Annotated in this window: 117 protein-coding genes, 4 tRNA genes and 1 pseudogene (2 of these 122 cut by a window edge); 79 read left to right on the top strand and 43 right to left on the bottom strand. The window is 68.7% G+C overall.

Going from position 1 to position 109,182, the window contains the following annotated elements:
- The 3 genes in view from tssC to tssA are tightly spaced (at most 53 nt apart) and all read right to left on the bottom strand, a layout consistent with a single transcriptional unit that may run on beyond the window.
- On the bottom strand, positions 1–1,240 hold the 5' portion of the coding sequence (gene tssC / locus AC57B8_RS12590) for a type VI secretion system contractile sheath large subunit (RefSeq protein WP_062482199.1). The gene continues 254 nt to the left of window position 1, outside the view; 1,240 of the gene's 1,494 nt are visible here — the first part of the coding sequence; its start codon is at positions 1,238–1,240; its stop codon lies off the left edge, out of view.
- Between the two features lie 53 nt (positions 1,241–1,293).
- Positions 1,294–1,806, bottom strand: coding sequence for a type VI secretion system contractile sheath small subunit (gene tssB, locus AC57B8_RS12595; RefSeq protein WP_062482197.1), 513 nt, complete (start codon positions 1,804–1,806; stop codon positions 1,294–1,296).
- Between the two features lie 49 nt (positions 1,807–1,855).
- On the bottom strand, positions 1,856–2,887 hold the full coding sequence (gene tssA / locus AC57B8_RS12600; protein ID WP_496479781.1) for a type VI secretion system protein TssA: 1,032 nt from the start codon (positions 2,885–2,887) through the stop codon (positions 1,856–1,858).
- Between the two features lie 71 nt (positions 2,888–2,958).
- Here tssA and tssJ point away from each other — a divergent pair, with 71 nt between their 5' ends.
- Complete coding sequence (gene tssJ, locus AC57B8_RS12605; RefSeq protein WP_492732269.1) at positions 2,959–3,474, top strand: type VI secretion system lipoprotein TssJ; 516 nt, start codon at positions 2,959–2,961, stop codon at positions 3,472–3,474.
- A 23-nt stretch (positions 3,475–3,497) separates the two neighbouring features.
- Here the strand turns inward: tssJ and AC57B8_RS12610 are convergent, their stop codons facing one another.
- Together AC57B8_RS12610 and AC57B8_RS12615 are read right to left on the bottom strand one after the other, a co-directional pair.
- Positions 3,498–4,613, bottom strand: a complete 1,116-nt coding sequence (locus AC57B8_RS12610; protein ID WP_496479782.1) for a type VI secretion system protein — start codon at positions 4,611–4,613, stop codon at positions 3,498–3,500.
- A gap of 17 nt (positions 4,614–4,630) precedes the next feature.
- Entirely contained in the window at positions 4,631–5,956 is a 1,326-nt protein-coding gene (locus AC57B8_RS12615) for a DotU family type IV/VI secretion system protein (RefSeq protein WP_496479783.1), read from the bottom strand.
- A 253-nt stretch (positions 5,957–6,209) separates the two neighbouring features.
- Between AC57B8_RS12615 and AC57B8_RS12620 the strand changes: the two genes are divergently transcribed.
- Positions 6,210–6,914 (top strand): response regulator transcription factor, encoded by a 705-nt coding sequence (locus AC57B8_RS12620; protein WP_062479285.1) that lies wholly within the window; start codon positions 6,210–6,212, stop codon positions 6,912–6,914.
- Positions 6,915–6,927: 13 nt separating this feature from the next.
- Here the strand turns inward: AC57B8_RS12620 and AC57B8_RS12625 are convergent, their stop codons facing one another.
- Positions 6,928–8,160 (bottom strand): NUDIX hydrolase, encoded by a 1,233-nt coding sequence (locus AC57B8_RS12625; protein ID WP_496479784.1) that lies wholly within the window; start codon positions 8,158–8,160, stop codon positions 6,928–6,930.
- A 78-nt stretch (positions 8,161–8,238) separates the two neighbouring features.
- On the opposite strand from AC57B8_RS12625, the gene AC57B8_RS12630 reads away from it, so the two are divergent.
- Positions 8,239–8,916 (top strand): phosphoglycolate phosphatase, encoded by a 678-nt coding sequence (locus AC57B8_RS12630; RefSeq protein WP_496479785.1) that lies wholly within the window; start codon positions 8,239–8,241, stop codon positions 8,914–8,916.
- A 15-nt stretch (positions 8,917–8,931) separates the two neighbouring features.
- Here AC57B8_RS12630 and AC57B8_RS12635 read toward each other — a convergent pair whose 3' ends face one another.
- Positions 8,932–9,537 (bottom strand): chalcone isomerase family protein, encoded by a 606-nt coding sequence (locus AC57B8_RS12635; protein WP_095743420.1) that lies wholly within the window; start codon positions 9,535–9,537, stop codon positions 8,932–8,934.
- Positions 9,538–9,871: 334 nt separating this feature from the next.
- Between AC57B8_RS12635 and trpE the strand changes: the two genes are divergently transcribed.
- The 27 genes and pseudogenes from trpE to AC57B8_RS12770 all read left to right on the top strand — a co-directional run bounded on the left by trpE (position 9,872) and on the right by AC57B8_RS12770 (position 26,670).
- Positions 9,872–11,374, top strand: coding sequence for an anthranilate synthase component I (gene trpE, locus AC57B8_RS12640; protein ID WP_056584602.1), 1,503 nt, complete (start codon positions 9,872–9,874; stop codon positions 11,372–11,374).
- A complete protein-coding gene (locus tag AC57B8_RS12645) occupies positions 11,371–11,763 on the top strand; it encodes a GxxExxY protein (RefSeq protein WP_056514741.1) in 393 nt (130 codons plus the stop codon). The genes trpE and AC57B8_RS12645 overlap by 4 nt, the downstream gene beginning before the upstream one ends.
- Positions 11,760–12,344: an aminodeoxychorismate/anthranilate synthase component II gene (locus tag AC57B8_RS12650; protein ID WP_070063896.1), complete on the top strand. Its 585-nt coding sequence runs from the start codon at positions 11,760–11,762 to the stop codon at positions 12,342–12,344. Before AC57B8_RS12645 ends, AC57B8_RS12650 begins: the two co-directional genes overlap by 4 nt.
- 6 nt (positions 12,345–12,350) lie before the next feature.
- Positions 12,351–13,409, top strand: a complete 1,059-nt coding sequence (ltaE, locus tag AC57B8_RS12655; RefSeq protein WP_496479786.1) for a low-specificity L-threonine aldolase — start codon at positions 12,351–12,353, stop codon at positions 13,407–13,409.
- 35 nt (positions 13,410–13,444) lie between these two features.
- On the top strand, positions 13,445–14,467 hold the full coding sequence (gene trpD, locus AC57B8_RS12660; protein ID WP_496479787.1) for an anthranilate phosphoribosyltransferase: 1,023 nt from the start codon (positions 13,445–13,447) through the stop codon (positions 14,465–14,467).
- 37 nt (positions 14,468–14,504) lie between these two features.
- Positions 14,505–15,305, top strand: coding sequence for an indole-3-glycerol phosphate synthase TrpC (gene trpC / locus AC57B8_RS12665; protein ID WP_390346911.1), 801 nt, complete (start codon positions 14,505–14,507; stop codon positions 15,303–15,305).
- On the top strand, positions 15,302–16,024 hold the full coding sequence (locus AC57B8_RS12670) for a uracil-DNA glycosylase (protein WP_095950912.1): 723 nt from the start codon (positions 15,302–15,304) through the stop codon (positions 16,022–16,024). Before trpC ends, AC57B8_RS12670 begins: the two co-directional genes overlap by 4 nt.
- A gap of 94 nt (positions 16,025–16,118) precedes the next feature.
- A tRNA-Tyr gene (locus tag AC57B8_RS12675) sits at positions 16,119–16,204 on the top strand.
- 65 nt (positions 16,205–16,269) lie between these two features.
- Positions 16,270–16,343: transfer RNA gene (locus AC57B8_RS12680), tRNA-Gly, on the top strand.
- Between the two features lie 42 nt (positions 16,344–16,385).
- Positions 16,386–16,460: transfer RNA gene (locus AC57B8_RS12685), tRNA-Thr, on the top strand.
- 73 nt (positions 16,461–16,533) lie between these two features.
- Entirely contained in the window at positions 16,534–16,770 is a 237-nt protein-coding gene (locus AC57B8_RS12690; RefSeq protein ID WP_496479788.1) for a GTP-binding protein, read from the top strand.
- Positions 16,757–17,848: pseudogene (gene tuf, locus AC57B8_RS12695) on the top strand (elongation factor Tu); the annotation flags it as partial. The gene AC57B8_RS12690 and the pseudogene tuf, both read left to right, overlap by 14 nt.
- Positions 17,849–17,857: 9 nt before the next feature.
- Positions 17,858–18,172: an EF-Tu C-terminal domain-related protein gene (locus AC57B8_RS12700; RefSeq protein WP_496479862.1), complete on the top strand. Its 315-nt coding sequence runs from the start codon at positions 17,858–17,860 to the stop codon at positions 18,170–18,172.
- A 21-nt stretch (positions 18,173–18,193) separates the two neighbouring features.
- Positions 18,194–18,508: a 30S ribosomal protein S10 gene (gene rpsJ / locus AC57B8_RS12705; RefSeq protein ID WP_007838118.1), complete on the top strand. Its 315-nt coding sequence runs from the start codon at positions 18,194–18,196 to the stop codon at positions 18,506–18,508.
- Between the two features lie 151 nt (positions 18,509–18,659).
- The gene (locus tag AC57B8_RS12710) at positions 18,660–20,240 is read left to right on the top strand and encodes a hypothetical protein (RefSeq protein ID WP_496479789.1); all 1,581 of its coding nucleotides are present in this window, start codon (positions 18,660–18,662) and stop codon (positions 20,238–20,240) included.
- Between the two features lie 16 nt (positions 20,241–20,256).
- Positions 20,257–20,811 (top strand): hypothetical protein, encoded by a 555-nt coding sequence (locus AC57B8_RS12715; RefSeq protein WP_369645457.1) that lies wholly within the window; start codon positions 20,257–20,259, stop codon positions 20,809–20,811.
- Between the two features lie 236 nt (positions 20,812–21,047).
- Positions 21,048–21,728 (top strand): 50S ribosomal protein L3, encoded by a 681-nt coding sequence (gene rplC, locus AC57B8_RS12720; protein ID WP_062478866.1) that lies wholly within the window; start codon positions 21,048–21,050, stop codon positions 21,726–21,728.
- Positions 21,728–22,348 carry a 50S ribosomal protein L4 gene (rplD, locus tag AC57B8_RS12725; protein WP_062478869.1) on the top strand — a complete coding sequence of 207 codons (621 nt, stop codon included), beginning with the start codon at positions 21,728–21,730 and terminating at the stop codon, positions 22,346–22,348. Before rplC ends, rplD begins: the two co-directional genes overlap by 1 nt.
- Entirely contained in the window at positions 22,345–22,680 is a 336-nt protein-coding gene (gene rplW, locus AC57B8_RS12730) for a 50S ribosomal protein L23 (protein WP_056576559.1), read from the top strand. The genes rplD and rplW overlap by 4 nt, the downstream gene beginning before the upstream one ends.
- Before the next feature lie 2 nt (positions 22,681–22,682).
- Entirely contained in the window at positions 22,683–23,507 is an 825-nt protein-coding gene (gene rplB / locus AC57B8_RS12735) for a 50S ribosomal protein L2 (RefSeq protein ID WP_056576555.1), read from the top strand.
- A gap of 10 nt (positions 23,508–23,517) precedes the next feature.
- A complete protein-coding gene (gene rpsS, locus AC57B8_RS12740; protein ID WP_062478874.1) occupies positions 23,518–23,796 on the top strand; it encodes a 30S ribosomal protein S19 in 279 nt (92 codons plus the stop codon).
- A 9-nt stretch (positions 23,797–23,805) separates the two neighbouring features.
- Positions 23,806–24,138: a 50S ribosomal protein L22 gene (rplV, locus tag AC57B8_RS12745; protein ID WP_007838134.1), complete on the top strand. Its 333-nt coding sequence runs from the start codon at positions 23,806–23,808 to the stop codon at positions 24,136–24,138.
- 17 nt (positions 24,139–24,155) lie between these two features.
- Entirely contained in the window at positions 24,156–25,067 is a 912-nt protein-coding gene (gene rpsC / locus AC57B8_RS12750; RefSeq protein ID WP_062478877.1) for a 30S ribosomal protein S3, read from the top strand.
- 52 nt (positions 25,068–25,119) lie between these two features.
- Positions 25,120–25,536, top strand: coding sequence for a 50S ribosomal protein L16 (gene rplP, locus AC57B8_RS12755; RefSeq protein ID WP_007838137.1), 417 nt, complete (start codon positions 25,120–25,122; stop codon positions 25,534–25,536).
- A gap of 55 nt (positions 25,537–25,591) precedes the next feature.
- Complete coding sequence (rpmC, locus tag AC57B8_RS12760; RefSeq protein ID WP_056577224.1) at positions 25,592–25,801, top strand: 50S ribosomal protein L29; 210 nt, start codon at positions 25,592–25,594, stop codon at positions 25,799–25,801.
- 9 nt (positions 25,802–25,810) lie between these two features.
- Positions 25,811–26,080 (top strand): 30S ribosomal protein S17, encoded by a 270-nt coding sequence (gene rpsQ, locus AC57B8_RS12765; protein WP_062478880.1) that lies wholly within the window; start codon positions 25,811–25,813, stop codon positions 26,078–26,080.
- Between the two features lie 83 nt (positions 26,081–26,163).
- A complete protein-coding gene (locus AC57B8_RS12770) occupies positions 26,164–26,670 on the top strand; it encodes a peroxiredoxin (protein WP_070061892.1) in 507 nt (168 codons plus the stop codon).
- A 7-nt stretch (positions 26,671–26,677) separates the two neighbouring features.
- Here AC57B8_RS12770 and AC57B8_RS12775 read toward each other — a convergent pair whose 3' ends face one another.
- Complete coding sequence (locus AC57B8_RS12775) at positions 26,678–27,268, bottom strand: GNAT family N-acetyltransferase (protein ID WP_496479790.1); 591 nt, start codon at positions 27,266–27,268, stop codon at positions 26,678–26,680.
- Positions 27,265–27,972 (bottom strand): cytochrome b/b6 domain-containing protein, encoded by a 708-nt coding sequence (locus tag AC57B8_RS12780; protein ID WP_062478887.1) that lies wholly within the window; start codon positions 27,970–27,972, stop codon positions 27,265–27,267. Before AC57B8_RS12780 ends, AC57B8_RS12775 begins: the two co-directional genes overlap by 4 nt.
- Before the next feature lie 161 nt (positions 27,973–28,133).
- Between AC57B8_RS12780 and AC57B8_RS12785 the strand changes: the two genes are divergently transcribed.
- A complete protein-coding gene (locus AC57B8_RS12785; RefSeq protein WP_062478890.1) occupies positions 28,134–28,580 on the top strand; it encodes a c-type cytochrome in 447 nt (148 codons plus the stop codon).
- Between the two features lie 65 nt (positions 28,581–28,645).
- On the opposite strand, the gene AC57B8_RS12790 is transcribed toward AC57B8_RS12785, so the two are convergent.
- Positions 28,646–29,143: a TlpA disulfide reductase family protein gene (locus AC57B8_RS12790; protein WP_101493873.1), complete on the bottom strand. Its 498-nt coding sequence runs from the start codon at positions 29,141–29,143 to the stop codon at positions 28,646–28,648.
- 102 nt (positions 29,144–29,245) lie between these two features.
- Between AC57B8_RS12790 and AC57B8_RS12795 the strand changes: the two genes are divergently transcribed.
- From AC57B8_RS12795 to AC57B8_RS12840, 10 genes are all read left to right on the top strand, one after another.
- Positions 29,246–29,794 (top strand): hypothetical protein, encoded by a 549-nt coding sequence (locus AC57B8_RS12795; protein ID WP_496479791.1) that lies wholly within the window; start codon positions 29,246–29,248, stop codon positions 29,792–29,794.
- 188 nt (positions 29,795–29,982) lie between these two features.
- Positions 29,983–30,438 (top strand): PTS sugar transporter subunit IIA, encoded by a 456-nt coding sequence (locus tag AC57B8_RS12800; RefSeq protein WP_062478898.1) that lies wholly within the window; start codon positions 29,983–29,985, stop codon positions 30,436–30,438.
- Positions 30,407–30,676 (top strand): HPr family phosphocarrier protein, encoded by a 270-nt coding sequence (locus AC57B8_RS12805; protein ID WP_062478901.1) that lies wholly within the window; start codon positions 30,407–30,409, stop codon positions 30,674–30,676. Before AC57B8_RS12800 ends, AC57B8_RS12805 begins: the two co-directional genes overlap by 32 nt.
- 10 nt (positions 30,677–30,686) lie before the next feature.
- On the top strand, positions 30,687–32,492 hold the full coding sequence (gene ptsP / locus AC57B8_RS12810; RefSeq protein WP_139700413.1) for a phosphoenolpyruvate--protein phosphotransferase: 1,806 nt from the start codon (positions 30,687–30,689) through the stop codon (positions 32,490–32,492).
- 168 nt (positions 32,493–32,660) lie between these two features.
- Complete coding sequence (locus AC57B8_RS12815) at positions 32,661–33,044, top strand: DUF4148 domain-containing protein (RefSeq protein ID WP_307588248.1); 384 nt, start codon at positions 32,661–32,663, stop codon at positions 33,042–33,044.
- 89 nt (positions 33,045–33,133) lie between these two features.
- The gene (locus AC57B8_RS12820; RefSeq protein WP_496479792.1) at positions 33,134–33,598 is read left to right on the top strand and encodes a Spy/CpxP family protein refolding chaperone; all 465 of its coding nucleotides are present in this window, start codon (positions 33,134–33,136) and stop codon (positions 33,596–33,598) included.
- Entirely contained in the window at positions 33,591–34,082 is a 492-nt protein-coding gene (locus AC57B8_RS12825) for a DUF4260 domain-containing protein (protein WP_070061900.1), read from the top strand. Before AC57B8_RS12820 ends, AC57B8_RS12825 begins: the two co-directional genes overlap by 8 nt.
- A gap of 5 nt (positions 34,083–34,087) precedes the next feature.
- Positions 34,088–34,468 (top strand): hypothetical protein, encoded by a 381-nt coding sequence (locus AC57B8_RS12830; protein WP_496479793.1) that lies wholly within the window; start codon positions 34,088–34,090, stop codon positions 34,466–34,468.
- Between the two features lie 50 nt (positions 34,469–34,518).
- Positions 34,519–35,217: a response regulator transcription factor gene (locus AC57B8_RS12835; protein WP_062478915.1), complete on the top strand. Its 699-nt coding sequence runs from the start codon at positions 34,519–34,521 to the stop codon at positions 35,215–35,217.
- The gene (locus AC57B8_RS12840; RefSeq protein ID WP_496479794.1) at positions 35,214–36,614 is read left to right on the top strand and encodes a sensor histidine kinase; all 1,401 of its coding nucleotides are present in this window, start codon (positions 35,214–35,216) and stop codon (positions 36,612–36,614) included. The genes AC57B8_RS12835 and AC57B8_RS12840 overlap by 4 nt, the downstream gene beginning before the upstream one ends.
- Here AC57B8_RS12840 and AC57B8_RS12845 read toward each other — a convergent pair.
- The 3 genes from AC57B8_RS12845 to AC57B8_RS12855 are packed head-to-tail and all read right to left on the bottom strand — an operon-like array spanning position 36,595 to position 41,140.
- Positions 36,595–37,965 carry an efflux transporter outer membrane subunit gene (locus AC57B8_RS12845; protein WP_496479795.1) on the bottom strand — a complete coding sequence of 457 codons (1,371 nt, stop codon included), beginning with the start codon at positions 37,963–37,965 and terminating at the stop codon, positions 36,595–36,597. The genes AC57B8_RS12840 and AC57B8_RS12845 overlap by 20 nt on opposite strands.
- Before the next feature lie 8 nt (positions 37,966–37,973).
- The gene (locus AC57B8_RS12850) at positions 37,974–39,950 is read right to left on the bottom strand and encodes a MacB family efflux pump subunit (protein WP_496479796.1); all 1,977 of its coding nucleotides are present in this window, start codon (positions 39,948–39,950) and stop codon (positions 37,974–37,976) included.
- The gene (locus AC57B8_RS12855; RefSeq protein WP_496479797.1) at positions 39,947–41,140 is read right to left on the bottom strand and encodes an efflux RND transporter periplasmic adaptor subunit; all 1,194 of its coding nucleotides are present in this window, start codon (positions 41,138–41,140) and stop codon (positions 39,947–39,949) included. Before AC57B8_RS12855 ends, AC57B8_RS12850 begins: the two co-directional genes overlap by 4 nt.
- Before the next feature lie 179 nt (positions 41,141–41,319).
- Here AC57B8_RS12855 and AC57B8_RS12860 point away from each other — a divergent pair, with 179 nt between their 5' ends.
- From AC57B8_RS12860 to AC57B8_RS12890, 7 genes are all read left to right on the top strand, one after another.
- Positions 41,320–41,859: a sigma-70 family RNA polymerase sigma factor gene (locus AC57B8_RS12860; RefSeq protein WP_496479798.1), complete on the top strand. Its 540-nt coding sequence runs from the start codon at positions 41,320–41,322 to the stop codon at positions 41,857–41,859.
- A complete protein-coding gene (locus AC57B8_RS12865) occupies positions 41,852–42,790 on the top strand; it encodes a FecR family protein (protein ID WP_496479799.1) in 939 nt (312 codons plus the stop codon). Before AC57B8_RS12860 ends, AC57B8_RS12865 begins: the two co-directional genes overlap by 8 nt.
- An 87-nt stretch (positions 42,791–42,877) precedes the next feature.
- The gene (locus AC57B8_RS12870) at positions 42,878–45,361 is read left to right on the top strand and encodes a TonB-dependent siderophore receptor (RefSeq protein WP_496479800.1); all 2,484 of its coding nucleotides are present in this window, start codon (positions 42,878–42,880) and stop codon (positions 45,359–45,361) included.
- Between the two features lie 171 nt (positions 45,362–45,532).
- The gene (locus AC57B8_RS12875; protein ID WP_496479801.1) at positions 45,533–47,710 is read left to right on the top strand and encodes a TonB-dependent siderophore receptor; all 2,178 of its coding nucleotides are present in this window, start codon (positions 45,533–45,535) and stop codon (positions 47,708–47,710) included.
- Between the two features lie 55 nt (positions 47,711–47,765).
- Positions 47,766–48,404 carry a DUF4198 domain-containing protein gene (locus AC57B8_RS12880; protein ID WP_095747033.1) on the top strand — a complete coding sequence of 213 codons (639 nt, stop codon included), beginning with the start codon at positions 47,766–47,768 and terminating at the stop codon, positions 48,402–48,404.
- Positions 48,405–48,435: 31 nt separating this feature from the next.
- Positions 48,436–48,798, top strand: coding sequence for a DUF3325 domain-containing protein (locus AC57B8_RS12885; protein ID WP_447747628.1), 363 nt, complete (start codon positions 48,436–48,438; stop codon positions 48,796–48,798).
- Positions 48,799–48,916: 118 nt separating this feature from the next.
- A complete protein-coding gene (locus tag AC57B8_RS12890; protein ID WP_369645443.1) occupies positions 48,917–49,960 on the top strand; it encodes an NADP-dependent oxidoreductase in 1,044 nt (347 codons plus the stop codon).
- A gap of 28 nt (positions 49,961–49,988) precedes the next feature.
- Here the strand turns inward: AC57B8_RS12890 and AC57B8_RS12895 are convergent, their stop codons facing one another.
- The 6 genes from AC57B8_RS12895 to AC57B8_RS12920 form a co-directional block, all read right to left on the bottom strand.
- Positions 49,989–50,315 carry a hypothetical protein gene (locus AC57B8_RS12895; protein WP_496479802.1) on the bottom strand — a complete coding sequence of 109 codons (327 nt, stop codon included), beginning with the start codon at positions 50,313–50,315 and terminating at the stop codon, positions 49,989–49,991.
- 79 nt (positions 50,316–50,394) lie between these two features.
- The gene (locus tag AC57B8_RS12900) at positions 50,395–51,246 is read right to left on the bottom strand and encodes a DMT family transporter (RefSeq protein ID WP_496479803.1); all 852 of its coding nucleotides are present in this window, start codon (positions 51,244–51,246) and stop codon (positions 50,395–50,397) included.
- A gap of 64 nt (positions 51,247–51,310) precedes the next feature.
- Positions 51,311–52,000: a helix-turn-helix domain-containing protein gene (locus AC57B8_RS12905; RefSeq protein WP_496479804.1), complete on the bottom strand. Its 690-nt coding sequence runs from the start codon at positions 51,998–52,000 to the stop codon at positions 51,311–51,313.
- A 38-nt stretch (positions 52,001–52,038) separates the two neighbouring features.
- Positions 52,039–53,160, bottom strand: coding sequence for an SLC13 family permease (locus AC57B8_RS12910; RefSeq protein WP_496479805.1), 1,122 nt, complete (start codon positions 53,158–53,160; stop codon positions 52,039–52,041).
- Positions 53,161–54,714 carry a class I adenylate-forming enzyme family protein gene (locus AC57B8_RS12915; protein WP_496479863.1) on the bottom strand — a complete coding sequence of 518 codons (1,554 nt, stop codon included), beginning with the start codon at positions 54,712–54,714 and terminating at the stop codon, positions 53,161–53,163.
- An 87-nt stretch (positions 54,715–54,801) separates the two neighbouring features.
- Positions 54,802–55,686, bottom strand: coding sequence for a LysR substrate-binding domain-containing protein (locus AC57B8_RS12920; RefSeq protein ID WP_496479806.1), 885 nt, complete (start codon positions 55,684–55,686; stop codon positions 54,802–54,804).
- A 175-nt stretch (positions 55,687–55,861) separates the two neighbouring features.
- On the opposite strand from AC57B8_RS12920, the gene psrA reads away from it, so the two are divergent.
- From psrA to phnY, 4 genes are all read left to right on the top strand, one after another.
- Positions 55,862–56,956: an iron-containing alcohol dehydrogenase PsrA gene (psrA, locus tag AC57B8_RS12925; protein ID WP_496479807.1), complete on the top strand. Its 1,095-nt coding sequence runs from the start codon at positions 55,862–55,864 to the stop codon at positions 56,954–56,956.
- A 111-nt stretch (positions 56,957–57,067) separates the two neighbouring features.
- On the top strand, positions 57,068–58,384 hold the full coding sequence (locus AC57B8_RS12930; protein WP_095747023.1) for an MFS transporter: 1,317 nt from the start codon (positions 57,068–57,070) through the stop codon (positions 58,382–58,384).
- Positions 58,385–58,428: 44 nt separating this feature from the next.
- Positions 58,429–59,673 carry a phosphonoacetate hydrolase gene (gene phnA / locus AC57B8_RS12935; RefSeq protein ID WP_496479808.1) on the top strand — a complete coding sequence of 415 codons (1,245 nt, stop codon included), beginning with the start codon at positions 58,429–58,431 and terminating at the stop codon, positions 59,671–59,673.
- Between the two features lie 21 nt (positions 59,674–59,694).
- Positions 59,695–61,152, top strand: a complete 1,458-nt coding sequence (gene phnY / locus AC57B8_RS12940) for a phosphonoacetaldehyde dehydrogenase (RefSeq protein WP_496479809.1) — start codon at positions 59,695–59,697, stop codon at positions 61,150–61,152.
- A gap of 94 nt (positions 61,153–61,246) precedes the next feature.
- On the opposite strand, the gene ispC is transcribed toward phnY, so the two are convergent.
- The 14 genes from ispC to AC57B8_RS13010 all read right to left on the bottom strand — a co-directional run bounded on the left by ispC (position 61,247) and on the right by AC57B8_RS13010 (position 76,333).
- On the bottom strand, positions 61,247–62,494 hold the full coding sequence (gene ispC / locus AC57B8_RS12945) for a 1-deoxy-D-xylulose-5-phosphate reductoisomerase (protein ID WP_496479810.1): 1,248 nt from the start codon (positions 62,492–62,494) through the stop codon (positions 61,247–61,249).
- A 10-nt stretch (positions 62,495–62,504) separates the two neighbouring features.
- The gene (ispG, locus tag AC57B8_RS12950; protein WP_496479811.1) at positions 62,505–63,803 is read right to left on the bottom strand and encodes a flavodoxin-dependent (E)-4-hydroxy-3-methylbut-2-enyl-diphosphate synthase; all 1,299 of its coding nucleotides are present in this window, start codon (positions 63,801–63,803) and stop codon (positions 62,505–62,507) included.
- Between the two features lie 77 nt (positions 63,804–63,880).
- On the bottom strand, positions 63,881–64,870 hold the full coding sequence (locus AC57B8_RS12955) for a terpene synthase family protein (RefSeq protein ID WP_496479812.1): 990 nt from the start codon (positions 64,868–64,870) through the stop codon (positions 63,881–63,883).
- Positions 64,871–64,905: 35 nt separating this feature from the next.
- A complete protein-coding gene (locus tag AC57B8_RS12960) occupies positions 64,906–66,054 on the bottom strand; it encodes a Rieske 2Fe-2S domain-containing protein (protein ID WP_496479813.1) in 1,149 nt (382 codons plus the stop codon).
- A 55-nt stretch (positions 66,055–66,109) separates the two neighbouring features.
- Positions 66,110–67,063: a 4-hydroxy-3-methylbut-2-enyl diphosphate reductase gene (gene ispH, locus AC57B8_RS12965; RefSeq protein WP_496479814.1), complete on the bottom strand. Its 954-nt coding sequence runs from the start codon at positions 67,061–67,063 to the stop codon at positions 66,110–66,112.
- Positions 67,064–67,088: 25 nt separating this feature from the next.
- Entirely contained in the window at positions 67,089–68,189 is a 1,101-nt protein-coding gene (locus tag AC57B8_RS12970) for a Rieske 2Fe-2S domain-containing protein (protein ID WP_083259397.1), read from the bottom strand.
- Positions 68,190–68,240: 51 nt separating this feature from the next.
- Complete coding sequence (locus tag AC57B8_RS12975; protein ID WP_496479864.1) at positions 68,241–69,113, bottom strand: polyprenyl synthetase family protein; 873 nt, start codon at positions 69,111–69,113, stop codon at positions 68,241–68,243.
- Between the two features lie 124 nt (positions 69,114–69,237).
- Entirely contained in the window at positions 69,238–70,161 is a 924-nt protein-coding gene (locus AC57B8_RS12980; protein ID WP_496479815.1) for an SAM-dependent methyltransferase, read from the bottom strand.
- 25 nt (positions 70,162–70,186) lie between these two features.
- Positions 70,187–71,128 (bottom strand): SAM-dependent methyltransferase, encoded by a 942-nt coding sequence (locus tag AC57B8_RS12985; RefSeq protein WP_369631538.1) that lies wholly within the window; start codon positions 71,126–71,128, stop codon positions 70,187–70,189.
- A 34-nt stretch (positions 71,129–71,162) separates the two neighbouring features.
- Entirely contained in the window at positions 71,163–73,058 is a 1,896-nt protein-coding gene (gene dxs, locus AC57B8_RS12990; RefSeq protein ID WP_496479816.1) for a 1-deoxy-D-xylulose-5-phosphate synthase, read from the bottom strand.
- Positions 73,059–73,469: 411 nt separating this feature from the next.
- Entirely contained in the window at positions 73,470–74,453 is a 984-nt protein-coding gene (gene lipA / locus AC57B8_RS12995) for a lipoyl synthase (protein ID WP_062480166.1), read from the bottom strand.
- Positions 74,454–74,460: 7 nt separating this feature from the next.
- On the bottom strand, positions 74,461–75,138 hold the full coding sequence (gene lipB / locus AC57B8_RS13000) for a lipoyl(octanoyl) transferase LipB (protein ID WP_062480168.1): 678 nt from the start codon (positions 75,136–75,138) through the stop codon (positions 74,461–74,463).
- Positions 75,135–75,443 carry a YbeD family protein gene (locus AC57B8_RS13005; protein WP_095747011.1) on the bottom strand — a complete coding sequence of 103 codons (309 nt, stop codon included), beginning with the start codon at positions 75,441–75,443 and terminating at the stop codon, positions 75,135–75,137. The genes lipB and AC57B8_RS13005 overlap by 4 nt, the downstream gene beginning before the upstream one ends.
- Positions 75,440–76,333, bottom strand: coding sequence for a D-amino acid aminotransferase (locus tag AC57B8_RS13010; protein WP_496479817.1), 894 nt, complete (start codon positions 76,331–76,333; stop codon positions 75,440–75,442). The genes AC57B8_RS13005 and AC57B8_RS13010 overlap by 4 nt, the downstream gene beginning before the upstream one ends.
- A 137-nt stretch (positions 76,334–76,470) precedes the next feature.
- Here AC57B8_RS13010 and AC57B8_RS13015 point away from each other — a divergent pair, with 137 nt between their 5' ends.
- The 16 genes from AC57B8_RS13015 (at position 76,471) to AC57B8_RS13090 (ending at position 91,159) form a co-directional block, all read left to right on the top strand.
- Positions 76,471–76,941, top strand: a complete 471-nt coding sequence (locus AC57B8_RS13015; RefSeq protein WP_056576477.1) for an ATP synthase subunit I — start codon at positions 76,471–76,473, stop codon at positions 76,939–76,941.
- Positions 76,942–76,967: 26 nt separating this feature from the next.
- A complete protein-coding gene (gene atpB / locus AC57B8_RS13020) occupies positions 76,968–77,846 on the top strand; it encodes a F0F1 ATP synthase subunit A (protein WP_095747009.1) in 879 nt (292 codons plus the stop codon).
- Between the two features lie 49 nt (positions 77,847–77,895).
- A complete protein-coding gene (gene atpE / locus AC57B8_RS13025; protein WP_056576471.1) occupies positions 77,896–78,165 on the top strand; it encodes a F0F1 ATP synthase subunit C in 270 nt (89 codons plus the stop codon).
- Positions 78,166–78,198: 33 nt separating this feature from the next.
- Positions 78,199–78,669 carry a F0F1 ATP synthase subunit B gene (locus AC57B8_RS13030; RefSeq protein WP_062480176.1) on the top strand — a complete coding sequence of 157 codons (471 nt, stop codon included), beginning with the start codon at positions 78,199–78,201 and terminating at the stop codon, positions 78,667–78,669.
- 7 nt (positions 78,670–78,676) lie between these two features.
- A complete protein-coding gene (locus AC57B8_RS13035; protein ID WP_062480178.1) occupies positions 78,677–79,207 on the top strand; it encodes a F0F1 ATP synthase subunit delta in 531 nt (176 codons plus the stop codon).
- A 47-nt stretch (positions 79,208–79,254) separates the two neighbouring features.
- Positions 79,255–80,868 carry a F0F1 ATP synthase subunit alpha gene (atpA, locus tag AC57B8_RS13040; RefSeq protein WP_062480180.1) on the top strand — a complete coding sequence of 538 codons (1,614 nt, stop codon included), beginning with the start codon at positions 79,255–79,257 and terminating at the stop codon, positions 80,866–80,868.
- A 33-nt stretch (positions 80,869–80,901) separates the two neighbouring features.
- On the top strand, positions 80,902–81,777 hold the full coding sequence (gene atpG / locus AC57B8_RS13045) for a F0F1 ATP synthase subunit gamma (protein ID WP_062480182.1): 876 nt from the start codon (positions 80,902–80,904) through the stop codon (positions 81,775–81,777).
- 43 nt (positions 81,778–81,820) lie between these two features.
- Positions 81,821–83,236: a F0F1 ATP synthase subunit beta gene (gene atpD / locus AC57B8_RS13050; protein ID WP_062480184.1), complete on the top strand. Its 1,416-nt coding sequence runs from the start codon at positions 81,821–81,823 to the stop codon at positions 83,234–83,236.
- A gap of 18 nt (positions 83,237–83,254) precedes the next feature.
- Positions 83,255–83,674 (top strand): F0F1 ATP synthase subunit epsilon, encoded by a 420-nt coding sequence (locus tag AC57B8_RS13055; RefSeq protein WP_062480186.1) that lies wholly within the window; start codon positions 83,255–83,257, stop codon positions 83,672–83,674.
- A 248-nt stretch (positions 83,675–83,922) separates the two neighbouring features.
- Positions 83,923–85,092 (top strand): ROK family protein, encoded by a 1,170-nt coding sequence (locus tag AC57B8_RS13060; RefSeq protein ID WP_139705568.1) that lies wholly within the window; start codon positions 83,923–83,925, stop codon positions 85,090–85,092.
- Positions 85,089–86,624 (top strand): sugar ABC transporter ATP-binding protein, encoded by a 1,536-nt coding sequence (locus tag AC57B8_RS13065; RefSeq protein WP_496479818.1) that lies wholly within the window; start codon positions 85,089–85,091, stop codon positions 86,622–86,624. Before AC57B8_RS13060 ends, AC57B8_RS13065 begins: the two co-directional genes overlap by 4 nt.
- Positions 86,590–87,627, top strand: coding sequence for an ABC transporter permease (locus AC57B8_RS13070; protein WP_139705526.1), 1,038 nt, complete (start codon positions 86,590–86,592; stop codon positions 87,625–87,627). Before AC57B8_RS13065 ends, AC57B8_RS13070 begins: the two co-directional genes overlap by 35 nt.
- Before the next feature lie 53 nt (positions 87,628–87,680).
- The gene (locus AC57B8_RS13075; protein ID WP_062480193.1) at positions 87,681–88,646 is read left to right on the top strand and encodes a substrate-binding domain-containing protein; all 966 of its coding nucleotides are present in this window, start codon (positions 87,681–87,683) and stop codon (positions 88,644–88,646) included.
- 37 nt (positions 88,647–88,683) lie between these two features.
- On the top strand, positions 88,684–89,814 hold the full coding sequence (locus tag AC57B8_RS13080) for a Gfo/Idh/MocA family protein (protein WP_496479865.1): 1,131 nt from the start codon (positions 88,684–88,686) through the stop codon (positions 89,812–89,814).
- 52 nt (positions 89,815–89,866) lie between these two features.
- Entirely contained in the window at positions 89,867–90,565 is a 699-nt protein-coding gene (locus AC57B8_RS13085; RefSeq protein ID WP_496479819.1) for a phosphatase PAP2 family protein, read from the top strand.
- Positions 90,566–90,634: 69 nt separating this feature from the next.
- Positions 90,635–91,159 (top strand): DUF3617 domain-containing protein, encoded by a 525-nt coding sequence (locus AC57B8_RS13090; RefSeq protein WP_496479820.1) that lies wholly within the window; start codon positions 90,635–90,637, stop codon positions 91,157–91,159.
- A gap of 18 nt (positions 91,160–91,177) precedes the next feature.
- Here the strand turns inward: AC57B8_RS13090 and trxC are convergent, their stop codons facing one another.
- From trxC to AC57B8_RS13110, 4 genes are all read right to left on the bottom strand, one after another.
- The gene (gene trxC, locus AC57B8_RS13095; RefSeq protein WP_390348262.1) at positions 91,178–91,627 is read right to left on the bottom strand and encodes a thioredoxin TrxC; all 450 of its coding nucleotides are present in this window, start codon (positions 91,625–91,627) and stop codon (positions 91,178–91,180) included.
- Positions 91,628–91,688: 61 nt separating this feature from the next.
- Positions 91,689–92,219, bottom strand: a complete 531-nt coding sequence (locus AC57B8_RS13100) for a TPM domain-containing protein (RefSeq protein WP_070063861.1) — start codon at positions 92,217–92,219, stop codon at positions 91,689–91,691.
- Between the two features lie 5 nt (positions 92,220–92,224).
- Positions 92,225–93,151, bottom strand: a complete 927-nt coding sequence (locus AC57B8_RS13105; RefSeq protein ID WP_496479821.1) for a TPM domain-containing protein — start codon at positions 93,149–93,151, stop codon at positions 92,225–92,227.
- 12 nt (positions 93,152–93,163) lie between these two features.
- A complete protein-coding gene (locus tag AC57B8_RS13110; protein ID WP_172438430.1) occupies positions 93,164–93,763 on the bottom strand; it encodes a LemA family protein in 600 nt (199 codons plus the stop codon).
- 47 nt (positions 93,764–93,810) lie between these two features.
- Between AC57B8_RS13110 and AC57B8_RS13115 the strand changes: the two genes are divergently transcribed.
- The 4 genes from AC57B8_RS13115 (at position 93,811) to AC57B8_RS13130 (ending at position 96,758) form a co-directional block, all read left to right on the top strand.
- Positions 93,811–94,614 (top strand): Rossmann-fold NAD(P)-binding domain-containing protein, encoded by an 804-nt coding sequence (locus AC57B8_RS13115; RefSeq protein WP_369630424.1) that lies wholly within the window; start codon positions 93,811–93,813, stop codon positions 94,612–94,614.
- Between the two features lie 52 nt (positions 94,615–94,666).
- The gene (locus AC57B8_RS13120) at positions 94,667–95,119 is read left to right on the top strand and encodes a YybH family protein (RefSeq protein ID WP_062481770.1); all 453 of its coding nucleotides are present in this window, start codon (positions 94,667–94,669) and stop codon (positions 95,117–95,119) included.
- A gap of 81 nt (positions 95,120–95,200) precedes the next feature.
- Positions 95,201–96,217, top strand: coding sequence for a YheT family hydrolase (locus AC57B8_RS13125; protein ID WP_496479822.1), 1,017 nt, complete (start codon positions 95,201–95,203; stop codon positions 96,215–96,217).
- Positions 96,210–96,758 (top strand): DUF2946 family protein, encoded by a 549-nt coding sequence (locus AC57B8_RS13130; protein WP_496479823.1) that lies wholly within the window; start codon positions 96,210–96,212, stop codon positions 96,756–96,758. Before AC57B8_RS13125 ends, AC57B8_RS13130 begins: the two co-directional genes overlap by 8 nt.
- A gap of 91 nt (positions 96,759–96,849) precedes the next feature.
- Here the strand turns inward: AC57B8_RS13130 and AC57B8_RS13135 are convergent, their stop codons facing one another.
- The 4 genes from AC57B8_RS13135 to AC57B8_RS13150 all read right to left on the bottom strand — a co-directional run bounded on the left by AC57B8_RS13135 (position 96,850) and on the right by AC57B8_RS13150 (position 103,466).
- Positions 96,850–97,455: a c-type cytochrome gene (locus AC57B8_RS13135; RefSeq protein WP_062481762.1), complete on the bottom strand. Its 606-nt coding sequence runs from the start codon at positions 97,453–97,455 to the stop codon at positions 96,850–96,852.
- 115 nt (positions 97,456–97,570) lie between these two features.
- Positions 97,571–98,995 carry an efflux transporter outer membrane subunit gene (locus tag AC57B8_RS13140; RefSeq protein WP_070063806.1) on the bottom strand — a complete coding sequence of 475 codons (1,425 nt, stop codon included), beginning with the start codon at positions 98,993–98,995 and terminating at the stop codon, positions 97,571–97,573.
- Complete coding sequence (locus AC57B8_RS13145; RefSeq protein ID WP_062481757.1) at positions 98,988–102,155, bottom strand: efflux RND transporter permease subunit; 3,168 nt, start codon at positions 102,153–102,155, stop codon at positions 98,988–98,990. Before AC57B8_RS13145 ends, AC57B8_RS13140 begins: the two co-directional genes overlap by 8 nt.
- Positions 102,156–102,170: 15 nt before the next feature.
- A complete protein-coding gene (locus AC57B8_RS13150) occupies positions 102,171–103,466 on the bottom strand; it encodes an efflux RND transporter periplasmic adaptor subunit (RefSeq protein ID WP_062481754.1) in 1,296 nt (431 codons plus the stop codon).
- Between the two features lie 179 nt (positions 103,467–103,645).
- Here AC57B8_RS13150 and AC57B8_RS13155 point away from each other — a divergent pair, with 179 nt between their 5' ends.
- From AC57B8_RS13155 to AC57B8_RS13170, 4 genes are all read left to right on the top strand, one after another.
- Complete coding sequence (locus AC57B8_RS13155) at positions 103,646–104,314, top strand: TetR family transcriptional regulator (protein ID WP_139705040.1); 669 nt, start codon at positions 103,646–103,648, stop codon at positions 104,312–104,314.
- A gap of 42 nt (positions 104,315–104,356) precedes the next feature.
- Positions 104,357–104,431: transfer RNA gene (locus AC57B8_RS13160), tRNA-Arg, on the top strand.
- Positions 104,432–104,592: 161 nt separating this feature from the next.
- Entirely contained in the window at positions 104,593–104,820 is a 228-nt protein-coding gene (locus AC57B8_RS13165; RefSeq protein ID WP_062481748.1) for a hypothetical protein, read from the top strand.
- 89 nt (positions 104,821–104,909) lie between these two features.
- The gene (locus AC57B8_RS13170; RefSeq protein ID WP_496479824.1) at positions 104,910–105,638 is read left to right on the top strand and encodes a glutathione S-transferase; all 729 of its coding nucleotides are present in this window, start codon (positions 104,910–104,912) and stop codon (positions 105,636–105,638) included.
- 2 nt (positions 105,639–105,640) lie between these two features.
- On the opposite strand, the gene rsmI is transcribed toward AC57B8_RS13170, so the two are convergent.
- On the bottom strand, positions 105,641–106,594 hold the full coding sequence (rsmI, locus tag AC57B8_RS13175) for a 16S rRNA (cytidine(1402)-2'-O)-methyltransferase (RefSeq protein WP_496479825.1): 954 nt from the start codon (positions 106,592–106,594) through the stop codon (positions 105,641–105,643).
- Between the two features lie 48 nt (positions 106,595–106,642).
- Here rsmI and AC57B8_RS13180 point away from each other — a divergent pair, with 48 nt between their 5' ends.
- From AC57B8_RS13180 to AC57B8_RS13190, 3 genes are all read left to right on the top strand, one after another.
- Positions 106,643–107,014 carry a YraN family protein gene (locus tag AC57B8_RS13180; RefSeq protein ID WP_062482319.1) on the top strand — a complete coding sequence of 124 codons (372 nt, stop codon included), beginning with the start codon at positions 106,643–106,645 and terminating at the stop codon, positions 107,012–107,014.
- An 85-nt stretch (positions 107,015–107,099) separates the two neighbouring features.
- Entirely contained in the window at positions 107,100–107,741 is a 642-nt protein-coding gene (locus tag AC57B8_RS13185) for an SIS domain-containing protein (RefSeq protein ID WP_062482322.1), read from the top strand.
- A complete protein-coding gene (locus AC57B8_RS13190) occupies positions 107,738–108,535 on the top strand; it encodes a BON domain-containing protein (protein ID WP_095950095.1) in 798 nt (265 codons plus the stop codon). The genes AC57B8_RS13185 and AC57B8_RS13190 overlap by 4 nt, the downstream gene beginning before the upstream one ends.
- Positions 108,536–108,565: 30 nt before the next feature.
- Here the strand turns inward: AC57B8_RS13190 and AC57B8_RS13195 are convergent, their stop codons facing one another.
- Positions 108,566–109,182 carry the 3' portion of an NAD(P)-dependent oxidoreductase gene (locus tag AC57B8_RS13195; protein ID WP_496479826.1) on the bottom strand. It continues 292 nt past the right edge of the window, so the window shows 617 of its 909 coding nt (coding positions 293–909); its start codon lies off the right edge, out of view — the gene reads right to left on this strand; the stop codon is at positions 108,566–108,568.

Below are 109,182 nucleotides of genomic sequence, written 5' to 3' on the forward strand. Positions count from 1 at the left end.
TGAAGCTGCCGACCTTGTCGCGCACGATGCACTTCAGGTAGTGCGCAAAGCGGTTGCAGGCAAAGAGATAGGGCAGGCGCGCCGCCAGGTTGGCGTTGGCCGTGGCGTCGGGGTCGTCGTACTCGGCCGGCTTGTTCAGCGACTGGGCGCCGATGAAGGCCGCGAAGTCGGAGTTCTTGCGGTGGATCATCGACAGCAGGCCGGCTTTCGAGAGCTCGGCTTCGCGCCGGTCGCTGATGGCGATCTCGGTGGGGCACTTCTGGTCCACGCCGCCGTCGTCGCTGGGGAAGGTGTGCAGCGGCAGGTTTTCTACCGCGCCGCCCGACTCGATGCCGCGGATGCGCGAACCCCAGCCGTACAGCTTGTACGAGCGGTTGATGTTGGTCGCCATCGCATACGCGGCGTTGGCCCAGGCGTACTTGCTGTGGTCGGCGCCGGCGGTGTCTTCCTCGAAGTCGAACTCTTCCACCGGGTTGGTGTTGGCGCCGTAGGGCGTGCGCGCCAGGAAGCGCGGCATGCACATGCCCAGGTACTTGGAGTCGTCCGACTCGCGCAGCGAGCGCCAGCCGGCGTACTCGGGCGTGGAGAAGATCTTGGTCAGGTCGCGCGGGTTGGCCAGCTCCTGCCACGACTCCATCTGCATGAGGTTGGGGCTCGCGCCGGTGATGAAGGGCGCGTGGGCCGAGGCAGCGATCTTGGCCATCTCGCCGAGCATCTCGACGTCGGGCGGGCTCTGGTCGAAGTGGTAGTCGCCCACCAGCGCGCCGAAGGGCTCGCCGCCGAACTGGCCGTACTCTTCCTCGTAGATCTTCTTGAACATCGGGCTCTGGTCCCAGGCCGCGCCCTTGAACTTCTTGAGGTTCTTGGCCAGCTCCTGCTTGGAGATGTCCATCACCCGGATCTTCAGGTTCTCGTCGGTCTCGGTGTTGTTCACCATGTAGTGCAGGCCGCGCCACGCACTCTCGAGCTTCTGGTAGTCGGGGTGGTGGATGATCTTGTTCACCTGGTCGGTGAGCTTGGCGTCGATCGCGGCGATCATGGCCTGGATCGACTTGGTCACGTCCTTGCCGATGACGGTGCTGTTGCTCAGCGCCTGCTGCGCCAGCGTGAGCACGGCGGCTTCGACGGCGCTCTTGGCTTCGTCGCTGCGCGGCTTGAATTCTTTCTGCAGCAGCGACGAAAAGTCGCTTCCCGCGTACGCAACGTCTTTCAGTGCGCTCTGCTCGAGTGCGTCGGCCATGATGGTTTCTCCTCGTGTACCGGTGTGTGTCTGTCAGGAATCGGGGATGAGGCTCAGGCGGCGGCTTCGCCGTCCCCGGGCTTCTTGCTGGCGGCCAGCGTCTGCAGCAGGGCCGGGTCTTCGAGCACCTTGGCCAGCAGGTCTTCGGCGCCGCCCTTGCCGTCCATGTAGGTCACGAGGTTCGACAGCTGCGTGCGCGCTTCGAGCAGCTTGTTCAGCGCGCCCACCTTGCGGGCCACGGCCGCGGGCGAGAAGTCGTCCATGCTGTCGAAGGTGAGCTCGACCTTCAGGTCGCCCTCGCCGGTGAGCGAGTTCTCCACCGCGAAGGCGGCGCGCGGCTTCATGGCCTTCATGCGGGCGTCGAAGTTGTCGACGTCGAACTCGAGGAACTTGCGGTCGACCACGGGCGCGAGCGGGTCGGCGGGCTTGCCCGACAGGTCGGCCAGCACGCCCATCACGAAGGGCAGCTGGATCTTTTTCTCGGCGCCGTAGAGCTCCACGTCGTATTCGATCTGGACCCGGGGCGCGCGGTTGCGTGCGATGAATTTCTGACTGCTCTTGGCCATGGCGATGCTCCTTGCGGGAATGAAAGGGGACGGGTGGAAACGGCGGCGGTCATTCGGACTGGCGTTTGCCCGTCACGGTCTCGATGGTGTCCATCGCGTTGGGCGCGAGGTTGGCCATGATGTCCAGGAAGCTCACGCCGATGAGCTTCTTGGCGCGTTCGATCAGGAGCGGCGCGGGGTTGCCGGGCTCGGCCTGTTCGAGGTAGCGGATGACGCGGTCGAGCATCTGCACCGCGTCCTGGCGGTTCTGGATCTCGCCGCGCGGCGCGGCCGGGCGGGCTGCGTTGCCGGCCGGGGCGTCGCTGTCGGCGGTTGCACCCTCGTCGGTAGATGCTTCCGGTGCGCCGGCGGCCGCCGTGCAGGCCTTGGCGACCGCGCGCGACACGGTGCGCAGCGTGCCCAGGTCCACCGCATCGGTGCGGCCGGTGCGCTCGCCCAGCAGCTTCTGCAGGCGATCGAGCAGCGCGGGCAGGCCGATGGCGGCCTGCAGCTGTTCGGGGTGCGCGGCGTGCAGGGCCTCGAGCCCGCCATGCACCTGCGCGGGCGAATACGACGCTTCGCCGCCGACGGCATTGAGCACGCCGTGCGCAATGGCGATGTCGCGCACGCGGATCGGGCCCACGCCCGGCGCGTTGCCCACCGAGGCGTCGTACAGGTCGCGCGGCACCATGCTGTCGTCGCTCAAGGGCGCGAGCGCGTTCAGGCGCATCGTGGGGTCGTTGTCGTCGTCCGCATCCAGCTTTGGATGTATGCCGTCCCAGAAGGTGTCGAGCAGCGAGGTGAGCAATTGCAGGCCCGCCGTGAAGCCGGCCACGCCCTGCAGGCGCGTCGCGGCGCGCAGCAGCAGCACGGCGGCGCGCACGTCCTTGCTGCGGCGCAGCTGCGCATCGGCGCGCTCGGCCACGTCGCGCCAGTCGGGTTCGACGGCGGGGATCACGGTGTCGCCGAACTGCTGCTCGGCCTTGCCCTGCGCCGCAGTCGTGAGGGCCATGAAGTCCGCGTCGTACTCCAGGTCGTCCCCGCAAGGCGAGGCCTCGCCGATGGGCGTGAGCAGTGCGTCGACGAGTTGGGGAGTCAGCATGTTGCCTGTTCGAGTTCGCTGGTGATAATCAAAGATGCGTCAGGACCGGTCAATGCAACGAAGGGAATAGCATGCGCACGCTGGGTACACACCATTCGTCCTATGAGGGCCTCCTTGCTGTCGCATCGCGACGCCGTATCGCAGCCCTTGGCCTTGCTGCAGCGGGTCTTCTGATGGCGGGCTGCGCGAGCAAACCGGTGGTCACGCCGGTGTCGATCACGCTCACGGCCGGCGCCGATGCCAACCCCGACGCGCGCGGCCGCGCCTCGCCGCTCACGGTGCGCGTCTACGCGCTCAAGACGCCGGGGCCCTTCGAAGGCGCCGACTTCTTCTCGCTGTTCGAGAAAGACCAGGCCACGCTCGGCGCCGAACTGGTGCAGCGCGAAGAAATGCTGCTGCGCCCCGGCGAGAGCAAGAAGCTCGACCTCACGCTGCCGGCCGATGCCAAGGCGATCGGCGTGATGGCCGCGTTCCGCGACCTCGACCGCGCGCGCTGGCGCGAGGTGCGCGCGGTCACCCCGGGCCAGGCGCAGGTGCTCAACGTGACCTTCGGCGCGCGCCAGATCCGCGTGGACGCCGCCAAGTAGCACCGGCCGCACAGGGGCGGCCCTCAGTGCAGCTGCGCCGGCACCGTGGGCGCAAAGCGCCCCGGCCGCACCAGCGGCTGGTCCGCCGGCAGGAAGCGGCCGAACAGGTCGTTCACGAACGCGGCGCCCGTGCCGTTCTCCGACGCCGTCGCCGTGAGGTACAGCCCGCGCCAGCGCGGCGCGCGCACCCCTTTGCCGTGCCCCTCGAACAGCCCCTGCGCCACCTGCCGCAAGGCCGGCTGCAAGGTGCGCACGCTCTCCACGAAGCCATGCAGCGCGAGCCGCCCCGCGGGACCCGGCTGCTCGCGCAGCAGGGCCATGCGCAGGCCGTGCAGCTGCGCCACGAGCGGATCGAACAGCGCATCGAGCCGGTCGGCGGCGCGCGCTGCGTGCGCCGCGAACGGGTGCTCCACGCGGTGGCCGAGCGCTTGCGCGAGCACCTCGGGCGGCAGCGCGGCGCGCAGCGTGGCGTAGCCCTTCAGGCCTTCGAGGCCCGTCACGACGAGGTAGACCGGCAGCTGCAGGCGCAGCGTGTCGCTGGCTTCGTCGAGCAGGCGGCGCATGTTCGCGGTGGCGCGCTTGCGCAGGGCCGGGTCGCCGTACAGCAGGTCGCCGGCCGCCACGCACACCACCACGCCGTGCAGCGGCAGGCGTTCGCGTCGCTCGGCAAGCGCCAGCAGCGACTGCAGCCAGAGCCCGCGCGCGGGCGCCGTGCCGGCCTGGTCGCCGATGGCGTCGGGATGCAGCTCGATGGCCGTCAGCGCGCCGGTGGTCCACCAGCGCCACCAGGGCGTGCCGGGTGTCTCGTTCGGCGGCGGCGCCACGCACTCGGCGCGGGCGGCCGAGAGCAGCCCCGGCAGCCCGGTGGCCGGACCGCCGATGAAGAGGAACCACGGCGCCGTCGCGCGCGTGCGCGGCGCCTGCCGCAGCGAGGTGCGCGCCTGCGCCATGGCCTCCTTCAGCGCATCGACGGCGGCGTGGTCGGCGGGCGCGCCGAGAGCGTCGACGCGCCGCAGCAGGCCTCGTCGCCGCGCGCCGCGGCCGGCGTCGCGCACGGCGGCGTACAGCAGCGCCAGGCCGGCGAGGCAGACCGCGAGCAGCGGCCAGAAGAGGTGCACGGGTGACAGCGTGTCGAACATGGTGGGGAAGGGCGAGGTCAGCGCGCCACGGTTTCGAGGGAGATGAAGTCGGCGATCAGCCGCTCGCTGTTCCTGCTGGCCGCCAGCGCCTCGCGCAGGCGCAGCAGGTAGGCCGAGGCCATCTCGTACGGCGGGCGGTCGGAGGTTTCGCTGAACGGCATCGGCGCCGACAGCACGGTGATCAGCACGTTGCCGAAGGGCGGGCTCACGAGCCAGCTCGAGGGAATGTCGGACCCGAGTTCCAGCGACTCGCCCGCGCGCAGCCGCGTCGGGGCCGGCCCGGTGTTCAGGTGCATCACGGAACCGTCGGCGGTGTAGTAGTCGACCCAGATGTAGCTCTCGTGGCGCGGCGCCACCACCTGCACGCGCACCGCGTCGCCCTCGCGCAGCCGGCCGTCGCGCGCGGACGGCGCACTCACGCTCAGCCCGTGGTTCTTCTGGCGGTTGCGAGCCTGCGAGGGCTTGAGGATGGCGAACACCTCGCAGTGCGGCCATACGCGCAGCCCGATGTCGAACTGCGGCGCGCGCACGCCGGGAATGGCCGCGACGTCCTCCGCCACTTTCAGCAGGTCGTCGCGCTGCGAGACGAAGCCGGTCACGCGCGGGCGGCCGTCGGGGTCGATCGAGGCCTCGAGGTCGGCGCAGGCGTAGCTGGCGAGTTGCCGGTCGATGCGCTGCGTGAGCGCCGTGCCGGCGGCCGGCGGCCCCACCAGCCAATGCCACAGCAGGAAGAGCGCAGGCACGAGCACGGCCAGCGCGGTGCCGGTGCGCAGCACGGTGCGGTCGCGCCGCCGCATGTCGGCCGGGCCGCGCGGGTCGGGCACGCCGTAGGGCTGCGGCGTGATGTGGTCCTGCGCGAGGCTGCCGAGTTCGAGCGGCGGCGGCTGCAGCTGCCGGCCGTGCAGGTCCTTCAGCTTGCCGAGCTCGCCTTCGTCGCCCGACTCGAAGTAGTACTGGCCCTTGAAACCGTGCGCCAGCGCGTGCCAGTAGACCTCGCGCACCGCGTGGTCCTGCGCGCCGAGGGCCGAGAGGTGGTGGAAGAACTCGCTGTGGGCGTTGTTGGAGTTGAACAGCTGCACCTGCAGCGGCGCGGCGCCGTCCACGGCGTCGGGGTGGCGCGCCAGGATTTCGTCGAGCCACGCGACCATGGCAAAGGCGGCCGACTCGATCTGCGTGGCGGTGGCGCCGGCCACGTCGGCGTCGGCGCGTGCGATGTCCAGCAGGCGCAGGGCCTCGCGCTGGGCGTCGCCGTGGGTGAGGGTGGGGCGGCCGGCCGCGATCGATGCGTCCAGGCCAAGACCGAAGGCAATGAAGGGCGAGAAGCAGTCGAGCAGGCGGGCCATGAGGGATGCCCGCTTCTCAAGCGTGCATTGCGAAGCATGCCTTGCACCGGCGTCTGCAGCGATCGCACATGCCCATGTCCCCGGTCGTTGGAGTGGGCGTTCATTTTTTCAACGGGCCCACGGGGCCGCCATACCGCTTGGGGTCTATGCCGTTGGTGGGGCGCGGCGGCCTTGCTGGACGGAGCAATCGCCGTTATCTTCGCAGTCGCAGAAGAATCCAATGCACATTGACGTTGGGACACTGGGGTATGCCATGAAAATTCTGATCGCCGACGACCACCGGCTCGTCATCGAGGCGGTCAAAGCCAAGTTGTCGGAGCTGGGAGCTGGCATCGAGTTCGTCCTGGCGCTGAGCGTCGACGAACTGCTTGCCGGCGCGACCGACGATCTCGACCTGGCCCTGATCGACCTCAACATGCCCGGCGCGGACGGGCAGGCCCACATCGACGAAATCCGGCGACGACACCCGGCCGTGCCCGTGATCGTGCTGTCGGGCTACGAAGACCCGTCCATCATGCGCAGCGCGCTCGAACGCGGCGTGCTCGGTTTCATTCCCAAGGCCTACTCGCCCGACGTCATGCTGTCGGCGGTGCGCCTGGTGCTGGCGGGCGGCGTGTACGTGCCGCCGATGATGCTCACGGCGCTGCCGCCGGGCATCGTGGCCGGCGTGTCGCCCTCGTCGGCCGCGGCGGGCGAGCCCTTTGCGCGCGGCGGTGGCGGCAACGGCGGCGGTACCCAGACGCTCGAACACCTGCGCAGCGTGCTCACCGAGCGGCAGGTCGAGGTGCTGCAGCTGCTGTCGCAAGGCAAGCCGAACAAGCTGATCGGGCGCAGCCTGGGCATCAGCGAAGGCACGGTGAAGATCCACCTGGCCGCCATCTTCCGCGCGCTCAACGTGCGCAACCGCACCGAGGCGGTGGTGGCGGCGCAGGCGCTGACGGAAGCGCAGCAGGCCTGAAGAAAGACGCGCCTCAGTCGGCGAGCGCCGATGCCGGGCGGCGCATGAAGCCGCGCGCGGGCACGATCCATTCGACGATCTGATCCGTTTCGGGCGCGGGCGTCGTTGCGTCGTCCGTGAACAGCATGCGCTCCTCGGCCAGCAGGAAGCGCTGTGCGCCCAGCACCTGGAGCGTGGCGCCGCCGAGGTCCAGGGATTGCGGCGCAGCGTCCGCCGACAACACCCACCGCACCGGCCCGGGCGCCGCCGCCCGCAGCGCAGCCTCGTGCGCCGCATCGCCGGGCACGCGGTTGATCAGGGCCCAGCCTTCGGTGCCGCCGATGAGAAAACTGTTGAGGCCGCTCTCGTGCACGACGCGCAGCACGCGTGCGGACAGCGGCGTGACCAGGCCCGCTTCGAGCGCATAGCGACCGCCGCCCTGGCCGTCGGGATCGAGGTGTCCGATCTCGTCGTAGGCGGGCTCTTCCATGTTCACCGGGCGGCGGCCCTTGGGACCGTCGGCCAGGCGCGGCATGGTCAGCGGGATGCGGCGCAGCGCGCGCGCATGGGCCATGAAGTCGTCGACGCGGGCGAAGGTGGCCAGGTGCTCGAGCACGCGCCGCGTCACGTTCAGCAGCTTGAGGCCGCGTTCGGGGCTGACCGCGTCGGCGGGCTTGAGCCATAGGTGTTCGACAGTCTCGCGGCCGTCGGGGCGCACGTCCTGGCCGGCGGGCATCGCGGCCGAGAAGAAGCGCGTGTCGAAGCGGCGCGGCATGCCGGGCGGGGTCAGCCAGTGGCTGAAGTACGCGATGCGGTCGACGGCAAGGCACCAGCCGCGCTCGGCGCACAGGGCGAGCAGGGCGTCGGTGCTGCGCTCGGCGGCGGCGCGCATCGCGTCGAGTTCGCCCGACGTGAGCGAGAGCAGCTCGACCGGCCGGCCCTGCGCATCGTTCGCGAGCAGCAGCCCGGCTTCTTCGAAGCATTCGCGGATCGCCGCTGCGTGGAAGTCGAGCCCGCCTTCGGGCAGGCCCAGCCGCGCGCTCGCGGCGGCGTCGTCCAGGCCCGCGCACAGCGGGTGCAGCAGGCGGTCGTGCGCATCGACCATGCCACCCGGGAAGACGCTGGCGCCGCTGTTCTGGTCGTTGGCCTTCTCGGCCCGGCGCAGCATCAGCACCTCGAGGCCTTCGGGGCCGTCGCGCAGGACGACGAGCGTGGCGGCGGTGCGGATGGGGCGAGGGGCGGAGGGCGGGGGCGTCGTGGGGGTCATGGGCGCCTATTTTGCGGCCGGGGGACAATGCGTGCCTCGCGCATCCACCACCCACTTCGCTCCCGGGAGCCGCCTGTTTTGGACACTCTTCGCACCGATCTCTCCCGCTTCGACGCCGCCATCGTCGACCTCGACGGCACCATGGTCGACACGCTCGGTGACTTTGCCGAGGCCCTGAACCGCATGCTGCGCGACCTCGAGTTGCCGCCCGTGGCGTCCGCCGCCATCGAGCGCATGGTGGGCAAGGGCTCGGAGCACCTGATCCTGTCGGCGCTGGCGCACGTGGGTGCACCGGCCCCGGCGGCGCTGTTCGATCGCGCGTGGGAGCGCTACCAGCACCACTACCTCGAGATCAACGGCCGGTATTCGTCCGCCTACCCCGGCGTGGTCGAGGGCCTGAAGGCGCTGCGCGCGCGCGGGCTGCGGCTGGCCTGCCTCACGAACAAGCCGACCTCCTTCGCCAAGCCGCTGCTGGCCGCGAAGGGGCTCGACGGCTTCTTCGAGCAGGTGTTCGGCGGCGATGCCTTCGAGCGCAAGAAGCCTGACCCGCTGCCGCTGCTGAAGACCTGCGAGGCGCTGGGCACGGTGCCTGCGCGCACGCTGATGGTGGGCGATTCGAGCAACGACGCGCGTGCCGCGCGCGCCGCCGGCTGCCCCGTGGTGCTCGTGACCTACGGCTACAACCACGGCGAGCCGGTGCGCGGCGTGGATGCGGACGGGTTCGTGGAATCGCTGGCCGACCTCGCGGCGGCCTGACGGGCTGACTGCCCCTTACTGCTTTCCGAGCAGCGCGTCCTTCAGCTTCCAGTCGGCCGGGTTCGGGCCGAGCCAGATGCGCATCAGCGCATTGAAGAACGCCACTTCCTTCACCGGGTCGGGCTGCGGCACGCCGCGCACCGTGATCAGCGTGCCCGTGCCGGGCACCCAGTCGATGGTGAAGGTGTCGCCGGCCTTGAGCTGCTTCTGGTCCGCGAACATCTGGCCCATGCGCAGCAGCCCGGGGATCAGGTTGACCATTTCGCTCTTGGGCGAGTTGTCTTCCACGCCCTTCACGAAGAGCTTGCCGAGCTCGTTGGCGTCGATGTCGCGCAGCATCGTGATCGCCACGCGCTTGGGCCCCGGCACGGCCAGCGCCTCTTCGGTGGTCGAGGCCTTCTTGCCCAGGTACAGGCCGGCCGTGTAGACCTTGATGATGGTCTTGTAGCGGATGCCCGCGCCATTGAGCACCAGCGGGGCGCCGCGCAGGTCCATCTGGTCGTCGAGCTTGACGCCCGCCACCTCGACCTGCGCCGCGAAGGCGCTGCCGCAGAGCGCGGCCGAGAGGACAGCGAGCGCCGCGAGGCGGGAGAACACGGCCGGGAGCAGGGGTGCGAGCAAGTGAGTCTCCTTGAATTTGCGAACGGTCGTGCGAATGTATCTTTTCGTTTTATCCCGCAGGCTCCGGGGGAACCCTGAAGCCTGCGGTTGCACAAGGCCTGGTTTTCGTGGGCTAAACTCGGCACTCCATGTTCGTTCATCACATCATTCAAACAGGTGAAGGCAGCCGGGGAGCCTGGCCCTGGCGTCGCCATACATCGCTGACTGTTTGATTGCGCGGCGCACGCCGTGCGCCCGCGGTTCCGAGCCGGCACGCATGCCGGCACCGGGCCACTCTCGTGAATGACCTTGCCACCGGCCAAAGGAGCGTCGGCAGGCAACTGGAGAACGATCCGTGATCACCGAACTTGAATTCAAGAGCCTCAGCGCCCAGGGCTACAACCGCATCCCGCTGATGGCCGAGGCCTTTGCCGACCTCGAAACGCCCCTTTCCCTCTATCTGAAACTCGCCCATTCGCAGGGCGGCGGCAAGCACAGCTTCCTGCTCGAATCGGTGGTGGGCGGCGAGCGCTTCGGGCGCTACAGCTTCATCGGCCTGCCGGCGCGCACCTTGCTGCGTGCCTCGGGCTTTGGCGACGAGGCCGTCACCGAAGTCGTGACCGACGGCCAGGTCGTCGAGACCGCCAAGGGCAATCCGCTGGACTTCGTGGCCGACTACCAGAAGCGCTTCAAGGTCGCGCTGCGGCCCGGCCTGCCACGCTTCTGTGGCGGCCTGGCCGGCTACTTCGGCTACGACACCGTGCGCCACATCGAGCGCAAGCTCGAAAAAAGCTGCCCGCCCGACGCGCTCGGTTGCCCAGACATCCTGCTGCTGCAGTGCGAAGAACTCGCGGTCATCGACAACCTGTCGGGCAAGCTCTACCTCATCGTCTACGCCGACCCGAAGCAGCCCGAGGCCTACGCCGTGGGCAAGCGCCGCCTGCGCGAGCTGAAGGACAAGCTCAAGTACTCGGTGAGCGCGCCCGTCGTGAAGCCCACGCAGGCGCATCCGCCCGAGCGCAGCTTCGCCAAGGCCGACTACCTTGCGGCCGTGGAGCGCGCCAAGGAGATGATCGCCGCCGGCGACTTCATGCAGGTGCAGGTGGGCCAGCGCATCAGCAAGCGTTACACCGAATCGCCGCTGTCGCTGTACCGCGCGCTGCGTTCGCTGAACCCGTCGCCCTACATGTACTACTACAACCTGGGCGACTTCCACGTGGTGGGCGCCTCGCCCGAGATCCTGGTGCGCCAGGAGAACACGGGCGACGGCGAGCAGAAGATCACCATCCGCCCGCTGGCCGGCACGCGCCCGCGCGGCGCGTCGATCGAGCTCGACAAGGCGGCCGAGGTGGAGCTCATCAACGACCCGAAGGAGCGCGCCGAGCACGTGATGCTGATCGACCTGGCGCGCAACGACATCGGCCGCATCGCCAAGACCGGCACTGTGAAGGTGACCGAGGCCTTCGCGGTGGAGCGCTACAGCCACGTGATGCACATCGTGAGCAACGTCGAAGGCACGCTGAAGGACGGCATGACCGCCATCGACGTGCTCAAGGCCACGTTCCCCGCCGGCACGCTGACCGGCGCGCCCAAGGTGCATGCGATGGAACTCATCGACCAGCTGGAGCCCACCAAGCGCGGCCTGTACGGCGGCGCCTGCGGCTACATCAGCTACGCGGGCGACATGGACGTGGCCATCGCGATCCGCACCGGCATCGTGAAGGACCAGATGCTGCACGTGCAGGCCGCGGCCGGCGTGGTCGCCGACTCGGTGCCCGAGCTGGAGTGGAAAGAAACAGAAGCCAAGGCGCGCGCACTGCTGCGTGCCGCCGAACTGGTCGAGGAAGGCCTGGAATGAGCAACGCACCCGATATTCAGAACGACTTCTCGCACGAGATCATCGGCGCCGCCGTCGAGGTGCAACGCGTGCTCGGCACGGGGCTCGACGAAGGGGCCTATGCCGCAGCGCTGGCCATCGAACTCGCCGAGCGCGAGATCGGCTTCACGCGCGACGTGGCGCTGTCGGCCAGCTACAAGGGCCGGTCGCTCGGCGAGGTGTACCGCGCGGGCTTCGTGATCGAGCAGTCGGTCATCGTCGAACTCAAGGCGGTCGATGTGCTGACCGACCTGCACCGCGCGCAGGTGCTGGCCGCATTGCGCCTGTCGGGCCTGAAGCTGGGCCTGCTGATCAACTTCAACGTGTTCCCCGTCGTGAAGGGCGTGCACCGGATTGTGAGCAAGCCATGAAACTGCTGATGATCGACAACTACGATTCGTTCACCTACAACATCGTCCAGTACTTCGGCGAGCTGGGGGCGGACGTGCAGGTGCACCGCAATGACGAGATCACCGTCGAGCAGATTGGCGCGCTGATCGCCTCGGGCGTGACGCGGCTGGTGGTGTCGCCGGGTCCATGTTCGCCGGCCGAGGCGGGCGTGTCGGTGGCGGCCATCGAGGCCTTCGCGGGCAAGCTGCCCATCCTGGGCGTGTGCCTGGGCCACCAGGCGATCGGCGCAGCCTTCGGCGGCAAGATCGTGCGCGCGCAGCAGCTCATGCACGGCAAGACCAGCGAGATCACGACCACGCAAGAGGGCGTGTTCGCGGGGCTGCCGCAGAAGTTCATCGTCAACCGGTACCACTCGCTTTCGATCGAGCGCGAGAGCTGCCCGAAAGAACTGGCTGTCACCGCGTGGACCGACGACGGCGAGATCATGGGTGTGCGGCACACCGGCTTTGCGCACGACGTGCGCATCGAAGGCGTGCAGTTCCATCCTGAATCGATCCTCACCGAGCACGGCCACGCCATGCTCAAGAACTTTCTGGACTGACCCACCATGACCGAACGCACTCCCATCGTCGACCTGCGCAGCGACACCGTCACGCAGCCCACGCCCGCGATGCGCGAGGCCATGGCGGCAGCGCCGCTGGGCGACGACGTCTTCGGCACCGACCCGAGCGTCAATGCGCTGCAGGAGAAGATCGCCGCGCTGCTGGGCTTCGAGGCGGCGCTGTTCGTGCCCACCGGCACGCAGAGCAACCTGTGCGCGATCCTGTCGCACTGCGGCCGCGGCGACGAGTACATCGTCGGCCAGCAGGCGCACGCCTACCGCTGGGAAGGCGGCGGCGCCGCGGTGTTCGGCAGCGTGCAGCCGCAGCCGCTGGACCACGCGCCCGACGGCACGTTGCCGCTGGCGCAGATCGAGACCGCCATCAAGCCCGACGACGCGCACTTTGCGCGCACGAAGCTGCTGGCGCTGGAGAACACGCTGGGCGGCAAGCTGCTGCCCTTCGAGTACGTGCAGGCCGCGACCGACCTGGCGAAAAGCAAGGGGCTGCAGCGGCACCTGGATGGCGCGCGGCTCTTCAATGCCGCCACCGCACAGGCCGCGCTGAACAAGCGCAGCGACATCCGCGCCGAAGCCCGCCGCATCGCGCAGTGCTTCGACAGCGTGTCGGTGTGCTTCAGCAAGGGCCTGGGCGCACCCATCGGCTCGACGCTGGTCGGTTCGCGCGAGTTCATCGCGCGCGCCCACCGCATCCGCAAGATGGCGGGCGGCGGCATGCGGCAGGCCGGCCTGCTGGCGGCCGCGGCCTCGCATGCGCTCGACCACCACATCGACCGCCTGGCCGACGACCATGCACTGGCGCAGCGCCTCGCACAGGGGCTCGAGGGCATCGAGGGTCTGAAGGTCGAGGCGCCGCACACGAACATCGTGTTCGTCGATCTCACGGGGGCGGCGCAGGCGCGTTCTTCGGAGCTGCTCGCCAGCCTCAACCAGCAGGGCATCCTTGCGACCGGGCTGTACCGCCTGCGCTTCGTGACGCACCTGGATGTCGATGCCGCGGGCGTCGACCGCGCCGTCGCGGCGATCCGCGGCTTCTTCAAGGCTTGAGGCCTGCCGATACGCACACACCGAGGAGACCCTTCATGATCACCCCCCAGGAAGCGCTGCAGCGCACCATCGAACACCGCGAAGTCTTCCACGACGAGATGCTGCACATCGTGCGGCTCATCATGAGCGGCGAGTGTTCGCCCGTGATGATGGCCGCGCTGATCACCGGCCTGCGCGTGAAGAAGGAAACCATCGGCGAGATCACCGCCGCCGCGCAGGTGATGCGCGAGGTGTCGACCAAGGTGCCCGTGGCCGACACCACGAACCTTGTCGATATCGTCGGCACCGGCGGCGACGGCTCGCACACCTTCAACATCTCGACCTGCTCGATGTTCGTGGCGGCCGCGGCCGGCGCCAAGGTGAGCAAGCATGGCGGGCGCAGCGTGTCGAGCAAGTCGGGCAGTGCCGACGTGCTGGAGTCGCTGGGCGTCAACATCAACCTCAAGCCCGAACAGATCGCGCAGTGCATCGCGCAGGTCGGCATCGGCTTCATGTTCGCGCCGAACCACCACCCCGCGATGAAGAACGTCGCGCCGGTGCGCAAGGAGCTCGGCATCAAGACGATCTTCAACATCCTCGGCCCGCTGACCAACCCGGCCGGCGCACCGAACATCCTGATGGGCGTGTTTCACCCCGACCTCGTGGGTATCCAGGTGCGTGCGCTGCAACGCCTCGGCGCCGAGCATGCGCTGGTGGTCTACGGCCGCGACGGCATGGACGAGATCTCGTTGGGCGCTGCCACCATGATCGGCGAGCTCAAGGACGGCGAGATCCGCGAGTACGAACTGCACCCCGAAGACTTCGGCTTCCAGATGGCGAGCAACCGTTCGCTGCGCGTCGAGACGCCCGAGCAGTCGAAGGCCATGCTGATCGGCGTGCTGGACAACCAGGCCGGCCCGGCGCTGGACATCGTGCTCCTCAACGCGGGCGCGGCGCTGTACGCGGCCAACGTGGTCGATTCGGTGCCGGCGGGCGTGGAGCGTGCGCGCCAGGCCATCGCATCCGGTGCGGCGAAGGCCAAGCTCACTGAGCTGGTCAAGGCCTCCACCTCCTTCTGAGAATCAGGCCGTCGTGCCACCGAAAGCAGAGCAAGCCATGTCAGACATTCTCGACAAGATCGTCGCCGTCAAACGCCAGGAAGTCGCCGCTGCACTGAAACGTGCCCCGCTCGAGGCCGTGCGCTTCGACGCCGAAAGCCGCGTGCTCACGCGCGACTTCGAAGCCGCCTTGCGCGCCAAGATTGCGGCCGGCCAGGCGGCGGTGATCGCCGAGGTCAAGAAGGCCAGCCCGAGCAAAGGCGTGCTGCGCGAAGACTTCATTCCGGCCGACATCGCGCAAAGCTATGCCGAGGGCGACGGCGTGGTGAGCGCGGCCTGCCTCTCGGTGCTGACCGACAAGCAGTTCTTCCAGGGCGGCGTCGACTACCTGAAGCAGGCGCGCGCCTCGTGCGACCTGCCGGTGCTGCGCAAGGACTTCATCGTCGACGCCTACCAGGTGTACGAGTCGCGCGCGATGGGTGCTGACGCCATCCTCCTGATCGCTGCCTGCCTCGACGACGCGCAGATGAAGGACTACGAGGCCATCGCGCGCGGGCTGGGCATGGCGGTGCTGGTCGAGGTGCACGACGCGGGCGAACTCGATCGTGCGCTGAAGCTCAAGACGCCGCTCATCGGCGTCAACAACCGCAACCTGCGCAACTTCGAGGTGTCGATCCAGGCCACCATCGATCTGCTGCCCAGGCTGCCGGCGGACCGCCTGCCGGTGACCGAATCGGGCATCGCCACGCGCGAGGACGTCGCCACGCTGCGCGCCGCGGGCGTCAACGCCTTCCTCGTCGGCGAAGCCTTCATGCGCGCCAAGGAACCCGGCGAGGCACTCGCCGCATTGTTCAAATGACGCGGCCGGACCAGCTGTCGAGCAGCGATCCTGCCGACTGGCCGGTGGCGCCGGGCTGGCAGCCACTGGTCGACGATTTCTTCGCCAGCGCGGTCGGGCAGAAGCTGCAGGGTTTCCTGCGCGAGCGCCTCGACGCCGGGGCGGTGATCTTTCCGCCGCAGCCGCTGCGAGCGCTGGAACTCACGCCGCCGGAAGACGTGCGCGTGGTGATCCTGGGCCAGGACCCGTACCACGGGCGCGGGCAGGCCGAGGGGCTGGCCTTCTCGGTGGCGTCGGGCGTGGCCCTGCCGCCGTCGCTGCGCAACATCTTCAAGGAACTCCAGCGCGATCTGGGCACGCCGCCGCCGGCGTTTCCGAACCCGGGCGGCAGTCTTGTGAAATGGGCGACGCACGGCGTGCTGCTGCTCAACACCTGTCTGACGGTCGAAGAAGCTCAGCCGGCCAGCCACGCAGGCCGCGGCTGGGAAGTGCTGACCGACGCCGTGATTCGCCATGTGGCGCAGGGCGAACGACCTGTTGTTTTTATGCTATGGGGCTCGCACGCGCAAAGTAAGCGTGCGTTGATCGACGTTGGGCGCCATAAGGTGCTGATGTCGAATCATCCCTCGCCGCTTTCTGCGCTCCGGCCGCCGGTTCCGTTCATCGGCTGCGGTCATTTTGGCCAAGCCCGTGCATGGCGTGAGGCGCAGCAGTCGGGAGGCTCCGAACTTCGCTCATAATCAGAGGCTTCACACCTCGAGCAGGTTTCCACGCTTCATCTTTTGCTGGGAAACCTGTGTAGTCACAAAATCGTGCTATATTTCGAGGTTCGCCGGAGAGGTGGCCGAGTGGTTAATGGCAGCAGACTGTAAATCTGCCCTCTTACGAGTACGCTGGTTCGAATCCAGCCCTCTCCACCAGCGATGAATTTGGTTTCTAAGAGCGATTGGATCTAGCGCTTTGGGTGCCTTGAAGTGCCCCCGATGCGGGAGTAGTTCAATGGTAGAACCCCAGCCTTCCAAGCTGATGACGCGGGTTCGATTCCCGTCTCCCGCTCCAGAGACCCGGTTCGGCGCCGGAAGCGATTTGGTTAGAACAAAAGCCCTTTTGGCTCAGTGGTAGAGCACTCCCTTGGTAAGGGAGAGGTCGCGGGTCCGATTCCCGCAAAGGGCACCAGTTTTCTGGGGTTGCAACGACAGGCTTGCGACCCATCTGCATGCGTTGAAATCGTTTTTTTCGGAGTCGAAAAATGGCAAAAGGTAAATTCACCCGCACCAAGCCGCACGTGAACGTGGGCACGATCGGTCACGTTGACCACGGCAAGACCACGCTGACGGCTGCGATCGCCACCGTGCTGTCGGCCAAGTTCGGCGGCGAAGCCAAGGCTTACGACCAGATCGACGCAGCGCCTGAAGAAAAGGCCCGCGGCATCACGNCCAACACACGGGACATGCTCTTTCAAGGATTGAAAAATGGCAAAAGGTAAATTCACCCGCACCAAGCCGCACGTGAACGTGGGCACGATCGGTCACGTTGACCACGGCAAGACCACGCTGACGGCTGCGATCGCCACCGTGCTGTCGGCCAAGTTCGGCGGCGAAGCCAAGGCTTACGACCAGATCGACGCAGCGCCTGAAGAAAAGGCCCGCGGCATCACGATCAACACCGCGCACGTCGAGTACGAAACGGCCAACCGCCACTACGCACACGTGGACTGCCCCGGCCACGCCGACTACGTGAAGAACATGATCACCGGCGCTGCCCAGATGGACGGCGCCATCCTGGTGTGCTCGGCCGCTGACGGCCCGATGCCCCAGACCCGTGAACACATCCTGCTGGCTCGCCAGGTGGGTGTGGGCTACATCATCGTGTTCCTGAACAAGTGCGACATGGTCGACGACAAGGAACTGCTCGAGCTGGTCGAAATGGAAGTTCGCGAACTCCTCGACAAGTACGAATTCCCCGGCGACGACACCCCCATCATCCACGGCTCGGCCAAGCTCGCCCTGGAAGGCGACAAGGGTGACCTGGGCGAAGGCGCCATCATGAAGCTGGCAGAAGCCCTGGACACGTACATCCCCACGCCTGAGCGCGCTGTGGACGGCACGTTCCTGATGCCCGTGGAAGACGTGTTCTCGATCTCGGGTCGCGGCACCGTGGTGACCGGCGCCGTCGAGCGCGGCGTGATCAAGGTCGGCGAAGAAATCGAAATCGTCGGTATCCGCCCCACCGTCAAGACCACCTGCACCGGCGTGGAAATGTTCCGCAAGCTGCTGGACCAAGGTCAAGCTGGCGACAACGTCGGCGTGCTGCTGCGCGGCACGAAGCGCGAAGAAGTCGAACGCGGCCAAGTGCTGTGCAAGCCCGGCTCGATCAAGCCGCACGTGCACTTCACCGCCGAGGTGTATGTCCTGTCCAAGGACGAAGGCGGCCGTCACACGCCGTTCTTCAACAACTACCGTCCGCAGTTCTACTTCCGTACGACGGACGTGACCGGCGCGATCGAGCTGCCCGCGGACAAGGAAATGGTCATGCCCGGCGNCACGAAGCGCGAAGAAGTCGAACGCGGCCAAGTGCTGTGCAAGCCCGGCTCGATCAAGCCGCACGTGCACTTCACCGCCGAGGTGTATGTCCTGTCCAAGGACGAAGGCGGCCGTCACACGCCGTTCTTCAACAACTACCGTCCGCAGTTCTACTTCCGCACGACGGACGTGACCGGCGCGATCGAGCTGCCCGCGGACAAGGAAATGGTCATGCCTGGCGACAACGTCAGCATCACCGTGAAGCTGATCAACCCGATCGCGATGGAAGAGGGCCTGCGCTTCGCCATCCGTGAAGGCGGCCGTACCGTGGGTTCGGGCGTCGTGGCCAAGATCCTCGACATCTAAGCCGGACGCAAAGGAATCACTATGGCTACCAAGCAAAAGATCCGCATCCGCCTGAAGGCATTCGACTACAAGCTGATCGACCAGTCGGCCGCTGAAATCGTGGACACCGCCAAGCGCACCGGCGCGATCGTCAAGGGCCCCGTGCCCCTGCCGACCCGCATGAAGCGTTTCGACATCCTGCGTTCGCCGCACGTCAACAAGACGTCGCGCGACCAGCTGGAAATCCGCACGCACCAGCGCCTGATGGACATCGTCGATCCCACCGACAAGACCGTGGACGCGCTGATGAAGCTCGACCTGCCGGCCGGCGTCGACGTCGAGATCAAGCTGCAGTAATTCGACCTCGCGTCGCATTCCGAGCACAGCCTGCCTGCAGAAATGCAGGCGGGCTTTTTTGTGCTTCACGTTTGTTTCTCAAGTGTGGCATCCTCGCGCACCGGCCTGCGGGACGCAGTGCGCCGGGGCTGAAACGAGGGCAGCACACGTGATGAGCCAGAAGTTCTCTTTTGCATTCGGTGCGGCGTGCATCGCGGCGGCATTGCTGGCAGGTTGCGGTGGGGGAGGTGGTGGTGGCGGAGGCGGCGGTGGGTTTCCCATCGGCCTGCCGATCGTGCTGAACCCGGTCGCCCTGAGCGGGAAAGCCACTTACGACTCGGTGCCGAACAACAGCGGGCCCCTCCTGTACGCGAACACCACGGCCAAGCCCGTGCGCGGCGCCACGGTGGAAGTGCTCGATGCCACCACATCGGCGCAGCTCGCGTTGACCACCACGGATGACGGTGGCAATTACGCGGTCTCGGTGCCGGCGAACACGAACATCACCGTGCGCGTCCGGGCCCAGCTGACCCGGACCGGTCCGGGCGCGACCTGGGATGTCACGGTGCGCGACAACACCCGCAGCGATGCGCTGTACTCGATGCAGTCGGCGAGCTTTTCTTCGGGAAGCGTGGCATTGACGCGCGACCTGCGTGCGGACAGTGGCTGGGATGGTTCGCGCTACAGCGGGACGCGGGTCGCAGCGCCGTTCGCCGTGCTCGACACGGTCTACACCTCCATGCAGAAGGTGCTGTCGGTGGCGCCGGCTTCGGCGTTTCCTGTGCTGAAGGTTTTCTGGAGTGCCGACAACGCGCCGTCCACGTCGATCAACCTCGCGACAGGGCAAATCGGCACGACCTTCTTCTTCAACAACGGAAGCAGCGGTCGGCAGATCTATGTGCTGGGCAAGGAGAACGTCGACACCGACGAGTTCGACGCACCGGTGATCGCGCATGAGTGGGGGCACTATTACCAGTCGGCGTTCAGCCGCGACGATTCGATGGGGGGCGAGCATGACGGAACGGATCGTCTCGACCGGCGGCTCGCTTTTTCCGAAGGCTGGGGCAATGCATGGTCGGGCATCGCCCTGAACCGGAGCAACTACGTGGACTCGACGGGTGCGCAGCAGGGCGACGGTGGGCGCCTGGATCTGTCCGCCGGGCCCCCGACCGGCAACCCGGGCTGGTTCCGCGAACTGTCGGTCCAGGCCATCCTGTGGAACCTCAACCGGCAAGCCGGCTTCAAGCCCATCCACGACACCTTGACTGGCTTCCAGTTCCGAAGCGGCGCGCCGGTCACGTCCATCCACGCGTTCGCCGCGGCGTTCAATGCGACGTCGCCTGGCAACGCCTCGGCGCTGAACAGCCTGTTGGCTGGGCAGGGCATCACCTCCAGCGATGCATTCGGCACGGGCGAATCGAACGACGGCGGGGTGCCAAGAGCGCTGCCGATGTACGGAGCCTTGACGGTTGGTCCGGCGCCGAGCAGTGCCTGCGTCTCCAATGCGGCGGGTACCGGCAACAAGCACGGCAGCATTGCCTACCTGCGCTTCACCGCGCCGGCGAACCGGGACTACCAGGTCACGGTCGGGGGCGCCACGCTGCCGGACTTCGACGTCTTCCGGGGCGGAGAGATCGCCCGGTCGGGTAATCGGGTCAGCCTGAGTGCGGGTGAGTACGTTCTGGCAGTGCGGGATGCCGCAATGACGAGCTCCTCTGCTTCGCCGCTGTGCCTCAGCGTGCTTGTTCAATAGGAAGGGAAGGCTCGCGATGATCCTGAACACTCGCCTCTCTTTGGCTGCCGCGTTGGCGGCGGGACTTGCACTGTCCGCGCTCCCCGTGCCCGCCCTGGCCGACGGCATGCCGCCGGCGCGCACCACTGCGAAGCTGTCGGCTGCAACCTCGAAGGATGCGGCCACCCCCTGGGTGACCGCATCGAGAAAACCCAATGACTCCGGCGTCAAGCTGCAGTACCGGCTGGGCGGTGCGCCTCAGGCCGGCAAGCCGACTGTCGTCGTTCTGCAGTTCGACGGCGTCAGCGACCCCGCGGGCGCCAGCGTGACGCTGACGGTCGATGCGGGCCTGACGCTGTCCGGCAGCGCGTCGCTGAGCCTGCCGCCGGGACAGCGCTCCGACACTTCCGTCACGGTGGTCAGCCAGGGGGAGGGTCTGGCCTACCTGAATGTGTTCATCAAGCAGGCTGGTCGGACCAGTGCCATTTCCATCCCGATCCAGACCGGCGCGGCGGCGCCCGCCATGAAGGCCAATGGCGAGATCAAGTCGCTGCCAGGCGGCGACAACATCATCTCGCTGCCCGCGAAATAGGCCCGAAAGCCAGCCGAAACGGGGCCGGAACCCCCTGAATCCGGCCCGAAAAGGGCCACTTGCGCCCCGGTTCGACTGCGGGCTATAATCTCTGGCTCTGCCCTTGTTGCGTCCGTTCGGTCGCCGTTCTGGCGGAGATTTATCAACCTTCTCTCGCAGGCCGGGAAACCAGCCAAACGCTGTCGCCAATTGAAGTGGCAGCGGCGAAGGAAGTCTTCCATTTTTGGAGAAAACAAATGAGTCTGAGCAACTCCCTCGGGTTGCTGGGCCGCAAGGTGGGGATGATGCGTCTCTTCACCGATGACGGGGACGCAGTTCCTGTCACGGTGGTGGATGTGTCCAACAACCGTGTGACCCAGATCAAGTCCCAAGAGACCGATGGCTACGTCGCCCTGCAGGTGACGTTCGGTTCGCGCAAAGCATCGCGCGTGACCAAGCCCCAAGCCGGCCACCTCGCCAAGGCAGGTGTCGAAGCTGGTGAAATCATCCAGGAATTCCGCGTCACCGCCGATACCGCAGGTCAGCACAAGGCTGGCGGCGTGATCGCGGCGAGCAGCGTGTTCTCCGTGGGCCAGAAGGTGGACGTGCAAGGCACGACCATCGGCAAGGGCTACGCCGGCACGATCAAGCGTCACAACATGAGCTCGCAGCGCGCGTCGCACGGTAACAGCCGTTCGCACAATGTGCCCGGCTCGATCGGCATGGCACAAGACCCCGGTCGCGTGTTCCCCGGCAAGCGCATGACGGGCCACCTCGGCGACGTCACCCGCACGACGCAAAACCTCGACGTGTTCCGCATCGACGAAGCACGTCAGCTGCTGCTCATCAAGGGCGCGATCCCGGGTTCGAAGGGTGGCTTCGTCACCGTGCGTCCCGCCATCAAGGCCAAGCCGCAAGCGGCTGAAGGAGCGAAGTAATGCAACTCGAACTCCTGAACGAACAAGGCCAGGCCGCGTCGAAGTACGACGCCCCCGAGACCGTGTTCGGCCGTGACTACAACGAAGACCTGGTCCACCAGATCGTCGTTGCATTCCAGGCCAACGCCCGTCAAGGCACGCGCGCCCAGAAGGACCGCGAACAGGTCAAGCACTCGACCAAGAAGCCTTTCAAGCAAAAGGGAACGGGCCGCGCCCGCGCCGGTATGACGTCCTCGCCCCTGTGGCGCGGAGGCGGCCGGATCTTCCCGAACATGCCTGACGAAAACTTCTCGCAGAAGATCAACAAGAAGATGTACCGCGCCGGCATGGCCTCCATCTTCTCGCAGCTCGCTCGCGAAGGCCGTCTGGCCGTGGTCGATTCGCTGACCGTGGATTCGCCCAAGACGAAGCCGCTGGCAGCCCGTTTCAAGGCAATGAATCTCGAGTCCGTGCTCGTGATCGCCGAAGAAGTCGACGAAAACCTGTACCTTGCCTCGCGCAATCTGGTCAACATCCTCGTGGTCGAACCCCGTTACGCCGATCCGGTGTCGCTGGTTCACTACAAGAAGGTGTTGGTCACCAAGGGTGCCGTCGACAAGCTCAAGGAGATGTTCGCATGAGCCGCGTGAACCCCACCCCTGCACAACGTAAGTTCGACGAAGGCCGTCTCATGAACGTGCTGGTCGCACCGATCGTGTCCGAAAAGGCCACGATGGTCGGCGAGAAGTCGAACGCTGTCACTTTCAAGGTGCTGCAAGACGCCACCAAGCCCGAGATCAAGGCCGCTGTTGAACTGATGTTCAAGGTCGAAGTCCAGGGCGTGTCGGTGCTCAACACCAAGGGCAAGACCAAGCGCTTTGGCAAGTCCATCGGCCGCCGCGACAACGTGCGCAAGGCTTATGTGACGCTGAAGGCCGGTCAAGAGCTCAACCTCGTCGGGGAAGGCGCTTAATCATGGCCGTCATCAAGATGAAACCCACTTCGCCGGGCCAACGCGGCGCGGTGAAGATTTCGCGTGACCACCTGCACAAGGGTGCGCCTCACGCAGCCCTGCTGGAACCCCAGTTCCAGAAGGCCGGCCGTAACAACAACGGTCACATCACGATCCGCCATCGTGGCGGTGGTGCCAAGCACCACTACCGCATTGTCGACTTCGTGCGCAACAAGGACGGCATCCCGGCCAAGGTCGAACGCATCGAGTACGACCCGAACCGCACCGCCCACATCGCTCTGGTCTGCTACGCCGACGGCGAGCGCCGCTACATCATCGCCCCGCGCGGTCTGGAAGCTGGTGCAACCCTGATGTCGGGCGCCGAAGCCCCGATCCGCGCCGGCAACACCCTGCCGATCCGCAACATCCCCGTGGGTTCGACGATCCACTGCATCGAACTGCAACCCGGCAAGGGCGCGCAGATCGCACGTTCGGCCGGTACCTCGGCCACGCTGCTGGCCCGTGAAGGCGTCTACGCCCAGGTCCGCATGCGTTCGGGCGAAGTCCGTCGCATTCACATCGAATGCCGCGCGACCATCGGTGAAGTGGCCAACGAAGAACACAGCCTGCGCCAGCTCGGCAAGGCCGGTGTGAAGCGTCACATGGGTATTCGCCCGACCGTTCGCGGCGTGGTGATGAACCCGGTCGACCACCCGCACGGTGGTGGCGAAGGCAAGACTGGCGAAGGCCGCCATCCTGTCGACCCGTGGGGCAACCTGACCAAGGGCTATCGCACCCGTAACAACAAGCGCACGCAGGTCTTCATCGTGTCGCGTCGCAAGAAGTAAGGGATAGCCAATGACTCGCTCTCTCAAAAAGGGTCCTTTCGTCGACCACCACCTCGTGGCCAAGGCCGACAAGGCCGTGACGAACAAGGACAAGAAGCCGATCAAGACCTGGTCGCGCCGCTCGATGGTTCTGCCCGAGTTCATCGGTCTGACCATCGCTGTGCACAACGGCAAGCAACACGTGCCCGTGTACATCACCGACCAGATGGTCGGCCACAAGCTCGGCGAATTTGCGCTCACGCGCACGTTCAAGGGGCACCCCGCGGACAAAAAAGTCCAGAAGAAGTAAGGAACGACCATGTCTGAAACACGTGCAGTCCTCCGCGGTGTCCGCCTGTCGGTCGACAAGGGCCGTCTGGTCGCGGACCTGATCCGCGGCAAGAAGGTCGATCAAGCGCTCAACGTTCTGCAATTCACGCAGAAGAAGGCCGCTGTGATCATCAAGAAGGTGCTCGAGTCGGCGATTGCCAACGCCGAGCACAACGACGGTGCCGACATCGACGAGCTGAAGGTCAAGACCATCTACGTCGAGCAAGGTGCAACGCTCAAGCGCTTCACGGCGCGCGCCAAGGGTCGCGGCAATCGCATCAGCAAGCCCACGTGCCATGTGTACGTGACGGTTGGCAACTAAGAAGGCCTGGAAGAAATATGGGACAGAAAATCCACCCAACCGGGTTCCGCCTTGCGGTCACCCGTAACTGGTCCAGCCGTTGGTACGCAAGCGACCGCGATTTCGCGGGCATGCTGGCCGAAGACATCAAGGTTCGCGAATACCTGAAGAAGAAGCTGAAGAACGCTTCGGTGTCGCGCGTCATGATCGAGCGTCCCGCCAAGAACGCACGCATCACGATCTACTCGGCTCGTCCGGGCGTCGTGATCGGCAAGAAGGGCGAAGACATCGAGAACCTCAAGCGCGAACTGGGCAAGCAGCTCGGCGTGCCGGTTGCGGTCAACATCGAAGAAGTGCGCAAGCCCGAAATCGATGCGCAGCTGATCGCCGACAGCATCACGCAGCAGCTCGAAAAGCGGATCATGTTCCGCCGCGCCATGAAGCGCGCCATGCAGAACGCCATGCGTCTGGGTGCCCTGGGCATCAAGATCATGTCGGCTGGCCGCCTGAACGGCATCGAAATCGCACGTACCGAGTGGTACCGCGAAGGCCGCGTGCCGCTTCACACCCTGCGCGCCGACATCGACTACGGCACCTCGGAAGCCAAGACCACCTACGGCGTCATCGGCGTCAAGGTCTGGGTCTACAAGGGCGACACGCTGGGTCGTAACGACCTGCCGGCCGTCGAAACGCCGCGTCCGGACGAAGAGCGCCGCCCGCGTGGTCCCCGCCGTGATGGTCGCCCTGGCGACCGTCCGGGTGGCGACCGTCGTGGTCCCGGCCCCCGTGCCGGTGCCCGTGGTCCGATCGGTGGCAACACCGCTCCGGCCGATGGCAGCGACAAGCCCGCAGAAGCAACCGGCGGTGCCGGTGCAGACTCGAAACCCGCCGTTAAGCGCGTCCGCAAAGCCGCGCCCGCTGCAGCAGCGGACGGTGCCAAGACCGAGTAATCGGTCGCTCCCGGGCACGCAAGTGCCTGGGGCCCTCACGGAGTAACAAAACATGCTGCAACCTGCACGCAGAAAGTTCCGCAAGGAACAAAAGGGCCGCAACACCGGCATCGCAACCACGGGTAACTCGGTTGCGTTCGGTGACTTCGGTCTCAAATGCACCGACCGCGGTCGCCTCACGGCGCGCCAGATCGAAGCCGCTCGTCGCGCGATCTCGCGTCACGTGAAGCGTGGTGGCCGTATCTGGATCCGCGTGTTCCCGGACAAGCCGATCTCTACCAAGCCCGCTGAAGTGCGGATGGGTAACGGTAAGGGCAACCCCGAGTACTACGTCGCTGAAATCCAGCCTGGCAAGATCGTGTTCGAGATCGTCGGCGTGCCCGAAGAACTCGCCCGCGAAGCGTTCCGCCTGGCCGCCGCCAAGCTTCCGCTGCGCACGACGTTCGTCGCTCGCCAGCTCGGCGCCTGAGAGGAGAACATCCATGGCAACACGTAAGAAGAAAGAAACCGCGGCTTCGGCCAAGGTGACGAAGGCCGCAACCCTGCGCACGAAGGACGTCGCAGGCCTGCAAGCCGAAATCAAGGATCTGCAGAAGGCCCACTTCGGCCTGCGCATGCAGAAGGCCACGCAACAGCTGTCGAACACCACGACGCTGCGCGTGACGCGTCGCGACATCGCTCGCGCCAAGACCATTCTTGCTCAGAAAGAGCAAGAGACCCAAGCCGCCAAGTAAGGAGTGAACATGACGGAAGCTAAAAAATCCCTCAAGCGCACCTTGATCGGCAAGGTGGTCAGCGACAAGCGTGCCAAGACCGTGACCGTGCTGGTCGAGCGCCGTGTGAAGCACGAGCTCTACGGCAAGATCGTGGCCAAGACGAGCAAGTACCACGCCCATGACGAAAAGGGCGAGTACCACCTCGGCGACACCATCGAGATCACGGAAAGCCGTCCGATCTCGAAGACCAAGAACTGGGTCGTGACCCGTCTGGTCGAGAAGGCCGTCCTGGTCTGATCAGGCACTCGGTCGCCCTCGAGGCAACCCATCCGGAAACGGCCCACAATGTGGGCCGTTTTTCTTTTTCAGGAGCAATTCACATGATCAAAGTCGGCGACACCCTTCCTTCGGCCACCCTGCAGGAATATTCCGAAGTGGAGGGCGAGGGCTGCAGCATCGGCCCGAACCCGGTCGACGTGACCAAGGCCACGGCGGGCAAGACCATCGCGCTGTTCGCACTGCCGGGCGCCTTCACGCCCACCTGCTCGGCCAAGCATGTGCCGGGCTACGTGCAGCACTTCGACGACTTCAAGGCCGCCGGCGTGGACGAGATCTGGTGCGTGAGCGTGAACGACGCCTTCGTGATGGGCGCCTGGGCGCGCGACCAGAAGACCGGCGCCAAGGTGCGCATGCTGGCCGACGGCAGTGCGGACTTCGCAAAAGCCACCGGCCTCACGCTGGACCTGACCGGCCGCGGCATGGGCCTGCGCAGCAACCGCTATTCGATGCTCGTGAAGGACGGCAAGGTCGCGACGCTGAACGTCGAAGGCCCGGGCAAGTTCGAAGTGAGCGACGCCGACACGCTGCTGGCGCAAGCCCGCGGCTGAGCCCGGTCTAGAGATCTACTTTGAGGTAGTGAGCCCCGGCGACGGGGTTGTGATAGTAGGGCGGCACCTCCGCGAAGCCCAGGTCTTCGTAGAGGGCGCGCGCCGACTCCATGTCGTCGAGGGTGTCGAGCAGCACGCAGGCATAGCCTGCGCTGCGCGCCGCATCGAGGATGGCCTCGGCCAGCTGCCGGCCGAGCCCGAGCCCCCGGAACCCGGGGCGCACATACAACCGTTTCATTTCCGCCGCGTTCGCGTAGTCCGTGGTGTCGAGCGGGCGCAGCGCGCAGCAGCCCGCCACGTGGGCGAGCGTGCCGTCGGCGCGCTTCAGCGTGGGCGCGGCGCGGCCGGCGTCTTCGTTCACATGGGCGGGATCGACCAGCGCCAGCAGCAAGGTGCCGCGCGGCTCGGCGTACTCGCCGGGGAGTCCGGCCAGCTCGCCGTCGAAGTCCTGGAAGTCGAGGTCGATGGCCAGCGAGCCCGCGTAGTCGCGGAAGATGGCGCGCACGGCGTCGACTTCATGCGGTTCGTCGGGCGTGAGCAGCACCACCGCCGGCGTGTCCGACAGTGGTAACGGGCGGGAGACGGAAAAGCCGCTCATACGCGCAACGACGCCACCCAGAACGCCACGCCCGCGCACAGCGCGAACAGCACCAGCGCCAGCGTGCGCGACACCGCATCGTCGCGGCTTGGGGCCACGCCGTTGCCATTGCCGTTCCCGTTGGAGGCCGCGCCCGCGACCACCAGCTTGTCGCCCGACAGCATCGGCCCGACCAGCCGGTGCCGCTTGACCAGCACATAGAACAGCACCGCCAGCACATGCAGGCTCACCAGGGCGATCACGATCCACTTGCCCTGCGCCTTGTGCCAGCCCGTCGCCAGGCTCACCATGGCGCCCGACACAAAACGTGTCAGCGGCCCGGAGGCGGAAATCTCGTCGTCGGCCATCAGCCCGGTGGCGACCTGCAGGATCAACAGCGCCAGCACCGCGAACACCGACAGCGCGCCCAGCGGCGTGTGGCCGATCAGGTGGTCGGGGTGCGACTTGCCGCGCAGGTAGGCGATGACCGAGCCCGGCGCATAGATGAAGGCCGCGAAGCGCGACCAGCGCCCGCCCACGACCCCCCAGATCAGCCGGAACAGCAGCAGCGCCAGCACGGTGTAGCCGAGGCGGAAATGCCATTCCATGATGCCGTTCAGGCCCGTCACGATCAGGCCGATCACGGCGAAGGCGAGCGCCCAGTGAAAGAGGCGGGTCGGCAGGTCCCAGACGCGTGTGCGGGCCACCGAGAGGGTGTCGGTCATCGAAAAAGGCGCCGGGGCGCGAGGCTGCGGAAGGCGCAGATTAGCAAAGTCCGGCCCGGTCGTTCCACCGGGTTGTTGCTATGCGCCCGACACGGGCAGCCCCTACACTGCCTGCAGCACCGCGTTCGACGGTGCCCAAAACCCCCACACAAGGACCCACGATGACCCGTTTTGCTTCGTTCGCCCTTGCAGCCGCCTGCGCTGCGATGTCCCTGCCCGCCGCGGCACAGTTCGCCAAGCCCGAAGATGCCATCAAGTACCGCCAGAGCGCGCTGTTCGTGATGGCCCAGCACTTCGGCCGCCTCGGTGCCATGGCCAACGGCCGGGCGCCCTACGACGCTGCCGCCGCTGCCGCCAACGCCGAGATCGTCGCTGACATGGCCAAGCTGCCCTGGGCCGGCTTCGGCGCCGGCACCGAGGGCGGCAAGGCCAAGCCCGAAGTCTGGAAGGAAGCCGCCAAGTTCAAGGAACACCAGGACAAGGTGATCGCCGAGACCGGCAAGCTCGTCGTCGCCGCCAAGGCCGGCAACATCGACGCGCTCAAGGCCCAGTTCGGCCCGACCGGCGCGAGCTGCAAGGCCTGCCACGACAGCTTCCGCAACCAGTAAGCCGAGGGCTTTCGCCACGAAAAAGGCGCTCCTCGGAGCGCCTTTTGCTTTTCTGGGGCCGAAGGTCAGGCCTCGGCCAGGAGTTTTTCGATCAGCTTGTGCAGCTCGGCAAAGTCGGGCTCGCCCACGTAGCGCTTCACGATCTCGCCCTTCTTGTTGACGATGAAGGTGGTTGGCGTGAGCTTCACGTCGCCCCAGGCCTGCGCCACGCTGCCGGTGTTGTCGATCGCCACCTTGAACGGCAGCTTGCGGGTTTCGGCGAAGTTGACGACGTAGCTCGGCGGGTCGTAGCTCATGGCCACCGCCAGCGTGTCGTAGCCCTTGGCCTTGTACTTGTCGTAGGTCGAGATCACCTTGGGCATCTCGGCCACGCAGGTCACACAGCTGGTGGCCCAGAAGTTGACCAGCGTGACCTTGCCCTTCAGGTCGGCCGTGCTCTTGGTGGTGCCGTCGAGCAGCACGAAGGTCGAGGCCGGAGCGGCCGTGCTGCCCGAACCGAGGTACACGCCCACGCCGGCGGCCAGGGCGATCACGACGGCGGCGGCAGCGATGTATTTTTTCATGGGCACCTGAAGGAGAGAGGCGGCGCGATTTTAGTTCCGCGTGCCGGAACGCGTCGGCGCACGCGCTTCATTCCCCGAAGGCCGCTCGATAATCGTCCTCCGATGCCCTCGCTTCCTTTCCCCTCCTGGCCCGTGCTGGCCCTGGCCGCCGCGCTGGCCGCCGCGCTGGGCGCCTGCAGCCCCACCTTCAACTGGCGCGAAGTGCCGATCGCCGACGCCGGCCTGGTCGCGCTGCTGCCCTGCAAGGCCGACCGCGCCCAGCGCGCGGTGCCGCTGGGTGCCGAGTCGGTGCAGGTCGACATGACCGGCTGCGAAGCCGGCGGCGCGACCTTCGCCGTGGCCCATGCCGCCGCCACCAGCCCGGCGCAGGCCGAGGCCTGGCTCACGGCCTGGCGCACGGCCACGCACGGCCAGCTGGGCGTCGCGCAGGTGATCCAGGGGCCGGCCACCTTGCCGCGCGCCACGGCCGTTCCCGCACCGTGGCGGCTCGACGGGCAATCGGCGCAGCAGGGCGTGGCGCCGGTCCAGGTGCTCTGGTTCGCGCAGTCGCAGAAAGACGGCAGCGTGTCGCTCTACCAGGCCACCGTGCTCGGCCGGTCGTCCTCGCCCGAGGCGACCAAGACCTTCTTCGAGGGCCTGCGCCTGCCATGAGCAGGGGCCGGCCGACAGGCCGCGATGCGCGGGCCAGCTATCGTTTTCATAGCTGTTGCCGCGGCGCAAACCGACACACCGGCCACGCGCCCGCCATGGCCGCTTTCCCCGGCTGCCGCGTTGTGTCCTCGATGCCTCTACTTCCTTTGGGCGCCCCCGCATAATCGACGCGTCGTCCTCCGAGCCGCATGAACAGCATCCTCATCATTGCCCACTCCCCGTTCGCACAGGCGCTGCGGCAGTGCGCGCTGCATGTGTTCCCCGACTGCGAACAGGCCGTCGTGGCCCTCGACGTGCTGCCCAACGTGTCGCCCGAGGAAACGCTGGCCGCCGCGCGCATCACGCTCGCGCAGCAGTTGCATGCCCCGCGCTCGCAGGTGCTGGTGCTGGCCGACGTGTTCGGCGCCACGCCCTGCAACGTCGCGCAGAAGCTGGTGGACGGCGTGCGCTCGCGGCTCGTGGCCGGTGTCAACCTGCCGATGCTGCTGCGCGCCGTCACCTACCGCCACGAACCGCTCGACACCCTGGTGCAGCGGGCCCTGGCGGGCGGCACCGCCGGCGTGATGCAGGTGGCAGTGGCGGCTCCCCAGAACCAGGCGAAAAGAAAGCACAGTGATCAAGAAATCCGTGACCATCAGCAATAAGCTGGGCCTGCACGCACGCGCGTCGGCCAAGCTGACCAAGCTCGCCGGCAGCTTCCCCTGCGAGGTGTGGCTGTCGCGCGGCGACCGCCGCATCAACGCCAAGAGCATCATGGGCGTCATGATGCTGGCCGCCGGCCTCGGCGTGACCGTCGAGCTCGAGACCAACGGCCCGCAGGAGGACGAAGCCATGAACGCCATCGTCCAACTGATGGACGACAAATTCGGCGAAGGCGAATAAGGACCCGCGCATGACCTTCGCAGTCCACGGTCTCCCGGTCGCCCGTGGCATTGCCATCGGCCGCGCGGTGCTGGTCGTGTCCAGCCGCATCGACGTGGCGCACTACTTCATCAAGCCCGAAGAGATCGAGACCGAGATCGACCGCGTGCGCACCGCGCGCAACGCGGTGGCCGACGAGCTCACCAAGCTGCAGGCCAGCGTGGCGCAGATGGGCCCGAACGACGCGCCGCACGAACTCGCGGCGCTGCTCGAGGTGCACCAGATGCTGCTGCAGGACGACGTGCTCAGCGGCGGCGTGAAGCACTGGATCAGCGAGCGGCTGTACAACGCCGAATGGGCGCTGACCACGCAGCTCGAGATCATCGCGCGCCAGTTCGACGAGATGGAGGACCCGTACCTGCGCGAGCGCAAGGCCGACCTCGAACAGGTGGTCGAGCGCATGCTGCATCGCATGAAGGGCACGGCCGCCGTGCTCGCGCCGAGCCCGCCGCGGCGCAAGCGCGCCGCCGCCGCGCACGACGACGAAGACGACGACCCCACCGCGGGCGACGGCTTCGACGTGCCGCTGGTGCTCATCGCGCACGACCTCTCGCCGGCCGACATGCTGCAGTTCAAGAAGAGCGTGTTCGCGGGCTTCGTGACCGACGTGGGCGGGCGCACCTCGCACACCGCCATCGTCGCGCGCAGCATGGACATCCCGGCCATCGTCGGCGCGCGCTCCGCGAGCCAGCTGGTGCGCCAGGACGACTGGGTCATCATTGACGGCGAGGCCGGCGTGATGATCGTCGACCCGTCGCCGATCATCCTGGCCGAGTACGGCTTCAAGCAGCGCCAGGGCGACCTCGAGCGCGGGCGGCTCGCGCGGCTGCGCCACAAGCCCGCCGTCACGCTCGACGGCCAGCGCGTCGACCTGCTGGCCAACATCGAGATGCCCGAGGACACGGCCGGCGCCGTCAAGGCCGGCGCCGTGGGCGTGGGCCTCTTTCGCAGCGAATTCCTCTTCATGGGCCGCGAGAACTCGGCGCGCCAGACGCGCCTGCCCGACGAAGAAGAGCAGTACCAGGCCTACAAGCGCGCGGTCGAGGGCATGCAGGGCATGCCCGTCACCATCCGCACCATCGACGTGGGTGCCGACAAGCCGCTGGACGGCAAGTCGGGCAGCAAGCAGGAGCACCTGAACCCCGCGCTCGGCCTGCGCGCCATCCGCTGGAGCCTGGCCGATCCGGCGATGTTCCTCACGCAGCTGCGCGCCATCCTGCGCGCGGCGGCGCACGGCGAGATCCACCTGCTCATTCCGATGCTCGCGCACGCCAGCGAGATCCGCCAGACGCTGTCGCTCATCGACTTCGCGCGCGCCGAACTCGACAACCGCGGCGCGGTGTACGGCCCGGTCAAGCTCGGTGCCATGATCGAGATCCCGGCCGCCGCGCTCACGCTCAAGACCTTCCTGAAGCACTTCGACTTCCTCTCGATCGGCACCAACGACCTGATCCAGTACACGCTGGCCATCGACCGCGCCGACGAGGCCGTCGCCCACCTGTACGACCCCGCGCACCCCGCGGTGCTCAAGCTCGTGGCCGACACCATCACCGAGTGCCGCCGCCAGGGCAAGGGCGTGTCGGTGTGCGGCGAGATGGCCGGTGACGTCGCCTTCACGCGCCTGCTGCTGGGCCTGGGCCTGCGCAGCTTCTCCATGCACCCCTCGCGCATCCTGGCCGTGAAGCAGGAAGTGCTGCGCGCCGACACCGGCAAGCTCGAGCCCTGGGCGCAGGGCGTGCTCGACGCGGACGATCCCGCGGCCGCACTCGCGGGCTGAGCCCGCGCTTTCGCATACCTTTGTCTTCGTGATGCACCGTGAAAACGGTGGGTTGCGGGCCGAGTGAAACAAACCGAAATACGGCGATACGGGCGTGAAAGGACTCGCCGCGCCTTGACGCGCACCATCAGGTCTCCTCTTCCAACCCCTGAAAGAAAGGCCTGCATCATGATCGTCAAGTCGTCCTTCTCCCTCGCCCAGCTCATCGCTGTCGGTTCCTTCGCCATGCTCGCCGCCGCCGGCGCCAAGGCTGAAAGCTACGAGGGCGTGCACGCGCCCGTGTCGGCCATGAGCCGCGCCGATGTCAACGCCGAAGCCGTGCGTGCCGCCGCCGCCCCCGACCAGAACGTCGTGCGCGGTTCGCGCGGCCCCGAGACCGTGGCCGTGTCGACCGACCGCGCCCGCGTCATCGCCGAAGCCGTGCGCACCGCCGCCGCCCCCGACCAGAACGTGACCTCCGGCTCGCGCGTGAACAGCAAGGTCATCTCGACGATGCAGAACCCCGTCGACGCGCGTGCCGCCGCCGCGCGCGACAGCGGCAACCGTCTCTGAGCCGACGATGCGGCGCCCCGGGCGGCGCCGCCGTCGCCTCGTCCATCACTGAAGCAGCCCCGCGCAGGGGCGCATGAAGGAGCACCTCCATGAAGCACTGGATCAAACGCACCCTGTTCGGATTCGCCGGCCTGGCCGTCGTCGCCGGCAGCATCGCCGGCTGTGCCGGCCATCGCCACGGCTGGGGCGGCGACAGCGCCGAGTTCCGCGCCAAGATGGTCGAGCGCGTCGGCAGCAAGCTCGAACTCGACGCCGCGCAGAAGCAGAAGCTCACCGTGCTGGCCGAGAAGCTGCAGGCGCAGCGCCAGGCGATGCGCGGTGCGGGCGGATCGGGCGATCCGCGCTCGCAGTTCAAGGCGCTGTTCGCGGGCAACGCGCTCGACCAGGCCGGCGCCGCGCGCCTGGTCGAAGAGAAGACCGCCGTGGTGCGCACCGGCAGCCCCGAGGTCATCGCCGCCGCGGCCGACTTCTTCGACCACCTGAACCCCGCCCAGCAACAGAAGGTGCGTGACTTCATGGAGCGCGGCGGCCGCCGCTGGTCGCGCCATGGCTGAAATGGGCTCGCCCCCGGGCTGGGGGCGCTTCGTGTCGCTGCATCGACCTGCTCTGCAGGAGCCGCAGCACCACGTGGGTTCCGTGGTGTCCCGCGAACCCGAAGCCCCGGCCATGGACGGCGTGCGCACCGTGCTGCGCTTCGAAGGCGCGGTGGTGCTCGCGGTGGCGCTGGTCGGCTATGCCCAGTTCGGCATGGGCTGGGGCGTGTTCGCGCTCTGGCTGTTCGCGCCCGACCTCTCGCTGCTCGGCTACCTCGCGGGGCCGCGTGTCGGCGCGGCGCTGTACAACGCGGCGCATGCGCTGATCGGACCCGTGCTGCTGCTGGCGCTGGGCGTGTTCGCGGCGCAGCCGTGGGCGGTGGCCGGCGGGCTGATCTGGCTGGCCCGCGTCGGGCTCGACCATGCGCTGGGCTTCGGCCTGAAGTACGCGACGGGCTTTGCGTCCACCCACCTCGGCCGCATCGGCCGCGCCGATCCATGGTGAGTGCCGTGGCCCGTTCGCGTCCCCTGATGCGCCCCGCGCTCGCGCGCACCGTGATGCTGGGCGAGGCGTTCACGCTCGCCGCCGCCTCGGCGGTGCACGGTGGCTGGCTCGGGGCCGGCCACGCGCATCCGCAGGCGCGCACCGCCGAGGCCGTGATCGCCACCGTGCTGGTGCTCGCGGCGCTCGAAACCTGGCGCCGCCCCGCGCATGCCCGCGCGGCGGCGATCGCCGGACAGGGCTTTGCCCTGCTGGGCACGCTGGTCGGTCTTGGCACCATCGTCGCAGGCATCGGCCCGCGCACGGTGCCCGACGTGGTCTACCACGTGCTTTTGCTCGCCGGTCTCAGCGCCGGCCTGGTCTGGACGGTGCGATGCCGGCCGGATTGATTGCAAGCCTTGCCATTCGCGCTCTCTTTGCCAGGAGGCACAATCCCGCCATGCCGCGCATCCTGCTGATCGACGACGACGAACACCTCGCCGCGCCGCTGACCACCTACTTCGCACGCTTCGGCTGCACGCTCGACAGCGCCAAGCGCCCGAGCGAGGGCATCGCCAAGCTGCGTGCGGGGCACTACGACGCGGCCATCCTCGACGTCATGCTGCCCGAGATGGACGGCTTCGAACTGTGCCGCGAGATCCGCAAGGAAAGCGACATCCCCATCGTGATGCTCACCGCGCGCGGCGAGGTGATGGACCGCGTGGTCGGCCTCGAACTCGGCGCCGACGACTACGTGCCCAAGCCCTTCGAGCCGCGCGAACTGGTGGCGCGCGTGCAGACCATCCTGCGCCGTCAGCGCAGCGCGCCGGCGGCCGCCGCCGCCAACGCCCAGCTGCGCGTGTTCGACGGCCTCTCGATCGACCTCGACCGGCGCCAGGTGTTGCGCCACGGCGAGCGCGTGGAGCTCACCGGCACCGAGTTCGATCTGCTCGCGCTGCTGGCCGGCGAGCCCGGCAAGGTGTTCAGCCGCGACGACATCCTCAACCGGCTGCGCGGCCACGAGGCCGAGCTCTTCACGCGCGCGGTCGACATCGTGGTGAGCCGGCTGCGCAAGAAGCTCGAGCCGCTCGACTGCATCAAGACGCTGCGCAACGCCGGCTACGCGTTGGCGGTGGCGCCGGGCGAGCCGTCTTCATGAGATTTCCCCGCAGGCGCGCAGGCGCCGTGCCCGCCGACAACGAAGGCCTGTGCCCCGGCAAGGAGCGCCGCCGGCACTGGCACGCGCGCATGCACGCGCACATGCAGCAGCGCTGGCGCAGCTCGGTGCGCGTGCGCATCGTGATGATGTTCGTGGTGCTCGCGCTCGTGATGGCGGCGGTGTTCGTGGGCGGCATGAAGCGGTCGTTCTCCAGCACCTGGGCCGAGGCCGCGCAGCCGATGCTGATGGACTACGCCGACCGCCTCGTTGCCGAACTCGGCACGCCGCCCGACACGGTGCGCGCGCAGGCGCTGGTCGACCGGCTGCCGATCACCATCCGCATCACCGGGCCCACCGTGAACTGGGAGTCGAACCCCGGCAACGACCTGCACGCGCGCGGCGGCTGGTTCTACGACCGCGACCGCGAGGAGTCGATGTTCTCCACCGAGCGCTGGTTCGTGCGCCCCACGGCCGACGGGCACAAGGTCATCTTCGGCTGGGCGCCCCGGCTGTGGCAGCTCGCGCCGCGCGCGGCGGGCTGGACCACGCTGTGCGTGCTGCTGCTGCTCGTGGTGGTGGCCTACGCACTGGTGAGCCGGCTGCTGCGTCCGCTCATCGACATCCGCGAGGGCGCGCAGCGCTTCGGCCGTGGCGAGTTCGCGCAGCCCATTCCGATCCGCCGCAACGACGACCTGGGCGACCTCGCGCAGCGCGTCAACACCATGGCCAGCGACATCCAGGCCATGCTCGATGCCAAGCGCGGCCTGCTGCTGGCGCTGAGCCACGAGCTGCGCTCGCCGCTCACGCGGGCCCGGCTCAACGCCGAGCTGCTGCCCGCCACGCCCGAAGGCGAGGCCGAGCGCGAGGCGCTGCTGCGCGACCTCAACGAGATGCGCGACCTGATCAGCGACCTGCTCGAAAGCGAACGCCTCGCGAGCCCGCATGCCGCGTTGCAGCGCGAGCCGGTCGACCTGGCTGCGCTGGTGCGCGAGATCGTGGCCGAGATGCCCGGCGCACAAGCGGTGCAACTCGACCTCGCGGACGGCCTGGCGCCGCAGCCCGTCGACCGCATGCGCGTGCGCCTGATGGTGCGCAACCTGCTGGACAACGCGCTGCGCTACAGCGCCGGCGCACCGCAGCCGCCGACCGTGAGCTTGCGCGCGCCGGCCGACGGCGGTGCCGAGCTGGAGGTGCGCGACTTCGGTCCCGGCGTGGACGACGCGCAGCTCGAACGCCTGACCGAGCCCTTCTACCGCACCGACGGCGCGCGGGCGCGCGCCACCGGCGGTGTCGGCCTCGGCATGTACCTGTGCCGGCTCATCGCCGAAGCCCACGGTGGCCGGCTCACGGTGCGCAACGCGCACCCCGGCCTGCAGATCAGCGTGCGTTTCGGCTGAGGCGCGTGGCCGCCGATTCGGCGGACCAGCCGCCGCCGAGCGCGTGGTACAGCGCCACGCTGGCCTGCAAGCGCGCCTGCAGCAACTGCGCGCGCGCATCCTGCGCGGCGAACAGCGTGCGTTGCGCATCGAGCAGCGTGAGCAGCGTCTCGGCACCCGCGCGGTAGCGCGACTCGGCGAGCGTGCGCGCGCGCTCGGCCTGTGCCAGTTCCTCGTCCTGCGCGGCGCGCTGCGTGTCGAGCGCGGCCACGGCGTCGAGCGCGGTCAGCGCGTCGGTGAAGGCGGCCACGGTGGCGGCGCGGTAGGTCGCGAGCAACTCTTCGCGCCGTGCGGCCGACAGGTCGCGCGCCGCGGCGCGCCGGCCGCCGTCGAAGACCGGCGCCGCGAGCGCCGCCGCCAGGCTGTACACCGGGTGATCGAACAGCGTGCCGAAGCGCGGCCCCGCCGCCGAAAGGCCGGCGCTCAGCGTGAGCGTGGGGAACATCGCCGCGCGCGCCGCCGCCACGTCCGCATCGGCCGCGGCCAGTGCGGCCTCGGTGCGTGCGATGTCGGGCCGGCGCGCGAGCAGGTCGGCCGGCAGGCTGGCGTCGACCGCGGGCAGCGAGAGCTGCTGCAGGCTGGTGGCCGTGATCCGCACCTCGCTGCCGGCCTGGCCGAGCCAGCGCGCCATGCGGATGTCGGCCGCGCGCGACTGCTGGTGCAGCGTGGCGGCCGTGCGCCGCTGCGACGCGACGATGCCGCGCTGCTGCGCAAGCTCGAGCGGCGAGGCCGCGCCCGCGCGCGCACGGGCCTCGACCAGCTGCAGCAGCCGTTCGGCATCGTCCAGGCTGCGACGCGCGATGGCCGTGCGCTCGCGCAGGCCCAGCGCTTCGAGCCAGGCCGCGCCCGCGCCTGCGCGCAGTGCGAGCCGCACCGCATCGCGGTCGAAGGCGCTGGCCTGCCGCGAGGCGCCGGCGCTGTCGCGCTGTGCGCGCAGGCGGCCCCACAGGTCGACCTCGTAGCGCGCATCGAGCCCGAGCGCGCGCCGGTTGCCGCTCACGTTCGCATCGCCGCCGAGCCGGCCCTGGCGCTGCACATCGGCGGTGGCTGAAAGTTCAGGCCAGGCCGAGGCGCCGGTGATGCGCTCCTGCGCCTCGGCCTGGCGCAGGCGGGCTTCGGCGGCATCGCCGTCGGGGTTGCCGGCATCGACCGCGGCGACGAAGGCCGGCAGCTCGGTGCTGCCGAAACCGCCCCACCACGGGTCTGCGACGGGGGTGGCGGTGGCAGGCGCATCGGCCGATGGCGTCGCGCAGCCCGCGAGCAGCAGCGCCGCCAGGGCCAGCGTGGCGGGAGAGAAGAAAAGGCGCGTCATGGCAGTCGTCATTCGGAAGACAGGGCCGCGACCGGGTCGAGCGCGGCGGCCTTGCGGGCCGGCATGAAGCCGAACACCAGGCCGGTGAGCACGGCGCAGCCGAAGGCGCCTGCGATGGCCGTGAGGGAAAAGATCACCGGCACGCTCCACACGATGAGCGCGGCGCCCACGAGCAGCCCGCCCGCCACGCCCGCGATGCCGCCGGTCACCGTGACCAGCACCGCCTCGACCAGGAACTGCCGCAGGATGTCGCGCTGGCGTGCGCCCGTGGCCATGCGGATGCCGATCTCGCGCGTGCGCTCGCGCACGGTCATGAGCATCACGTTCATCACGCCGATGCCGCCGACCACCAGCGACACCGCCGCGATCAGCCCGAGCATCACCGTCATGGTGCGCTGGGTTTGCGCGCGCGCCTTGATCGACTCGGTCTGGTTGAACACCTGCACGTCGCGCACGTGGCGCTGCGCGGCCAGCACCTCGACGATCTCGGCCGCCGTCTCGGAGGCCTTGTCGACGTCGTGCACGGCCACCGCCACCCAGGTCGGATGGTTGCTGCCGTACAGCCGCGCGGCGGCGGTGGAGAAGGGCACGATCACGCGCTCGTCCTCGCTGGCCTGGCCGCCGCCCGCGCCCTTGGCGGCGAGCACGCCCAGCACGTCGAAGGGCACGTTGTCCAGCAGGATGCGCTGGCCCACCGGGTCGGTGCCGTCGGCGAACAGCGCGGCCTGCACGCGCTCGCCGATCACCGCGACCTTGGCCAGGCTCTGCTCGTCGCTCTCGTCGAAGAAGATGCCGCGCGCGGTCGGCCACTTCAGCGCCTGTTCGAAGTCGGTGGTGGCGCCGCCGCCCTCGGTGCGGTGGTCCACGTTGCCGCGCCGCGCGACCACGAAGCCCTCGATGTAGGGCATGGCCACGCGCACGTTGGGCAGCCGGCGGATGGTGTCGACGTCGGCCAGCGTGAGCTTGCCGCCGCGCCCGCGCGCGCTGTCGGGAATGGCGGCCACGTACATCTTGTCGGCGCCGAACAGCGAGATCTGCTTCATCACCGCCTCCTGCGAGCCGGTGCCGACCGCGAGCATCACGATGACCGAGGCCACGCCGATCACGATGCCCAGCAATGTCAGGCCAGTGCGAAAGCGGTGGATCCACATCACGCGCCAGGCCGCGCGCAGCGCCTCGTGCAGTTCGGAGAGCAGGGCGCGCGGGGTGTCGGCGGCGTCGGCTGTGTGCGTGGGCGAGGGCAGCGGAAGTGGCTCTGGTGGCGCTTCGACGGGCGCGCGCCCGCTGTCCGACACGATGCTGCCGTCGCGGATCTCGATCACGCGGCGCGCGCGCTGCGCCACCTCGCGGTCGTGCGTGATGAGGATCACGGTGTGGCCGGCGGCGGCCATCTCGTCGAGCAGCGCCATCACCTCTTCGCCGCTGCGCGAGTCGAGCGCGCCCGTGGGCTCGTCGGCCAGCACGATGCGCCCGCCGTTCATGAGCGCGCGCGCGATCGACACGCGCTGCTGCTGGCCGCCCGAGAGCTGGTGCGGCCGGTGGCCCAGCCGCTCGCCCAGGCCCAGGCGCGTGAGCAGCCCGCGTGCGCGCGAGGCGCGCTCGGCAGGCGCCGCGCCGGCGTAGATGGCGGGCATCTCGACGTTCTCCTGCGCCGACTCGGTGGAGATCAGGTGGTAGCCCTGGAACACGAAGCCGAAGGCCTCGCGCCGCAGCCGCGCGAGCGCGTCGGCGTCCATGCCGGCCACGTCCTGGCCGGCGAACAGGTAGCGCCCGCCGGTCGGGCGGTCGAGGCAGCCGAGCAGGTGCATCAGCGTCGACTTGCCCGAGCCCGAACTGCCGACGATGGCGACGAACTCGCCCGCATGCAGCTCCAGCGTGATGCCGCGCAGCACCTCGACGGCCGGCGCGCCGTCGTGGCCGCCGTAGGACTTGCGCAGGTCGTGCAGCGCGATCAGCGGGGTCGTCTTCGTCTCGGCCGCACTCACAGCTGGAACTTCCGCGTGCCGCCGCCGGCCGCGCGCTCGCCGGTGATGAGGCGCTCGCCCTCGGCCAGGCCTTCGAGCACCTCGCCCGAGAGCCGGTCGCGCACGCCGATGCGCACCTCGCGCGGCGCGGGCTGGCCGTCGGGGCCGAGCACGCGCGCGGTGAAGTGCCCGGCCTGGCCCTTCACGGCCGTGAGCGCGGGCAGCGGCGCCACCACCACGTTGCGCGCCGAGGCGGCGACGAAGCTCACCTGTGCGGTCATCTGCGGCATGAGCTCGCCGTCGGCGTTGTCCACGTCGAACAGCACCGTGTAAAGCACGACCTTGCTGGCGGCCGGCGCCTGCGGCGCGTCGCCACCGCTCTTGCCCGCGGGCACGGGCGGCGAGGGCAGCACCTGGCGCACCGTGCCTTCCCAGCGGCGGCGGTCGGCGCCGAGCGTGGTGAAGTACACGGCCATGTCGCGCTTCACGCGGCGCACGTCGGCTTCCGAGACCTCGGTCCACACCGTCATGCTCGACAGGTCGGCCACGCGCAGGATGTCGGGCGTCTGGTAGGTGGCGTTGAGCGTCTGGCCTTCGCGCGCCTGCACCGAGACCACGCTGCCGGCCATCGGCGCGTAGATGCGCGTGTAGCCCAGGCGGGCTTCATCGGCCTTCAGCGTGGCCTGGGTCTGGGCGATCTGGGCTTCGAGGTGCGCGATCTTCGCGGCGGCCGAGGCCAGCGTGGCTTCGGCGGTCTGCACGTCTTCGGCGCGCGTGGCGCCCTCGGCGGCCATCTGCTGCTGGCGGGCGAACTGCTGGCGCGCCAGCCGGTGCTGCGCATGCTGGTCGGCCAGTTGCGCGCGCAGCCCCGCGAGCGAGGCGCGGCCGGCGTCCACTGTGGCCTGCTGCACGCTGGGGTCGATCTCCACCGTCAGCTGGCCCTTCTTCACCGGGTCGCCGGGCTGCACGTGCAGCCGCAGGATCTGGCCCGACACCTGCGCGCCCACGTCCACATAACGGCGCGGCTGCAGCGTGCCGATGGCGGTCACGCTGCTTTCGATGTCGCCGCGGCGCAGCACGGCGGTGTCCCAGCCGGGGTCGCGCGGACTCGCCCAAACGTAGGCCACCGCGGCGGCGGCCAGGGCCAGGGCCGCGAAGGCGGCGATGCGCAGGCGTGTGCCGGCGCGCGAACGGGAAGCGGGCGCCGTCACCGGGCGCCCTTGCGGAAGAAAACGAGGGTCATGCTGCTAAGACGTGCGGGACGCGGAAACGGGTAGCCCGCGCGGTGCCTCATGCGGAATGAGACGTTTCGGGGGACAGGACAAACTTTACAAATCTATAATGAGAATAACTCTCAATTGCGTCGCTACCCGCGATGCCCCTTCACACCATGTCCCATCCGGAAGTCCGGCAGCTGTACGTCGACCACCAGGGCTGGCTGCGCAGCTGGTTGCTGGGCCGCCTGCGCTGCGGCTTCACCGCGGCCGATCTCACGCACGACACCTTTCTCAACCTCATCGAGCTGCCGCAACAGCCGGTGCTGCGCCAGCCGCGTGCCTTCCTGCAGGTGGTGGCCAGCCGGTTGATGATCAACCGCTTTCGCCGCATGCAGGTCGAGGCCGAGGTGCTGCGCACCGTGGCGCTGATGGCCGAGGACGCCTGCGCGCCGAGCGCCGAGGACAAGGCCTGCGCGCGCGAACTGCTGGGCCAGGTGCTCGCGCTGCTGGCGACCGAGCTCGACGTGAAGAGCCGCACCGCCTTCCTGATGGCGCGCGTCGAAGGCCGCTCGTACCGTGAGATTGCCGCCGAACTGGGTGTGTCGGAGACGCGCGTGAAGCAGTTCCTCGCGAAGGTGCTGGCGCATTGCCACGGCCGCATGGCCGCGGCCGTGCCCGAGACGGAAAGCGCCGACGCCCCGGCCCATGCCTGACGCGGCAGCCGAGCGCCTGCGCGAGGAGGCGGCGCTGTGGGCCGTGACCCTCGCCGACGACAGCGTGGACGACGCCACGCGCGCCGCCTGCGCGGCGTGGTGCGCGCTCGACGAGCGCCATGCGCGGCTCCTGGCCGAGATGCGCCGCATGTGGGAGGCGGTGACGCCCGACACGCCTGCGCCGCAACCTGCGAGGCGCGGCCTGTCGCGCCAGGCATTGGGCGCGCTCGTGCTGCTGCCCTGCCTGCTCGTGGCGGGCGCCGCGATGCCGTGGCAGGCCTGGCTGGCGGATGAACGCACCGGCACCGGCGAGATCCGCCACCTCACGCTCGAGGACGGCAGCCGTGTCGCGCTGAACAGCGACTCGGCCATCGACATCGATTTGTCGGGCAGCGTGCGCCGCGTGCAGCTGCTGCGCGGCGAGGTCTTCGTCGAGGTCGCGCACGGCGACAAGCCTTTTGCCGTGGTCGACCGCGACGGCAGCGCGCAGGCGCTGGGCACGCGCTATGCCGTGCGGCGCGAGGCGGACGACACGCTCGTCACCGTCACCGAATCGCGCGTGCGCGTGCAGCCGCTCGAGGGCGGCGACGACCGCTGGGTCGACGTGCAGGCGGGGCAGCAGGTGCGCTTCGACCGCCGCGGCGTCACCACCGACACCGTGCCCGCCGCGCCCGGCGGCCTGGCCTGGCCGCAGGGCCGGCTGGTGTTCGACGACGCGCCGGTAGTCGAGGTGCTGCGCCAGCTCGGCCGGCACCGGCCCGGCCTGCTGGTGGCCGACGACGAGGCCCTGGGCGCGCTGCGCTTCACCGGCGTGCTGCCGATCCAGCAAAGCGACGCCGCGCTCGCGCTGCTCGCCAGCGCGCTGCCGAGCTTGCGCGTGTCGACGCTGTCGCCGTGGCTGGTGCGGGTGACCACCACGGCGCCGCCGTGACCGGGCGGTCGAACTTTTTTCCGCGCACACCGCTACCCGTTTCCCGTGCCCGCTTGTCATAGGTGGTGAAAAGAGATTCACCACACCATGACAGGACCCGCAGACCCGACCGAGACCGCGCAGCGCTGGCATCGCCTGCGCCGTGCCTTCGCGCTGGCGAGCCTGGTGCTGCTCACCGCGCCGGCTGCCGCGCAAGCGCCCGCCGCCGATGCGGCCTTCGAGTGGCACCAGCCCGCGCAGCCGCTGAGCAGCGCGCTGACCGCGCTCGCCGTGCGCACGGGGCTGCTGCTCGGCGTCGATGCCGAGGTCGTGCGCGGCAAGCGTGCGCCCGCGCTGCAGGGCCGCTACACGGCGCGCGAGGCGCTGCTGCAGCTGCTCGAAGGCAGCGGCCTCGAAGCGGTGCGCGGTGCTTCGGGCGGCTACGCGCTGCGCGTCGCGGCGCAGCGCCCGCCGGGTCCGAAACCGCAGGCCGAAGCGCCCGCTGCGGGCGGCGCGCTCAGCGAGGTCACGGTCACCGGCGGGCGCGACACCGGCACCGTCACCGAAGGCACCGGCTCCTACACCACCGACGGCGGGATCGGCACCGCGACGCGGCTCGAACTCAGCCTGCGCGAAACGCCGCAATCGGTCAGCGTGCTCACGCGCGACCGCATCGACGACCAGGGCCTGGGCCAGATCAGCGACGTGCTGCGCCAGGCGCCCGGCCTGAGCTTCGTGCAGAGCGGCAACGCCGGCACCGACGCCAACGCTGTCTATGCGCGCGGCTTCGAGGTCGAGAACTACCAGGTCGACGGCATCCCGCAGGCCGGCACCTGGCTGCTGCAGACCGGTGACCTGGCCTTCTACGACCGCGTCGAGGTGGTGCGCGGCGCCACCGGCCTGCTCAATGGCGTGGGCACGCCGGCGGCCACCGTCAACCTCGTGCGCAAGCGCCCCGGCAACGCGTGGCAGGCCAGCGCCTCGTTCAGCGCAGGCACCTGGAATCGGCAGCGCGCCGAGCTCGACATCGGCGGGCCCGTCACCGCCGACGGCCGCGTGCGCGCGCGCGTGGTCGCGGCTGTACAAGACGGCGATTCGTGGATCGAGCGCCACCACGAAAAGAAGCGCCTGTTCTACGGCATCGTCGAAGCCGACCTCGCGCGCACAACGCGCCTGAGCGCCGGCTTCGAGCTGCAGCGTCACGACAACGACGGCGTGGCGCGCGCCGGCCTGCCTCTGTACTTCAGTGACGGCAGCGAGGCCAGCTACGGCCGCTCGCGCAGCGCCGCCGCGCGCTGGGCCCATTCGTACCAGGACCAGCGCCAGTACTTCGCCGCGCTCGACCACCGCTTCGACAACGGCTGGGCCGTGCACGCCGCCTTCAACCGCTCGCGCCGCGCCTACGACGACGTCATCGGCTACGCGCTGCGCGGCTACATGGACCGCGCGACCGGTGCGGGGCTCGGCCTGTGGACGAACCGCTGGAACGCGGTGCCGGTGCAGAACGCATTCGACCTGTACGCCAGCGGCCCCTTCGAACTCCTCGGCCGGCGCCATGAGCTGGTGCTGGGCTACAACGCCTCGCGCACGCACAGCGACGCGCCGCTGTACGCGGGCTGGAACGTGGCGGGCTTCGATCCGTGGATCGCGAACTTCAACACCTGGACCGGTGACCTGCCCGCCCAGCCGCACCAGCCCGTGACCGGCCGCCAGGAAACCGCCACGCGCCAGTCGGGCGCCTATGCCACGGTGCGGCTGCGGCCCACCGATGCGCTCTCTGTCATCGTCGGCGCGCGCGCGAGCGACTGGAAGGACGTGACGCGCACCGTCCCCCTGCAGCGCGCCGCCACCCTCACCACGCGCAGCGAGAAGGGCGTCGTCACGCCGTACGCGGGCGTGGTGGTCGATCTCGACAAGCACTGGTCGGCCTACGCCAGCTACACCAGCATCTTCAAGCCGCAGGCCAGCAAGGACCGCAGCGGCACCTACCTCGACCCGCTCGAAGGGCACGCCTACGAGGCGGGCGTGAAGGGCGCCTTCCACAACGACCGGCTCAACCTCAGCGCCGCCGTGTTCCAGGTGAAGCAGGACAACCTCGCCGTGCGCCTGGACAACGAATTCGCGCCCGACGGCTCGGCCGCCTACCGCGCCGCCAAGGGCACGACCACGCGCGGCTACGAGTTCGAAGTGGCCGGCGAGCTGCTGCCCGGCTGGCAGGTCGGCGGCGGCTTTGCGCACAGCGTGGCACGCGACGCGGCCGGCCAGCGGCTGAACACGCAGGTGCCGAAGAACCTGCTGAAGCTCTTCACCAGCTACCGCATCGCCGGCATCGGCAACGGCCTCACGGTGGGCGGCGGCCTGAACTGGCAGAGCGACACCTACAGCACGGGCCTGGGCCCCTCGGGCCACGCGCGCTTCACGCAGCAGGCCTACACCACGCTCGACCTCATGGCGCGCTACCCGATCAACAAGCACCTCGCCGTGTCGGTGGCGCTGAACAACGTCTTCGACACGCGCTACCGCACCAGCACCAGCAGCAGCTTCTACGGCGCCCCGCGCCACCTGCTCGTGACCTTGCGCGGCACCTACTGACGCACCGCGTTTTTTCTCCGCAGCCAGGTCGCTGCCGGTCCCTTCGCGGCCGGGTGCGTCGCTAGCCATCTCCTGCCAACGGGCGTTGCCGATCTCACGGGTCGGGCCGCCCCCTTTCTTCATGCCATGAACCAGCATTCGTTTTCACGCGCCCGCTTCCGGCGGTCTCCCGTGGCCCTCGTCGCCCTGCTTTGCTGCGGCGTCGTCAGCGCGCAGCAGCAACAGCCCGCCGCCAGCGGCGCGGCGCTGTCCGAGGTCACCGTCTCGGGCGACCGCAGCGGCCGCACCGAGGGCAGCCGCTCCTACACCGTCGAGCAGGCCTCCACCGCGACCCGCATGGACCTGTCGATCCGCGAGACGCCGCAGTCGGTGACCGTGATCACGCGCGAGCGCATGGACGACCTGGGCAGCGCCCGCATCGACGACGTGCTGGGCCAGACCACCGGCATCATGGTCGGGCAGGCCGACAGCGAGCGCGTGAACTACTCGGCGCGCGGCTTCTCGATCAACAACTTCCAGATCGACGGCATGCCGCGCGGCCCGAATTCGCCGCTGTCCGACACCGTGCTGTACGACCGCATCGAGGTCATCCGCGGCGCCACGGGCCTCATGGGCGGCACGGGCGACCCGTCGGCCACCATCAACTCGGTGCGCAAGCGCCCCACGCGCGAGTTCCAGGGCAGCGCCTCGCTCAGCTACGGGCGCTGGAACCACAAGCGCGCCGAGGTCGACCTGTCGGTGCCGCTCACGGCCGACGGCCGCATCCGCGCGCGCACCGCGCTGGCCTGGCAGGACCGCGACTCGTACATGGACCTGTACCACGAGCGCAAGACCGTGGGCATGGTGATCGTCGAGGCCGACCTCACGCGCTCCACCTTGCTCACCGCCGGCATCGACTTCCAGGACAACAAGCCCTCGGGCGCGACCTGGGGCGCCATTCCGTACTGGAACCACGACGGCACGCTCGCCAACCTGCCGCGCAACACCAGCCTGAGCGCGCCGTGGAGCACCTGGGCCAACAAGCAGCACACGGCCTTCGTCTCGCTGCAGCACCGCTTCGACAACGACTGGAAGGTGCACCTGGGCTATGCGCGCACCACCAGCACCAACAACACCACCGTGGCCAACGGCGGCGCGGGCTACCCCAACCGCTTCACCGGCCAGGGCATGAAGCTGTGGAGCGGCGTGTGGGGCGAGGGCGAGTACGTCAACGACAACTTCGACCTGTACGCCACCGGCCCCTTCAGCCTGTTCGGGCGGCGCCACACCTTCATCGCCGGATGGAACGGCGGCAACCAGACCTACACCTCGCAGGGCGGCACGCCGGTGATCCCGTACCCCGAGGCCATTCCCGACTACCGCACGTGGACCGGCAACATCCCGCGCCCGATCTTCCTGGCCGACGGCTCGAAGACCGTGGGCTTCACGCAGCTCAACGGCGGCTACGTGGCGGGTCGCTTCAGCCTCACCGACCCGCTGAACGTGATCGTCGGCGCGCGCGTGAGCAACTACCGCAGCTACACGCACGCCTACAACACGGCGCTGCAGTACACGCGCACCACGGGCAAGTCGGAGTCGAAGGACGAGGTCACGCCGTATGTCGGCGTGGTCTACGACCTGGACAAGCAGCACTCGCTGTATGCGAGCTACACCACGCTGTTCCGTCCGCAGACCTCGAAGGACCGCAACGACCAGTACCTCACGCCCGAGACCGGCACCAGCGCCGAGCTGGGGGTGAAGGGCGAGTACTTCGGCGGTGCGCTCAATGCATCGGCCGCCGTGTTCCAGGTCAAGAAGAAGAACCTGGCCGAGCTCGACCGCAGCGTGCCCGCGGGCTTTCGCCTGCCCGACGGCGGCCAGGCCTACGTGGCCAGCGGCGACGGCGTGACGGCTCGCGGCCTCGAGTTCGACGTGTCGGGCCAGATCACGCCCGATTGGAACGTGGCCGCCGGCTACACGTACCTCGATGCCAAGACCGCCAAGGGCGCGCGTGCCGTGCCCAACCAGCCCAGGCACCTGCTGCGCCTGTCGACCGCCTACCGCTTCAGTGGCGCCTGGCGCGGCCTGAAGGTCGGCGGCGACATGACGGCGCAAAGCGGCATCTACGGCGAGTCGTGGTATGGGCAGCCGCCGCTGTTCAGCATGAAGGACCCGCTGCCGCGCATCTCGCAGAAGGCGTACGCGGTCTTCAGCCTCATGGCCAGCTACGAGATCAACAAGAACGTCACGGCGCAGCTGAACATCCGCAACGTCTTCGACAAGAAGTACTACCGCAACGTGGGCTTCTACGACAGCGTGTTCTGGGGCGAGCCGCGCAACGTGAGCCTGACCCTGCGCGCCAAGTTCTGAACAAGCCGTCTTCCATTCCGTCTCAACCATGCCATCACTACCTGGAGCATCGACCATGAAGAAACCCCTGTTCTCCCTTGCCACCCTCGCGGCGGCCGCGTTCGTTTTCTCGGGCGCCGCGCACGCCCACTTCGTCTGGCTCGAGCCCGCCGCGGGCGGCGAGGCCAAGGCCTACTTCGGCGAATGGGCCGACGACCTGCGCGAGACCGAGGCCGGTCACCTGAAGCTGGTCAGCGCGCCGCGCGGCATCGCCGCCGACGGCAAGCAGACGCCGGCCACGCGCCATGCCGACCACTTCGTGGTCAAGGCCGACGCCAGCGGCGACGCGCGCCTCGTGGGTGCCTACGTCAGCGACAAGGGCGTGGCGAGCCTCTACCAGGCGCGCACCGGCCGCACCGAGACCGTCGCGCGCCACACGCTCGAGCTCGTGCCGCAGGCCGCCAACAGCAACAGCTTCACGCTGCTGCTGGCGGGCAAGCCGCTGCCCAAGGCCGAGGTGGTCGTGTTCGGCCCGCCCAAGTGGGAGAAGAAGTTCACCACCGACGACGCCGGCCAAGTCACGTTGCAGACGCCCTGGCCCGGCCAGTACGTGGTCGAGGTGAACCACACCGACAAGGACGGCAAGGGCAGCTGGGACGGCAAGCCCTACACGCAGACGCGCCACGTCGCCACGCTGAGCTTCGTCGTCCGGTGAGGGCGGGGCTTCCGGCGCGGGGGTGCTGCCCATGAGCACCTTCGCGCTGGTGTGCGCCCTGTTCGCGTCGGCGCTCGGCGGCTTCGTCACGCTGAGCCTGGCGATGGACCGTCACTACGAAGACGCCCACGGGCGCGGCCGCACGCCGGGCCCGTCGCGGCCCTGGCAGCAGCTGGGCGGTGCGGCGCTGCTGGGGCTGTCGCTGGTCGCCGCGCTGCGCCTGCGCGGGCCGGCCATGGGCTGGGTGCTGTGGCTGGGCGCGCTCACGGCCGCCGCGCTCGTGGTGGTCGGCCTCGTGAGCTACCGGCCCGGCTGGGCGCGGCGCGTCGGCGCCGTGGCCTCCGTGCTGGGCGTCGCCACGGCGGCGGCGTACGGGCTGCTCCTGCTTCCATAGCAGGGTGCCCGGAGGGCGCGCGCGGGCTGTCGCCTGCGCTACGCGCGGGGTCGGGGCCCGCGACTACGATGCGGCTGCGTCGCCGATGCCCGGCACATTCACCCATCAAGGAGACACCATGAGCAGCGCCCTCACCAACCACCAGGTCCGTCTTGCCAAGCGCCCCGAGGGCACGGCCACGCGCGAGCACTGGCGCTTCAGCACCGAGCCCGTGGCCCAGCCCGACGAGGGCGGCGTGCTCGTCAAGACGCTGTCGCTGTCGCTCGACCCCGCCATGCGCGGCTGGCTCAACGACGCCAAGAGCTACATCCCGCCCGTGGCCATCGACGAGGTGATGCGCGCCGGCGGCATCGGCCGCGTGGTGGCCTCCAAGAACCCGCAGTTCGCCGTGGGCGACACCGTGTACGGCACGCTCGGCGTGCAGGAATACATGCTGATCCCGCAGGACCAGATCAAGCGCAACGGCCTCGTGAAGGTCGACCTGCGCGTGGGCACCATCACCCAGTGGCTCAACGTGCTGGGCATGCCCGGCATGACCGGCTACTTCGGCCTGATGGACGTGGGCATGCCCCAGGCAGGCGAAACGGTGGTCGTCTCGGGCGCGGCCGGTGCCGTGGGCCAGACCGTGGGCCAGCTGGCCAAGATCAAGGGCTGCCGCGTGGTCGGCATCGCCGGCGGCGCCGCCAAGTGCGACTGGGTGGTGAAAGAGCTGGGCTTCGACGCCTGCATCGACTACAAGGCCGGCGCGGGCGCCGTGCGCGAAGGCCTCAAGACCCACTGCCCGAAGGGCGTGGACATCTACTTCGACAACGTCGGCGGCGACATCCTGGACGCGGTGCTGGCACGCCTGGCGCGCAAGGCCCGCGTGATCATCTGCGGCGCCATCAGCCAGTACAACAACGCCAACAGCATGCCGGCCGCCGGCCCGAAGAACTACCTGAGCCTGCTCGTGAACCGCGCGCGCATGGAAGGCATCGTGGTGTTCGACTACGCCGACCGTTACCCGATCGCCATCGCCGAGATGGCCGGCTACCTGAAGGACGGCCGCATGAAGAGCAAGGAAGACATCGTGAAGGGCCTCGACACCTTCCCCGAGTCGCTGAACAAGCTGTTCGCGGGAGAGAACTTCGGCAAGCTGGTGCTGCAGGTCGCCGAGGAATAACCAAAGGGGCGCCGCGGCGCCCCGAACCTCAATCGTCGGTGGGCCGCATCGGAATGTCGCCCATCGCATCGTCCTCGCGCAGCCCGCGCGCGGCCTTCAGCAGTTCGATCGAGAGGCCGTCGCCGTGGCCGGCGAAGCCCTGGGCGATGCCTTCGAGCACGGTCGACAGGTGGGTGTCGCCGTCGGTGCGGGCGTCCATGCTGATGTTCAGGACCCGCGCCGCCATCTGCCGGTAGGTGACGGCGCCCGCGCCCTCCAGCGCGGCCACCAGGTCGAGGTACAGCGCCAGGTTCATGTCGAACACCAGCTTGGGCGTGATCTCGAAATCCTCGGTCTTGTTGTTCTTCTGATCCATGGGGGTGACTCCTTTTTCCTGAGCCTCCACTCTAGCCACAAAAAACGACAAGCTCTGTCGGGCATCGCCCTGATTTGTCTCATTTCGCACGCGTGCCCATCACGGCGGCCGAGATGATCAGCGCCGCCGCCAGCGCGATGCTGGCCGTGAGCGCCCGGCCGGTCACGGCCAGCAGCAGCGCGGTGGAGGCCAGCGGCGTGAGGTAGCTCAGGATGCCGATCTGCCGCGCGTCGCCGCGCTTGAGCGCCATGTCCCACACGAAGAAGGCCGCGCCCAAGGGGCCCAGGCCGCACAGCGCGACCAGCAGCCAGTCCTTGGCCGACAGCGCCACCGACGGCTCCAGCAGCGCATGGCAGGCCAGCGAGAGCGCGCCCGACACCAGCCCGAAGAGACCAATGGCCGAGGTCGGGAAGGGCGTGACGCGCTGCGTCCACAGCGAGTAGCTGGCCCAGATGAAGGCCGAGCCGGCCGCCGGCAGGAAGCCCCAGTACGTGGCGGGCGCGCCGGAAAGCGCCGCACTGCCGCCGCGCGCGCCGAGGATCGCGATGGCCGCGCCCGCAAAGCCCAGCAGCGCCGCCACCACATGCAGCGGGCGCAGCGACACGCCCGGCAGCAGCACCGGCGCCAGCACCACCATCAGCAGCGGCCAGAGGTAGTTCACGAGGTTGGCCTCGACCGGCGGCGCATGCCGCAGCGCGATGAACAGCAAGAAGTGAAAGCCGAAGAGCCCGTACACCCCGAGCGCCAGCGTGCGCGGCGGCACGCGCCAGGCGCGGCGGTCGCGCAGCACCAGCGGCCAGCTCGGCACGCTGCCGACGATCAGCGCCAGCCCGGTCAAGAGGAAGGGCGGCAGGTGCGACAGCGCGGTGCCGAAGGTGGCGAGCGTGGCCCACAGCGCGATGGCGAGCAGGGCGTAGAAGGTGGCGGGCATGGACGCCGAGGCTACGCGCCGCGCTCGTCGCGGGCCGACGGTGCGTCGTCGCGCAACGACGGTGTCAGCGGCGCAGCGCGGCCGTGAGCGCCGACGGCGACCGGTAGCTCGTGCGGCGCGCCGTCTCGGCCACGCTCAGGCCTTCGAGCCGCAGTTCGCGCGCATGGGCCAGCCGCAGCGTGCGCAGCCAGAGCATCGCGCTCTGGCCCTGTTCCTCGCGGCAGCGCTGCGCGAACTGGCTGGGGCTCAGGCAGGCGACCTCGGCCAGGTCGGCCACGCCCAGCGGCCGGTGCCAGTTCGCCTGCGCCCAGGCCGCGAGGGCCGGCCAGTCGATGCGGCGGCGGCGCGTGTCGGCGACCGAGGGCGCGGCGCCCCAGGCCTCGAGCAGCAGCGCCGGGCCGTGCTGCAGGGCGAGCGCCGCGTGCTGCGGCTGCTGCAGGCAGTGCGCGAGGTAGCGGGCCAGCGCGTGCAGCCGGGGCGCATCGGCCGGCGGCTGTTCGACGCAGCGTGCCCACGGGGCGTGCGGCGTGTCGAGCACCAGGCAGACGCTGCCGCCGCGCCGGGCCTCGAAGTCGTGCCGGTCGCCGGGTGCGACCACCTGGGCCTGGCCCGTGCCGATGCCCGAGCCGCGGCCTTCGACTTCGATCTCGAGCACGCCGTCGAGCCCGAGCAGCACCTGGAAGTGGTCGTGCGCGTGGCTGCCGCGCGATGGCGTGTAGTCGCGCAGCGAGAGGACGGGGGCGGGCGTGTGCATGGCGGGAGCGATTGTCCGCGCCGCCCCGCCGCCTGTCATCACCCCAGCCGCAGCAGCAGCGCCGAGGCCGCGCACACCAGCAGGAAGGGAATGCTGATGCGGTGGAACTCGCGCAGCCCGTGCGGCAGCTTGGCCAGCCGCAGCGCGATGAGGTTGGCCAGCGAGCCCAGCACGCAGCCGAAGCCGCCCACGCTCACGCCGGCCGCCAGCGCGGGCAGGTCGTGCACGTAGCGGTCGAGCAGGATCGCCGCCGGCACGTTGCTGATGACCTGCGAGGCCGCAATGGCCGCCAGGTAGGCGCGCCAGCCCTCGCCGATGGGCCAGTGGCCCAGCAGCGCCGCGATGGCGGGCAGCTCGGCGGCCTGGCGCAGGTCGACGAACATCAGCGCGATGATGGCCAGCAAGGCCCAGTCGATGCCGCGCAGCACGCGCGGGTAGGTGAGCAGCAGCACGCCGAACACCGCGCCCAGGCCGGGCAGCAGCCAGTGGCGGTCGAGCGCGACCACGAAGCCGACGAACAGCACGCCGGCCAGCGCCAGCAGGCGCGGCTGCACGGGCGCGGCCTCGGTCTCCTCGCGCAGCGCGATGGGCGTGCGCGGCACCAGCCACCACACGGCCACGAAGAGCCAGAACAGCATGATCGCCACGGTCGGGCCCATCATGGCCATGAAGCCGAAGAAGCTCTCGCCCGAGCGGTGCCACAGGTACAGGTTCTGCGGGTTGCCGATGGGTGTGAGCGCCGAGCCCGCGTTGACGGCCAGCGCCTGCAGCACCACCAGCCGCGCCAGCGGCAGGTGGGCCTGCACGGCCAGCACGCGCGTGAGCGGCACCAGCAGGAACAGGCTCACGTCGTTGGTCACCAGCGCCGACAGCAGCGCGGCCGTGGCCGTGAGCGCCATCGCCAGGCCGCGCTGGCTGTGCGTGTGGGCCAGCAGGCGCCGCGCGGCGGCCTGCAGCATGCCGCTCTTCTCCACGCCCTGCGTGATGGCGAGCAGGCCCGCCAGCGCGCCCACGGTCTGCCAGTCGACCAGCCGCAGCCAGTCCATCGGCGCGCGCGGGCGCACGAAGGCGAACACGACCGCGACGGCCACGAGCACCCACAGCAGGCCGTTGCCGCCGCCGTGTTCGGGCGGGGCGGTGTCGGTGCTTGTGGCGCTCACTCAGGCACTCAGGTCGCGCAGCTCGCGCTTGAGCACCTTGCCGATCGCGCTGCGCGGCAGCTCGTCGATGAAGCGCAGGCGCGCCAGCCGCTGGGTCTTGCCGACCTGGGCGTTGGCCCACTGCAGCAGCGCCTCTTCGGTGGTGGCGTCGCCCTCGCGGCGCACCACGAAGGCCACGGGCGTCTCGCCCCATTGCTCGGACGGCACGCCGACCACCGCCACGTCGGCCACCGCCGCATGGCCGCGCAGCACGCCTTCGAGGTCGCTCGGGTAGATGTTGAAACCGCCGCTGATGATCATGTCCTTCTTGCGGTCGAACAGCGTGAGGAAGCCGTCGGCGTCGAAGCGGCCCACGTCGCCGGTGCGGATGAAGCGCTTGCCGGTGGCGTCGAACCATTCGGCCTCGCGCGTCTTCGCGGGCTGGCGGTGGTAGCCGGTCATCATGCCGGCCGAATGGCCCACCACCTCGCCGGCCACCTCGGTGTCGCCGCGCGGCAGCTCGTTGCCCTCCTCGTCGATCAGGCGGATGTCGCTGCCCGGCGCGGGCTGGCCCACGGTGTGCAGCTTGGTCGGGTTCAGGTGCGCCTCCAGGATGCAGGTGCCGCCGCCTTCGGTCATGCCGTAGAACTCGACCAGCCCGCCCGGCCAGCGCTTGAGCACGTCGGCCTTGAGCGCCGCGTTGAAGGGCGCGCTGGTGCTGAATTTGTGGCGGAAGGTCGACAGGTCGTGCGCGTCGAAGCGCGGGTGCGCCATCAGCCGCTGGTACTGCACCGGCACGAGCATGGTGTGCGTCACGCGGTGCTGCACGGCCAGCTGCAGGTAGCCCAGCGCGTCGAACTTGGGCATCAGCACCACGCAGCCGCCAAAGGCGAGGGTGGGGAAGAACACCACCAGCGTGGTGTTGGAGTACAGCGGCGTCGACAGCAGCGTGACCGTCTCGGGCCCGTACTCGTACTTGGCGCCGCGCTGGATGTGCGACCAGCGCATGCCGTGGCCCTGCACGATGCCCTTGGGCTCGCCGGTGGTGCCCGACGAATAGATGATGTTGAAGGCCCAGTCGGGCTGCACCTCGACGGGTTCCGGCTTCGCGCCGGGCGCCGCGAGCCAGTCGTCGAGCGCGCGGCCGACATCGGCGCCGTCGAGCGCGATGTGCGGCAGGCCCGTGGCCTGCGCGGCGCCCACCACCTCGGCGGCCGAGGCGTCGGTGAACAGCAGGCGCGCGTCGGCGTCGGTGATCATGCGCGCCAGGCTGGCGGGCGCCGAGCCGGGGGCCAGCGGGGCCACCGCCACGCCGGCGCGCAGCGCGCCCAGGAACACGGCGGCATAGGGCACCGACGAGGCGGCGCAGACCGCGATGGCGTCGCCGGCGCGCAGGCCGTCGCGCTGCAGGGCGGCGGCGATGCGGTCCATGAGCGCATCGAGCGCGCGGTAGTCCAGCGTCTGCTGGGTATCGGCCAGCGCGGGGCGCTCGGGGGTGTGCTGGGCGTGGAGGCGGACCAGGTCGGCAAGGGTGCCGAAGTCGCGCGCGGCGGCGTCCTGGAGGGCGGGGTGCAAGTTCAAGGTCGATCCTTCGTCTGGGGCCAGACGGCAGGATAGCGAAGAAGCCCGCCGCGGGGTGTGCCGCCGGCGACGAAACCCCGTTCAATCCCCTGTGTCGTCGCCCTGCTGCGCCACCTCGAACAGCGCGCGGATCAGCGGCCGGTCCTTGCGCACCGCCAGGCAGCACAGCGAGTAGCTGATCGACAGCTCGTCGTCGTCGATCTCCACCATCTTCAGGCCGGGCAGCGGAATGCACTCGATCTGCGTCACGAAGCCCACGCCCATGCCGTTGGCCACGGCGTGCAGGATGGCCTCGCGGCTGTTGATCTCCATCACGCAATTCATCTGTACGCCCTGCTGCGCGCAGGCGCGCTCCACGCGGTGGCGCGTCTTGGAGCCGGGCTCGCGCAGGATCACCGGCTCGCCCGCGATGTCCCGCGTGGCGATGGTGCGCTTCTTGGCCCACGGGTGCTTCGCGGGCACCACGGCCACGATGCGCTCCACGCGGTAAGGCACCTGGTGCAGGCCTTCGATCTCGGGCGGCTCCACGAGGATGCCCACGTCGATGTCGAAGTCCTGCAGCCCGCCGAGCGTCGAGGCTTCGGAGCCGATCGACACCGTCAGGTCGAGCCCGGCGTGGCTGCGCTTGAAGCTGCGCGCCAGCTCCAGCGCGATGGGCGGCGACACCGCGCCCACGCGCACCAGCCCCGTGCGCAGCTTGTGAGCGCGCTGCAGGAACTGCATCGCCTCTTCCTCCTGCCCGAACAGGCCCTGCGTGATCGCATACAGCTGCTCGCCCGCGGCCGTGAGCCGCACGGTGCGTCCGCTGCGCAGGAACAGCTCGACGTTGAAGCGCTCTTCCAGCGCCTTGACCTGGTCGGTCACGGTGGGCTGGCCGATGTGCAGGTAGCGCGCGGCCGTGGTGAAGCCGCCGGTCTTGGCGACGGCGTGGAAGCAGCGGATCCACTTGTAGTACTGGTGAAACATGGGGCGATCGTGAGGGGCGTGCGCCGAGCCTCCCTCAGATGCGGCGCTGGCGCCTATGCAGGCTTTCCCGAAGGCATCCATCGGTTTTGGACGGGTTGCACGCGCGAAATGCGATTGGACGCCCCGGCACGCCGCTTCGACACTGCGGCCCAGACAGAAACCGGAGACAAAAAACATGCCCCACGCCTACCGCAACCCCGTGTCCATTCATTCCGGGCGAGGCAGCCTCGCACGGCTGCCCTCGCTCCTGGCGGGGCGCCGCGTCGCCCTCGTCACCTTCCCCGAGGCCCGCGGCCTCGGCCTGGTCGATCGCCTGCAGGCGCTGCTGGGCGACGCGCTCGTCACCGTGATCGACGACGTGCGCCCCAACCCCGACGTCGCCCACCTGCGCGACCTGTACAACACCTTCTGGCAGTCGGACGCGCCCTGCGACGCCATCGTGGCGGTCGGCGGCGGCAGCGCCATCGACACGGCCAAGGCCCTGATGGTGGGCACGGCCAACGGGCAGTTCGACGAACTCGTTGCGCTGCTGGCCACCGGCAAGCCCTTCGTGCCCGCCAGCGTCAAGCCGCTGATCGCCGTGCCGACCACCGCCGGCACCGGCAGCGAGGTGACGCCCTGGGCCACCATCTGGGACGCCGACAACCAGAAGAAGTACTCGCTGCACCTGGACGCCACCTGGCCCGAGGCCGCCATCGTCGACCCCGAGCTCATGCTCTCGGTGCCCGCGGGCACCACGGTGTCGACGGGGCTCGATGCGCTGTCGCACGCACTCGAAGCGATCTGGAACGTGAACGCCAACCCGGTCTCCGACACCTTCGCCGTCTCGGCTGTGCGCGACATCTTCGACTGCCTGCCGGCGCTGCTCAAAGACCTGGGCAACCTCGACCTGCGCGAGCGCATGGCATTGGCCGCGCTGAAGGCCGGCATGGCGTTTTCCAACACCAAGACGGCGCTGGCGCACTCCATCTCCTACGAGATGACGCTGCGCCACGGCCTGGCCCACGGCATCGCCTGCTCGTTCACGCTGCCTCTCGTGCTGGAAAAAGCGTGGGCCCGCTCGCCCGACCGCGACCGGACACTGCAGCTGCTGTTCGGCACCGACCTGGCGACCGCCACGCAGCGACTGCGGGCTTTTCTGCAGGGGCTTGGCGTGAAGACCGAGTTTGCCGACTATGGCGTGGCGGACAGCGAAGCGGCGGCCATGATCGCGCGCGCCATGGACGGGGCGCGCGGCAAGAACTTCATCGGCGCGGCGGCGTTGGCCTGACGGACAGGGACTGCGCAGCGAGACAAGTCAGCAAGAAAAGACAGACAGCCATATGCCGGCCATCGAGCCGGCCCCACGGGCCCCACGCCCGTCAAGACAAGGAGACATACCATGCAAGCGGCCAATCCCATCCTGCAGGCGGGCACCTACGCACGCCCCCTCGACAATTCGTTCCGCAAGGCGCAGTGGCGGATGCTGCTGGCGGCCATGTTCTGCTACTTCTTCTTCTATACGGGGCGGCAGACCTTCGGCTTCGCCATCCCCGGCATTCAGAAGGAGTTCGGCCTCTCCAAGGAAATGCTGGGCTGGGCCTCGACCTCGCTGCTGTGGTGCTATGCCGTCGGGCAGGCCATCAACGGTAACCTGGGCGACAAGTTCGGCGGGCGCCGCGTGATGACCGCCGGCGCCATCCTTTCGTGCGCCGCCAACTGGGTTGTGAGCTTCGCGGTCGGCTTCAAGAGCCTGGCGATCCCGTGGGGCATCAACGGCTACTTCCAGGCCCTGGGCTGGGCGCCGGGCAGCCGGCTGCTGTCGAACTGGTGGGGCGCGGGCGAACGCGGCAAGGTCTACGGCTTCTACGTGTTCGCCGCCGGCTGCGCCTCGGTGCTGTCGTTCGTGACCTCGATCATCGTCGTCAACGTGCTGCACCTGGACTGGCGCTGGATCTTCCGGCTCCCCGTGCTGCTGATGCTGGTGGGCGGCATTGCCTTCTACCTGATCGCCCGTGAGCGGCCGGAAGACCTGGGCTTCAAGTCGCCCGACACCGGCGTGGCCAACAACAACCCGCAGGAAGCCGAGAAGGCCGGCGTGGCCGACGGCGAACCGCAAGAGAGTTCGTGGTCGCGCTACAAGGCCGTGCTCAGCAACCCCAAGCTGATGATCGCCGCGCTGGCCATCGGCTTCCAGAACGCCGCGCGCTACGGCCTCATCGTCTGGGTGCCGGTGCACTTCCTGGGCAAGGACTGGGCCAAGGCCGCCGACGGCATGATCGACCCGGCCTGGATCTCGGTGGCGCTGCCCGTGGGCATGGCCTTCGGCGCACTCACCAACGGCTGGATCTCCGACAAGGTGTTCGGCTCCAAGCGCTACAAGGCCATCGTGCTGTACATGCTGCTGGGCGCCATCGCCTCGATGGGCATGTACCTGCTGCCCACCAGCATCCTCGGCCTGGGGCTGCTGTTCCTGGCGGGCTTCTTCGTCTACGGCCCGGCCTCGTCGTTCTGGGCCCTGTGCCCCGACCTCGTGGGCGCCAAGCGCGCCGGCACCGCCACCGGTGTCATGAACTTCTTCTCGTACCTGCTGGCCGGCCTGGGCGAACCGCTGATCGGCCGGATGCTGGACCACTCGGGCAGCACCTCGGTGGTGTTCCCCATCGTCGCGGCCAGCTGCCTCATCAGTGCCTTCATTGCGCTGTTCATCCGCCGCTGAAGCCCGCGCACCGACACACCCAACTTGCCAAGGAGCATCTCTTCATGAAATCCGATCGACTCGAAGTGAACGGCCGCAGCTACCGCTGGATGGTCCGCCCGGTCGTCGTCGTCTGCGTCGACGGCTGCGAGCCCGCGTACCTCGACGCGGCCATTGCGGCCGGCGTGGCACCGTACCTCGAGGCCATGCGCAAGGGCGGCGCCGATCTGCTCGCCGATTGCGTCGTGCCCTCGTTCACCAACCCCAACAACCTGTCGATCGTGACCGGTGCGCCGCCTGCGGTGCACGGCATCTGCGGCAACTACTTCTTCGACCGAGAGCTGGGCCAGGAAGTGATGATGAACGACCCCAAGTACCTGCGCGCCGGCACCGTGCTCGCGGCCTTTGCCGACGCCGGCGCCAAGCTCGCGGTGGTCACGGCCAAGGACAAGCTGCGCAAGCTGCTGGGCCACAAGATGAAGGGCATCTGTTTCTCGTCCGAGAAGTCGGACCAGGTGACGATGGAAGAGAACGGCATCGACAACGTGCTCGACATGGTCGGCATGCCGGTGCCTTCGGTCTACAGCGCAGAGCTGTCGGAGTTCGTGTTCGCCGCCGGCGTGAAGCTGATGGAATCGCAGCGTCCCGACCTCATGTACCTGTCGACCACCGACTACGTGCAGCACAAGGCCGCCCCGGGAAGCCCCGCAGCGAATGCCTTCTACAAGATGATGGACGGCTACCTCGCGCAACTCGATGCGCTGGGCGCCACCATCGTGCTCACGGCCGACCACGGCATGAACGACAAGCATGGCGCCGACGGTTCGCCCAACGTGATCTACCTGCAGGACGTGCTCGACGGCTGGTACGGCCCGGACCGCGCGCGCGTGATCCTGCCGATCACCGATCCGTACGTGGTGCACCACGGCGCGCTCGGCTCGTTTGCCACCGTGTATGTGCCGAGCGAGGACGAGGTGCCCGGCTGGATCGACCGCATCCAGCGCATCCCCGGCATGCAGCTCGTGCTCTCGCGCAAGGAGGCCGCGCAGCGCTTCGAGCTGCCGCCCGACCGCATCGGCGACATCGTGGTGGTGAGCGAGCAAAGCACCGTCATCGGCACCTCGGCCACGCGCCACGACCTCACGGCGCTCGAAGTGCCGCTGCGCTCGCACGGTGGTGTGTCCGAGCAGAAGGTGCCCCTGATCTGCAATCGCCCCGTCGCGGGCGTGGCGAGCACGCGCCGGCTGCGCAACTTCGACGCGCTCGACCTCGCACTGAACCACGCCCAAGGCCCCGTGGCCGCCGCCTGAACTTATTTGACGGAGCATTCCATGAGCAAGTCTGACCACGCCGCCCTGAAGCCCGGCACCGTGTACCGCGAAGCCCTGCGCATCGCCGGCGAGAAAGTCCACCGCGACCGCACCATCGAGGTCACCTACCCGTACACCGGCGAGGTGATCGCCACCGTGCCCAAGGCCACGCTGGACGACGTGCGCCATGCCCTGCGCATCGCCCGCGACTACAAGCCCACGCTCACGCGCTACGAGCGCTACAAGATCCTCATGCGCGCCGGCGAGATCATCGCTTCGCGCCTGGATGAGATGTCGCGCACCATCACGCTCGAATCGGGCCTGTCGCGCAAGGACTCGCTGTACGAAGTGGGCCGGGCCTCCGACGTGCTGCTGTTCGCCGCCAACCAGGCGCTGGTGGACGACGGCCAGGTGTTCTCCTGCGACCTCACGCACCACGGCAAGAGCCGCAAGGTCTACACGATGCGCGAGCCGCTCCTGGGCGCCATCACCGCCATCACGCCGTTCAACCATCCGCTGAACCAGGTGATCCACAAGGTGGCGCCGGCCATTGCGACCAACAACCGCATCGTGCTCAAACCCAGCGAGAAGACGCCGCTCACGGCCTTCTTGCTGGCCGACATCCTGTACGAGGCAGGCTTGCCACCGCAAATGCTGTCGGTGCTCACGGGCGACCCCAAGGAAATTGCCGACGAGCTGCTGACCAACGCCGATGTCGACCTCGTCACCTTCACGGGCGGCGTGCCCATCGGCAAGTACATCGCGGGCAAGGCCACTTACAAGCGCCAGATCCTGGAGCTGGGCGGCAACGACCCGATCATCGTGATGGAAGACGCGGACATCGAGGAGGCGGCCACGCTGGCTGCCAACGGGTCGTACAAGAACTCGGGGCAGCGCTGCACGGCCGTGAAGCGCATGCTGGTGCATGAGGCCGTGGCCGATCGCTTTGTCGAGCTGCTGGTGCAGAAGACCAAGGCCCTGAAGTACGGCGACCCGATGGACCCGGACACCGACATGGGCACCGTGATCGACGAAGCGGCTGCCAAGCAGTTCGAAGCCGTCGTCAACGAAGCCATCGCAGCCGGTGCCAAGCTGCTGTACGGCAACGAACGTCGCGGCGCGCTGTACTCGCCCACCGTGCTCGATCACGTCGACCCCGAGATGACCGTCGCCAAGCACGAGACCTTCGGCCCCGTGTCGCCCGTGATCCGCTTCAGGAACATCGACGAGGCGATCCGCATCTCCAACGGCACGGCCTACGGCCTGTCGTCCTCGATCTGCACGAACCGGCTGGACTACATCACGCGCTTCATCCGCGAGTTGAACGTGGGCAGCGTCAATGTGCGCGAAGTGCCGGGTTACCGCCTGGAGCTCACGCCCTTCGGCGGCATCAAGGACTCGGGCCTGGGCTACAAGGAAGGCGTGCTTGAGGCGATGAAGAGCTTCACCAACACCAAGACCTACTCGCTGCCATGGTGAGCGGCGCGGCGCACGAGGCGCATGGCGCGTCGCGCGCCATGCGTGAGACCCCGCCGCCGATGGCATTGGCCGTGGCGGCCAAGTGGCTGTCGCGCTACAGCCGCGCGCCCGTGCCTTCGTCCAAGGTGACCGACGCGGAAAGCGGGACCGCCGGCGATGGGGACCGCAACGCCGCACGCTGGATCGCCTGACCCGCCAGCACGCGCGCTTGCGCATCGGCCACGAGGATGTCGTCCAGGTTCTCGTGCGCGGACGAGGGCGCGTGCTGAAGGCAGTCCTCCACCACGCAGGCGATGTCGGTGTAGCGCAGGCGCCCGTTCAGGAACGCATCGACCGCCGCTTCGTTCGCCGCATTGAGCGTCACACTGGCCGCGCACCCCTTGCGCAGCACCTCCAGCGCCAGGCGCAGGCAGGGAAAGCGTTTCAGCTCGGGCGCGGCGAAGCTCAGGTGGGCGAGCTGCAGGAAGTCCAGCGGCGCCACGCCCGAGTCGATGCGCTCGGGCCAGGCCAGCGCGTGCGCGATCGGCGTGCGCATGTCGGGGCGGCCCAGCTGCGCCAGCACCGACTGGTCGGCATAGGCCACCATCGAATGGATCACGCTCTGCGGATGGATCACCACCTCGATGCGCTCGGGCGGCATCGCGAACAGCCAGCGCGCCTCGATGGTCTCGAGGCCCTTGTTCATCATCGTCGCGGAGTCGACCGAGATCTTGCGGCCCATGCGCCAGGTGGGATGCGCGCAGGCCTCGTCGGGCGTGACGCGGTCCAGCGCCTCCAGCGGGCGGTGCAGGAACGGCCCGCCCGACGCGGTGAGTACCAGCCGCTGCACGCCCGCGCCGCCGGCCGGTGCGCCCGCCAGGCACTGGAAGATCGCGTTGTGCTCGCTGTCCAGCGGCAGCAGCGTGGCGCCGTGCGCGGCCACCGCGCGCATGAACAGCGCGCCGGACATCACGAGCGCCTCCTTGTTCGCCAGCAGGATCTTCTTGCCCGCGCGCGCCGCCGCCAGCGACGACAGCAACCCCGCCGCACCGACGATGGCCGCCACCACCGTGTCGCAGCCCGCCGACTGCGCGACCTCGCACAGCGCCTGCGGGCCGTGCATGACCTCGGTGCGCAGGCCGGCGGCGCGCAGCCGCGCCTGCAACTGCATGGCGCCTGGCGCATCGCCGACCACCGCGACCTCGGGGCGAAAAGCGACGCAGTGCGTGAAGAGCTTGTCGAAGTTGCGGTGCGCCGTCAGCGCATGCACCGTGAAGCGGTCGGGGTGGCGCGCCACGAGGTCGAGCGTGCTGTCGCCGATCGAGCCGGTGGCACCGAGCAGGGTGAGGCGTTGCGTGGCCATGGCGGTGCCTTCAGACGGCAGCGATCGGCACGACGCGCTCGCGCGAAGACGGCTTCATCCACGCACCGAGCCGCTCACTCGCCTCGGCATCGGCGCCGTAGCGCGCGGCCACGTAGGTCTCGACCAGCCGCGTGAAGTCGTCGGCGATGTGCTCGCCCTTGAGCGTCAGCGCGCGTTCGCCGTCGATGTACACCGGCGCCACCGGCTGCTCGCCCGATCCCGGCAGCGAGATGCCCAGGTGCGCGAGCCGGCTCTCGCCGGGGCCGTTGACCACGCAGCCCATCACGGCCACGTGCATGTCTTCCACGCCCGGAAAGCGCAGGCGCCAGGCCGGCGCCTGCGCGTGCAGCCAGCCTTCGATCTGGCTGGCCAGCGACTGGAAGAAGGTGCTCGTGGTGCGCCCGCAGCCGGGGCAGGCCGTCACGCTGGGCGTGAAGGCGCGCAGGCCCATCGACTGCAGGATCTGCTGCGCCACCAGCACCTCGCGCGTGCGGTCGCCGTTCGGCTCGGGCGTGAGCGACACGCGGATCGTGTCGCCGATGCCCTGCTGCAGCAGCACGCCCATCGCGGTGGCCGAGGCCACGATGCCCTTGGAGCCCATGCCAGCCTCGGTCAGGCCCAGGTGCAGCGGGTAGTCGCAGCGCGCGGCGAGTTCGCGGTACACCGCGATCAGGTCCTGCCCCTGGCTCACCTTGGCCGACAGCACGATGCGATCGGGCGGCAGGCCGACGTCTTCGGCGCGCGCGGCGTTCTCCAGCGCCGAGACGATGAGCGCCTGGCGCATCACCTCGTCGGCCGGCTGCGGCTGCGCCGCCTGCCCATTGGCGTCCATCAGACGCGCCAGCAGCGCGGGGTCGAGGCTGCCCCAGTTCACGCCGATGCGCACCGGCTTGCCGTGGCGGCAGGCGATCTCGATGAGCTGGCAGAACTGCGCGTCGCGCTTGTCGCCCCGCCCGACGTTGCCGGGGTTGATGCGGTACTTGGCCAGCGCCTGCGCGCAGTCGGGGTACTGCGCGAGCAGGCGGTGGCCGTTGAAGTGGAAGTCGCCCACCAGCGGCACGTGCACCTGCTGGCGCGCGAGCGCATCGCGGATCGGCGCCACCTGCGCGGCGGCCTCTTCGTTGTTGACCGTGAGGCGCACCAGCTCGGCCCCCGCGCGCGCGAGCGCGGCGACCTGCGCCACGGTGGCGGCCGCGTCGGCGGTGTCGGTGTTGGTCATGGCCTGCACGGCCACGGGCGCGTCGCCGCCGATGCGCACGGTGCCGACGCGCACCTGCCGCGAGAGGCGGCGTGCGACGGGCGGTTTCATGGCGTGGCCTTGCCGACGCGCGTTGATGATCCGGGCATGGTCGAGGCTCCTTGGTCCATCGTGGCGGCACCCTGGCGCTACGGGCGGTCGAGCACGACGTGGCGCGAGCGCGTCCAGTCCCAGCCGTTGCCGCGGCTGTCCACGTAGCGGTCGTTCTCCAGGATCCAGCGCAGGTTGCCGGCGCACATCAGGCCGAAGCTGTCCAGGTACAGGCCGAAGCGATCGGCGTCGGGGCGATGGGCGTAGCGGCGGCGCAGCAGCTCGCAGGCGTCGACGCGCGTGCGGTCGGCCTCGCGGATGCGCTGGCAGAGGATGTCCGCGGCCTCCTGCGGGCTGTGGCCGTGCGCCATGCGCAGGCTTTCCATCGCGTTGAGGGTCACGCCCACGGCATGCTCCTTGTGATGGGAGAGCAGGTCGTTGACCAGCGCGACGTGCTCGTTGGTGGCCAGGATGGCGCGCTGCAGGTCGGCGTCCTGCGCCAGCAGCTCGGTCAGGTCCAGGTCGTAGATGAACTCGGAGACCGGGAAGTAGGGCAGCAGCCCCGTGTTGGGATGGCGCAGTGCAAGAAACTCGTCGTACGGCAGCACCTTGCCTTCGGCCACCAGCCCGGCCTCCACTTCCACGCTGTCGAACCAGGCCTTCCACTCCAGGCAATAGCGGCGGTAGACCTGCGGCGACATGGACTGCCTGAGCCGGCCGAAGATGTCCGCGGCCGCGCGTGCCAGCGGGTGGCCCTCCAGCAGCGCGACGTCGCCGTCGCCGCACACCGCGTGCCGGCCCAGCGGCATGTCGTCGATGGCCAGGATGAGGCCCGTCACGCACGAGGTCAGGAAGATGCGGTCGGCCGAGCCGATCGGAAACAGCAGGCAATCCCACATCGGAAGGTGCAGGCGCAGGAATTTCAGCCGCGTCGCTTCGTCCGGAAACGGCAGGAACTCGCGGCCCCAGGCGGCATTGCGCTCGTCGATCACCGGGTAGTCGGTGTGGATCTTCGGGGGCACGCTGCAGAACATCTTCGGGATATGGAAGCTCACTTCGGGAAAGACGATGCGGTCGGGGTAGTTCATGGTGGGGTTCCGGTGGTCTTGGGGTGGGCCGTGGGTCAGGAAACAGGCGCGAGGGGCTCTGCCGATGCACCGGCTGCGCCCGCACCCGAGGCCGCCGACGAGACCGGCGGCACCGGGCGGATGGGAAAGACGCGCTTGTCGGTGGACGACGGCGGATAGAACCGGGCAGACCAGCGCCGGAACTCCGCAATCCCGCGATCGCCCCGGAGCAACTTGGGACGGCCGAGGAAGGCGCGGGCGTTCCAGATCGGAAAGTCGATCTGGGCAAAGCTGGCCAGCCAGCGCTTGGCCACCGGACCCAGCAGCGCATAGGCGGCCCGTCGCAGCGGCCGGGGCAGGCGTTCGAAGAGCGCGAGCTCAAAGGTGTCGATCCAGCTCATGGTCCATTCCATGGGCGCGGTGGGCGTGGAGTACAGCATCGTGATCACGCGAAAACCGATGCGGGACATCTCGCTTTCCGCCTGCACATGGCCCATGCCGAACTGTCGCATGCGCATGCGCATCGGCTGCCCGTGCCAGCGCGCGGTCAGCAGCGTTTCCATCCAGCAGTCGCCCACCTCGTAGGTCGCGGCGGTGTCCGTCAGTCCGTGGAGCCAGCCGAAATGCACCTGGTCGACGCTGTTCTCGCCAGTGTCCTGGGGATAGCCGCGCATCTCGTGGCTGCTGTGCTGCGGCGGCGATGCGAACGCGCTCAGGTCGCGCTCGGGCACCTCCCAGTTCGGCGGCCGGTTCTCGTGGTCCGCCCACACCATCACCGCGCCGTTGACTTCCTTCGTGTAGCGCAGCGTGAGCGATGCATCGGGAGGCGTGGTGCCCTGCCCGGTGCGCACGCAGCCGCCCTCGGGGCTGAACGCCAGGCCATGGAACGGGCAGACCAGTTCCTCGCCCTGCACCTTGCCTCCCACGCCGAGGTGGGCCCCCAGGTGCGGACAGTAGGGGTCGATGGCGCAGGCGCGCCCCGCGGCCGTCCGGTACAGCACCAGGTCCTGGCCCATGAAGGGCACGGTGCGCACGGTGCCCGGTGGGAGGTCCCGGCTGAAGCAGACCGAGAACCAGCCGTTGGGGTAGGGCAGCGGTGCGCGTGTTTCACCCACGGTGCTGCGCCTGTTCGATGGCATGCCGCCGGATGCAGGCGGGGCGACGTCGCTGGCCGTGGCCTGGGGGAGGGCTGCAGTTCTCGTCATCATCTTCTCCGTTGACGGTGGGCGTGCGCGGGCGCGGCGATGCGCGCACCCGGCGTCATGGCGTGGCCACCTCGGCGGCGGCGGCCTCCGCGGCGAGTTCGGCCGGCAGCCGGAACACCACGTGCTCCTCGCGTCCGGGCAGCGTCAGCAGTTCCACCTCGGCCAGCCGGCGCAGCGCGGCCACCACGTCCTGCACCATGGTCTCGGGCGCCGAGGCGCCGGCGGTGACGCCCACCGCGCCGGCGTCGCGCACCCAGTCGGGCTTGAGCTCGCTGCCCTGCGCGATGAGGTAGCTGCGCACGCCGGCCTGCGCCGCGATCTCGCGCAGGCGCTGCGAGTTGGAACTGTTCTGCGCGCCGACCACCAGCACCACGTCGACCTGCTGGCTCAGTTCGCGCACGGCCGTCTGCCGGTTCTGCGTGGCGTAGCAGATGTCGCGCGTGTCGGGGCCGACGATCTGCGGAAAGCGCCGCTGCAGCGCGTCGATGATGCCGCGCGTGTCGTCCACCGACAGCGTGGTCTGCGTGATGTAGGCCAGCGGCGCGTCGGCATCGAGCACCAGCGCGTCCACGTCGGCCTCGGTCTGCACCAGCGTGACCGGCGCCGGAATCTGCCCCAGCGTGCCCGTCACCTCGGGGTGCCCGGCGTGGCCGATGAGGATCAGCGCATAGCCCTTGGCAGCATAGCGGCGCCCCTGCTCGTGCACCTTGGTGACCAGCGGGCAGGTGGCATCGATCGCGCGCAGGCCGCGCACGCGGGCTTCTGTTTCCACCGCGCGGCTCACGCCGTGCGCGCTGAAGATCGCGACCGCGTCGGTGGGCACCTCGGCGAGTTCTTCGACGAACACCGCGCCCTGCGCCTTCAGGCCGTCGACGACGTGCTTGTTGTGGACGATCTCGTGGCGCACGTACACCGGTGTGCCGTGGCGCCGCAGCGCGTGCTCCACCGTGTCGATGGCCCGCACGACGCCGGCGCAGAAGCCTCGGGGCTGGGCAAGGATGACGCGCATGGTGGGAGCTCCTGGTGGGGGTGGTTCATCGTTCCGCCGACGCTCTCAGGACCGGCTCGGTGTCCGCGTCGCCGGGCGGGGTGGCGGGATAGAACTGCGCGGACCAGCGGCGGAAGGCGGCGATGGAGCGGTCGCCCGCCATGAGGGCGGGGCGCTTGAGGAAGGCGCGGGTGCGCCAGAACGGCATGTCCTCGCTGGAGAACGAGATCAGCCAGCGATGCGCCATGGGGTTGAGCACGCGGTAGGCGAGCTTTCTGGCGGGCGAGGGCCAACCGTCGAACCGCGCGACGCTGGGGATGTCGATCCAGCGGAAGGTCCAGCGCAGCGGTGCGATGGGCGTGGCATAGACCAGCGTCGTGACCCGCAGGCCGAACTCCGGCATCTCGTTTTCCGCCCGGGTGTGCCCGAGGCCGAAGTTGGTCAGGCGCATGTTCAGCCGCTTGCCCTTCCAGCGCGCGCTGATCGAGACGGTGAGCGTGTGCTGCTCCATCTCGTGCGTCATCGCGGCCTCGGTGAGGCCGTGAAGCGATCCGAAATGGATCATGTCCACGCTGTTCTCTCCCACGGCGTCGCCGTAGCCGTCGAGTTCCCTCTGTCCGTACTGCGGGTAGATGCGGTCGTCGAGGTCGAGGCTCGGAAAGTCCCATTCGGGCGGGATGTCCTCGCTGTGGCGCCACACCATGACCACGCCGTTCGCTTCCTTGGCGTAGCGGCTCGTCAGCGCTGTGCGCGGCGGGGTCTGGCCCGGGCAGGCGCGCACGCACGCGCCATCGGGACCGAACACCAGGCCGTGGAACGCGCAGGTCAGGTGCTCGCCGTCGATCGTGCCGCCGTGCCCGAGGTGGGCGCCCAGGTGCGGGCAGTACGGCTCGATGACGCGAAGCAGGCCCGACGCCGTGCGGTAGACGACCAGGTCCTGTCCCATGAACGGGACGGTGATCAATGCGCCCGGCCTGACTTCGTGGCTGAAGCACACGGCGAACCATCCGTTGGTGTAGGGCAGCGGCATGCGCGTGTCGCCCGAGGCGCTGCGCGTGTGCAGCAGCGGCTTGCGGGCACTCACGAGCCGCGGGGCGTGCTCGCCGGCGTGGGGGCCGGTCATGAGGCGGGTCGAGGGTTCAGTCATGGCCGAGGCTCCTTGTTCGAAGGCGGGGGGACGCACCTGTGCGCGGGCGGCTCAGTGCGCGCGCTGGATGACCAGGTCGGCCAGCTGGCCGAGACGCCGGGCCCCGGGCCCGAGCGGTGCAAGCGCGGCGTGGGCGCGTTCGCGCAGTTCGCCGGCCAGCGCGCGCGAGGCCGCCAGGCCGAGCATCGACACGCAGGTCGGCTTGTCGTCGTCGGCGTCCTTGCCGGCGGTCTTGCCCAGCGTGGCCGTGTCGGCGGTCGCGTCGAGGATGTCGTCGACCACCTGAAAGGCCAGGCCGATGGCGTTGCTGTAGTCGTCGAGCGCGCGGTACAGCGCGGCGTTGGCCGGCGTGTCGGCCAGGCCGCACAGCGCGCCCATGCGCACGGCCGCACGGATCAGTGCGCCGGTCTTCATGCGGTGCATCTGTTCGAGCGCCGGCTGGCTCAGCGACCGGCCCGCGCTTTGCAGGTCGATGGCCTGGCCGCCCACGAGGTGGCGAGAGCCGGCGGCCTGCGCCAGCTCGCGCACCAGCGCGATGCGACGCTCGGCCGGCAGCGGCAGTTCGCTCAGCGTGAAGAAGGCCTGCGCCTGCAGCGCGTCGCCCACGAGGATCGCGGTGGCTTCGTCGTAGGCCACATGCACGGTGGGCTTGCCGCGGCGCAGGTCGTCGTCGTCCATCGCGGGCAGGTCGTCGTGCACGAGCGAGTAGACGTGGACCATCTCGATGGCGGCGCCCGTGGCGTCGAGCGCATCGGGCGGCGCTTCGGCGAGGGCGCCCGCCGCCTGGCACAACAAGGGGCGGATGCGCTTGCCGCCGCCGAGCGCGGCATAGCGCAATGCCTCGTGCAGGCGCGTGGGCCGGGTGTCGGGCGGCGGCAGGTGCAGGTCGAGGGCCGTTTCGATGCGGCGGGTGGTGCCCTGCATCCACGCGTCGAAGGCACCGGCGGGTTCGATGCCGGTGCGCGAGACCGCGCGTGCCTCGTCCTGCCACGGAGCTTCTTGGTTCACTCAGGTCTTCCCGGGGTGGGGTCGGGTCGGTGCGCGGGACTCAGGTCCGCCGCGCAATGAAGCTGAACGACGAGGCTTTGTCCTTGAGCAGCGCGTCCGAGAAGCTCACGGCGATGTCGCGCAGCTCGGTGAACGTGGCGGTCTTGCTGGTCGGGTGGTGCGCGTCCAGGTTGTCCTTGACCAGCCCGTACCAGCGGATCACCTCCGCATTCGAGGGCAGCACGCGCTGGTCGAGCACCGCGAAGCCGTGGCGCTCGAGCACCTGCTTCACGCCGTCGGGCGTCTTGCGGTAGCCCGACGCGGCGCGGTCGACCTTGTCCGGGATGTGCGACTTGTAGGTCGCCAGGTCCACCTTGTAGAGGCTTTCCGAAATGATGACAGTGCCGCCCGTGCGCATGCGCGCCGACAGCGAGGCCATGGCCTGCTCCAGCACCTCGGGCGTGAAGTGGATCAGGCTGCCGCGCAGGATGGCCAGGTCGTAGGGCACCTGCGGATCGGGCAGCTCGCCGATGTCCTTGGCGTTGCATTGGTACAGCCGCACGCGGTCGGCCAGGCCTTCGTGCGCGATGAGCTCGCGCGCGCATTCCAGTTGCGGGCGGCTCACGTTCACGCCGTCGATGCGCGCGCACTGCGGGTAGCGCTGCGCAATGAACTTCAGCACCGGGCCCCAGCCGCAGCCGATGTCGATCGCGCGGCGCACGGTGGCCGGCGAGAGGTCGGCGCCGGCCTGCTCGGCGAGTTCGAACTGGTGCTCCATGTGGCGCCGGCCGGAGGCGTCGAGCGGGAGGTCGTGCGGGTCCATCTTGTCGTCGAACACGCCGTACTGGTACCAGAGCTCGTTGCCGATCGCCTTGCGCCACTGGTCGGGCGTGTCGGCATAGACCTGCTCGATCTTGTCCTGGTAGTGGTCGAGGCTGCGGCTGTGGATGACGTCGATGCCGACGGCTTGCGCGGATGCTTGCATGGTGTGGGCGCTCCTTGTGGGGGATTCAGACGCGTCGCGCGATGACGCTGTAGGTCGAGAACTTGTCCTTGATCAGCGCGACCGAGAGGCTGACCGCCATGACGCGCAGCTCTTCCAGCGGCGGCGGGATGGTGTCCGGCGTGAAGTTCTTCTCGATGTTTTCCTTCACGTCGGTGAACCAGCGCGCCACGTCGATGTTGCGCGGGAGCACGCGCATGTCTTCGACGATGAAGCCGCTCTCTTCGAGCACGCGGCGGAAGTAGGCCGGCGTCTTGCGGTGCTTGCAGGCGAGGCGGTCAACCTCGTCCTCGATGTCGGAGCGGTAGTTGTCCAGCGGGATGTTGTAGAGGTTGTCGGAGATGACGACCTTGGCGCCCGGGCGCATGCGCGCGGCGACCTGCTTCATCGAGCGTTCGTACAGGTCGTTGGGAAAGTGCGAGATGACGCCGCGGATCGTTACCAGGTCGTAGGGCGTGTCGGGGTTGGGCAGCAGGGCGACGTCCTGCGCGTCGCACAGGTACAGGTTCACGCGGTCGCTCAGGTGCTGCTGGGCGTGGTACCGAGCGCAGTGCGCGAGCTGCGTCTCGCTGATGTTGATGCCGTCGAGCTGGCGGCATTGCGGAAAGTGCTCCGCGAGGTAGCGCAGGCCGAAGCCCCAGCCGCAGCCCACGTCGAGGATGCGCCGAATGGGGAAGGGCGGGGGCTGGTCCAGGCCCGCGATTTCCATCTGCTGGTCGAAGTAGCGCAGGCCCGATTCGTTGAGCGAGATCGGCGGCACCGAGCGCGGGTCGTCGTAGACGCCGAACTGGAACATCAGGTCCTCGCCGATGGCCTTGCGCCAGTCCTCGGGGTCGTCCTGGTAGGTGTACTCGACCTTGGCGTGGTACGGGTTGGCCTCGGCACCCCGGATCACTTGAAGCGAAGGCGGGGCGGGCGCGTCGATGCGGCGTGCGGTGGCTGTGCTCATCGGGTTCTCCTGTGGCTGGCGGTCACGGTGGGTTTCAGGAAACGAGGCTCATGCGAGCCGTGCGGAACGCGGGGGCGTTGGCATCGAAGAACGCCTGGATCGACTGCACCAGTCCGTCGGCATCCAGGCCGTGGGCCGCAAGCAATCGGGCGCAGTCGCCGTGCTCGACGAACTGGTCGGGCAGGCCCAGTTGCAGCGACGGAATCAGCACGCCCTGCGCGGCCAGTGATTCGAGGCAGGCGGCGCCGGCGCCGCCCATCACGCAGCCTTCCTCGACGGTCACGAGCACGTCGTGCGTCTCGGCGAGCGAGAGCACCAGGTCAGCGTCGAGCGGCTTGACGAAGCGCATGTTGGCCACCGTGGCGTCGAGCCGCTCGGCGGCGGCCAGGCTGGGCGCGACCATGGTGCCGAAGGCCAGGATGGCGATGCGCGCGCCCATGGGCTGCGTCGACTCGCGCCGCACCTGGCCGCGGCCGATGTGCAGCGGCTGCAGCGCGCGCACGGGCAGCGCGCCGGGCCCGCCGCCGCGCGGGTAGCGCACGGCGGCGGGGCCGTCGTGGCGCAGGGCGGTGTGCAGCATCTGGCGGCACTCGTCCTCGTCGGACGCGGCCATCACGACCATGTTCGGAATGCAGCGCAGGTAGGCGACGTCGAAGGCACCCATGTGCGTCGCGCCGTCGGCGCCGACGATGCCGGCGCGGTCGACCGCGAACACGACCGGCAGGTTCTGCAGCGCCACGTCGTGGATCAGCTGGTCGTAGGCGCGCTGCAGGAAGGTCGAGTAGATGGCGACCACCGGCCGCATCCCCGCCGCCGCGAGGCCCGCGGCGAAGGTCACGGCGTGCTGCTCGGCGATGCCGACGTCGAAGTAGCGCTCGGGAAAGCGGCGCTCGAAGTCCATCAGCGCCGAGCCCTCGCGCATGGCCGGCGTGATGGCGACCACGCGCGCATCGGCCTCGGCCTCGTCGCAGAGCCAGTCGCTGAAGACCTGGGCGTAGGTCGGCCTGGCGGGGGCGGCTGCCGGGGCGGTCTTGATGCCGGCGGCGGGGTCGAACTTGCCGGGGCCGTGGTACAGGACCGGGTCCTGCTCGGCCGGGCGGTAGCCGTGGCCCTTCTGCGTGACGATGTGCAGCAGCTGCGGGCCCGGCTGGGCCTGCAGCTTCTGCAGGGCCGGGATCAATGCGCCCAGGTCGTGGCCGTCGATGGGGCCGGTGTAGTGGAAGCCGAATTGCTCGAACAGGGTGGCGGGCGACAGGCCGAGCTCCGAGGGCTCGCAGGGGGCCAGCGCCGGGCGCATGGCGCGCAATCTTTGCCGGCTGGCTTCATTGGCGCTGGCATAGGCGCGTTCCGAAATCAATCCGCCCAGATAAAGGCGCAGCATGCCGACGGGTGGCGAAATCGACATGTCGTTGTCGTTCAATATCACCAATAAGCGGCCGCAGGCCTGCGTATTGTTCATGGCCTCGAAGGCCATGCCGGCGCTCAAGGCCCCGTCGCCAATCACCGCGATGGCGTGGTCGGTCGAATTGGAAATGCGGGCGGCCTGTGCAAATCCCAGGGCGGCGGAAATGGACGTGCTGGAATGCGCGGTGCCGAAATGATCGTGCTCGGATTCGGCGCGCCTGGGAAATCCGGAAATACCGCCGAATTGGCGCAAGGTGGGCATGGCCTGGCGCCGGCCGGTCAGGATCTTGTGGGCGTAGCTTTGGTGGCCCACGTCCCAGATGATGCGGTCGCGCGGGGTGTCGAACACGTAGTGCAGGGCGACCGTCAGCTCGACCGTGCCCAGGTTGGAGGCGAAGTGGCCGCCCGTGCGGGACACGCTGTCGACGATGAAGGATCGCAATTCATCCGCAAGGCCCGGCAATTGCGCAATGCCGAGCTGGCGCAGCGAATGGGGCGAATCGATGGCTTCGAGCAGGGCATGCATTCCGGTTTCTCCGTGAGATGGAAACGCGCGGGCCGTGGCGACTGAATTCTTTATGCGATGCGGTACTGGCTAATTTCGGACAAAACAATGCCTTGGAAATTGACGGTTCAATTTCCTTGTCAAAGCCTCCGAGGGAACCTGAAAGCGCGTCGGCTCCGGGTTTTTAATTCCGGGTCGGGCGAAATCAGGAGGTCAGCGTATGGGATGGATTTGGCACGCGCAAGCGAATGCGGCTGCAAATTTTTTGATACCCCGGGTTATTTACCCCCGAGGTCTTAATCAGTTTTTTGGATGGCGCGGCGCGCGCGCACGACCGCCGCGGCCGTTCGAAAACGGCCGTGGTGCGAGGTCAGGGGGGAGAGGAGGGAGGGGCGCCGACGCCCGCGCATGGCGGGCGCTCGGGCGATGCCGTCAGACGCCGGCGGCGTGCGCCTGCTGGTCGGCGTGGTAGCTGGAGCGCACCATCGCGCCCACGGCCGCGTGGCTGAAGCCCATCTTGTAGGCCTCTTCCTCGAACATCTTGAAGGTGTCGGGGTGCACGTAGCGGCGCACCGGCAGGTGCGAGCCCGACGGCGACAGGTACTGGCCGATGGTCAGCATGTCGATGTCGTGGGCGCGCATGTCGCGCATCACCTGCAGGATCTCTTCGTCGGTTTCGCCCAGGCCGACCATGATGCCGCTCTTGGTCGGCACGTTGGGGTGCAGCGCCTTGAACTTCTTCAGCAGGTTCAGGCTGAACTGGTAGTCGCTGCCCGGGCGCGCTTCCTTGTACAGGCGCGGCGCGGTTTCCAGGTTGTGGTTCATCACGTCGGGCGGCGCGGCCTTGAGGATTTCCAGCGCGCGGTCGTCGCGGCCGCGGAAGTCGGGCACCAGGATTTCGATCTGCGTCATCGGCGAGAGCTCGCGGATGTTGCTGATGCAGTCGACGAAGTGCTGGCTGCCGCCGTCGCGCAGGTCGTCGCGGTCGACGCTGGTGATCACCACGTACTTCAGGCGCAGCTTGGCGATGGTCTTGGCCAGGTTGAGCGGCTCGTCTTTGTCCAGCGGGTCGGGGCGGCCGTGGCCCACGTCGCAGAACGGGCAGCGGCGCGTGCACTTGTCGCCCATGATCATGAAGGTGGCCGTGCCGTTGCCGAAGCACTCGCCGATGTTCGGGCACGAGGCTTCTTCGCAGACCGTGTGCAGGTTGCTTTCGCGCAGGATCTGCTTGATCTCGTAGAAGCGCGTGGTGGGGCTGCCGGCCTTGACGCGGATCCACTCGGGCTTCTTGAGCACTTCGCCGGTCTGCACCACCTTGACGGGGATGCGCGAGAGCTTGGCCGCGGCCTTCTGCTTGGCCAGCGGGTTGTAGGTTTCGGCGCTCTGGGCGTCGCGGACGACTTCGGTGGTGCTCATTGGTGTGTCAAGGAGCCAGGAAAGCCCCGAGCTTTTGGCTCAGCACTTTGGCGGCTTCTTCCCATGTGGTTTGGACGCCGATTGTAGAAAGGTCGACCGTTTGCAGCCCCGCGTAGCCGCAAGGGTTGATGCGCGAGAAGGGTTCGAGGTCCATCGCGACATTGAGCGACACACCGTGGTAAGTGGCGTGGCGGCTCACCTTGATGCCCAGCGCGGCGATCTTGCCCAGGCCCCGGAACGGGTCGGCGCCGGGCATCGGGCCGGTGAGGGCGGCGTGCGAGAACGGGTCGTCCAGGCGCACGTAGATGCCCGGCGCGCCCGCCACGCGGTGGCCCGTCACGCCGAAGTGGGCGAGCGTGCGCAGCACCGATTCCTCGATGCGGTAGACGTATTCCTTGACGTAGTAGCCCGCGCGCCGCAGGTCGATGAGCGGGTAGGCCACCACCTGGCCCGGGCCGTGGAAGGTGACCTGCCCGCCCCGGTCGGTCTGCACGACCGGGATCGGGCCGGGGGCCAGGATGTGGTCAGTCTTGCCCGCCAGCCCCTGCGTGAACACGGGGTCGTGCTCGCAGATCCAGAGCGCGTCGGGCGTCTCGGGCGTGCGCTCCTGCGTGAAGCGCTGCATCGCCGCATAGGTGGCGAGGTAGTCGGCCCGGCCGAGCCACTGCGCTTCGAGGGGCGTCAAAGAACGACTTTCACCATCGGGTGCGCGGACAGGGCGCGGTAGAGGTCGTCGAGCTGCTCGCGGCTGGTGGCGGTGACGGTGATGGTCACGCCCAGGTAGTTGCCGGCCTTGCTGTCGCGCAGCTCGACCGTGGTGGCGTCGAAGGCCGGGTCGAAGCGCTCGGCGATCTGCGTGATCGCGTGCACGAAGCCGTCGACCTTCGCGCCCATCACCTTGATGGGGAACTGCGAGGGGTACTCGATCAGCGATTCCTTGCGCGGATCGGGGATCGATGCGGTGTCGGTAGGGGGCGTTGTGTCGGTCATGCGGTGGCTCCTGGCGCGTCGGCGTTGCGTTGCTTGGCCTGTTGGTAGGCGGCATACAAGCTCTGGTAGATGGGGCCGGGATGGCCATTGCCAATGGCCTGGCCATCGAGTGTGACGACGGGCAACACTTCCTTGGTGGCCGAGGACAGCAGCAGCTCGTCGGCGCCGAACACCTCGTCGCGCGACACGCGCCGCAGCGCGAAGGGAATGCCGCTGTCCCGGCACAGGCGCTCGAGCAGGCCATAGCGGATGCCGGTCAGCACGAGGTTGTCCTTGGGCGGGCCGATGAGCGTGCCGTCCTTCACGATCCACACGTTGCTCGACGAGGCCTCGCTGAGCCAGTCGCCGCGGAACATCACGGTCTCGGTGGCGCCGGCCTCGACGCTGATCTGCCGCGCGAGCACCGCGCCCAGCAGGCTGGTGCTCTTGATGTGGGCCTTCTGCCAGCGGAAGTCGTCGGCGGTGACGCAGGCCACGCCCTTGGCGCGCACCGCATCGGCCACGGGCGGCAGGGGGTTCACCATCGCGAACACGGTGGGGCGCAGGCCGCGCACCATGACGTGGTCGCGCGGCGCCACGCCGCGCGAGACCTGGAAGTAGATCGCCTGCGGCGCCTTGCCCTGCGGCGCGGCGAGCTGCATTGCAATGGCGCGCCATTCGTCGCGGGTGTAGGGGTTGTCGATCTGCAACTCGGCCAGCGAACGCTCGAGGCGCGCGATGTGTTCATCGAAGCAGAAGGGCACGCCGAAGTAGACGGGGATCACTTCGTAGATGCCGTCGCCGAAGATGAAGCCGCGGTCGAGGACGCTGATCTTCGCGTCGCGCAGGGGGGTGAATTCGCCGTTGAGAAAACACGGCGTGTCGGGCAGTGCCGAGGTGATGTCTTGCATCCGCAAATTATGGGCGGACGCCACACTCGGTGCAGAACTGTCGACGAAGTGTCACGTTATGGCGGGACCCCGCTAGGTTTTACTTATAATCAATGGCTTTGTAAAATTCTCCGGGGACAAACACGGGGTGCATTCGAATGACAACCAACGCCCCTGTCCCTGAGGTTGACGCCGAAGAATCCGATTTCAAGCCACTCACGGCCGAAGAGGCCCAGAAGTTGCGCGAGCAAAACCCCGAGCTGTCACCCTGGTGGGTGATCGCAGCCCAAGTGGCTGCAGGCGTGGTGGTAGCTTGCCTGGCGTGGATCTGGACGGCGCGATCCGAGGCTGCAATCTCGGCGTTTTACGGAGCCATGACAGTAGCGATCCCCGCGGCCTTGTTTGTCCGCGGTGTCCGGCGCAAACCGGGCATGCCGTCGCAGGCTGTCATGTTGAGGTTTTTTGTGTGGGAGATGATCAAGATCGCGCTGACCGTTGCCTTGCTGGCCGCGGCGCCGTGGCTGATCGGGGGGCTCGTCTGGCTGGCCATGGTGGCTGGCGTGGTGGTCGCCATGAAGATGTACTGGGTGGCACTGTTGGTGCGGCCCAAATTTTTGAACCGGATTTGACTGTTTTGGAAGAGAGACGCTGAAAGATGGCCGCCGAAGGACACGCCCCGACCGCGAGTGAATACATCGTTCACCACCTCCAGCACTGGCAAGTCGACTGGAGCCTCAAGCCCGTCGTTCAATCCGCCATTGTTGACTTCAACGTCATCAACCTCGACTCGGTGCTCTACGCGCTGATCATCGGCGCATTGGGCTGCTTCGTGCTGTGGCTGGCTGCCCGCAAGGCAACGCCCGGCGTGCCCGGCCGTTTCCAGGCGGCGGTCGAGATCCTGGTCGAGATGGTCGACAACCAGGCCAAGGCCAACGTGCACAACGCCGCGAGCCGCAAGTTCATCGCCCCGCTGGCGCTCACCGTGTTCGTCTGGATCTTCCTGCTGAACGCGATGGACATGCTGCCGGTCGACCTGCTGCCGGCCATCTGGACCCAGGTCTACTCGGCCCTGGGCCACGATCCGCACCACGCCTACATGCGTGCCGTGCCGACCGCCGACCTCTCGACCACGCTCGGTCTTTCGACTTCCGTGCTGCTCCTGTGCCTCTTCTACAGCGTCAAGGTCAAGGGCCTGGGCGGCTGGGGCCACGAGCTGATCACCGCGCCCTTCGGTGCCCACCCTCTGCTGTGGCCCGTCAACCTGCTGATGCAGGTCATCGAGTACCTGGCCAAGACGGTCTCGCACGGCATGCGGTTGTTCGGCAACATGTATGCGGGCGAGCTCGTCTTCATGCTCATCGCCCTCATGGGCGGTGCCATGGCGGCCTCGTTCTCCGGTGTGTTGCTGCCCATCGGGCACATCATTGCCGGCACTGTCTGGGCGATCTTCCACATCCTGGTGATCACGCTGCAGGCTTTCATCTTCATGATGCTGACCCTGATCTATCTGGGCCAGGCGCATGAGGCGCATTGAGTTTCCCTTTTTCTTTTCGTTTGCTTTAAATCTGTTCTAAGGAGTCATCATGGAAAACATTCTCGGTCTCGTCGCTCTCGCTTGTGGTCTGATCGTCGGTCTCGGCGCCATCGGTGCTTCCATCGGCATCGCGCTGATGGGTGGCAAGTTCCTGGAATCGTCGGCCCGTCAACCTGAGCTCATGAACGACCTGCAGACCAAGATGTTCATCTTGGCTGGTCTGATCGACGCGGCTTTCCTGATCGGCGTGGCCATCGCCCTGCTGTTCGCCTTCGCCAACCCGTTCGCCGCGACCCTGCTGGCCAACCTGCCCAAGTAAGCCGGTTCAACGCCACTCCAGAAAGGTGTTGCCGTGAGTATCAACGCGACCCTGTTCGTTCAGGCCATCGTCTTCTTGCTGCTGGTGCTGTTCACGATGAAATTCGTGTGGCCGCCCATCGCGAAGGCTTTGGATGAACGCGCACAAAAGATCGCTGCGGGCCTGGCGGCCGCCGAGAAGGCCAAGGCTGAACTCGCTTCCGCCAACCAGCGCGTCGAGCAGGAACTGGTTCAGTCTCGCAACGAGACCACCAGCCGCCTGGCCGATGCCGAGCGCCGCGCCCAGCAGATCATCGAAGAGGCCAAGGGCCGTGCAACGGTGGAGGCCAACAAGATCGTGGCCGACGCGCACGCCGAAGCCGAACAGCAGTCCGTGCGTGCCCGTGAAGCCCTGCGTGAGCAGGTTGCTGCGCTGGCCGTCAAGGGTGCCGAGCAGATTCTCCGCAAGGAAGTCAACGCCGGTGTCCACGCCGACCTGCTCCAGCGCCTGAAGACCGAGCTCTGAGGACGATATGGCCGAACTTGCGACCATTGCCCGCCCCTACGCGGACGCGCTCTTCGGGGCTACTTCGAGCGACCTCGAAGGCACGGCCGGATGGATCGGCCAGCTGGCCGCCATCACTGCCGATCCGCAGCTCCTGCAGTTCGCTGCCGACCCGAAGGTGTCGCCGGAACAGATCTTCGATCTGATCTCCGGTCTGCTGCCGCAAGCCTTGCCGGACACCGGCAAGAACTTCCTGCGCACGGTGATCGACAACGGCCGGCTTGCTGCATTGCCTGAAGTCGCGGCCCAGTACCGCGAGCTCAAGAACGCCAAGGGCGGCACGGCCGACGCGGTGATCTACAGCGCCTTCCCGATCGACGCGGCGAGCCTCGCCGAGGTCGCCGTGGCACTGCAGCGCCGTTTCGGTCGCCCGCTGAACACGCGTGTGGAATCCGATCCTTCGCTGATCGGCGGCATCCGTGTGGTGGTGGGGGACGAAGTCCTCGACACCTCCGTCAAGGCGCGTCTCGAACAAATGAAAGCAGCGCTCACCGCCTGAGGCGGCGAGCCGCGGTTGGCCCTATTTATTGAAAGAAGGAAAGAGTCATGCAACTCAATCCCGCAGAAATTTCCGAACTGATCAAGAGCCGCATCGAAGGCCTTGGCGTCAGCGCCGACATCCGCAACCAGGGCACCGTGGTCTCGGTGACCGACGGCATCGTGCGCGTGCACGGCCTGTCGGACGCGATGCAAGGCGAAATGCTGGAGTTCCCGCCCACGGCTGACGGCACGCCGTCGTTCGGCCTGGCGCTGAACCTCGAGCGCGACTCGGTCGGCGCCGTGATTCTGGGCGAGTACGAGCACATCTCCGAAGGCGACACCGTCAAGTGCACGGGCCGCATCCTGGAAGTGCCCGTGGGCCCCGAGCTCATCGGCCGCGTGGTGAACGCACTGGGCCAGCCGATCGACGGCAAGGGTCCGATCAACGCCAAGATGACCGACGTGATCGAAAAGGTTGCACCTGGCGTGATCGCACGGAAGTCCGTCGACCAGCCGATGCAGACCGGCCTGAAGTCGATCGACTCCATGGTGCCCGTCGGCCGTGGCCAGCGCGAGCTGATCATCGGTGACCGCCAGACCGGCAAGACGGCAGTGGCGATCGACGCGATCATCAACCAGAAGGGTCAGAACATGACCTGCGTCTACGTTGCGATCGGCCAGAAGGCTTCGTCGATCAAGAACGTGGTGCGCTCGCTGGAACAAGCCGGCGCGATGGACTACACCATCGTGGTGGCCGCATCGGCCTCCGAATCGGCTGCCATGCAGTACGTGTCGGCCTACTCGGGCTGCACGATGGGCGAGTACTTCCGCGACCGCGGCCAGGACGCCCTGATCGTCTATGACGACCTGTCCAAGCAAGCCGTGGCCTACCGTCAGGTGTCGCTGCTGCTGCGCCGCCCGCCAGGCCGCGAAGCCTACCCCGGCGACGTGTTCTATCTCCACAGCCGTCTGCTCGAGCGCGCAGCCCGCGTGAACGCCGACTACGTCGAAGCCTTCACCAAGGGTGAAGTCAAGGGCAAGACCGGTTCGCTGACGGCCCTGCCGATCATCGAAACGCAAGCCGGCGACGTGTCCGCCTTCGTTCCGACCAACGTGATCTCGATCACCGACGGCCAGATCTTCCTGGAAACCAGCCTGTTCAACGCCGGCATCCGTCCCGCCATCAACGCCGGTATCTCGGTGTCGCGCGTGGGCTCGTCGGCGCAGACCAACCTGATCAAGAACCAGTCGGGCGGTATCCGTACCGACCTGGCCCAGTACCGTGAACTGGCCGCGTTCGCGCAGTTCGCTTCCGACCTGGACGAAGCGACCCGCAAGCAACTCGACCGCGGTGCGCGCGTGACGGAACTGCTCAAGCAGACCCAGTACAGCCCGCTGCCGATCTCGCTGATGAATGCCACGCTGTTCGCAGTGAACAAGGGCTTCATGGACGACATCGACGTCAAGAAGGTGCTCCCGTTCGAACACGGCTTCCACCAGCTGCTGAAGACGAGCCACGCCGCCCTGCTCGAAACCATGGAAAAGCATGGTGCCAAGTGGGACGTCAAGCCGGCCAAGCCGGACGACAGCGCGGAAAAGCAGGCCTTCAAGAAGGTGTGCCAGGACGCCGAAGCCGAACTGCTGGCAGCAGCCACCTCGTTCAAGAAGTCGTTCGCCTGAGCGACCTTTTGACCGACGCAAGAAGGAGCTCATATGGCAGCTGGTAAGGAAATCCGCGGCAAGATCAAATCGGTGGAGAACACCAAGAAGATCACCAAGGCCATGGAAATGGTCTCGGTTTCCAAGATGCGCAAGGCGCAAGAGCGCATGCGTGCCGCACGCCCCTACAGCGAGAAGATCCGCAACATCGCGGCGAACCTTGGCAAGGCGAATCCCGAGTACACGCACGCCTTCATGAAGAAGAACGACGCCAAGGCGATCGGCTTCATCATCGTGACGAGCGACAAGGGCCTGTGCGGTGGCTTGAACACCAACCTGCTGCGCGCCGTGACGGCCAAGCTGCGCGAAGCGCAGTCGGCCGGCGTGGCGATCGAGTCGGTCGCCATCGGCAGCAAGGGCCTGGGCTTCCTGAACCGCATCGGTGCCCGCGTGGTGGCGCACGTCACCCACCTGGGTGACACGCCGCATCTGGACAAGCTCATCGGCCCGGTCAAGACGCTGCTGGACGCTTACGCGGAAGGCAAGCTCTCGGCCGTGTACCTGTGCTACACGAAGTTCATCAACACGATCAAGCAGGAGCCGCTCGTCGAGCAGCTGCTGCCGCTGGCCGCGGACTCGCTGCAAGTCGAGGAAGGCCAGCACTCGTGGGACTACATCTACGAGCCCGATGCGCAAAGCGTGATCGACGAGCTGCTGGTCCGCTATGTCGAGTCGCTGGTCTACCAGGGCGTGGCAGAAAACATGGCGTCCGAGCATTCGGCGCGGATGGTGGCCATGAAGGCTGCCACCGACAACGCAGGCAACGTGATCAGCGAGCTGAAGCTGGTCTACAACAAGACCCGCCAGGCCGGCATCACCAAGGAGCTCTCGGAAATCGTTTCGGGCGCTGCGGCGGCCGCCGGTGTCTGAGCCCTTCGGACCTCAACAGATTTAAATTTTTATCGGAGCAGACATGGCTCAAGCAGAAGCAGTTCAAGGCAAGATCGTTCAGTGTATTGGCGCTGTGGTCGACGTGGAATTCCCGCGCGACAAGATGCCCAAGATCTACGACGCCCTCAAGTTCGAAGGCAGCGCACTGACGCTCGAAGTCCAGCAGCAGCTCGGCGACGGCGTGGTCCGCACGATTGCGCTGGGTTCTTCCGACGGCCTGCGCCGCGGCCTGATCGTGACCAACACGCAAGCCCCCATCACCGTGCCCGTGGGCAAGGCGACGCTGGGCCGCATCATGGACGTGCTGGGCGCGCCCATCGACGAGCGTGGTCCGGTCGACCAGACGCTGACCGCCTCCATCCACCGCAAGGCTCCCGCGTACGACGAACTGTCGCCCTCGCAAGACCTGCTGGAAACCGGCATCAAGGTGATCGACCTGGTGTGCCCGTTCGCCAAGGGCGGCAAGGTGGGCCTGTTCGGTGGTGCCGGCGTGGGCAAGACCGTGAACATGATGGAACTCATCAACAACATCGCCAAGGCTCACTCGGGTCTGTCGGTGTTCGCCGGTGTGGGTGAACGTACCCGTGAAGGCAACGACTTCTATCACGAGATGGCCGACTCCGGCGTCGTGAACCTCGAGAAGCTCGAAGACTCCAAGGTCGCCATGGTCTACGGCCAGATGAACGAGCCCCCGGGCAACCGTCTGCGCGTGGCCCTGACCGGCCTGACCATCGCCGAGTCGTTCCGCGACGAAGGCCGCGACGTGCTGTTCTTCGTGGACAACATCTACCGCTACACGCTGGCCGGTACCGAAGTGTCGGCACTGCTGGGCCGCATGCCTTCCGCCGTGGGCTACCAGCCGACGCTGGCCGAGGAAATGGGCCGCCTGCAAGAGCGCATCACGTCGACCAAGGTCGGCTCGATCACCTCGATCCAGGCCGTGTACGTCCCTGCCGACGACTTGACCGACCCGTCGCCTGCCACGACCTTCGCCCACCTGGACTCGACCGTGGTGCTGTCGCGTGACATCGCTTCGCTGGGTATCTACCCCGCCGTGGATCCGCTGGACTCGACCTCGCGCCAGCTCGACCCGAACGTGGTCGGCGAAGAGCACTACAACGTGGCCCGCGCCGTGCAAGGCACGCTGCAGCGCTACAAGGAACTGCGCGACATCATCGCGATTCTGGGCATGGACGAACTGGCTCCCGACGACAAGCTCGCCGTGGCCCGCGCCCGCAAGATCCAGCGTTTCCTGTCGCAGCCGTTCCACGTGGCCGAAGTGTTCACGGGTTCGCCGGGCAAGTACGTGCCGCTGTCGGAAACCATCCGCGGCTTCAAGATGATCGTGAACGGCGAAGCCGACCACCTGCCGGAACAAGCGTTCTACATGGTCGGCACCATCGACGAAGCGTTCGAAAAAGCCAAGAAGGTCGCCTAAGGCGGCATGGGAACTCAGATGGCAAACACCATTCACGTCGACGTGGTCAGCGCGGAAGAGTCGATCTTCTCGGGCGAAGCCAAGTTCGTCGCGCTGCCCGGTGAAGCCGGTGAGCTCGGCATCTATCCGCGTCACACACCGCTGATCACGCGCATCCGCCCCGGCGCCGTGCGCATCGAGACGGCCGACGGCGGCGAAGAGTTCGTCTTCGTGGCCGGTGGCATCCTCGAAGTGCAGCCCGACGCCGTCACCGTGCTGTCCGACACCGCGATCCGCGGCAAGGACCTCGACGACGAGAAGGCCAACAAGGCCAAGGCGGCCGCCGAGGAAGCGCTGAAGAACGCGAAGAGCGACATCGATATCGCGATGGCGCAGTCGGAACTGGCCGTGATGGCTGCGCAGATCGCTGCGCTGCGCAAGTACCGCCAAAAGAAGTAATCGATGCCGCTGCCTTCGGGCAGAAGCAAAGAAAAAAGCCGCCTCCGGGCGGCTTTTTTTCGTCCCTCCTCGCCAGGACGAAGGTGCGTTCGATCTGAAATAGGTCGAAGTTCAGCCTTGCCCGGCTGAAGATGCCCTCCTAGTATTCGCCTTCGCCCGGCGACCGGTGCTTTTTGACCGGCGCCTTTCCCACAAGAAGAGCGGAGACAACACGCGTGGCACCCTGGAGCGGCATCACGACCGACGAAATGCGGTTGCTGGAATCGACCTTCTGGTCGGCCGGCGGCTCTCGCCATGCCATGGCCGAGCAGCTGGGCTTCTCCAAGAGCAAGGCCAACGCGCTCATCGCCGGCCTGGTCGACCAGGGCCTGCTGGCCGAGGCCGGCCTGCAGCGCTCCTCGGGCGGTCGCCGCGCCGAAAACCTCCAGCTCAATGCCGAACTCGGCGTGCTCGTCGGCATCGACATCGGCGCCACCAGCCTCGATGTCGCGGTGCTGCGCCCCGACCTCACGGTGCTCGCCCAGCACGAGGAAGCGGCCGACGTGCGCGAAGGCCCGGCCGTGGTGCTGGCCCGCGTGCGCGTGCTCATGCGCGAACTGCTGGCCCGCTGCGGGCAGGGCCCGCGGAACGTCCTGGGCATCGGCATCGGCGTGCCCGGCCCCGTCAACTTCGAGATCGGTCAGCTCGTGAACCCGCCGCTCATGCCGGCCTGGGACAGCTTCTCGATCCGCGACTACCTGCGCGAGGACTATGCGGCGCCGGTGTTCGTCGACAACGACGTCAACCTGATGGCGCTCGGCGAGCTGTGGCGGCTGCGGCGCTCTCTCTCCAATTTCCTCGTGATCAAGATCGGCACCGGCATCGGCTGCGGCATCGTCTGCCACGGCGAGGTGTACCGCGGCGCGGCCGGCTCGGCTGGCGACGTGGGCCACATCTGCGTCGACCAGGAAGGCCCGCGCTGCCATTGCGGCAACCTGGGCTGCGTCGAGGCGATGGCGGCGGGCCCTGCGATCACGCGCATGGCGATGCAGGCGGCCGAAGCCGGTGAAAGCGCGACGCTCGCCGAATGCCTGCGCACGCGCGGGCGCATCGATGCCTTCGACGTGGGCCAGGCCAGCCGCGGCGGCGACCCGGCGGCCAACGCCATCATCCAGCGCGCGGGCAGCCTGATCGGGCAGATGCTCGCGTCGGTCGTCAACTTCTTCAATCCCTCGCACGTGTTCATCGGCGGCGGCATCACGCGCATCGGGCCGTTGTTTCTCGCGGCCGTGCGCCAGAGCGTCTACCAGCGCTCGCTGGCGCTGTCGACGCGGCACCTCGAGATCCAGTACACGCCGCTGGGCACGCAGGGCGGCCTCGTCGGTGCTGGCGTGCTGGCGATGCAGGAAACGCTCAAGGCCCGCGGGGTGGCGCCATGACGAACGCCGTGGCAACCAAGGGCAGCGTGGCCGTCGAGTTCGACGGCGTGGTGAAGGCCTTCGGCCCCGTGCAGGTGCTGCACGGCGTGAGCTTTGCGCTCGCGCCGGGGCGCGTGTACGGCCTGCTCGGCGAGAACGGCGCGGGCAAGTCCACGCTCATGAAGATCCTGTCGGGCTACGAGTCGCTGACCGGCGGCACCTTGCGCGTCAACGGCCAGCCGCAAAGCTTCACGAGCTCGCGCGATGCCGAAGCGCTGGGCATCGTGCTGATCCACCAGGAGTTCAACCTCGCCGAAGACCTCAGCGTGGCGCAGAACATCTTCCTGGGCCACGAAAAGAAGAAGGGCTGGCTGCTCGACGACGCCGCGATGGAGCGCGATGCTGCCGCCGCGCTCGCCGCCGTCGGCCTGGCCATCGACCCGCGCACCAAGGTGCGCCGCCTCATCGTCGCCGAGAAGCAGCTCGTCGAGATCGCGAAGGCCATCGCCCGTCGCGCGCGCCTGCTCGTCATGGACGAGCCCACCGCCACGCTCACGCCCGGCGAGACCGAGCGCCTGTTCAAGCTCATCGCGCAACTGCGTGCCGACGGCGTGACCATCGTCTACATCTCGCACAAGCTCGACGAGGTGGAGCAGGTCACCGACGAGGTGATCGTGATGCGCGACGGCCGCTTCGTGGCGCGCGCACCGACGCCCGATGTCTCGCGCCAGCAGATGGCCAATCTCATGGTGGGCCGTGAACTCGCCGACCTGTACCCGCCGCGCGACCTCGTCGTGGCGGCCGATGCGCCCGCCCTGCGCGTGCGCAATTTCAGCGTGCCCGGCTGGGCGCAGGACGCGAGCTTCGAGGTGCGCCCCGGCGAGATCCTCGGCTTCGCGGGCCTCGTCGGCGCGGGCCGCACCGAGCTGTTCGAAGGCCTGCTCGGGCTGCGCCCCGCCAGCGGCACGGTCGAAATGCGCGGCGAGCCCGTGCCGCACGGCAAGGGCTGGCGCAACCCCCGCGATGCCGCGAAACACGGCCTCACCTACCTCAGCGAAGACCGCAAGGGCAAGGGCCTGCACGTGCACTTCGGCCTGCGCCAGAACCTCACGCTGATGGCGCTGGAGCGCTACGCCCAGCCCTGGCTGAAGCCCGACGCGGAACGCGTGGCGCTCGGCGAGGCGGTGAAGGACTACGGCATCCGCACCGGCTCGCTCGACGTGCGGGCCTCGTCGCTGTCGGGCGGCAACCAGCAGAAGCTCGCGCTCGCCAAGGTGCTGCAGCCACAGCCCAAGGTGGTGGTGCTCGACGAGCCCACGCGCGGCGTGGACATCGGCGCCAAGCGCGACATCTATTTCCTGATCCAGCGACTCGCCCGCGAAGGCCTCGCGGTGATCGTCGTCTCGTCCGAGCTGATGGAACTGATCGGCCTGTGCCACCGCGTCGCGGTGATGCGCGCGGGCCGGCTCGTTGCCACGCTGGACGCGACCCACCTGACTGAAGAGGAGCTCATCGCTCATGCCACCGGAACCGCAGACACCCACGCAGCCTGACGCCGCTCAGCAGCCGCAGCAGCAACACCGCAGCGAAGGCACGCCGCGCTGGACCGAGCGCCTGCACGGCCTCGGCCCGGTCATCGGCCTCGTGCTGCTGTGCATCGCGGGCACGCTGCTCAACGGCGACTTCGCCACCGTCGACAACGCGATGAACGTGCTCACGCGCACCGCCTTCATCGGCATCATCGCGGTGGGCATGTGCTTCGTGATCATCTCGGGCGGCATCGACCTGTCGGTGGGCTCGATGGCCGCGCTCATCGCGGGCAGCGTGATCATGTTCATCAACTGGGCCGGGCCCGCCTCGGGCTCCCCGCTGATGGCGGTGATGATGGGCGCGGTGCTCGCCGTGGTGCTGGGCGCGCTGTTCGGCCTGGCGCACGGCCTGCTCATCACCAAGGGACGCATCGAGCCCTTCATCGTGACGCTGGGCACGCTGGGCATCTTCCGCGCGTACCTCACGTACTTTGCCGACGGCGGCGCGCTCACGCTCGACAACGAGCTGTCGGACCTTTACGCGCCGGTCTACTACGCGAGCCTCGCGGGCATCCCCGTGCCGGTGTGGGTGTTCGTGATCGTCGCAGTCATCGGCGGCGTCATCCTGAATCGCACGGCCTACGGACGCTACGTGCAGGCCATCGGTTCCAACGAGCAGGTGGCGCGCTACGCCGCCGTGGACGTCGATCGCGTGAAGATCCTCACCTACGTGCTGCTCGGCGTGTGCGTGGGCATTGCCACGCTGTTGTACGTGCCGCGCCTGGGCTCGGCCTCGCCGACCACCGGCCTGTTGTGGGAGCTCGAAGCCATTGCCGCGGTGATCGTCGGCGGCACCGCATTGAAGGGCGGCGCGGGCAGCATCACCGGCACGGTGGTGGGCGCGATCCTGCTCTCGGTCATCAGCAACATCCTGAACCTCACCAGCATCATCAGCGTGTACCTCAACGCAGCCGTCCAGGGCTTCGTGATCATCGTCGTCGCGTTCCTGCAGCGCGGACGCCGCTAGTTTTTCGTTGTTCGTTCCGTTCCCGTTCCACCACCCAAGAGGAGACATCCAGCATGACGACTTTCACCCGACGCCTCGCGCTCACGGCGGTTGCCACCGCAGCGTTCGCCGCCAGCCTGCCCGCGCTTGCCGCGGACAAGGTCAACCTCGGCGTGTCGATTCCCGCGGCCACGCACAGCTTCATGGGCGGCATCAACTACTGGGCCAACCAGGCGAAGAAGGACCTCGAGAAGCAGCACAAGGACCTGAAGATCACGATCAAGACCGCAGCCAACGCGCCCGAGCAGGCCAACCAGCTGCAGGACCTGTCGACGGTCACCAAGATCAACGCGCTCGTCGTGTTTCCGTTCGAATCGGCGGCGCTTACCAAGCCGGTCGCGCAGGTCAAGGCCAAGGGCGCGTACGTCACCGTGGTCGACCGCGGCCTGACCGACACCAGCGCGCAGGATGCGTACGTGGCCGGCGACAACACGGCCTTCGGCAAGATCCCGGCCGAGTACATCGTCAAGCAGCTCGGCGGCAAGGGCAATGTGGTGGCTCTGCGCGGCATCGCGACCACGCTCGACAACGAGCGCATGGACGCCTTCAACGCCGTGCTCAAGGGCAGCCCCGACATCAAGCTGCTCGACGCCAAGTACGCCAACTGGAACCGCGACGACGCCTTCAAGGTCACGCAGGACTACCTCACGCGCTTCAAGCAGATCGACGCCATCTGGGCCGCCGACGACGACATGGCCGTGGGCGTGCTCAAGGCCATCTCGCAGGCCAAGCGCGACGACATCAAGATCGTGTTCGGCGGCGCCGGCGCCAAGGACATGGTCAAGACCATCATGGACGGCAAGGACAAGCGCATCACGGCCGACGTGAGCTACTCGCCCAAGTTCATCTACGACGCGATCAAGCTCACGGCCGAGGCGCGCCTGAAGGGCGAGAAGCTGCCGGCGACCACGATCATTCCGTCGGTGCTGATCACCAAAGAGAACGCCAAGGATTTCTACCACCCGAACTCGCCGTTCTAAGGTGACCGAGATCGCTTCACGTCCCCTGCGCTGCGCCATGGTCGGCGGCGGTCGCGACGCCTTCATCGGCGCCGTGCACCGCAAGGCCATGGCGCTCGACGGCCAGATCGCGCTGGTCGCCGGCGCGCTGTCGTCGAGCCCGGACAAGGCGCGCGCCTCGGGCCGCGACCTGGGCCTGGCCGACGACCGCAACCACGGCGACTGGCAGGCGCTGCTGGCCGACGAGCTGAAGCGCCCGGCCGATGAGCGCATCGACTTCGTCTCGATCGTCACGCCCAACCACGTGCACTACCCGGTGGCGCAGGCCTTCGCGGAGGCGGGCTTCCACGTGGTGTGCGACAAGCCGCTGGTGCACACGCGCGCGCAGGCCGACGCGCTGGTCGCCACCGTGGCCCGGCAGGGCACGGTGTTCGGCGTGACCTACAACTACACCGGCTACCCGATGGTGCGGCAGGCACGCGAGATGGTGCGCTCGGGCGAGATCGGCGAGGTCCGCAAGATCGTCGTCGAATACAACCAGGGCTGGCTCGCCAGCCACGTGGAAGCCGCGGGCGGCAACAAGCAGGCCGACTGGCGCACCGACCCCGCGCGCAGCGGCGCGGCCGGTGCCATCGGCGACATCGGCTCACACGCCGAGAACCTCGTGGCCACCGTCACCGGCCTGGAGATCGAGAGCCTGTGCGCCGACCTCGGCGCGCTGGTGCCGGGCCGCCTGCTCGACGACGACGGCAGCCTGCTGCTGCGCTTCCAGGGCGGCGCGCGCGGCGTGCTGGTGGCCTCGCAGATCAACACCGGGCTGGAGAACGACCTGCGCCTGCGCGTCTCCGGCACGCTGGGCACGCTCGAATGGCGCCAGGAACAGCCGAGCCAGCTCGTGCACCTGCCGCACGACGGACCCCGGCGCGTGCTCACGCGCGGTGCGCCCTGGCTGTGCGAGTCGGCGCGGCGCGCGAGCCGCCTGCCGGCCGGCCATCCCGAAGGCTTCATCGAAGCTTTTGCGAACGTCTACGCGGGCGTGGCGGCGGACATCCGCGCGCGGCTCGCGGGGCAGGTGGCCGATCCGCTGGCGGCGGACTATCCGTGCGTGGAAGACGGGGCGCGCGGCGTGCGCTTCATCGAGCGCACGGTGGCGTCGGCTGGAAGCGAATTAAAGTGGACGCCCTGGTAGCCGCGCACGGGCCTCGTTGAAACGAGGCGAGGCCGCGGCACCGGCGGCCGCCATGACGCATTCCTCCTCTTCTTCTTTCGACGCCCCTTCGCCTCAGCCTTCATGGCCGCGCGCCCTCTGGCAGCGCTGCCGGACGCTGTGGCTGCTCAAGCTGGCCGGCAACACCGTCGCCACGCTGGGTTTCTTCCCGCTGTATTTCTGGGTCATGCACCACGCCGGGCCGGCGTGGGTGCTGCCGCTCACGGCCGTCGACCGGCTGATCGCGTTCTGGCCGGCGATGCTGCCGGTGTACCTCACGCTGTGGGCCTACATCGCGCTGCCGGTGCTGCTGGCCAGGGACCGGCGCGAGCTGAACACCATCGCCATCGGCTGCGCGGTGATGACGGCGATCGCATTGGCCGTGTTCTGGTGGATGCCCACGGCGATTCCGAACTTCGCGATCGATGCCGCACCGGGTTCGTCGCTGCACTTTCTCAAGACCTTCGATGCGGCGGGCAATGCCTTTCCGTCATTGCATGTGTCGTTCTCGGTCTTCGCCTGCATCGTGCTGGCGCGGCAGCTGCGCGAGGCCGGTGCGCCGGGCTGGCTGCGGCTGCTCAACCTCGCGTGGGCGGTGGCCATCGTGTACTCGACGATGGCCGTGCGCCAGCATGTGCTGATCGATGTGCTGGGCGGCCTCGGGCTCGGCCTGGCGATGGGCTTCGCGTTGCGCGAGCGCCCATCGGCGGCTTTGGCGCCGGTCGCGGCTTAGACCGATCGCGGTATTCCGCCGCGCGGGCGCCGACGGTACAAAGCGGCATCGCCGTCCACCGAGCCCGCCATGACCTGTCGCCTGTTCTCCCTCGCTGCCGCCGCCTGTCTTCTCGCCGGACCCGCGCTGGCCATCGACTACCCGGCGCGCAAGCCGGGCCTGTGGGAAATCCAGACCGGCGAGGGCGGCGCGGCCACGGCGAAGGCGCCGGGCCAGACGATCCAGCAATGCATCGACGCGGCCACCGACAAGGCGATGCGCGAGATGGGCCAGGGCATGGGCAAGGACATGTGCTCCAAGCAGGACCTGCGCCTCGAAGGCGTGAAGCTGGTCATCGACTCGGTCTGCAAGATCGGCCCGACCACCGCGACCTCGCGCGCCGTGATGAGCGGCGACTTCAGCAGCGCCTACCGCGTCGAAAGCAAGTCGACCTACAGCCCGCCGCTCATGGGCCGCACCGAAGGCACGAGCGTCGTCGACGCCAAGTGGGTCGGCCCCTGCAAGCCGGGCCAGAAGCCGGGCGACATGGTCATGGGCAACGGCATGAAGATGAACATGCTCGACGCGATGGCGAAGATGCCGCCGCGCAAGTGAGCGCGGCCGGTTGTGGGATCAGCCCACGCCGTTCGCCTTGACCCAGCGCACGATGTCGGCCGCGCCCATCGCGCCGGCCTGCCGCGCGACCTCGCGCCCGCCCTTGAACAGCGCCAGCGTCGGGATGCTGCGGATGTTGAAGCGCGCGCCCAGCGCCTGCACCGCCTCGGTGTCGACCTTGGCCAGCCGCACCTGCGGCTCGAGCTGGGCCGCCGCCTGTTCGTAGGCCGGCGCCATCTGGCGGCAGGGGCCGCACCAGGGCGCCCAGAAATCGACCAGCACCGGTATCTCGTTGCGCGCGATGTGGCGATCGAAGGTGGCCACGTCGGGCAGTGCGGTGGAGTGGCCGGTGAACAGCGGGCGGTGGCAGCTGCCGCAGTCGGGCGCGCTGCCCAGTTGCGCCGTGCGCACGCGGTTGGTCGTGTGGCAGTGCGGGCAGACGATGTGCAGCGATTCGGATTCGGTCATGCCCGAAAAATAGGGGCCGGGTGCGCGGATTGCAAGGCACGGGCGCCGAGGGCGCCGCGCCTCAGAGCACCACGGGCGCGTCGGGCAGCTCGTTGGTGTCGGGCTGGTCGTCGGCCAGCGGGAAGTGGGCCATCAGCAGCGCCGACACCTCTTCCAGCGCCAGCGTGATGCCGTCTTCGAAGCGGCCTTCGCGGAAGGCCACGGCCATGCGCTGCGTCATGGCGGCCCATTCGGCGGAGCCCACATGGGCGTCGATGCCGCGGTCGGCCACGATCTCGATCGCGTGCTCGGCCAGCAGCAGGTAGATCAGCACGCCGTTGTTGTGCGCGGTGTCCCACACGCGCAGCTTGCCGAACAGCGTCACGGCGCGCTCCCGGGGCGGTGCGTGGCGCCACAGGTAGGACATCGGCAGGCCGGCCTCGACGCAGATGCGGATCTCGCCGCTGTGGCGCCGCTCGCTCGCGGCCACGCGGCCGGCCAGGCGCTGCATCGCGTCGGCCGGCAGCACGCGGCGCACCGCGGCTTCGTCGGTCCAGCGATGCCGCCAGATGCGGCCCAGCTTCGAGAAGAGCGTGGGGTCTGCAGTTGCCATGAGGTTCACCAGTCTCCCGACGCGCCGCCGCCGCCAAAATTGCCACCGCCGCCGGAGCTGAATCCGCCGCCACCACCTCCGCCGCCGCTGCTCCAGCCGCCGCCACCTCCGCCGCTGCTCCAGCCACCTCCACCGCCGCCGCCTCGGCCGCCGCGACCGGGGCCGAAGCCGGCAAGGCCCGAGAACAGCGAGACCATGAGCGCGATCAGCCCGGCGATCACCGCGATCACGGTGCTGGTCGTGAGAAAGAACGCGACCACGCCGATGCCGCCGCCCATGGCGACCGAGCCCATCGTCTTGCCCAGGATGGCGCGCGCGATCGGGGCGCCGACGAAGACGCCGACGAACAGGAAGATCGCGAGGTTCTCCCAGTCGAAGCCGTCGTTGCTGCTGCCGCTCTGGTTGTTGCGCGAGGGCTCTGGCAACGGCTCGCCGTCGACCAGACCGATGAGCCGGTCCACCGCCGCGTTCAGGCCGCCCGCGAAGTCGTTGTTGCGAAAGCGCGGCTTCATCTCCTCGTCGATGATGCGCACCGCCGCGAGGTCGGGCACCGCGCCTTCGAGCGTCTTGGCCGTGGCGATGCGCATCTTGCGATCGTCCTTGGCAACGATGACCAGGAGGCCGTCGCCCACGCCCTTGCGGCCGATCTTCCAGGTGTCGCCCACGCGCTGCGCGTAGCTCGCGATGTCTTCGGGCGCCGTGCTCGGCACCATCAGCACCACGATCTGCGAGCCCTTGCGCTGCTCGAAGGCCGCGAGCTTGGTTTCCAGGCCCGAGCGCTGTGCGGCGTCGAGCGTGCCGGTCTGGTCGATCACGCGCGCCGTGAGCGTGGGGATCGGCAGCAGGCCCTGCGCCAGCGCGGGCAGGCCAACCCATGCAAGGGCCGCGATGAAGATCGCTGCCAGTGCGCGGCGGATCAGGGCTGCGGCCATCGGCGCCGCTTCTTACTTCTTGGGGGTGCTGAAGTCGACGGTCGGAGGCGTCGAGATCTGGGCTTCGTTCTGCACCGAGAAATTCGCCTTCGGCTTGTAGCTGAAGACCATGGCCGTGAGGTTGGTCGGGAAGCTGCGCGCGAGCACGTTGTACTCCTGCACGCTCTCGATGTAGCGGTTGCGCGCCACGGTGATGCGGTTCTCGGTGCCCTCGAGCGTCACGCGCAGGTCGCGGAAGGCCTGGTTGGCCTTGAGGTCGGGGTAGCGCTCGGCCACCACCATGAGCCGCGATAGCGCCGACGACAGCTCGCCCTGCGCCTGCTGGAACTTGTTGAAGGCCTCGGGGTTGTTGAGCGTCTCGGGCGTCACCTGGATCGAGGTGGCCTTGGCGCGCGCCTCGATCACCTTGGTGAGCGTGTCCTGCTCGAAGCTGGCTTCGCCCTTCACGGTGGCGACGATGTTCGGCACGAGGTCGGCACGCCGCTGGTACTGGTTGAGGACCTCGCTCCAGGCCGACTTGCTGGCCTCGTCGAGGGACTGGAACTGGTTGTAGCCGCATCCGCTGAGGGACAGGACGGCCGCGAGAATCAGGAACCAGCGCTTCATCATCATTTGCATTACCTCCGCAGAAGGAGGCCGAAGTTAGCATAGATGGGGTCATGGCCCTCGATCCCCTCCACGCCCTGCAGGCTGCGAACCGCGCGGTCCCGCCCGCTGCCGCGCCGCCCACCGGCACGCTGCTGATCGCGGGTGCGACCGGCGCGCTCGGCCAGGAACTGCTGCACCGGCTCGCGGGCCGCCACCGCTTCCAGCGCACGCGCGTGCTGGCGCGCGAGCCCATGCACGACGGGCTGCCCGGCGTCGAGACGGTTCAGTGCCCGGCGCTGCCGATCGCGCAGTGGCCGCTGGTGGCGGCCGACGTGGCGGTGGTCGCCTTCGATCCGCCGCGCCTGTACCACGGCCGCGAGCGCGCGCTGTGGCACCCCGAGCCCGCCGACCTGCCCGAGCTGGCGCGCTGGCTGCGCGCCAGCGGCGTGCGCACGCTGGCCATCGTGCAGCCGCACGACCGAGGCCGGCTGCCCGAGGCGCTCAAGCGCGGGCTGGCCAGCCTCGACGAGCAGGCCGTGGTCGCCTGCGGCTTCGAGCGCGTGATCCTGCTGCGCTCGGCGCGCAAGCCGGCCGACGTGCGCCTGGCCAACCTGGGCGAGCGGCTGGCGGCCTGGATGCTGTCGATCATGCGGTTCATGGTGCCGGCCAACGAGCAGCCGGTGCGCGCGCCCAAGATGGCCGAGCTGGTCGACCTGGCGCTGCGCGTGGCGCCGCCCGGCGTGCACGTGGCCGCGCCCGAGATGGTGTGGCAGGCCGCGCAGGGCGCCACCGAGGCGGCGGCGCGCGCGTGGCTGATTCCCGCGTCCGCGCCCGAAGCACCCACGGCCGGGTCGCCTGCTGCCACATGGCCGTGACATGGGCAGGGCAAAATCCGGCCTACCCCCTTCGCTCTCGCCCCTCACCGCCATGCCCAAGACCCCTTTCCGCGCCGCCGCGGCCATCGGCGGCACTGCCGACGATGTCGAGGCCGCCTTCTACGAAGCGCTGCAACGCGGCGATGTCGATGCGCTGATGGCCTGCTGGGCCGACGAGGACGAGGTGTTCTGCGTCCACCCGGGCGGCCCGCGGCTGGTGGGCGCAGTGGCGATCCGCGCGGCCTTCGAGCAGATGTTCGCCAACGGCGCCATCCATGCGACGCCGGCGCGCGTGCGCAAGATCGAGTCGCTGGCGAGCGCCGTGCACAACGTGCTCGAGCGCATCGAGGTGCTCACGGCCGAGGGGCCGCGCCATGCCTTCGTGCTGGCCACCAACGTGTATCACAAGACCGCGCAGGGCTGGCGCATGGTGGCGCACCACGCGAGCCCGGGCAGCGCGCGCGAGCCGGACGACGCGAACGATCCGCCGCAGGTCCTGCACTGAGTCCTGCTTCGAGCGATGGCCTCTCCCTTTCCTTCTTCCTCTTTCTCACCGGATTCCGCGTCGCCCGTTGCATACGACGCAATGGGCTACGACGCCCCGCGCTGGCTGCCCGGCGGCAACCTGCAGACCATCTGGGCCGCGCTGTGCGCGCGCCGCTTCGACGGGCCCGCGCCGGTGTACCGCCGCGAGCGCTGGACCGCGCCGGACGGCGACTTCATCGATGTCGACTTCATCGATGCGCCGCAGCCCGGCCCCCGGCCGCTGCTGGTGCTGTTCCACGGGCTCGAGGGCTCCTCGCGCAGTCACTACGCCGAGGCCTTCGCGGCTTTCGCTGCGTCGCGCGGCATGGCCTTCGCGGTGCCGCACTTTCGCGGCTGCAGCGGCGAGCTGAACCTCGCGCCGCGCGCCTACCACTCGGGCGACCACGAGGAGATCGACTGGATCCTGCGGCGCATGCACGCGCAGCACGTGGTGCAGGGCGGCGGCGGGCCGGTGCTGGCGGCCGGCGTCTCGCTGGGCGGCAATGCGCTGCTGCGTTGGGCCTGCGAGGCGGGCGAGAGCGCGCGGGCCTCGGTCGACGCGGTGGCGTCGGTGTGCGCGCCGCTCGACCTGGCGGCGGGCGGCGAGGCGATCGGGCGCGGCTTCAACCGGCTGGTCTACACGCGCATGTTCCTCGCCACCATGAAGCCCAAGGCGCTGGCCAAGCTGGCGCAGTTCCCGGGCCTGTTCGACCGCGACCGGTTGATGGCCGCGCGCGATCTCTACGACTTCGACGACGTGTTCACGGCCCCGCTGCACGGCTTTCGCAACACCGACGACTACTGGGCGCGCGGTTCGTCCAAGCCGCTGCTGGGCGCGATCCGCGTGCCCGCGCTGGTGGTGAACGCGCGCAACGATCCCTTCATTCCGGCCCGCAGCCTGCCGGGGCCGAACGAGGTCGGGTCGCACGTCACGCTGTGGCAGCCCGCGGGCGGCGGCCACGTGGGCTTTCCGCTCGGCCTGCCGCCGGGGCACGTGGGCGGAATGCCCGAGCGCGTGGGAGGGTGGCTGGCGCACCACCTCTCGTCGACGCAGGCGCAAAATACGGCCCATGGATGAGATCGTCAAACAGGCATTGGCCAAGTGGCCGAACGTGCCGCACTGCTACGGCTGGCTCGGCCTGGACGCGCGCGGCAACTGGTACATGCGCGACGACCGCACGCAGGCGCAGGGCCCGTTTCGCAGCGCCAAGGGCTCGATGCTGCGGCACGACAAGCTGATCGACTTCATCCACCGCAACTACGAGCACGACGCCGACGGCCAGTGGTTCTTCCAGAACGGGCCGCAGCGCGTGTATGTCGAGCTGGAGGCGGCGCCGCTGGTGTGGCGCGTGGCGCAGCAGGGCGCGGGCGCCTTCACGGTCACGGCCCACACGGGCGCGCCGGCCGAGGTGTCGGGCTGCCTGCTCGACGAAGAAGGCCGGCTCTATCTCGTGGCGCCGGCGGGGCTGGGGTTGGTGCACACGCAGGACGTGGGCATCGCCGCCGAGGCCGTGGAGCAGGGCGTCTGGACGCCGGAGCCGGTGCGCGCGGCCGACCTGCCGGGGCGCTTCGGCCATGTGCTGAGCCCAGCAGAGCGCCATGCAGGTGTGGCTGCATAGCTACTGAAAAGATAGCAACCCGGATCGTCCGGGCGTAAAAAAACCGGCCTGAGAGCCGGTTTTTTCATGGGCGCGAGGCGCCGTCGATCGCTTACTTGGCAGGCGCGCTGGCCGCAGCCGACGCACCTTCGGCCGGCGCGGCGGCCGCTGCCGGACGGTCCGGCACCGGGAACTTGGCGCCGCCGGCGTTGGCCAGGTACACCACGGCACGGCCGATTTCGATGTCTTCGAAGTCGCCGCCGCCCTGGGCGGGCATGGCGCCCTTGCCCTTGAGCGCGTGCTCGAGCAGCGTTGCGTAGCCCTGGCCGATGCGCGGGCCCCAGGCTGCGGCGTCGTTCAGGTGCGGGGCGCCGGGGATGCCGGGGGCGCCGTGGCAGGCCACGCACTGGGCCTTGAACACGGCGTCGCCAGCGGCCAGCGGCCGGTTGGCGTCACGGATCTCGATGGAGCCGACCTTCTTGAGGCGCTCGGCCACTTCACGGTCGCGCGATTCCTTGGTCACGCCGTAGAGCGCCATGTTGTCGCCCTCCGCGGTACCGGCGGGCTTGGTGCCCGAGACCACATAGGACACGAGGCCCACGATGATCAGGATCGGAATGATGAAAGAGAAAAATACCGCGAGCAGCAGTTGCTTCGGGTTCTTGATCGGGCCGGTATGGGCTTCTTCTGTGGCCTGGTTGTGCGGGTCTGCGCTCATGGCGTCCTCAATAACGGGGGGCTCGTCGGGGGCTTTTTCTAACCAACCGGCGATTATAGAGAGGCCCTTTGCCCGCGCGGGCAATTGACCTCTCCATATCGGACGCGCAGGTGTCTCAACCGTTGTTGCGTGTGGCCCAGCCGCCACCCAGCGTCTTGTACAGCGTGACCTGGTTCTGCAGCTGCAGCAGGCGCGTGGCCACCGCCGATTGCTGCGCCGTGAACAGCGAACGCTGTGCGTCGAGCAGGTCGAGCGCGCTGGCGATGCCGTTGCGATAGCGCAGGTCGGACAGCTTGTAGCGCACCGCCTCGGCGTCGGCTTGCGCGGTCTGCGCACGCGCCTGCTCGCCCAGCGTGGCGCGGCCCGCGAGCGCGTCGGCCACTTCGCGGAACGCGGTCTGCACCGACTTCTCGTACTGCGCCACCGCGATCTCGCGCCCGGCCTTGGCCGAGTTGAGCCCCGCGATGTTGCGGCCCGCATCGAAGATCGGCAGCGTGACCGTGGGCGCGAAGCTCCAGGCCTTGGTGCCGCGATCGAACAGGTTCGAGAACTCGCTGCTCGCGGTGCCGATCGAGCTCGTGAGCGACACGCGCGGGAAGAAGTTCGCACGCGCCGCGCCGATGTTGGCGTTGGCCGCGATCAGCTGCTGCTCGGCCGCGCGGATGTCGGGCCGCTCGGTCAGCAGGTCGGAGGGCAGGCCGGCCGGCACGTCGGGCATCGGGCGGATGCCCGCGAGTCCCTTGGTGCCACCGGCGGTGGCCTCGGCCGGCACCGGCGCGCCCAGCAGCAGGGCGAGCGCATTCTCGTCCTGCAGGCGGGCACGCTGCTGCTGCGCATAGGCGGCGCGCGCGGTCTCGGCCTGCGAGTTCGCGGCCTGGAAGTCGATCTCGGACGACACGCCGTTGTCGAAGCGCAGCTTGGTCAGGCGCACCGACTCGTCGCGCGTGACCATGGTCTGGCGCGTGATCTCGAGCAGCTCGTCGTCGGCCAGCAGTGTGAGCCAGCCGCTGGCCACGGCCGCGATCAGGCTGATCTGCGCGGCCTTGCGCGACTCTTCGGTGGCCAGGTACTGCGACAGCGCCTGGTCCTTCAGCGCGCGGATGCGGCCGAAGAAGTCGAGCTCCCACGCGGTGAAGCCGAAGTTGACGGCGTACTGCGAGGCCACGCTGCCCTGGCTGGGATCGATCGCCTGGTAGGCGTTGGGGCTCGAGCGCGAGCCCGTGCCCGTGAGGCCGAGCGCCGGGAACAGCGCCGAGCGTTCGATCTGGAACTGCGCACGCGCCTGCTCGATGTTGAGCACCGACACGCGCAGGTCGCGGTTGTTCGCCAGCGCCGTCTGGATCAGGCCCGCCAGGCGCGGGTCGGTGAAGAAGTCCTGCCAGGGCAGGGCGGCCGCAGCGGGGCCCGACGGCTGCGCCGGGTCGCCCGGGTAGGTCGTCGGCACCGGCGCCGCGGGGCGCTCGTAGGTCGGGATCAGCGAGCAGCCTGCCAGCAGCATCGCGGCGGCCAGCACGGTGGGGATCAGAGGTTTCTTAGTCATGGTGTGTGGTATCTCCCGTGATGCCGGCCGCTGCCGCATGCCGCTTGTCGGCCTCGTGCTGGCGCGCGCTGCCCTTGAACAGCGTGCGCACCACCACGAAGAACACCGGCACGAAGATCACGGCCAGGACCGTGCCGGTCACCATGCCGCCGAGCACGCCGGTGCCGATGGCACGCTGGCTCGCCGAGCCTGCGCCCGAAGCCAGGACCAGCGGCAGCACGCCCAGGCCGAAGGCCAGCGAGGTCATGATGATGGGACGGAACCGCAGGTGCGCGGCCTCGAGCGCGGCCTCGACCACGCCGCGGCCCTGCGCCTGCAGGTCTTTCGCGAACTCGATGATCAGAATCGCGTTCTTCGCGGACAAGCCGATGATGGTGATCAGGCCCACCTGGAAGTACACGTCGTTGGAATAGGCGCGCAGCATCGTCGCCACCAGCACGCCCAGCACGCCCAGCGGCACCACCAGGATCACCGACAGCGGGATCGACCAGCTCTCGTACAGCGCGGCCAGGCAGAGGAACACCGCCAGGATCGCGAAGCCGTACAGGATCATGGCCTGCGAGCCGGCGAGCTTTTCTTCACGCGACTGGCCGGTCCACTCGAAGCCGAAGCCTTGCGGCAGCTGGCCGGCGAGCTTTTCCATCTCGGCCATGGCCGCGCCCGTGCTCTGGCCCGGCGCCGCGTCACCGCTGATGCGGATGGCGGGGTAGCCGTTGTAGCGCACGGTCTGCGTGGCGCCCGAGACCCACTTGGTGGTCGCGAAAGCCGACAGCGGCACCGGTTGGCCCTTGGTGTTGACGGCGTTCAGGCGCAGCAGGTCGTCCGGCTGCATCCGTGCCGGCGCATCGGCCTGCACCACCACGCGCTGCAGGCGGCCGCGGTTCGGGAAGTCGTTGATGTAGCTCGAACCCAGTGAGGTCGACAGCGCACTGTTGATCGCGTCGAAGCTCACGCCCAGGGCGTTGGCCTTGTCGCGGTCGATGTCGATCTCCAGCTGCGGCGCGTCTTCCAGGCCGTCAGGGCGCACCTGCGCGAGGATCTTGCTCTGCGAGGCCATGCCCAGCAGCTGGTTGCGCGCGTTGATCAGCGCCTCGTGGCCCGCGCCCGCGCGGTCTTGCAAGCGGAAGCTGAAGCCGCTGGCGTTGCCCAGCTCGGGAATCGGCGGCGGGCTCAGCGGGTAGATGAAGGCGTCGCGGATGCCCGACAGCGCACCGAAGGCACGGCCGGCCAGCGCGCTGGCCGAGTTGGCCGGGTCCTTGCGTTCTTCCCAGTCCTTCAGCGTCACGAAGGCGAGGCCTGCGTTCTGGCCCTGGCCGGAGAAGCTGAAGCCCATCACGCTCACGATGCTCTGCACTTCAGGCTGCTTCAGGATGAAGCCTTCGACCTGTTGCATCACCGACAGCGAACGCTCTTGCGTCGCGCCCGGGGGCAGTTGCACGTTCACGATGATGTTGCCCTGGTCTTCCTCGGGCAGGAACGAGCTCGGCAGGTGCGTGTAGAAGTACGCGACGGCGCCGATGATCGCGGCGTAGATCACGAGGTAGCGTGCGGCGCGGCGCAGGATGCGCGCGACCACGCCTTCGTAGCCTTTGGCCGTGCGCGAGAAGCCGCGGTTGAACCAGCCGAAGAAGCCGCGCTTCTCATGGTGGTGGCCGGCTTCCACCGGCTTGAGCAGCGTGGCGCACAGCGCCGGCGTGAGCGACAGCGCCATGAAGGCCGAGAAGCCGATCGAGGCCACCATCACCGCCGAGAACTGGCGGTAGATGTTGCCGGTCGAGCCCGCGAAGAAGGCCAGCGGCACGAACACCGAGATCAGCACCACGGTCACGCCGATGATGGCGCCCGAGATCTGCTGCATTGCCTTGCGCGTGGCGTCGAGCGGCGACAGCCCCTCTTCGCTCATGATGCGCTCGACGTTCTCCACCACCACGATGGCGTCGTCCACCACGATACCGATCACCAGCACCATGCCGAACATGGTGAGCACGTTGATCGAGAAGCCCAAGGCGAGCAGCGTGGCGAAGGTGCCCAGCAGTGCAATGGGCACCACGATCGTCGGGATGATCGTGTAGCGCCAGTTCTGCAGGAACAGGAACATCACCAGGAACACCAGCGCGATGGCCTCGAACAGCGTCTTCACCACTTCGGAGATCGAGATCTGCACGAAGCGCGAGCTGTCATAAGGAATGTCCCACTTCACGCCCTTGGGGAAGTAGCGCTCCAGCTCGGCCATCTTGGCGCGCACGGCCTTGGCCGACTTCAGCGCGTTGCCGGTGGGCGTGGGCTGCACGCCGATACCGACCGCGGGCACGCCGTTCAGGCGCGCGGAGGTGGCGTAGTTCTGGCCGCCGAGTTCGACGCGCGCCACGTCTTTGAGGCGCACGGTCGAGCCGTCGGTGTTGGCGCGCAGCACGATGTTCTGGAACTGCTCGACGCTGTTGAGCTGGCCGTTCACCGTGACCGTGGCGGAGATCGCCTGGCCGGGGATGTTCGGCAGGTCGCCGAGCGTGCCCGACGCCACCTGGGCGTTCTGTGCGCGGATCGCGGCATTGACGTCGTTGGCCGACAGGTTGAAGCCTTGCAGCTTCGCCGGGTCGATCCAGATGCGCATCGCGTTCTCGGAGCCGAACAGCTGGGCCTGGCCCACGCCGTCGATCCGCTGCAGTTCCGGCACGATGTTGCGCGCGGCATAGTCACCGAGCGCCACCGGGTCGAAGTCGGGGTTGTCCGAGGACAGCATCGCGAACAGCAGGAAGTTGTTGCGCGACTTGTCGACGCGCACGCCCTGCTGCGTCACGGCCGAGGGCAGCCGCGGCGTGGCGCGCGAGAGTCGGTTCTGCACGTCCACCTGCGCGAGGTCTTCGTTGGTGCCGGCCTCGAAGCTGATGGTGATGGCGCCGGTGCCGTCGGCCTGGGCCACCGATTCCATGTAGATCAGTCCGGGCGAGCCGTTCATCTCGCGCTCGATCACGGACAGCACGCTGTCCTCGAGGGTCTGCGCGGAGGCACCGGGGTACGCGACGTTGATCACGATGGCCGGCGGGGCCACCGGCGGGTACTGCGAGATCGGCAACTGCGTGATGGCGACGCCGCCCACCACGATGATGAACAGTGCGATCACCCACGCGAAGATAGGTCGGTCGATAAAGAATTTGGCCATGCGAGGCGCTCCTGATTACTTCTTGTCAGCCGGGGCCGAAGCCGGGCTGGCGGCGGGTGCCGCTGCGGCAGCGGACGCTGCCGGTGCCGCGGGTGCAGCCGCGCCGTTGGGCGTCGGCTTTTGCCAAGGCACCGCCTTCACGGGCGTGCCGGGCGGCATCATCTGCAGGCGCTGGAAGCCGTCGACCATCACCTGTTCGCCGGCCTTCAGGCCGTCGAGCACCACCCACTGGTTGTCCTTGGCGGCGCTGATCTTCACGGTGCGCTGGCTCAGCTTGCCGTCGGCGCTGACCACCGTCACGTGGTCGCCCTGCTGGGTGCGCGTGACGGCCTGTTGCGGCACCGTGATCGCGTTCGTCACCTGGGCCTGCTCGAGCTTCACGCGCACGTACAGGCCGGGCAGCAGCTCGCCCTTGGGGTTCGGGATCTCGGCGCGCAGCGTGACCTGGCCCGTGGTCGGGTCGACCGTGAGGTCGGAGAACAGCAGCTTGCCGTCCTGCCCGTAGTCGGTGCCGTCTTCGAGCACCACGCGGATGCTCGCGGCTTCTTCGCCGCTCGCACGCTTGTACTGGCCGGCGGCCACGGCGCGGCGCAGCTTGAGCACGTCGGAGGCCGACTGCGTGAAGTTCACGTACAGCGGGTTGATCTGCTGCACCACGGCCAGCTCGGTGGCGTCGCCCTGGCCGACCAGTGCGCCTTCGGTGACCAGCGCGCGGCCGATGCGGCCCGCGATGGGCGAGGTGACATCGGCGTAGCCCTGGTTGATCTTGGCGGTCTGCAGCAGCGCGCGGTTGGCGGCCACGTCGGCGTCGGCCGTCTTGGCGGAGGCCACGGCCGTCGCGTATTCCTGCTTGCTCACGGCGTTGGCCTCGACCAGCGGCTTGTAGCGGTCGGCCAGCGCCTTGGCCTGCACGGCGTTGGCTTCGGCGCGCGCCAGTGCGGCCTGGGCGTTCTGCGTGGCGGCCACCAGCGGTGCGGGGTCGATGCGGAACAGCAGCTGGCCGGCCTTCACGTCGCTGCCTTCGCGGAACTCGCGCTTGAGCAGGATGCCCGGCGTGCGGGCGCGCACCTGGGCGATGCGCGAGGCTTCCAGGCGGCCGGGCAGCTCGGTCACGAGGCCCACGTCGGTGGGCTTGACCGTCACCACGCCGACTTCAGGCGCCGGACGGGCGCCACCGCCACCGCCGCCCGGACCGGCCGGGGCCTCGCCCTTGCCGCAGGCGGCCAGGAACAGGAGGGAGACGAGGGCCACGGTCGCGAGACGCGGCGAAAACGACAAGGACGGTTGACGCGAGACATGCAGAAGAGGCATGTGATTCCTTTGATGCGAAGACGGGAGATGGCGCGTTTGCGGGAGAGATCCGTAAACCAGCACGGGCAGGTGGGCCATCCGAGAAGCGCGCTAGTTTACATACATTCATGGATGTATAGTGACAGCCATGCAATGGCCCCACGATACGCAAAGGGCGTTCGCTTTACAAATCAGGAGACTTGGTGGCACGTCGTACGAAGGAAGAAGCACTGGCGACGCGGAATCGATTGCTCGATGCCGCGGAGTTGCTGTTTCAGGCGCAAGGTGTTTCGCAGACCACGCTGCAGCAGATCGCGCAGCAGGCCGGCGCGACCCGGGGCGCCATCTACTGGCACTTCAAGGACAAGGCCGATCTGTTCAACGCCATGATGGAGCGCGTGATCCTGCCGCTGGAGACGCCGCCCAAGAGCGACATCCCCGGCGATGACCCGCTGGTCGAGATCGAGGAAGGCCTGATCCACGCGCTGACGCTCATGGTCGCCGACCCGCAGGTGCGGCGCGTGTTCGACATCGCGACCCACAAGGTCGAGTACACGCATGACATGGCCTCGGTGCAGCAGCGCCACCTGGACGCGCGCAACGCCTGCGTGGTCGATTTCGAAAAGGCCCTGCGACTGGCCGCGCGGCGCGCCCGCATCCGGCTGCCGTTGCCGGGTGCGGTCGCGGCGCAGGGCATGCACGCCCTGATGGGCGGGCTGATCCAGAACTGGCTGCTCGATCCCACGGCCTTCGACCTCGTGTCGACCGGGCGGCGCACCTTCCGCGTCTACCTGGCCGGGCTCGGTTTCTCGCGCACGCCGGCCGGTGGCGTCCCGACGGCGCACGACGCGGAAACCACCGCGGCCTGATAGGCCATAATGTGTGGCTCCGGTGCATTCCGGAGCACCCCTCTCGCTGTATTTCAACGGATAGAATTCGGCCCTCCGAAGGCTGAGATCCAGGTTCGATTCCTGGCGGCGGGACCACCTTCAAGACCGGAAATTCCGCAAGGGCTTCCGGTTTTTTCACTTCTTCCCCGACCCGGCGCGGTCTTGCAAGACAAGGCCGATCCGGAGATCCGCGCGACCGGGCCGTGACACGCCGTTGCACCCTGTCACCCGGACGCACGCATGTAAAAATTCCCCGCATGATGGAGCTCTCCGAACTGGACGAAACCAGCCTCGCAGCACACGCCGCCGAATGGCGTCGGCGCGCGCTGCGCGGCGAGAAACAGGCCCGCGGCATCGCACATGCCCTGGAGGCTGAGATGCGCCGCCGCTTCGGCGATTCGATTCCGCCGAGCCAGAGCGCCGACCTGGACACCCGCCCCCTGGCCCTGCGCCAGCCGCCACGCCCGTGGTGGAAGTTCTGGTGAGCCGGCCGCGCGCCTTCGCCGCCTGATCTGACATCCCTCGCAGCCGGTCATCGGTTGCAGCGCCCCGCCGGCCCTGACACCATGGCCGCATGGCATACCAACTTCATTACTGGCCCACGATCCAGGGCCGCGGCGAATTCGTGCGGCTCGCACTCGAAGCGGCGGGCGCCGACTACGTCGATGTTGCGCGGCTGCCCGCCTCGCAAGGCGGTGGCGAATCCGCGCTGGGCCGACGGCTCGGCGACCCCGACAATCCGCGCGCCGCGTTCGCACCGCCGTTCCTGGTCGACGGCGACATCGTGGTCGGCCAGACTGCCGCGATCCTGCTGTACCTCGGCCCCAAGCTCGGGCTGGCCGGCATCGGCGAATCCGACGGGCTGTGGACCCACCAGCTGCAGCTCACCATCGCCGACGCGGTGGCCGAGGCGCACGACACCCATCACCCGATCTCGACCGGCGACTACTACGAAGACCAGCGCGACGCGGCCCTTCAGCGTGCGCGTGCCTTCCGCGAAGCGCGCATCCCGAAGTTCCTGAACTGGTTCGAGCAGGTGCTGCAGCGCAACCCTTCGGGCGACCTGCACCTGGTCGGCGACGTGCTGACCTATGCCGACCTGTCGCTGTTCCAGCTGGTGGAGGGGCTGCAGTACGCCTTTCCGAAAGCCGCTGCGCGGGCGCTGGCCGATACGCCCGCGGTCGTGAAGCTGCACGCCAACATCCGGCGACGCCAGCGCGTGCACGACTATCTGCTGAGCCCGCGCCGCATCGCGTTCAACGAGGACGGGATCTTTCGGCGCTATGCCGAACTGGACGGCTGAGGCTAGTCGTCGCCAGCTTCGTTGCGGATGCGCAGCGCCAGCTCGTACAGCGTGTTGCGCGGCGCACCGCTGATCTCGGCGGCCAGCTTCACGGCCGTCTTCACCGGCAGTTCCGCCAGCAGCAGACGCAGCACGCGCTCGCCTTCTGCACCGCCGTCGCCGCTCACCGCCACGGGGTGCAGCACCAATGCGAACTCGCCGCGCGTGCGGTCGCGGTCGGCGCCGAACCAGTCGGGCAACGCGCTGGCGGCCACGGTGGCGATCTCTTCGAACTGCTTGGTGAGCTCGCGGCCCACGGTGATGCGGCGCTCGCCCAGCACGGCGAGTGCGCGCGCCAGGGTTTCGATGCGGTGCGGCGCTTCGAGCAACACCACGGCGCGCGGCTCCTGCGCGAGGGCCTGCACGGCGGTGTCGCGCTCGCCGGCCTTGCTCGGCAGGAAGCCCGCGAACACGAAGGCGCTGCTGTTGTGCGCGTTGCTCTCGCCGCCGTCGGCCACCAGCCCCGCCGCGCTCACGAGCGTGACGACGCTGCTGGCGCCCGGCAGCGGCAGCACGCGCTGGCCGGCCGCGCGCACGGCGGCGGCCAGGCGCGCGCCGGGGTCGCTCACGCCGGGCGTGCCTGCGTCGCTCACGTAGGCGATGCGCTCGCCCTGCACGAGTCGCGCGACCACGGCCTGCGCGGCTTCGGCCTCGTTGTGCTGGTGCACCGCGAGCAGTTGCGCGCCGGGGCGGTCGATGCCGTAGGCGCGCAGCAGGCTCTGCGTGTGGCGCGTGTCCTCGCAGGCGACGGCGTCCACCAGCTGCAGCACATGCAGCGCGCGCAGCGTGATGTCGGCCAGGTTGCCGATCGGCGTGGCGACGACGTACAGCGTGCCCTGCGGATAATGCTGCGCGCCCGCGGCGTCGAGCGCGGCCGGCAGGGCCGCGCCGAAGGAAGCAGGGGCGAGTGAAGCCAAGAGGTTTCTCCGTAGGGCAGCGAAAACAAGAAAACAGGGCAGGGAGCCATGACGACAAGCACCACGACGACGAAGCATCGCGGCGATGCGGCGGAAGACGCCGCGCTCGACCACCTGCGCCAGGCCGGCCTCGTGCCGGTCGCGCGCAATTATCGGACGCCGGGGCGCGGCGGCGGCGAGGTCGACCTGATCATGCGCGATCCGCGCGATGGCACGCTGGTGTTCGTCGAGGTGCGACAGCGCAGCGCGGGCTCGCATGGCGGCGCGGGCGGCAGCATCACGGCGGGCAAGCAGCAGCGCATCGTGCTGGCTGCGCGGCACTATCTGGGCCGGTTGCGGTCGCTGCCGCCGTGTCGTTTCGACGTGGTGCTGATCGAGGAGAAAATCACGTGGTTGAAAGCCGCCTTCGATGCCGGCTGACGCACTCGCCAGGGAACTGAAGCCTTCCTGAAGGCTCCACCACTCAAACGTCTTGTTTCACGACCCCCAGTTATCATCGCGCCCCATGCTCGAGCAACGGATTCAGCAGCACTTCATTGACAGTGCCGACCTCAAATACCAGACCGGCCCGGTCCTCAGCAAACCCATCTCTCAAGCGATGCAGGCCCTGCTGGCCTGCGTGACCAGCGGCGGCAAGGTGCTGGCCTGCGGGGCCGGCGTGTCGGGCCTGCTGGCCGCGCAGTTCGCGTCGAACTTCGTGGGCCGCTTCGAACGCGAGCGGCCCGAGCTGGGTGCCATCGCGCTGCCCGGCGACACCACCGACCCGGCGGCCGACAGCCCGCAGGCCGCCGATGCCGACCGCTTCGCGCGCCAGGTGCGCGCGCTTGGCCAGGCCGGCGACGTGCTGCTGGTGCTCAGCGCCAGCGGGCAGTCGTCCGCGGTGCTGGCTGCCGTGCTTTCCGCGCATGAGCGCGACATGACGGTGGTGGCGCTGCTCGGCAACGCCGCCACGGGGCTGGCCACCGCGGCGCCCGGCGTCGGCGGCACCGGCGGCGCCATCGGCCGCGCGCTGCGCGAAACCGATGTACAGATCAGCGTGCCGCACGAGCGTGCGGCGCGCATTCACGAAATCCACCTGCTCGCGCTGCATTGCCTGTGCGACGGCGTGGATGCCCAGTTACTCGGAGAACAGGAAGTTTCCTCATGACCATGACGACCCTGACCAAGGCCTCGACCCAACGTTTCGCCCTGGCGCTCACCCTGGGCGCCGCCCTGGTGGCCGGACTGTCCGCCTGTGTGCCGCTCGTCGTGGGCGGCGCCGCGGTGGTGGGCGTGGGCATGGTGGCGACCGACCGCCGCAGCTCGGGCGCCCAGCTCGACGACCAGGGCATCGAGCTGCGTGCCGCGGCCCGCGTGCGCGACATCGCCAACGACAACATGTACGTGAGCGTCACCAGCTTCAACCGCCAGGTGCTGCTGACCGGCGCCGTCGGCAACGACGCCGACCGCCGCCGCGTCGAGGACGAGGTGAGCCGCGTGGTCAACGTGCGCTCGGTGGTGAACGAACTCACCATCGGCGCCCCGAGCACCTTCCAGGACCGCTCGAACGACCTGTACATCACCGGCAAGGTGAAGGCCTCGCTGCTCGACGCCAAGGACATCTTCGCCAACTCCTTCAAGGTCGTGACCGAGCGCAGCACGGTCTACCTGATGGGCATCGCCACGCGCCGCGAGACCGACCGCGCCACCGAGATCACGCGCGGCGTGACGGGCGTGGCGAAGGTCGTGCGCGTGGTCGAGGTGGTGAGCGAGGCCGACCTGGCCGCGAGCCAGGCGGCCAACCAGTCCGCCGCGCAGCGCGGCGGCACGGGCCCCGCACCGGTGAGCAATGCGACGCCATCGACGCCGGGTGCTTCCTCCTCGGGTTCGCGTGTGCCGCTGCCGCCGATGGAGCCGCTGCCCGCGCCGGCCGGTGGGGCGACGACCTCGCCGGTCCGCTGAAACCAAAAAGCCCGCTTCCGCGGGCTTTTTTCATTTGAGCCTGATGATGAGGCTGGAGGTGTCCCAGCGCCTGCCGCCGGCCTGCTGCACGTCGGCATAGAACTGGTCGACCAGCGCCGTCACCGGCACGCGCGCGCCGTTGCGCTTGGCTTCGTCGAGCACCAGGCCCAGGTCCTTGCGCATCCAGTCGACGGCAAAGCCGAAGTCGAACTTGCCCTCGATCATGGTCTTGCCGCGGTTGTCCATCTGCCAGCTCTGGGCCGCGCCTTTCCCGATGACGCCGAGCACGGCTTCCATGTCCAGGCCGGCGCGCTGGCCGAAGGCGATGGCTTCCGACAGGCCCTGCACCAGCCCCGCGATGGCGATCTGGTTCACCATCTTCGCGAGCTGGCCCGCGCCGCTGTCGCCCAGCAGCGTGACGGCGCGCGCGAAGGCCATGGCCACCGGCTTGATGCGCTCGAACACGGCCGCGTCGCCGCCGCACATCACGGTGAGCGCGCCGTTCTGCGCACCCGCCTGGCCGCCCGACACGGGCGCGTCGATGAAGTGCAGGCCGCGCACGAGCGCCGCCTTCGACAGCTCGCGCGCCACGTCGGCCGAGGCCGTGGTGTGGTCCACGAGCACGGCGCCGGGCTTCATGCCGGCCA

The organism is Variovorax sp. BGA-UO-ETr-C22 (assembly GCF_059567965.1).

What these genes read in the sequence shown, in the direction of transcription:
- AC57B8_RS13105 (WP_496479821.1), bottom strand. Translation starts at nt 93,151, where the DNA reads ATGGCCGCAGCCCTGATCCGCCGCGCACTGGCAGCGATCTTCATCGCG.
- AC57B8_RS12920 (WP_496479806.1), bottom strand. Translation starts at nt 55,686, where the DNA reads ATGTTTCACCAGTACTACAAGTGGATCCGCTGCTTCCACGCCGTCGCC.
- AC57B8_RS12930 (WP_095747023.1), top strand. Translation starts at nt 57,068, where the DNA reads ATGCAAGCGGCCAATCCCATCCTGCAGGCGGGCACCTACGCACGCCCC.
- atpB (WP_095747009.1), top strand. Translation starts at nt 76,968, where the DNA reads ATGGCCGCCGAAGGACACGCCCCGACCGCGAGTGAATACATCGTTCAC.
- AC57B8_RS12825 (WP_070061900.1), top strand. Translation starts at nt 33,591, where the DNA reads ATGGCTGAAATGGGCTCGCCCCCGGGCTGGGGGCGCTTCGTGTCGCTG.
- AC57B8_RS12645 (WP_056514741.1), top strand. Translation starts at nt 11,371, where the DNA reads ATGAGCAACGCACCCGATATTCAGAACGACTTCTCGCACGAGATCATC.
- AC57B8_RS12960 (WP_496479813.1), bottom strand. Translation starts at nt 66,054, where the DNA reads ATGACGAGAACTGCAGCCCTCCCCCAGGCCACGGCCAGCGACGTCGCC.
- AC57B8_RS13115 (WP_369630424.1), top strand. Translation starts at nt 93,811, where the DNA reads ATGGCCCTCGATCCCCTCCACGCCCTGCAGGCTGCGAACCGCGCGGTC.
- ptsP (WP_139700413.1), top strand. Translation starts at nt 30,687, where the DNA reads ATGACCTTCGCAGTCCACGGTCTCCCGGTCGCCCGTGGCATTGCCATC.
- rplW (WP_056576559.1), top strand. Translation starts at nt 22,345, where the DNA reads ATGAGCCGCGTGAACCCCACCCCTGCACAACGTAAGTTCGACGAAGGC.
- AC57B8_RS12845 (WP_496479795.1), bottom strand. Translation starts at nt 37,965, where the DNA reads ATGACGCGCCTTTTCTTCTCTCCCGCCACGCTGGCCCTGGCGGCGCTG.
- AC57B8_RS12900 (WP_496479803.1), bottom strand. Translation starts at nt 51,246, where the DNA reads ATGCCCGCCACCTTCTACGCCCTGCTCGCCATCGCGCTGTGGGCCACG.
- AC57B8_RS12790 (WP_101493873.1), bottom strand. Translation starts at nt 29,143, where the DNA reads ATGAAAAAATACATCGCTGCCGCCGCCGTCGTGATCGCCCTGGCCGCC.
- AC57B8_RS13080 (WP_496479865.1), top strand. Translation starts at nt 88,684, where the DNA reads ATGGTCGGCGGCGGTCGCGACGCCTTCATCGGCGCCGTGCACCGCAAG.
- AC57B8_RS13130 (WP_496479823.1), top strand. Translation starts at nt 96,210, where the DNA reads ATGGATGAGATCGTCAAACAGGCATTGGCCAAGTGGCCGAACGTGCCG.
- AC57B8_RS13145 (WP_062481757.1), bottom strand. Translation starts at nt 102,155, where the DNA reads ATGGCCAAATTCTTTATCGACCGACCTATCTTCGCGTGGGTGATCGCA.
- AC57B8_RS12835 (WP_062478915.1), top strand. Translation starts at nt 34,519, where the DNA reads ATGCCGCGCATCCTGCTGATCGACGACGACGAACACCTCGCCGCGCCG.
- AC57B8_RS12770 (WP_070061892.1), top strand. Translation starts at nt 26,164, where the DNA reads ATGATCAAAGTCGGCGACACCCTTCCTTCGGCCACCCTGCAGGAATAT.
- phnA (WP_496479808.1), top strand. Translation starts at nt 58,429, where the DNA reads ATGAAATCCGATCGACTCGAAGTGAACGGCCGCAGCTACCGCTGGATG.
- ispC (WP_496479810.1), bottom strand. Translation starts at nt 62,494, where the DNA reads ATGGCCACGCAACGCCTCACCCTGCTCGGTGCCACCGGCTCGATCGGC.
- rplC (WP_062478866.1), top strand. Translation starts at nt 21,048, where the DNA reads ATGAGTCTGAGCAACTCCCTCGGGTTGCTGGGCCGCAAGGTGGGGATG.
- rpsQ (WP_062478880.1), top strand. Translation starts at nt 25,811, where the DNA reads ATGACGGAAGCTAAAAAATCCCTCAAGCGCACCTTGATCGGCAAGGTG.
- AC57B8_RS12865 (WP_496479799.1), top strand. Translation starts at nt 41,852, where the DNA reads ATGCCTGACGCGGCAGCCGAGCGCCTGCGCGAGGAGGCGGCGCTGTGG.
- AC57B8_RS13065 (WP_496479818.1), top strand. Translation starts at nt 85,089, where the DNA reads ATGACGAACGCCGTGGCAACCAAGGGCAGCGTGGCCGTCGAGTTCGAC.
- tssB (WP_062482197.1), bottom strand. Translation starts at nt 1,806, where the DNA reads ATGGCCAAGAGCAGTCAGAAATTCATCGCACGCAACCGCGCGCCCCGG.
- AC57B8_RS12890 (WP_369645443.1), top strand. Translation starts at nt 48,917, where the DNA reads ATGAGCAGCGCCCTCACCAACCACCAGGTCCGTCTTGCCAAGCGCCCC.
- AC57B8_RS13085 (WP_496479819.1), top strand. Translation starts at nt 89,867, where the DNA reads ATGACGCATTCCTCCTCTTCTTCTTTCGACGCCCCTTCGCCTCAGCCT.
- rplP (WP_007838137.1), top strand. Translation starts at nt 25,120, where the DNA reads ATGCTGCAACCTGCACGCAGAAAGTTCCGCAAGGAACAAAAGGGCCGC.
- rplV (WP_007838134.1), top strand. Translation starts at nt 23,806, where the DNA reads ATGTCTGAAACACGTGCAGTCCTCCGCGGTGTCCGCCTGTCGGTCGAC.
- trpD (WP_496479787.1), top strand. Translation starts at nt 13,445, where the DNA reads ATGATCACCCCCCAGGAAGCGCTGCAGCGCACCATCGAACACCGCGAA.
- AC57B8_RS12710 (WP_496479789.1), top strand. Translation starts at nt 18,660, where the DNA reads ATGAGCCAGAAGTTCTCTTTTGCATTCGGTGCGGCGTGCATCGCGGCG.
- AC57B8_RS12860 (WP_496479798.1), top strand. Translation starts at nt 41,320, where the DNA reads ATGTCCCATCCGGAAGTCCGGCAGCTGTACGTCGACCACCAGGGCTGG.
- AC57B8_RS12715 (WP_369645457.1), top strand. Translation starts at nt 20,257, where the DNA reads ATGATCCTGAACACTCGCCTCTCTTTGGCTGCCGCGTTGGCGGCGGGA.
- AC57B8_RS13010 (WP_496479817.1), bottom strand. Translation starts at nt 76,333, where the DNA reads ATGCAAGACATCACCTCGGCACTGCCCGACACGCCGTGTTTTCTCAAC.
- AC57B8_RS13090 (WP_496479820.1), top strand. Translation starts at nt 90,635, where the DNA reads ATGACCTGTCGCCTGTTCTCCCTCGCTGCCGCCGCCTGTCTTCTCGCC.
- atpA (WP_062480180.1), top strand. Translation starts at nt 79,255, where the DNA reads ATGCAACTCAATCCCGCAGAAATTTCCGAACTGATCAAGAGCCGCATC.
- AC57B8_RS13100 (WP_070063861.1), bottom strand. Translation starts at nt 92,219, where the DNA reads ATGGCAACTGCAGACCCCACGCTCTTCTCGAAGCTGGGCCGCATCTGG.
- rplB (WP_056576555.1), top strand. Translation starts at nt 22,683, where the DNA reads ATGGCCGTCATCAAGATGAAACCCACTTCGCCGGGCCAACGCGGCGCG.
- AC57B8_RS13180 (WP_062482319.1), top strand. Translation starts at nt 106,643, where the DNA reads ATGACGACAAGCACCACGACGACGAAGCATCGCGGCGATGCGGCGGAA.
- psrA (WP_496479807.1), top strand. Translation starts at nt 55,862, where the DNA reads ATGCCCCACGCCTACCGCAACCCCGTGTCCATTCATTCCGGGCGAGGC.
- AC57B8_RS13165 (WP_062481748.1), top strand. Translation starts at nt 104,593, where the DNA reads ATGATGGAGCTCTCCGAACTGGACGAAACCAGCCTCGCAGCACACGCC.
- AC57B8_RS12885 (WP_447747628.1), top strand. Translation starts at nt 48,436, where the DNA reads ATGAGCACCTTCGCGCTGGTGTGCGCCCTGTTCGCGTCGGCGCTCGGC.
- AC57B8_RS13140 (WP_070063806.1), bottom strand. Translation starts at nt 98,995, where the DNA reads ATGACTAAGAAACCTCTGATCCCCACCGTGCTGGCCGCCGCGATGCTG.
- AC57B8_RS13035 (WP_062480178.1), top strand. Translation starts at nt 78,677, where the DNA reads ATGGCCGAACTTGCGACCATTGCCCGCCCCTACGCGGACGCGCTCTTC.
- AC57B8_RS13110 (WP_172438430.1), bottom strand. Translation starts at nt 93,763, where the DNA reads ATGATGATGAAGCGCTGGTTCCTGATTCTCGCGGCCGTCCTGTCCCTC.
- AC57B8_RS12800 (WP_062478898.1), top strand. Translation starts at nt 29,983, where the DNA reads ATGAACAGCATCCTCATCATTGCCCACTCCCCGTTCGCACAGGCGCTG.
- ispH (WP_496479814.1), bottom strand. Translation starts at nt 67,063, where the DNA reads ATGCGCGTCATCCTTGCCCAGCCCCGAGGCTTCTGCGCCGGCGTCGTG.
- ltaE (WP_496479786.1), top strand. Translation starts at nt 12,351, where the DNA reads ATGACCGAACGCACTCCCATCGTCGACCTGCGCAGCGACACCGTCACG.
- trxC (WP_390348262.1), bottom strand. Translation starts at nt 91,627, where the DNA reads ATGACCGAATCCGAATCGCTGCACATCGTCTGCCCGCACTGCCACACG.
- AC57B8_RS12970 (WP_083259397.1), bottom strand. Translation starts at nt 68,189, where the DNA reads ATGACTGAACCCTCGACCCGCCTCATGACCGGCCCCCACGCCGGCGAG.
- AC57B8_RS12775 (WP_496479790.1), bottom strand. Translation starts at nt 27,268, where the DNA reads ATGAGCGGCTTTTCCGTCTCCCGCCCGTTACCACTGTCGGACACGCCG.
- atpD (WP_062480184.1), top strand. Translation starts at nt 81,821, where the DNA reads ATGGCTCAAGCAGAAGCAGTTCAAGGCAAGATCGTTCAGTGTATTGGC.
- AC57B8_RS12815 (WP_307588248.1), top strand. Translation starts at nt 32,661, where the DNA reads ATGATCGTCAAGTCGTCCTTCTCCCTCGCCCAGCTCATCGCTGTCGGT.
- rpsS (WP_062478874.1), top strand. Translation starts at nt 23,518, where the DNA reads ATGACTCGCTCTCTCAAAAAGGGTCCTTTCGTCGACCACCACCTCGTG.
- AC57B8_RS12980 (WP_496479815.1), bottom strand. Translation starts at nt 70,161, where the DNA reads ATGCAAGCATCCGCGCAAGCCGTCGGCATCGACGTCATCCACAGCCGC.
- lipA (WP_062480166.1), bottom strand. Translation starts at nt 74,453, where the DNA reads ATGAGCACCACCGAAGTCGTCCGCGACGCCCAGAGCGCCGAAACCTAC.
- AC57B8_RS12905 (WP_496479804.1), bottom strand. Translation starts at nt 52,000, where the DNA reads ATGCACACGCCCGCCCCCGTCCTCTCGCTGCGCGACTACACGCCATCG.
- AC57B8_RS13170 (WP_496479824.1), top strand. Translation starts at nt 104,910, where the DNA reads ATGGCATACCAACTTCATTACTGGCCCACGATCCAGGGCCGCGGCGAA.
- tssA (WP_496479781.1), bottom strand. Translation starts at nt 2,887, where the DNA reads ATGCTGACTCCCCAACTCGTCGACGCACTGCTCACGCCCATCGGCGAG.
- AC57B8_RS12785 (WP_062478890.1), top strand. Translation starts at nt 28,134, where the DNA reads ATGACCCGTTTTGCTTCGTTCGCCCTTGCAGCCGCCTGCGCTGCGATG.
- AC57B8_RS12955 (WP_496479812.1), bottom strand. Translation starts at nt 64,870, where the DNA reads ATGAACTACCCCGACCGCATCGTCTTTCCCGAAGTGAGCTTCCATATC.
- rpsC (WP_062478877.1), top strand. Translation starts at nt 24,156, where the DNA reads ATGGGACAGAAAATCCACCCAACCGGGTTCCGCCTTGCGGTCACCCGT.
- ispG (WP_496479811.1), bottom strand. Translation starts at nt 63,803, where the DNA reads ATGAAACCGCCCGTCGCACGCCGCCTCTCGCGGCAGGTGCGCGTCGGC.
- AC57B8_RS13070 (WP_139705526.1), top strand. Translation starts at nt 86,590, where the DNA reads ATGCCACCGGAACCGCAGACACCCACGCAGCCTGACGCCGCTCAGCAG.
- AC57B8_RS12870 (WP_496479800.1), top strand. Translation starts at nt 42,878, where the DNA reads ATGACAGGACCCGCAGACCCGACCGAGACCGCGCAGCGCTGGCATCGC.
- atpE (WP_056576471.1), top strand. Translation starts at nt 77,896, where the DNA reads ATGGAAAACATTCTCGGTCTCGTCGCTCTCGCTTGTGGTCTGATCGTC.
- atpG (WP_062480182.1), top strand. Translation starts at nt 80,902, where the DNA reads ATGGCAGCTGGTAAGGAAATCCGCGGCAAGATCAAATCGGTGGAGAAC.
- AC57B8_RS12895 (WP_496479802.1), bottom strand. Translation starts at nt 50,315, where the DNA reads ATGGATCAGAAGAACAACAAGACCGAGGATTTCGAGATCACGCCCAAG.
- dxs (WP_496479816.1), bottom strand. Translation starts at nt 73,058, where the DNA reads ATGCATGCCCTGCTCGAAGCCATCGATTCGCCCCATTCGCTGCGCCAG.
- AC57B8_RS12795 (WP_496479791.1), top strand. Translation starts at nt 29,246, where the DNA reads ATGCCCTCGCTTCCTTTCCCCTCCTGGCCCGTGCTGGCCCTGGCCGCC.
- rpsJ (WP_007838118.1), top strand. Translation starts at nt 18,194, where the DNA reads ATGGCTACCAAGCAAAAGATCCGCATCCGCCTGAAGGCATTCGACTAC.
- AC57B8_RS12620 (WP_062479285.1), top strand. Translation starts at nt 6,210, where the DNA reads ATGAAAATTCTGATCGCCGACGACCACCGGCTCGTCATCGAGGCGGTC.
- AC57B8_RS13075 (WP_062480193.1), top strand. Translation starts at nt 87,681, where the DNA reads ATGACGACTTTCACCCGACGCCTCGCGCTCACGGCGGTTGCCACCGCA.
- AC57B8_RS13125 (WP_496479822.1), top strand. Translation starts at nt 95,201, where the DNA reads ATGGGCTACGACGCCCCGCGCTGGCTGCCCGGCGGCAACCTGCAGACC.
- AC57B8_RS12650 (WP_070063896.1), top strand. Translation starts at nt 11,760, where the DNA reads ATGAAACTGCTGATGATCGACAACTACGATTCGTTCACCTACAACATC.
- AC57B8_RS12615 (WP_496479783.1), bottom strand. Translation starts at nt 5,956, where the DNA reads ATGGCCCGCCTGCTCGACTGCTTCTCGCCCTTCATTGCCTTCGGTCTT.
- AC57B8_RS13150 (WP_062481754.1), bottom strand. Translation starts at nt 103,466, where the DNA reads ATGCCTCTTCTGCATGTCTCGCGTCAACCGTCCTTGTCGTTTTCGCCG.
- AC57B8_RS12780 (WP_062478887.1), bottom strand. Translation starts at nt 27,972, where the DNA reads ATGACCGACACCCTCTCGGTGGCCCGCACACGCGTCTGGGACCTGCCG.
- AC57B8_RS12840 (WP_496479794.1), top strand. Translation starts at nt 35,214, where the DNA reads ATGAGATTTCCCCGCAGGCGCGCAGGCGCCGTGCCCGCCGACAACGAA.
- AC57B8_RS13055 (WP_062480186.1), top strand. Translation starts at nt 83,255, where the DNA reads ATGGCAAACACCATTCACGTCGACGTGGTCAGCGCGGAAGAGTCGATC.
- AC57B8_RS13120 (WP_062481770.1), top strand. Translation starts at nt 94,667, where the DNA reads ATGCCCAAGACCCCTTTCCGCGCCGCCGCGGCCATCGGCGGCACTGCC.
- AC57B8_RS13005 (WP_095747011.1), bottom strand. Translation starts at nt 75,443, where the DNA reads ATGACCGACACAACGCCCCCTACCGACACCGCATCGATCCCCGATCCG.
- AC57B8_RS13135 (WP_062481762.1), bottom strand. Translation starts at nt 97,455, where the DNA reads ATGAGCGCAGACCCGCACAACCAGGCCACAGAAGAAGCCCATACCGGC.
- rplD (WP_062478869.1), top strand. Translation starts at nt 21,728, where the DNA reads ATGCAACTCGAACTCCTGAACGAACAAGGCCAGGCCGCGTCGAAGTAC.
- AC57B8_RS12610 (WP_496479782.1), bottom strand. Translation starts at nt 4,613, where the DNA reads ATGTTCGACACGCTGTCACCCGTGCACCTCTTCTGGCCGCTGCTCGCG.
- AC57B8_RS13060 (WP_139705568.1), top strand. Translation starts at nt 83,923, where the DNA reads ATGCGGTTGCTGGAATCGACCTTCTGGTCGGCCGGCGGCTCTCGCCAT.
- AC57B8_RS12625 (WP_496479784.1), bottom strand. Translation starts at nt 8,160, where the DNA reads ATGACCCCCACGACGCCCCCGCCCTCCGCCCCTCGCCCCATCCGCACC.
- AC57B8_RS12985 (WP_369631538.1), bottom strand. Translation starts at nt 71,128, where the DNA reads ATGAGCACAGCCACCGCACGCCGCATCGACGCGCCCGCCCCGCCTTCG.
- AC57B8_RS12820 (WP_496479792.1), top strand. Translation starts at nt 33,134, where the DNA reads ATGAAGCACTGGATCAAACGCACCCTGTTCGGATTCGCCGGCCTGGCC.
- AC57B8_RS12670 (WP_095950912.1), top strand. Translation starts at nt 15,302, where the DNA reads ATGACGCGGCCGGACCAGCTGTCGAGCAGCGATCCTGCCGACTGGCCG.
- AC57B8_RS13190 (WP_095950095.1), top strand. Translation starts at nt 107,738, where the DNA reads ATGACCATGACGACCCTGACCAAGGCCTCGACCCAACGTTTCGCCCTG.
- AC57B8_RS13185 (WP_062482322.1), top strand. Translation starts at nt 107,100, where the DNA reads ATGCTCGAGCAACGGATTCAGCAGCACTTCATTGACAGTGCCGACCTC.
- AC57B8_RS12975 (WP_496479864.1), bottom strand. Translation starts at nt 69,113, where the DNA reads ATGCAGGGCACCACCCGCCGCATCGAAACGGCCCTCGACCTGCACCTG.
- trpC (WP_390346911.1), top strand. Translation starts at nt 14,505, where the DNA reads ATGTCAGACATTCTCGACAAGATCGTCGCCGTCAAACGCCAGGAAGTC.
- tssJ (WP_492732269.1), top strand. Translation starts at nt 2,959, where the DNA reads ATGCGCACGCTGGGTACACACCATTCGTCCTATGAGGGCCTCCTTGCT.
- AC57B8_RS12880 (WP_095747033.1), top strand. Translation starts at nt 47,766, where the DNA reads ATGAAGAAACCCCTGTTCTCCCTTGCCACCCTCGCGGCGGCCGCGTTC.
- AC57B8_RS13015 (WP_056576477.1), top strand. Translation starts at nt 76,471, where the DNA reads ATGACAACCAACGCCCCTGTCCCTGAGGTTGACGCCGAAGAATCCGAT.
- phnY (WP_496479809.1), top strand. Translation starts at nt 59,695, where the DNA reads ATGAGCAAGTCTGACCACGCCGCCCTGAAGCCCGGCACCGTGTACCGC.